Raw genomic sequence first — 109683 nt, 5'->3', positions numbered from 1 at the left:
GAGGCGGAGATCATCACCATCGGTTCGCGGCCGGCGGTGCAGCGCCGCGGCGCAGCACGGCAGTTGCTGGATCGCCGGATCACCGAACTCACACAAGCCGGTGTGCGTCGTCTCTTTCTTGAAGTCGCCGCTTCGAACAGCGCCGCGCAGGCGCTTTACGCTGCCTGCGGTTTTGTCGAAGCCGGGCGGCGCAAGGGCTATTACAAGCGGCCCGACGGCGCGGATGACGCCATCGTGATGCGCCGCGAGCTTCACCCGTGAGCTGGTTGCGGCCAGGATGGGTGCTGATCTTGTTCTGCGCGCTCACCCTGCCGCTGATGCCGCTGCAACAGCTCTTCGTGTGGTTCTGGCCACGGCAGGCGCGCACCTTTCCAATGCATTACCACCGCCTCGTTTGCCGCATCCTGGGCGTGAGGTTGGAGGTGACTGGTGCAGCGCGTCCTCATGGACCCCTGCTGATCGCTGCCAATCACGTGAGCTGGCTCGACATCGTGGTGCTGAGTGCGGTGGCACCTGTTTCCTTCATCGCCAAGAAGGAGGTGGCCAAGTGGCCCTTCTTCGGAACTCTGGCACGGTTGCAGCGCACCGTGTTCGTGGACCGCGACCGCCGGCATGCGACGGCTGACGGCCGTGATGAAATGAGGGAGCGGCTGAAGGCTGGTGACACCCTTGTCCTCTTCGCAGAAGGAACGTCGGGCGACGGCCGCAGCGTGCTTCCGTTCAAGAGTTCGTTCTTCGGCGCGGCCGACACGCCCGGTGTCGTCGTGCAACCGGTGACGATCGCCTATCGCGGCCACCGGAACCTGCCCATGAACCGCCGCACGCTACCGACCTATGCCTGGTATGGCGACATGGACCTCGTTCCCCATCTGCTGGGCGCCTTGCGGTCGGGCCCGATCGAGGTCACCGTCATCTGTCATCTGCCACTGTCACTCGGTGGCGAGCTGAGCCGCAAGGCGCTGGCGCGCCATGCCGAGGCGGAGGTGCGGACCGGCCTCGTGCAGGCGCTTCACCGCACCTCCAAAATCCGCTAGAGGCCTTGTCCCATGGACACCGCTCCGAAGAAGGTCTTCGTCAGGACCTATGGCTGCCAGATGAACGTTTACGACAGCGAGCGCATGCGTGACGTGCTCGGGCCCCTGGGTTATGCCGAAACCGCAGTTCCGGAGGAGGCGGACCTCGTCATCCTCAACACCTGCCATATTCGCGAGAAGGCGGCGGAAAAGGTCTATTCCGAACTCGGCAAGATCCGGCGCATGAAGCGGGAGCGGGCGGAGCTTGGGGCGGAGATGCTGATCGCCGTCGCAGGTTGCGTGGCCCAGGCGGAGGGCGAGGAAATCGTCCGCCGGGCACCGGCCGTGGACCTGGTCTTCGGGCCGCAGACTTATCATCGCCTGCCACAACTTCTTGCACGGCGGAAGGAGGGGGGAAGGGCGGTGGTCGAGACCGAGTTCCCCGCCGAGGACAAGTTCGAAAGACTCGATGACAATGTCCTGCCCCGGAAAAGCGTCGCCGCCTTCCTGACCGTGCAGGAGGGTTGTGACAAGTTCTGCAGCTTTTGCGTGGTGCCCTATACCCGCGGATCAGAGTTTTCCCGGCCCGTCGAGCAGGTGGTTGCAGAGGCACGCCGGCTGGCCACACGGGGGGTGAAGGAACTCACCCTGCTGGGCCAGAACGTCAATGCATACCATGGACTGGACGGGCAGGGGCGCAGCATCGGCCTCGCCGGGCTCGTCGCGGAACTGTCACGCATCGACGGTATCGAAAGACTTCGCTACACCACCAGCCATCCGCGGGACATGACGGACGACCTGATTGCGGCCCATGCTGAAAACTCCAAGCTGATGCCATATCTGCATCTGCCTGTGCAGTCAGGTAGTGACTCGATACTTAAATCGATGAACCGGGGCCACACAACTGAATTTTATATTCGTCTGGTCGAAGAGATCCGTGCCGCGAGGCCGGATATTGCGCTTTCAGGTGATTTTATTGTTGGCTTTCCCGGGGAAACTGACGATGATTTCGAGTCGACACTCAATTTGGTCAGAGAAGTCGGTTACGCCAGCGCCTTCTCGTTCAAATACTCTTCCAGGCCCGGTACGCCGGCCGCTGAAAGCAACAAGCAGATCTCCGAAAAGGAGAAGTCTGCCCGGCTGCAGGACCTGCAAGCACTCATTCATGCCCAGCAGACGGCCTTCAACGAAGCGATGGTCGGGCGCAGCGTGCCAGTGTTGCTGGAAAAGCCCGGTCGTGACCCCGGGCAATTGGTCGGACGCTCGCCCTACCTGCAGTCCGTTCACCTACAGGCCGATCTCAGCCTTATCGGAACGATCGTGGATACCCATATATCAGGGGTTGGAACCAACAGTCTTTCAGGCCATTATCCTCACGCAGTCTAAATACGGAGAATCGATTCCTTGAATCCGCCCGTCACTGCGGCCCAGATCGGAAGCCACACCCCCGGCTCCCGGCAAGAAAATTCGGACATTCTCACCCTGTCATTCGACGATAACCGATTGTTATCATTGCTCTGCGGCGAGCATGATGAGAATCTCGCCGTGCTTGAGCACCGGCTCAACGTCGATATCACGCCGCGCGGCAACCGTCTGGCCGTACGCGGAGGTGATTCGGGGCGCAATGCGGCCCGTGACGTGTTGATGGCGCTCTACAACCGCGCCCGCAGAGGGCTGGACATCACCAAGGGTGAGGTTGAAGGAGCCATTCGCATGCGGGAGGCCCAGGAAACGAACGTGCCTGGGGGCGCCATTCGCACCCGCCGCAAACTGGTGATGCCGCGCACGCCCACGCAGAGTTCCTATATCGAAGCCATCCGCAAGCATGAACTGGTCTTCGGCATCGGCCCTGCTGGCACAGGCAAGACTTACCTGGCCGTCGCCTGTGCAGCAGAAGCGCTGATGAATGGCGAGGTCGACAGGATCGTGTTGTCGCGGCCCGCTGTCGAGGCTGGCGAAAGGCTCGGCTTCCTGCCGGGCGACATGAAGGAGAAGGTCGATCCCTATCTCCGCCCGCTATACGACGCTCTTTACGACATGATGCCAGCCAGCCTCGTGGCCAAGGGCATTGCCGAGAACCAGATCGAGATTGCGCCACTGGCCTTCATGCGCGGCCGTACGCTGTCTTCCGCTTTCATTATCCTGGACGAGGCACAGAACACGACGCCTCAGCAGATGAAGATGTTCCTCACCCGCCTTGGCGAGGGAAGCCGCATGGTGGTAACGGGCGACCCAACGCAGGTCGACCTTCCGTCTGGAGTTTCCTCTGGGCTCTCCGACGCTGTATCGGTCCTGCATGGCGTTTCCGGGGTGGCTTCGGTAGGCTTCAACAACTCCGATATCGTACGCCATGCATTGGTCGGACGGATTGTGGCGGCCTATGACAAGAAGGCTCCGAAGCCGAAGAAATGAGCGTTTCGATCGAGGTTGAAGATCCCGCTTGGAAAAGCCTTTCGGGACTGGAAGAGCTTGTGCAGGCGACAGTGAAGGCCGTTTTGTCGGAGGCAGCCGGGCAGGATCTGGACTGCGACATCGCAGTGTTGTTCACCGACGATGACACGATTGCGGCGTTGAACGGTGAGTGGCGCGGCAAGCCCAAGCCGACCAACGTTCTGTCATTTCCAACATCCCATGACATGCCGGTGCCAGCAGGAGAGCCGCGTCCGCTGGGCGATGTGGTGCTGGCGCATGGCGTGGTCATGCGCGAGGCTGCGGAGCAAGGCAAGACATTGCGTGACCACACTGCGCACCTTATTGTCCACGGAACTCTTCATCTCATCGGCTATGACCATGAAGACGACGATGAGGCCGACAAGATGGAAGCCCTGGAGATACGCGTCCTGAAAGGCCTTGGCATTTCTGATCCCTATGAGCGAGACTGACCATACGGGCGGCTCGCCGCCTGCCGACATCATGCGCGAGAGCCTCTGGCAGCGGCTGAGGAGCCGATTTGGCCGAGGCCGGGATGTCGGATTGCGCGAGAGCCTCGAGGGTGCAATCGAAAGCCACGAAGCTCAGAATCCAGGCGAAACCGTTGGTCAGGAAGCCAGATCGATGATGCTCAACATCATCGAGTTTTCCGGCCTGCGTGTCGACGATGTGATGGTTCCGCGGGTTGACATCGTAGCGATCGACGAAGCGGATTCGATGCAGGAGCTTCTCGCCAAGTTCATCGACGCCAATCATTCCCGCATGCCCGTCTATCGCGAGACGCTCGACGGCATCACCGGCATGATCCACGTCAAGGACTTCCTGCGCTGGATGGCTGCCCGCGGTACACGCAAGCGCCGCTCGGCGAAGGCCGAGAAGCCTGAGAAGACCGAAAAGGCGTCACCACCTGGCTTGAGCATTGCCGCGACTGCCTTGTCTACAAGCGTCAAGCAGGCAGGTCTCAATCGCGAGGTGCTGTTCGTGCCGCCATCAATGCCGGCGACCGATCTCCTTGTCAGGATGCAAGCAAGCCGAACCCATCTTGCGATCGTCATCGACGAGTATGGGGGCACCGAGGGGCTCGTTTCGATCGAGGACCTGGTGGAGGTCATCGTCGGCGACATTGCTGACGAGCATGACACGGAGGAAGACCTCGAGATAAAGCCGGTGGAAGATGGAATATACCTCGCCGACGGGCGAGTGGACTTGGCGTCGCTCGAAGCCCTGCTGGCCGTTGACCTGTTGCCAGAAGACGAGGAAGAGGAAGCGGACACTCTCGCAGGGTTGATTTTCAAGATCGCCGGCCGCGTGCCTGCCCGTGGCGAAGTCATTCGCCATGAGAGCGGCCTGGAGTTCGAGATACTCGATTCCGATCCCCGCCGGGTGAAACGGGTCAGGATCAATTCCCGGAACGTTAACCGCCCGAGTGCCGATCCCACTACCGACAGCGCGTCGGGATGATTCTGACATTTTGACGGAATTTGCAACCTCCTGTAACGTCAGGTTCAGGAGGATTTCAGATGACGTCACGAGCAGCGACGGTAGCTTTTCAGGGAATTGAAGCCGTGCCGGTCGATGTGCAGGCACAGTTCCTGTCGGGCATGGTGGCCTTCAACGTCGTAGGACTTGGCGACAAGGCCGTAGCGGAAAGCCGTGAAAGGGTACGTGCGGCGCTCCATGCCATCGGTCTGGCGCTTCCGGGAAAGCGCCTTGTCGTCAACCTGTCCCCCGCTGATCTCCCGAAGGAAGGGAGCCACTTCGATCTTCCCATCACGCTCGCGGTGCTGGCAGCGCTGGGAATCATCCCACAGGACTTCCTGACCCGTTATGTCGCCATGGGTGAACTGGCACTCGACGGCGCATTGATGGGCATTTCAGGGGTATTGCCGGCGGCAATAGCAGCCAACATGCGGGACATGGGTCTGATTTGCCCCAGAGTGTCGGGTCCGGAGGCGGCTTGGGCCGCCGAAGATGCGGATATACTGGCGCCGGAAAACCTCATCCAGCTAATCAACCATGTGCGCGGCACGCAGGTTCTCACCCGTCCCAAGCCTGTGGTTGCGACCGAAGCCGAGCAACTTCCGGATCTCAGGGATATCAAGGGCCAGGAAATGGGCAAGCGTGCGCTGGAAGTAGCGGCAGCGGGAGGTCACCACCTCCTGATGTTGTAGTGTGTAGGGACCTCAATTAAAATTGTCCCATGAGCAAGACCCACGCCTACTCCTACCAACGCTTCTCCACTCCCGAACAGTCCAAGGGAGACAGCCTCCGGAGACAGTACTCCCTCGCAGTGGACTATGCCGCACGGAATGGCCTCAATCTCCAAGATGTCAGCTATCAGGACCTTGGTGTCTCGGCCTATCGCGGAGCGAACGCAGAGACAGGGCACCTTGCCGAGTTTATAGACGCCGTGAAACTTGGCGTAATCCCCAGAGGCTCCTTCCTTCTCATTGAGAGCTTGGACAGGCTCAGCCGAGCAAAGCCTCGGCAAGCCGTGAGATTGTTGGAGCGGATCTGTGAGATGGACATCACGGTAGTCACTCTGAACGATGGCAAGCGTTATACCATTCAAGACATCGATGAGGACCCTATCAGCTTCATGGTCGCGTTCATGGTGGCCGTCCGAGCACATGAGGAGAGCCTAACCAAGGGCAGGAGAGTCAGAGCCGCTTGGTCAAACAAGAGAGCCAAAGCAAGAGAGATGAAGCTCACCAAGCGATGCCCATCTTGGCTGAGACTGAATGAAGACCGAAAGTCGTTTGAGATCATCGATGACAAGGCTCAGATCGTGAGGCGCATCTACGAGATGACGGCCCAGGGTATGGGACAGAACCAAGTCGTTAAGGTCTTGAATAGAGAGAACGTCACTACCCTCAACGACGCTGCACATTGGCACAAGTCCACAGTCGCGAAGTTGCTGCGCTCAGATGCACCTATCGGAACCTATGTACCTCACCTGATCGAGCATGTGAACGGCAAGAGGATTAGAAGACCTCAAGAACCAGTAGAGAACTACTATCCTGCCATCGTCTCGCAGAAGCTCTGGCAAGAAGTACGACTAGCGACAGCGAAAGGTGCCGCGATAAGGGGGAGAGCTGCGGGATCAGGCGATCTTCAGAACGTCCTCAGTGGCCTCTGTAAGTGCGATCTTTGTGATGGACCGATGGTCTACATCAAGAAGTCCGATAAGGACCGTTATCTGATCTGCCAGAGAGCAAAGAACTCGGCTGGATGTCAGTACCGCGCTGTTCGCTACCAGCCGGTTGAAGATGTTATTGTCGCTCACCTGAATCCATTCGCTCAGCTTGAACGCTTCGCCAGTGATGATCGCCTCGGTAGTGAACTTGCAAAAGTTGAGGCAGAGATTACAGGTATTGCTGACATGCTGGACAATCTCCGAGAAACCAAGAGTTCGACGTTAAGAACCACTCTGGCTGAACTAGACATTGCTCTGGTTGATGCTGAGACAAGACGAGACCAGATTCAGAGGAAGATCGAAGAACAGGAACCGGCCTTGATGATGGCCCGGATAGACCTCCTAGGAGATGCGCTGACGGAACAGCCACTCGATAGGCCAAAGGTGAACAGGCTACTTCGGCAGTTACTGGAGAAGGTGATCTTGCGACAGAATACTGGAGAGCTTGAGTTCCACTGGAAGAACGGAGGCAGGACGGAAGTGATGTTCAGGTGGCCTGAGGAGGAATGAGGGGGGCCCAATGTTTGGTGCGAAATCCCGAAGAAGCATCGATAGAATGTCGTCGGGATTGTTCCCCCGTGCCCTACTTCGAAACCATTAGGCGTATGAAGGCCATTCCCTGATCAGCAATCGATACTGCATAGTCGATCGGAGCTTCATGCACCTGGTCGAGCGGAGCTCCATGTCGAAAGGGATGCGCCGTGTGAATCCACGCTCCGAAGAGTTTGAGTATTCTATCTGTCTTATCTGCTCGCTCAGGATAATCCTTGTAGCGAGCGAGGAGCAATGGCTTCAGGTATTTATCAAGGTTTGAGTCGCTGATCCTGTTTATGGATGGGTCGTTGGCGATAACTAGGAATGTGGACTCCACCGCTTGGAACATCTTATGGATTAGCGCCTTCCCGCTAGGAGTTGGACCACTAAACTCAGATAGAGCGGCTTGGAGGTCATGAAGAGCAGCTCCAAATCGAGTTTCGCCAAGGCCTTGAAGTGTGGTGATCACACTACGTTCAAATACCTCATCTACCAGATAATGAACGCCACCCTCACTATCTAGGGCATATCGCAGATGCTCTTCGGCTAGTATTCGAGTGGCTTGTGGAAGTATGCTAGATCGACCTTCGGCTTTCGTTAACTGAATGAACAGCGTGATCGCATCCAAGAAGTCCCTCAGCTCACACTCATCAAAGAACTTGGTGTGATTCCAGCCGTACCCGTAGGGGTAGCGGACACCCAACTCCCTTGTCACCAGGTTCGCAAACTTGTCACCCAAGGGGCTTTCGCTCAATAAGGCGCCGAACCGTGTCCTGGCTCTCTTGCTGTCGGAAGCCTTTTTATCGGGAATGAGGTAGTTTCTGCTGAATAGCCTACCGGGAAGTGGTTGGTCAGACATTCCAAATCTCCATTTAAAATTTAGAATAGATTGTTCCTTCCGTAGAGGAAGTGAGTTCGTGTTGTAAACACGGGGTATACTTCAGTTGACGCTTCGTAGTTGACGCTTAGACCGTCAACTCAGGGTCAGTTTCAATTCGAGTTGACAAGCAATGTCAGAGGTTTTAGAGGCTGGGTTGACAACAGGAGGTCAACTAGATGTCTACCGTCATCGGCTACGCTCGCGTCTCCACCGCTGATCAAGACCTCGCCACTCAGAAGGCTGAGTTGAAGACTGCGGGCTGCACAGTCATCCGCGCAGAGAAGGTGAGCGGTGCCAGCAGGGAAGGGCGCACCGAGCTTCAGACCATCCTCGACTTTCTGAGGCCCGGGGACCAGGTTGTCGTAGTGCGGCTCGACAGGCTTGGCCGCGACACGCGCGACGTCCTCAACATCGTCCATGAGCTAAAGCAGAAGGGAGCCAGCCTCAGGGTCCTCTCTCCTGCCATCGATACCTCAGGACCCACGGGCGAGATCATACTGACCGTTCTTGGCATGGTAGCTCAGATGGAGCGCCAGTTTATCAAGGAGCGCCAGAAGGTTGGTATTGAGGCCGCGAAGGCCAAGGGTGTGTATAAGGGCGGGAAGGCGAAGATTGACCTCGCTACAGTCGAGAAGCTCAAGACTGAGGGCAAGACCATGACGGAGATCGCCAGCCACTTCGGGGTGACGCGACAGGGGGTCTACAAGGCCATCAAGGAGGCCAACTTCTGATCTCGGGCGAAGTAAATGGGGGCAGACCTCTATAAGGTTCCTGTTAGGGCTTTGCCCCCATTCCAGACTTCCAATCTGACCCCCCCTTCCCATTCTTACGTGATCGTTGCTAGGACGGTGGTCACACATTCGCAGTGCCTGAGAAAGACCTATGCCGCTAGACCGACAGCGTCGTAAGCAAGACCTCCGCAATCGCCTCAAGAACACGAGGGAAGATGGAAGACGCCACTGTTGGGTCTTCGGGTGCCGCAACCCACCCGGCAATGCATCTGGGGATGGATTGGGTCGCTTCTGTCGCCGCCATCTAGAACACCACCGCAGACATGGGGACCCGGAGAAACCGTCCTACAAGGCCACCGAGGTCAATCCCTACCGCCTCTCGGCAGCGTCATGGCTGAAGGCCAACGCTGACCATCGCCACGTGAAGCTGGCCCTGCAGAAGGTCGAGGGGCTGATGAGGAATGGGGGACGGAACATCGAAGTCAGGGACCTGAAGGGTGCAACGCCAGCCACTAAGGCTAACGCTATGTGGGCAAGGCTCAGGGAACAGTCTGCGCCACCCGGCAAGGTTTTGGCCGCTATCATTGGCACCGCCATGTGTAATGCTGCCGACCGCGACACACGCAAGAAGGAGTATCGGCAGGTCCAGATCGCCAAGGTCTTGGGCCGTATGGCCGGTGGTCAGACGAAGCGGTGGCCTACCCACCACACTGACTGCACACTCCCCCAGGAAAAGGTCATCAGCTGGTATGTCGCCAGCGAGGGCCTTGTGTTGAGGGAGGTAGGGAAGAAGGCCGAGGACGCAGCTGATTTCGTCATTCACGACCACATGGAAGCGCTCCTGACCCATCACAAGCAGCGGCTGAAGGACAAGTCCAAGCGCATTCTGAAAAAGCTACCATTCCCTGTGAAGCAAGGTTCCCGCTGATGCCTGTAGCCAGTGCCGACTTTGTGACCGAGATGGCGCGTCTGTGGACGCAAGACCTTGGTAACCACTGCAATGACGGCTTCAGGCTGGTCTGGTCGAAGATGGCCGACACCTTCATTGAAGCCATCAAGGCCAGCATGTCCCACGATCCTCTGCTGATACAGGAGCCACCGCCATGGCTGGTCCTGTCGCCAGAGATGGGCGTTGGGAAGACCTTCGGAACATGTCTCTATCTTGGCATGATGGCGCGGGAGATACGCAAGCATCCTCCTCCGCTTCAGTTAGGAGCCATGTTCGCTTGCAGAACTATCCGGCAGTGTGAGGAGGCAGTCTCATCGATCAACCGTCATGCGGGATATACCGCCGCAATCACGCGACACTCTGAGAACGAAGCCACAGTTGACGATGTCTATGGGCATCCGGTGCTGGTTATCACTCACGCCGCGCTCACCAATGGCGACGACGGTTTTCGCAACAGGTTGCTGAAGGAATACCTGACATGGCAAGGCGGTGACCGCGTACTCACTGTCATAGATGAGGCTCTGGTCAGCGCTACAACCGTTGCATCGGTTACCGTGGAGAAGCTACAGTATGTACTGTCCCAGATACCCCCGGACTTGAAGGCGAAGCACTTACAGGCTCACGAGTTCATCAAGCTACTGCATGATCGTCTGGTGGCTATGTCTAGCAGTCAGAATAGCATGGCAGCACTCTGGCGAGGCCTGGGTCCCCATGACAAGCAGATAGCGGAAGGCATCAGGGATCTGTTCACTACACTGGTGAGTGACCTGAGGAAGATCAAGCGGAACGAGAGCAACAGCTATTGGAACGATCCTCAATTGCGGAAGATGGAGATCGCGAAGGTCGCAGACATACTCGATGCCATTGTTCTTCTGTTCCGGCGGTGGGCTACTTATGTCAAGAAGGGCCGGGAAGTCAGTGCTGCTGCTGGCGAGGTCAGGCTTCCTCGTCTATGGTGTCCCGTTCTTCTCAATGCCACAGCTGGACAAGACATTCTTCTGGATTACCTCGGTGCCACTTTGGTGCCGCTTCCGAGAGTGCGAAACTACCGAAACCTCACGCTCAGAGTTCTCAGGCAGACAGGTCTTGGTAAGGAGGCGATGAAGCAGAATGCCACCGCTCGTATGCAGCGTCTCGGTCAGTTCATTCGAAGTGATACTGCCGAAGGAGATCACTGGCTTGTCGTTGTCCACAAGGACACTGAGGCAGTGGCCCAGCTTCATCTCCCGTCACACAGCTGCACCATCGCTCATTGGGGCGCACTGGACGGTTTGAACGACTATCGTGACTGCAACAAGGTAGTTCTGTTCGGCCTGAGTTACCGTGATCCCGCATGGGCGCTAAACCTACACACTGCACTGGCCGGGAGTGAGTATGATGCAAACCAGCTCGACGGAGAGCGAGCGAGCATCCGGCGTGATCTTGAAAGCAAGGCGATGGCCGCTCAGATCATCCAAGCCCTCGGCCGTCCTCAGAGCCGGAAGGTCTGTGACAGCGCGGGCAACTGCTTGCCGACTACGGCGTATCTAACACTTCCTGATGATAGTATTGGGCGAGCCATAGAGACATATATCCGCAGTGAGTTTACCGGATTACATATGGAGCATTGGCAGTATTCAATCGACTCAGCGGTGCCAACTGAATGGACACCAAGAAATGCAAACGCAGCGTTGGTGAGCTACCTGAAAGGTCAGCCACCCGGCCGCTATTCTGTCTCGGACGTTGTCACTCTTCTCGAGTTGCAACCAAAAGAGATAGCAAGAATCAAGGATGCACTGAAGAAAGGCAGAGGACTCGTGGATCAGCTCTCAACCATAGGCGTGACTTACGTCTCCGAAGGACGAGGGCGCTCAGCAAAGACCTATCTCACTAAGCATTAAGAGGTCTGTCTGCGTGGGTCTTCCTCATCGCGAATACTGGCTATTGACGGCCTGCAACCAGTTAGGCGGGAGTAGAGATTGCGATGTCAATTAGCGGATAGGATCGACTCCTGCTGAGCTGTTCTCGTACGGAACTCGCAGCCCTGCATGCCTGTGTTTCGAATTCCTTCCTTTTGAAGGATGCTCTTTGCTTCGTCCGCGGTCATACCCTTTGGAATGAAGTTCTCGATCGGAACCTCTCCTCTAGTCTTTGACCATTCCTTATTGAACCATTCCCACGTGGCCTTGTCCTCCGCACTCAATTCATATCCCTGGCACTTCGCAATGATCCATTCTTCGTAAAATGGATCTCGCCAAGGAAATAGCTTCTTAATGTCATCATCCTCGACGAGGTCGATGCTCTCTGAGTTGGTCGCCATCATTCGATCGATCATGTACTGAGATGCACCCATTTCAACTAGGTATTTAGAAACGTCTTGCTCTAGATCATGAAATTGTTGCGCGGCGTCCTTCACTGTTAGCTTCGCGAATTCCTCCTTCGCGAAGTATGGGCGATGAAGACCAAGTGTCGGCACAATCTTCTTTTCGCCAGTAGCGTCTTCTGCATTCCAACCTGTCTCATCTATATTGCTGGCAGCAAAACGCTGTACACCAGCAACGAGGATCAGTATGCATGCGCTGTAGCAGTGCTTGTATAGCGGGGGTCCTTCCTGAGCGTTGTCGACCATGGCGGGAAAGAAGTCCGGCCACTCTAACTGCTGATCGAATTCTTTTTTGGATGATGGTGCTGACCTCAGCAAAACCAAGGTGCCGTATACATTGGTCTCGCCCATCAATTCTCGAACCCGGCGACCAATGGCCATCGATTCTCTAACGTCTCCACCGTCCGAGTTAAGAACAAGCTTAATCCAGTTGTCCTCGTTGACGTCATGAATTGGGGCGTCACTCGAAAAGTCCTGCTCCTTCTTGATCAGTGAAAATACATCTCTGACTGCTGAGTTAAACTTCACCAAGTCACCGCTTTCAATTCGCCCATCCAGATATATGTAGTGATCGATTTTACTTGCGGATTTGCTGAGGACATTCCGCACCTCCTTGACCGAAAACTCTGCACACTGAACAACTAGAGCGGTTTGCAATCCGAATGCCAGGGACACACTGGCTAGAATAACGATCCGACAAACTCTCGAAAACACCAGATGCCTCAAATCAGAAATAGTTGCGAACATGTCCTTCATGTGATCTCCAACGGGCGCAGAAAACTGAATAACAGGCGAGGACGTTCTGGTAGTCGCTGTCTACAGTCAAGGTAGAGGATTGAGCAGCGGCAATCCTAAAGGAGATTTGCCACGCTGGATGAGGCGCTCAATCCTTAACGCCTCCGTTCCGCTTGCGGCGGCCATCCATCGAAACCCGAAGTTTTCACGAATGTAGGATCGGGTCGCTTGATCAAGGCTCAGTGTGCGCATCTTGACCTCCTCGAGGCGATTGTGAAGTGAATGGATGACTAGAAAGTCATGAACATAGACGCAGAACTGATCGCCACTTCTCTTTCCGCTCGCATGGCTGTTAATGCGTCCCCACGGCCCCTTCTTCTGACCGCCACCTACCGTAGGCCCTCTGCCGGACATTCCGACATAGATGAACTCAAGGCTTCTATTCCAGATCGAATACACGATAGAGCCAGAACGCGGAACATCGCCACAGGGCCAGTCGGCGAACCAATGGACATCACCAGTCACTAAGGCTTCAAAGCATACAGAATCGTCTAAAGACGCGCATAGGCTTTCCAGCTGTGGCTCAGCTATCATTGTGCCTTCCTCCTATGTCGCCAATCCCAAGGCATCTCGAATTGGGAGTGCCAGATACCTCGCCGCTCCTCTCTTGCGGTGTCCTCGAGATTAGCATACTCGTCGCTATAACGCCGATACGCTACAGCCCAGCCATTGGATACCATCCACGCTCCAATGTCGTCCGCTCGGGTAGAGCAATGGGCCAGCAGCCTAGAATAGCGATCATGTTCACCACCCTTGCAGGACACCAAGCTGTCGCCTATCCAATTCCGTAGAGCGTCTGCTGCATCTGATCCGCAGTCCCATTCAACGTTGTCGAGCTTGCATCTCTGAGATGACTCGACTGCATCTATACCAATTAAGCGAATCCTCTTGCCGTCGATGTCTAGGGTATCACCATCGACTACGACCGCGCGTCCTTTTGGACTACCACTGTTTCCGGTGAATACGGTTGAATCCTCGACTCCACCAGTGGTGTTCGTCGTGACATCGCTTATTGACGATTGAGATTGATCCTTTCGATGCCCGCTACCTATTGCGAGTGCTATGATTCCAACGCCTACTACGGCTCCAAACGCCATGAGTGGCACTGTGGATGATCTCACCTCTGTCTCTACCTGCTGATCAGGACAAGAATGAGGATGATGATCCCCACTATACCAAAGAATCCGAGGTTATCCCAACCTCCCTCAGAGATACCTGTGCCACTCTTAGCTGAACGGAAAAAGAAGGCTGGCTTCAGCGAGCCTTCGCGAACTGTTGCCCCTCCGCTCGCATCAAGCCATACCTCAACAGTATGTTTCTGCAGAGTCAGTGTCTGCTTCATAGACTTCGTAAAGTTAGCACTTTCCCTCATGTGGCGTTGCAGGACGGGCAGTTCTGAACGAAGCTTATCAAGAACCAACTCCTTTTCTTGCTGGCGGAAGTGGTTGAGCATCCTTTCGCTTAGCGTGACATCTCCCTTCGCAAGCCACGAGAACCGCTTCTTCAGGTTGTCAGGCACTTGATACTGCAAGACTACTTGAGAGAGACGCGCAGCTACAATGCTTTCAATTTCAGTGATGCTGGTCTCGGGACCAATTACGTAGCTGTGTTGGGATTGGGGGCCGAAGAACCTCCACAGATTGCCAGCGAGTTCAAACTTCTTGTCTAAGGGCATCAACTCCGGAAGCAAGCTGAACAGCCTCTTTGCTACAAGGCCAGACATCTGCGTTCTGCCCGACTTCCACTTAGACATCGTGGCTCGCGCGTATGCTTCCTTATCGGAACCGTATTGCCGACCGTACTCGGTCAAGACCCTTTCGAGTTGCGCTCCGCGGAGGCCAAAAAAATAGTCCTTCACATCTTCGTCGTGGCCTCCAAGTTCTTCAGAGAACTCCTGGGCTTCTTCGATATGCTTTCTCGCGGCTTCCCAGCCGGGATTGCTCGCGGGTCTATAGCGCGAACGATAGGATCGACGCGACAAGTCAGCCGTTCCTATTGCCGGGTATCAATTTGGAGATTAACCCCCACACGCCGTTCGCTGCGGGAGGCCCGGCCATAACTGTGACATGATACCTGTCGCCTTCAAGTTGGCGCTTAAAACGAAGCGTCTTTGTGCTACCCCGGCGGAACTGCGTTTCCACAAAGTGCAACACTGTAACCAGTTGATCTTCAAGAAGAGAGGCTTCAGCGGTCGGAAGTCCAGCTTCAGAGACGAGCCTTGGCAATATTGCTATTGCGTTCTGCGCTTCTTCGAGGCTGGATATTCTGATGGTCTTTTTCCACATCAGCGATTGACGATTAGGAGCGCTACTACGATTACTGCAACAGCAATGATGGCGACTATCCAGATCGTTCTGTCCTGCTCACCGAGTGCGCTTCTCGTCAACTTACCAGCTGCAGCCTTTTCGGTATTCCCAACTATTACCTCGGTTCGACCTATCGTTGAGGTCTGAGAGTGGGAGATTGTGGCACTGATGCCCGATTGTGCCGCCTTGGATGCCTGATCCGTGAAGCTTCCAATGGCAGCATCTAGTGCTCCAACGTCCATCTTTAGTTCTTCGGCCTTCGTCTTCATGCTTATCATGCTTGAAGCGTATTGCTTCTTCAGTTCAGCCTTTTGCTGATCCGTGAGGCCAGAGAGATCGAGCATGTCACTGCGGCCTAGGTTGATCGCCTCAGGATCAGCCAGCTCTTTCGAACTGTTCTGCGTGGCCAAGCTCTTTGAGTTTCCGTCGGTCATGAGTCACCCTGCGTAAAGCTTACTTTGGGGAACCAGAGTAATGTTCCACAGTGGATTGCGCAACCCGCGGAACCTCAGCAGATAACAATTAGAAGGATGAGCTGAGGTCTCCTCGAATAACCTCATGGTCCCTATTGTTCCGCATATGCTGATGGTGGGGCCGCCAGGCGCCGGAAAATCGATGCTGGCGCAGCGCCTGCCGTCCATCCTGCCGCCGATGGATTCGCGTGAGATGCTGGACATCAGCATGGTGGCGTCGCTGGCAGGAGAGTTATCGAACGGGCAGTTGTCCAGACGCAGGCCGTTCCGCGCGCCCCATCATTCCGCATCAATGCCAGCCCTTGTGGGCGGTGGTCTTCGTGCCAGGCCGGGGGAAATGGCCCTGGCGCACCATGGCGTGCTCTTTCTCGACGAATTGCCAGAGTTCCAGCCGCGCGTTCTTGAATCCCTTCGCCAACCAATGGAGACGGGCGAAGCAGTGGTTGCACGCGTCAACTACCATGTCACCTATCCAGCGCGGTTCCAACTCGTTGCAGCCATGAATCCATGCAAATGCGGCTACGCGGGGCAGCCGGGGCATGTCTGTCGCAGTGGCCCCCGCTGCGCTGCGGATTATCAGGCACGCATTTCCGGTCCGCTCCTCGACCGCATGGACATCCAGATCGAGCTTGCGGCCGTGAAGCCCTCCGATCTCGCCCTGCCACCTCCGAAGGAGGCAAGCGAAGACGTTGCCAAGCGCGTGCTGATTGCCCGCCAGATCCAGTTAAACCGCTTTGCCAGCTTGGGAAAACCTGACCTTCGGACGAATGCCGAGGCTGACGGGGCACTGCTCGAAGAAATTTCCCGGCCGGATCCTGCAGGCCTCGCGCTCTTGAGGGACGCAGCGGACGCGATGAAGTTATCGGCTCGCGGCTATCACCGGGTGTTGCGCGTGGCCCGTACCCTCGCCGATCTGGATCGCCGCGAGGAGGTTGCACGCATACACATCGCAGAAGCACTCAGTTATCGGCAGAAGCTTTCTGCCTTCGTAGCCGTCGCTTAGGTCCTGTTAACTCCTGTTTCACCATGTTCTTCCACACGTAAGTCATTTGAAAGAAGCGCGTGGCATGTTTTCAGACATGCGCAAAGATCTGCCATCCACCGCCTCGGCCACTTCGACCATCCACCTTGCCACGGAGGCACCAACCGACCGCGGTGGATTGATCGCCTCGACTGCCATCGTGTTGCTCTTTGCCGGGATCGGTGCACTGGCAATGCGCACTGATATGCCGCCTATGGTACTCGAAGCCATGGCTGCAGCAGGGCTCGCCATCTCCCTCACCCTCGTCATTACCCAGATCATGTGGCGGAGAGGCACGGACAGGCGGCTCAGGGAGCTGGCGACGTCAGCCAGGGCTCTGCAGGAGGCAAACTCCCGTGCCGAAGCATCAAATGTTGCCAAGTCGCGATTCCTCGCCATCACGAGCCACGAAATCCGGACGCCAATGAATGGCATCCTCGGCATGCTCGGTTTGCTGATGGAGACTCCTCTGACCCTCGAGCAGCGGAACTATGCGCGTACGGCAGACTCCTCTGCCCGCGCTCTGCTGTCGATCGTCGACGAGCTCCTCGATGCCTCGATCGCCGAACGGCAGAGCGTAGACGTATCCCGGGAACCTTTCGACCTTGCCGCCTTGATTGAATCCGTTACCGAGCTTCTGGCGCCTCGCGCTCATGCGAAGGGGATCGAAATCTCGAGTTTCATCTCGATGCGGATACCGTCCCAGATACGAGGTGACGAGCGGCGGCTCCGGCAAGTGCTGCTGAACCTCTGTGGGAACGCGATCAAGTTCACGCCGTCAGGAGGGGTTGGGATAAGTGCTCGCCTTGGGGATGATCGAAGGCTGACAATTACGGTGAGTGACTCCGGTATCGGCATGTCCGCTGACGAGCAGCAGCGGATCTTCGAGGAGTTCACCCAGGCGAACGAAGAGACCCGTCAGTTGTTTGGCGGCACCGGATTGGGATTGACGATATCGCGCCGACTGGTGGAGGCCATGGGTGGCACGATCTCCGTGAGATCGACGCCAGGCGAGGGTTCATCCTTCGATGTCATCCTCCCGGTTGAGGAGCCGGCGGTACTTGGCGCACAGGACCTGTTGCGTCGCCGCAGCTTTGTTCTTGCCGCATCGCCATCGATCACTGCTGACCATATCCGCGAGACACTCGAGGACAGCGGTGCAGACGTGGAGATGCTGCAGTACCCTCATGAATTGCTTCGCTTGCTTGGTGATGTCGATGCGACGGCCCGAACGGCAGTCTTGTGCGACAGTGAATTTGCCGAGATTCTCCACAACTCCTGGCCGCAGGCGGCCGGGGTCGGCAATCAAAGAGTCTATCTGATGCTCCGCAGCGAAGAACGGCGCCAGTTCGCGGATCTGCTCGCCAAGAACTTCGCCGGCTATCTCCTGAAGCCCTTCCGCCGGCATTCCCTGCTGCGTCTGGTAACGCTACGGACCGAAACCACACATCCGGAAACAGCACCCCAGCGGAACGTGATTTCACTTCAGTCGAAGCGGCAGCTTCATGTGTTGTTGGCAGAGGACAACCCCGTCAACATGCTGCTTGCCAGCACACTCCTGCGGCGTGAAGGATACAGTGTATCGACGGCGAAGACCGGTGAAGACGTGCTCGACGTGCTTGCGACCGGCAAGCGACCAGACCTTATCATCATGGACGTCGAAATGCCTGTCATGGACGGTTTGGAGGCAACACGGAGCATTCGAAGAAAGGAGGCCGACAAGTCACTTCCGCACCTTCCGATTCTCGCTCTGACGGCCAATGTGCAAAGAGAGGACATAGACGCCTGTCTCACGGCAGGCATGGACGGATTCCTGTCCAAGCCCTTCGATCGCGATGCCCTGGAGGAGGCGATCTCACGCCTCATGAAGCGACAAGTGGTCGCCTGAGAACCGTCACGATACTTTCACACGACGGCTGTCTGTGGCAAGAAGCCATCCAGGAGTAGGACGCTGCAGCCACCTCTCGACATTCGCGCCGAAAAGGGCGACTTGATCCTGCGTCAGGCATCCGGGCCTGACGAAATCCTGGCCTGCCAGAGGCTTCGTTACCTCGTATTTTACGAGGAACTTGGTGCGAGCCCAGTCGGGGACATGGCGATCTCCCGGTTCGACAGTGACCGGTTTGACGCGATCTGCGACCATCTCGTTGTCGTCAGGCGCGGAGAAGTTACCGATGATGATGGCATCAGCCTGGTGGACGGAGAACTCATCGGCACCTACAGGCTCCTGCGCCAGGAGGTGGCCGAAGCTAATGGCGGCTTCTACACACAAGGCGAATTCGACATCGCGCCTCTGATCGCGGCCCACCCGCAACTGCGCTTTCTCGAACTCGGCCGCTCCTGCGTTCTGGCCCCCTACCGAACCAAGCCAGTCGTCGAGCTGCTCTGGCAGGGTATCTGGAACTACGTCCGCCTGCACAGGATCGACGTCATGCTGGGGTGTGCGAGTTTGGAAGGCACGAACCCCGATGACCACGCCGTCTCTCTCGGCCTGCTGGCAAATGCGGCTGCGCCCAGCAACTGGAACGTCCAGGCACACCCCGACCAAAGAATCGAGATGAACCGCCTGCCATCCGGTCAGATCGACCAGAGGCAAGCCCTGAAGCTACTGCCGCCGCTCATCAAGGGATACCTCCGCCTAGGTTGCTACATCGGCGACGGTGCCGTCATCGACAGGCAGTTCAACACCATCGATGTCCTTATCATTCTTCCTGTCTCAGCGATCAACCCACGGTATTTTGCTCATTTCGGGGCGCCTACCGATTGATGTCATAGGCCGCGATCGCCGCCAGGTTCAGGATCTCTGATGCAGTCGCCGACATTGCCGCAATCTGCACGGGACGGTCGAGCCCCGTGAGCAGCGGACCGACAACAGTTACACCGCCCAACTGCTGCAGCATCTTGGTGGAGATTGATGCCGAGTGCGCGGCCGGCATCACCAGCACATTCGCCGGGCCGGTGAGTCGGCAGAACGGATACAGCGCCATCGCCTCTCGCGAAAGTGCCACGTCGGCAGCCATTTCTCCGTCATACTCGAAATCAACATTGCGACGATCAAGTACACTCACCGCATCACGCACGTAGGCCGCCCGCTCGCCTCGCGGATAGCCGAAGGTCGAGTAGGACAGGAACGCAACGCGCGGCTCGTAACCGAAACGCCGCGCCACACCTGCCGCTTCCTGTGCAATATCGGCAAGTTCGTCGGGGGACGGGAGTTCGTGGATCGAGGTGTCTGCGATGAAGACGGTCCGCCCACGGACCAGTGCCATCGATACGCCAATCGGACGGTGACCCGGACGGTTGTCGATGGCCTGGCGAACATTGTCGAGCGCCAAGGAAAAATTGCGGGTGAGCCCCGTCACCATCGCATCCGCATCGCCCATCGCAACCATGCAGGCGGCAAAGACGTTGCGGTCCTGGTTCACCATGCGCTGGCAATCGCGCAGCAGGAAGCCGTTGCGCTGCAAACGCTCGTACAGGAAGTTGGCATAATCGACATTGCGCTCAGAAATGCGGGCATTTGAAATCTCGACATTCTCATTGAGTTCGAGCCCGCTGTTCGCCAGCGTATCCTGGATCTGAGTCTCCCGGCCGATGAGGATGGCCCGGCCCAGTCCAGCACTTGCATAGCTGTTTGCTGCGCGGATCATGCGGTCTTCCTCTCCTTCCGCGAAGACCACGCGCTTCGGCGCCACGCGTACCTTGCCGAATACGCTCTGCAGGGTACCGGCAATGGGATCGAGGCGAGCTGACAGAGAATTGGCATATTCATCGAGGTCAGCAATGTGCTTGCGGGCAACACCGCTTTCCATCGCGGCCTTGGCAACGGCAACAGGAATTTTGGAGATGAGTCGTGGATCGAAGGGAACCGGAATCAGATAGTCTCGCCCAAAGGACGGACGCGGACCGTGATAAGCAGCAGCGACCTCGTCCGGCACGTCTTCTCGGGCGAGATCGGCCAGAGCATGGGCAGCCGCGATCTTCATCTCGTCGTTGATGGTGCGGGCGCGCACATCGAGCGCACCGCGGAAGATATATGGGAAGCCGAGGACATTGTTGATCTGGTTCGGATAGTCCGAGCGGCCTGTGGCCATGATGGCGTCCTGACGTACCTTGAGCACATCCTCGGGGGTAATCTCAGGGTCGGGATTGGCCATGGCGAAGATGATCGGGTTAGGCGCCATGCTCTTGACCATGGCTGGGGTCAGCGCACCGGCAACCGAAAGGCCAAAAAAAACGTCCGCGCCTTCCATCGCATCGGCAAGCGAGCGAGCAGCCGTTTCCACCGCATGGGCGGACTTCCACTGGTTCATGCCTTCCGTGCGGCCCTTGTAGACAGCACCCTTGGAGTCAGCGAGGATCACATTGCCATTCGGTACCCCAAGCGACTTTATCAGCTCCACGCAAGCAATCGCCGCTGCACCGGCGCCATTGCACACGATCTTCGCGGTCTTGAGGTCCCTCTTCGTCAGGTGCAGGGCATTGATCAGACCCGCGGTGGCGATGATCGCGGTTCCGTGCTGGTCGTCATGAAAGACGGGAATATCCATCATTTCGCGCAGGCGCTGCTCGATGATGAAGCAGTCTGGTGCCTTGATGTCTTCAAGGTTGATGCCACCAAAGGAGGGACCGAGGTACCGCACGGAGTTGATGAACTGCTCCACGTCCTTGGTGTCGACCTCGAGATCGATCGAGTCGACATCGGCAAAGCGCTTGAACAGGACGGCCTTGCCCTCCATCACGGGCTTTGACGCCAGTGCACCAAGGTCGCCCAGCCCCAAGATGGCCGTGCCGTTCGAGATGACCGCAACGAGGTTGCCTTTGGCCGTGTAATCGTATGCCGTTTCCGGTGCCTCGGCGATGCGCCGGACCGGGACGGCAACGCCAGGGCTATAGGCGAGTGACAGGTCCCGCTGGGTGGCCATCGGCTTGGTGGGGTTGATTTCCAGCTTTCCCGGCTTGCCACGCTGGTGGAATTGCAGGGCTTCCTCGTCGGTGATGGTCGGACGGCGCGGTTTCTGGTCCATGTCTTTGCCCTGCAAACAATTCTGGAATTCGGGTCCGCCAGACTAGAGGGGTGGGGGGAGACACTCAAGCATTCCGAAATCGCCTCTTGTACCTCTTTGGTCGATTCCTGCTATGGAGGTCACCGTGAGCGAATTGGACCATATTGGCGAGGGAGCGGGGGAGGATACCTCCAGCCGTGCAACACCCGTCATGGCCCAGTTCCTGGTGCTGAAACAGGCCAATCCGGGAAGCCTGCTGTTTTTCCGGATGGGGGATTTCTACGAGCTATTCTTCGAAGATGCGGAGATCGCGGCCTCGGCCCTCGGTATCACGCTGACCAAGCGTGGAAAGCACATGGGAGAGGATATCCCGATGTGCGGCGTGCCGGTACACGCAGCGGATGCCTATCTCCAGAAACTGATCAGGATGGGCCATCGCGTCGCCGTCTGCGAACAGCTTGAGGATCCTGCGGAAGCCCGCAAGCGTGGTTCCAAGGCCGTTGTCAAACGAGACGTGGTTCGTCTGGTGACACCGGGAACCCTGACGGAAGACAATCTGCTTGATTCGCGGAGCCACAATTTCCTCGTCAGCGTGACCCGGAACAAGGCAACGGGTGACATCGCCATAGCCTGGGCAGACATCAGCTCAGGTGAACTGGCTGTGATGCAAACTTCCTCAAACCGCCTCTCGGCCGACCTCACCCGCCTTGATCCTCGCGAAATCATCGCCGCCGACACGCTGCTTGCCGAGCCTGAGTTCACGGAACTCCTGGACCGGACAGGGGCGCCGCTAACGCCGCTTCCTGCAGTGAAATTCGACTCACTCGCGGCAGAACGACGTCTCAAGGAACAATTCGACGTGAAGGCGCTGGAAGGCTTCGGCAGCTTTACGCGTCCAGAGATCTCCGCGCTGGGTGGTCTTCTCGAATATGTTCTGATCACCCAGGCGGGAAAGCTGCCGCACTTTCGGCCGCCCCGGCGCGAAGTGGCATCCTCAGTTCTGCTCATCGACCCGGCAACACGAGCGAATCTCGAACTCACAAGAACGCTTGGAGGAGAGCGGCGCGGAAGCCTTCTTTCCGTGATCGACGACGCTATCACCGCTGCGGGATCTCGCTGCATTGCTTCGCGATTGTCGAACCCGCTTTGCGACCCTTATGCGATTGCGAACCGCCTTGACGAGGTGGCCCACTTCGTGGCCGATCCTTCACTGCGCGAGGACGTCCGCAAGCTTCTGGCACGCATGCCAGATCTCGAGCGAGCTTTGGGCCGTGTAGCCATTTCCCGCGGTGGCCCGCGTGATCTGGCGGCCGTGCGCGACGGGCTGATGATCGCCGGCCACCTTGCTCACCGGTTGGGCGGCAGCGCGACAATCAGTGGCCTTCCTGAGAACCTCGACCACATCTGCGAAACACTGAGTTGGACTGACCTCGATCTCGCGCGAGATCTCGATGCGGCGCTAGACCATGAACTTCCCGCATTCGCACGAGACGGCGGCTTCGTGAAGCAAGGTTATTCCGTCGACCTTGATGAGAACCGCTCTCTTCGCGATGAAACACGGCATGTCATTGCCGGATTGCAGGCACGCTATTCCGAGATCTCGGGCATCAAGTCCCTGAAGGTGAAGCACAACAATGTGCTTGGTTACTTCATCGAGGTACCCGCTACATCAGCTTCCCTGCTTCAGACCGCGGACAAGGCCGGACTGTTCATTCATCGGCAGACGGTCGCGAGTGCGATGCGCTTCGTGACCACGGAGCTCGCATCGCTCGATCAACGCATTGCCGCTGCCGCCGAGAAGGCGCTAGCACTGGAACAGGAAATCTTCTCGACGCTCTGCGCCAGAGTCGATGCTCGCAGGGATCTGCTCTCCAAGATTGCTGATGCATCGGCGCGACTCGATGCAGCGGCGGCACTTGCTGAAGTGGCGGAACGGCGCCGCTATGTAAGACCGCGCGTGGATGGATCAACTGGCTTCACCGTCCGCGGCGGTCGGCATCCAGTCGTTGAGGCCGCATTGCAGGACAAGGCTGCCGGATCCTTCGTTGCCAACGACTGTGACGTGTCGGGAGACGCCAGGCGACTCTGCCTGCTTACAGGCCCGAACATGGCCGGCAAGTCGACTTATCTGCGCCAGAATGCGCTCATCGTCATCCTCGCGCAGATGGGATCATTCGTGCCCGCGGCGGATGCACATTTCGGGGTCGTTGATCGCCTGTTTAGCCGGGTCGGTGCGGCAGATGACCTCGCTCGTGGCCGTTCGACCTTCATGGTTGAAATGGTGGAGACCGCTGCAATCCTGAACCAGGCAACCGAACGCTCATTCGTAATTCTTGATGAGATCGGACGCGGCACTGCAACCTATGATGGCCTCTCCATCGCATGGGCGACACTCGAACATCTCCACGGCGAAAACAGATGCCGCGCACTGTTTGCCACCCATTACCATGAACTCACCCAGCTCGCGGCCAAATTGCCGCACCTCGCGAATGCGACGATGAAGGTGAAGGAGTGGCAGGATCAGATCATTTTCCTGCATGAAGTCGTCGCAGGCGTTGCGGACCGGTCATACGGCATCCATGTCGCGCAGATCGCCGGGCTGCCCGCGGCTGTCATCAATCGCGCGCAGCAAGTCCTGGAAAGACTTGAGCGGCAAGGAGCGAAGGGACCCACGTCCGGCCTGGCCGAGGACCTGCCGCTCTTTGCCGCCGCACCGGCTGCAAAGCGCGAAAGTGCGGTGGAGAAAAGACTGTCTGGGGTCGTAGCAGACGAATTGTCACCGCGGGACGCGTTGGCGCTTGTTTACGAGCTCAAGAGCCTGCTGGCGGCACGGCAGCCATCATGACCAACTCCGCGCCATCCCTTCTCGTCGATATTCATCAGTTGCGTACTGACTTGACCACTGCCGGGGCAAACCTAGCCGGCGCAAGGCCCGAACTTCGGCCAGCAGTCGTGAAGATCGTGAAGCACGCCCTGGAGCAAGCCCACGCTCGGGCCGAGGAAGGATTGATTGGGGACGGAGATGGCACACGCTGCGCCGAATTGCTGAGCGATGCAGAGGACGAGATCATTCGCTCACTGTTCGACTTCGCAAACAACACGCTTTATCCAGCACGCGGCCACGAGGAACGGATTGCAGTCGTCGCAGTGGGCGGCTATGGACGCGGCACACTCGCCCCCGGTTCGGACATCGACCTGCTCTTCGTGCTGCCGACGCGCCAGACCGAGCGTGTTCAGAACATCGTCGAATTCATTCTCTATTGCTTGTGGGATACTCGTCAGAAGGTAGGCCACGCCACTCGGAGTATCGAGGAATGCATCCGCCTCGCCCGATCCGACAACACCATTCTCACGGCCATTCTCGAAGCCCGCTATATTTGCGGTGACGAGACGCTGTTCGCCGCCCTGGTCAATGATTTTCGTCGAGAGATCGTATCCAAGGGGGCGCGAGACTTCATTGCCGACAAGCTGGGGGAACGTGACCTCAGACACCTGAAGGTCGGGGAAAGCCGCTATCTCGTCGAGCCCGACGTCAAGGACGGAAAGGGCGGCCTCCGTGATCTGAACACGCTGTTCTGGATCGCCAAGTACATCTATGCCACGAATTCAACTGACGAGTTGGCCGAAAAGGGTGCCTTCAGCCAGCAGGAACTTGCCACCTTCAAGAAATGTGAGCGTTTCCTGTGGGCCGTGCGCTGCCACCTTCACTTCCTGTCAAGGCGAGGCAACGACCGGCTCAGCTTTGACCGGCAATCAGACATCGCGGAGCGATTGGGCTACAAGGCACATGGCGGCCTGAAGCACGTCGAACGCTTCATGAAACATTACTTTCTTGTGGCAAAGGACGTTGGCGATCTGACGCGCATCCTCTGCGCCAGCCTTGAGGCGCAACAGGTCAAGGAAGCCCCGGGGTTGGGGCGCGTGCTTGGCCGGCTGATTTCCAAGACGTCTGGTACGCTGCGTGATGCGCCGGATTTCCGGGTGGAAGGCGGACGCGTGTTGCCGAGTTCGCCAGACATCTTCATGACGAACCCGATCAACATGATCAGGCTCTTTGCCGTAGCAGGTCGGCACGGTGCGGAGATTCATCCTGATGCACTGAAGCTGGTGCGCAAGTCATTGGGACTTCTCCGCGGCATCCTTGATGATCCGGAGGCCAATGCCATATTTCTCGAACTGCTGACCGCCAGCGCTGACCCCGACGTCGTCTTGCGGATGATGAACGAGGCCGGTGTCCTTGGTCGCTTCATTCCGGAATTCGGCCGTATCGTCGCGATGATGCAGTTCAACATGTATCATCACTATACGGTTGACGAGCATCTGATCCGTGCGGTCGGACACCTGTCCGCAATCGAACGCGGCCGGCTCTCCGAGGACCACCCGCTTTCCACTGCTATCTTTCCAACGATCACCAGCCGCCGCCTTCTTTATGTAGCCGTCTTCCTGCACGACATTGCCAAGGGCCGGAAGGAAGACCACTCCATCGCCGGAGAACGGATAGCTCTCGATCTTTGTCCAAGGCTTGGCCTTTCCCCATCGGAGACCGAGACTGTTGCCTGGCTCATCCGCCATCATCTTCTGATGAGCGAGACTGCGCAAATGCGTGATCTCAACGATTTCAAGACTATCCTTGACTTCTGCTCAGTGGTGCAAAGCGTCGAGAGACTAAAGCTTCTGATCATTCTGACGGTGGCAGACATCCGCGCCGTGGGACCCGGCGTTTGGAATGGCTGGAAAGGCCAACTGTTGCGAACGCTCTATACCGAGGCGGAGCCTGTGCTGACGGGTGGCCATACCGCCGTTTCGCGCAGAGAACGAGTGGCAAGTGCACAGGCCGCCTTCTTCGCGCGAATGCCCGGATGGAGCGACGAACTCAAGGCCAACTATGCTGCCCGCCATTACGATGCCTATTGGCTGGGCAGTTCCACTGACAAGCAAGTTAAACATGCCGAGTTGATCTCCGGGGCAGCGCCCAAGAGCGTCGTCACCAGTTTCGAGACGGATGCCTTCACTGCCATCACCGAGCTTTCGATCTATACACCCGATCATCCACGTCTGCTGGCACTGATCACCGGCGCCTGCGCAGCTGCCGGCGCAAACATTGCTGGCGCGCAGATCTTCACGACTACGGATGGAATGGCGCTGGACACCATTCTGATCCAGCGCGAGTTCACCGAAGAGGAGGACGAGCGTCGCCGGGCCGAGCGCATCGCCGAGTTGGTTCGAAAGGCACTGCGTGGTGAGCTATGGCTAAAGGAAGCCGTGGCACGCGCCTACAAGCCACAGCAACGGATCAGAGCCTTCACGGTGGAGCCGCGGGTCATCATTGACAACCAGTCTTCGAACCGCTTCACCGTCATCGAAATCAATGGCCTCGACCGGATTGGACTGCTCTATGACCTCACCGAGGCTCTCTACAAGCTCAACCTCAACATTGCATCCGCCCATGTCACGACCTTCGGCGAAAAGGCAGTGGACGTATTCTATGTGACCGATCTTACCGGCGCCAAGATCGAGAGCTCGACCCGCCACAAGCAGATCGAGAACGCCCTCGGCAGTATTCTCAAGCCGGCACACGTCGTCCCGATCAAGGTTTGATCAAACATGTCCCTTCTGAAATCCGCAGCAACCGTCGGGGGCCTCACACTCGTGAGCCGCGTACTCGGTTTCGTGCGCGATCAGTTGATTGCCTTCGTCCTGGGGACGAGCTTCGTAGCAGAGGCTTTCTTCGTGGCACAGCGCTTCCCCAATCTTTTCCGGGCACTTTTCGCGGAAGGGGCTTTCAACAACGCTTTCGTGCCGTTGTTCGCCAAGCGAGTCGAGGGCGAGGGGGAGGCCAAGGCACGGGATTTTGCCATCGAGGTGTTCTCCTTTCTGCTGGCATGGCTGGTGGCCTTTTCGGCCGTCGCGATGATTGCAATGCCAATCGTCATCTATGTCATTGCCCCAGGCTTCAAGGCGGATGGCGAGAAGTTCCAGCTGGCAGTGGACCTCACCCGAATCTGCTTCCCTTATCTGCTGTTCATGTCCCTCACGGCGCTCCAGTCCGGGGTGCTGAACAGCCTCAACCGATTCACCGCGGCGGCAGCCGCGCCCATCCTGCTCAATGTCGTGATGATCGCCTCCAACGTCGTGGCCTGGCTTCTCGCCACCGGAAACACACCCGAGACGGGATACATCTTCGCCTGGGGCATCTTCGCATCGGGCGTTGCACAATATGCACTGCTTGCGATTGCCTGCCGCCGAGCGGGCATGCGCCTCCTGCCACGCTGGCCACGCCTCACGCCCGATGTGAAGCACGTCATCAAGCTGTCGATCCCCGGCATCATCTCTGGCGGGGTGATGCAGATCAACCTCGTGGTGGCGACCATGATCGCCACCACGCTGCCCGGTGCCGTTGCGTTCCTCTACTATGCCGACCGCCTCTATCAGCTTCCGCTCGGCGTGATCGGCGTGGCAATCGGCGTTGTGCTTCTTCCCGACCTTTCGCGCAAGCTGCGGGCGGGCAATGAGGCAGGAGCCCTTAATAGCCAGAACCGGGCCCTCGAGCTATCGATGTTCCTGACCCTTCCTGCCGCCATTGCACTCATGGCGATCCCGAACCCGATCATTCATACCGTGTTCGAACACGGAGCCTTTACCCGCGCTGACACCTTCGCCGTAGCACCTGCGCTGTTGGCTTTTGCGTCCGGCCTGCCTGCCTTCTCCCTGACCAAGGTGTTCCAGCCAGGCTTCTATGCCCGCGAGGACACCCGGACGCCCATGCGCTTTGCGGTGATTTCAGTGATCGTGAATGTGATTGGAAGCATTCTTCTCTCACTTGTCCTGGGACATGTCGGGATTGCAATGGCGACCTCCCTCGCTGCCTGGGTCAACACCATCCTGCTGGGTGTGACGCTGTCACGACGCGGATTGTTCACGCTGGACGAGCGTTGCCGCAGGCGCCTGCCGCGCATCGTCGCAGCCGCACTGGCAATGGGGGCGCTTCTGCTGGCGGGCGCGTGGGCTCTGGAAGGCAATTATGCCGAAAGTGCGGGATTCCTTGCGGCGGCCTGGGGGCTTGCGGTGCTCGTGGCAGGTGGTGTCGTCGGCTATTTTGTGCTTGCCCATGCCACCGGGGCCATGCGGTTCTCCGAAGTGAAGTCGATGCTGAAACGCTGAGGTTTTATGGCTAGAGTCTTGCCCATGACAGACAAAAACGATGAACAGGACGTTGCCTTCGGTTTCCGCAGGGTCAGCGAGGACCAGAAGCAAGGTCTCGTCAACGAGGTCTTCTCCAAGGTGGCCGAGCGCTACGACCAGATGAACGACCTGATGTCGGGCGGGTTGCACCGGCTTTGGAAAGACGATTTCGTCGCCCTGCTCAACCCTCCGCGCGGTCAGGCGTCCTTCAATCATCTCGACGTGGCCGGCGGCACCGGCGATATCGCTTTTCGAATCCTGCGGGCGGGCGGTCCCAATGTACGGGTGACGGTTGCCGACATCTCGCCGGAAATGGTCGCTGAAGGCCGGAAGCGCGCCGAGGCTGAAGGTCTGCTGGGCCGCTGCGGCTTCACCGTCGGCAATGCCGAGACTCTGGCCTTTCCGGACAAGAGCTTCGACGGCTACACCATTGCATTCGGCATTCGCAACGTGACGCACATCGACAGGGCTCTTCGCGAAGCATACCGCGTGCTGAAGCCTGGCGGCCATTTTCTGTGCCTCGAGTTCAGCCAGGTTGACGTGCCGCTGATGGACAAGATCTATGATGCCTATTCCTTCACCGCCGTGCCGGCCATCGGCAAGGTGGTAACGGGCGATGGCCATCCCTACCGCTATCTCGTCGAGTCAATCCGCACCTTCCCGAAGCAGGACGACTTCAAGGCGATGATCGAGGATGCTGGGTTTGCCAATGTCAGTTACCGGAATCTGACAGGTGGTGTGGTGGCCATCCATTCGGGCTGGCGCATTTGATGTTCTCCGAAATCAGGCACAGCATCGCCCTTCTGCGCGCAGGCCGCACCCTTGCGGCCTACGATGCGCTGATGACACCGGAACAGATCGCGCAATTGCCGTGGGCTGCGCGGTTGGGATTGTCAATTGCGAAGTTCGGCACCCACAAGCCGGAGAAGGGTGGCGAGATGGCGGTTGCAGCAGCGCTGTCGTCGCTGGGGCCAAGCTACATCAAGCTTGGCCAATTTCTGGCAACCCGGCCGGATCTGGTTGGCCCGCGTCGCGCCTTCGAGTTGAAGGCACTGCAGGACCGGCTGCCGCCCTTCCCCACCGAAACGGCCAAAAACATCATAAGGGAAAATCTGGGCTCACCGGTCGACGTGCTGTTCACCGAATTCGGACCGCCTGTCGCCGCAGCCTCGATCGCGCAGGTGCACAAGGCGCGGAGCCCCGATGGCCGCGAGCTGGCAGTCAAGGTGCTGCGCCCCGGGGTTGGCAAACGCTTCGCCGCCGATCTTGGCAGTTTCTATTTTGCGGCGCGCCTGATGGAGCACTTCAGTGCGGAGGGGCGCAGACTCCGTCCCGTCGCAGCCGTCCATATGCTCGAGCAATCGATGAAGCAGGAACTCGACCTGCGCATGGAGGCTGCAGCTCTTTCAGAAATGGCGCAGAATACAGCTGGGGACCCAGGCTTTCGCGTGCCCAAGGTCGACTGGGAGCGCACCAGCCGCGACGTACTGACTACTGAATGGATCGACGGCACACCGATTGCCGATGTCGAGGCACTGCGCGTCCAGGGATTCGATCTGGTGAAGCTCGGAGACACCGTGATCCAGAGTTTTCTGCGCCATGCGATCCGCGACGGCTTCTTTCACGCCGACATGCATCAGGGAAACCTCTTTGTCGATCGCTCAGGCAACCTCGTCGCCGTCGACTTCGGCATCGTGGGCCGGCTGGGGCCGAAGGAGAGCATGTTTCTGGCGGAGATCCTCTACGGCTTCATCACCCGCAATTACCTCCGTGTGAGCGAAGTGCATTTCGAGGCGGGCTATGTGCCACGTCACCATGATCCGGCCGTCTTCGCTCAAGCCATCCGTTCCATCGGCGAGCCGATCATGGACCGGCCGGCGAACCAGATTTCGATGGCTCGTCTGCTCACCCAACTGTTCGAGATCACCGCCCAGTTCGACATGCAGACGCAGCCGCAGCTGCTCCTGCTGCAGAAAACCATGGTTGTGGTCGAAGGCGTAGCCCGGACGCTGAATCCTGACCTCAACATGTGGGTAACGGCGGAACCGGTGGTCGGCGGCTGGATCAAGCGCCAACTTGGTCCGGCCGGCAAGCTGGAGGAGGCGGCCGGATCCCTCCACCAGCTCTTCACCGGCCTTCCCGTGATGCTGGAGGATGCAAAGCGGGCCACCACCATGCTCGCCGACATGGCGGCCACCGGGGGCTTGCGGCTCGACCGGGAGACGACCGAGCGGCTGGCACAGGCCCAGTCGCGACATGCCCGTTGGACGCGCTTCTGGTTGGCACTGGGGGCTATTTCGCTCGCCGCCATAGCCATTAAGCTCATCACCTGAGGGCGGTTGGCAGGCCCAGCGCTTTGCTGTCATAATGGCCCCATGACATCGCTTGCGGGAAAATCGGTCCTCCTCATCATCGGTGGCGGCATTGCCGCCTACAAGGCGCATGAACTCGTCCGCCTGCTGAAGACACGTGGTGCTGCCGTGCGCATCATCCTGACCAAGGCGGCGGAACAGTTCGTCACGCCACTTTCGCTGGCTGCTCTCTCCGGCGAGAAGGTCTATACTGCGCTCTTCAGCCTTACCGACGAAGTCGAGATGGGTCATATCCAGCTTTCGCGTTCGGCTGATGTCGTCGTCGTCGCTCCGGCAACGGCTGACCTCATGGCAAAGATGGCAAACGGCCTTGCAGATGACCTTGCCTCGACCGCCCTTCTCGCCACGGACAAACGCGTTCTGCTCGCGCCCGCGATGAACGTCCGGATGTGGCGCCATGCCGCGACCGAGCGCAACACAGCAACGCTGAAGCATGATGGCGTCACCTTCGTCGGTCCCAACGACGGCGAAATGGCGTGCGGCGAGTTCGGACCCGGCCGCATGGCGGAACCGAACGAGATCCTCACCGCTATCCTCGACATGCTCAAGCCCAAGGCTCAGCCGCTGGCGGGGAAGAAGGTGGTGATTACCGCAGGCCCGACGCGCGAACCCATCGACCCCGTTCGCTTCATCTCCAATCATTCCTCGGGAAAACAGGGCTATGCCATTGCGATGGCGGCGGTGGAGCTTGGAGCGGAGACCGTGCTGGTGTCGGGGCCCGTGTCCCTTGCCATCCCACCCGGTGTACAGATGATGCCTGTGGAGACCGCGCAGGACATGCTGGAAACATGCGAAGGTGAAATGCCGGCCGACATCGCCATCTTCACAGCCGCCGTCGCCGACTGGCGTGTGGCCTCCGAAGCGCCGGAGAAGCTAAAGAAATCGGGAGACGGCCCTCCGACCCTTCGCCTCACCGAAAACCCCGACATTCTCGCCACCATTTCCCGTAGCCCCAATCGGCCAAAGATCGTCGTCGGCTTCGCAGCCGAGACGGAGAGGGTGTCCGAGTACGCGGCCCGAAAACTGAAAAGCAAGGGCTGCGACCTCATCGTCGCAAACGACGTCAGCAAGGGGTCGGGGGTTTTCGGCGGTGACCGCAATACGGTTCATCTCGTGACCGCGTCAGGAGTCGAGGATTGGCCGCAGATGAGCAAGGACGAGGTTGCACGAAGATTGATGGAACGCCTTGCGCAGATGCTGGTCCCGCAGCAGAAGGTTGCCAAATGACCACGGTCGAGATCAGGCGCCTCCCTCACAACCAGGACCTGCCGCTGCCCGCCTACGAAACGGAAGGAGCAGCGGGCATGGACCTGCGCGCTGCCGAGCCCGTGACACTGAAGCCAGGCGCACGGCACCTGGTGCCCACTGGAATAGCCATCGCCCTCCCACAGGGCTTCGAGGCGCAGGTGAGGCCACGATCGGGCCTCGCTGTGAAGCATGGCGTCACCGTCCTCAACTCACCAGGTACCATCGACTGCGATTACCGCGGAGAGGTGAAGGTGCCACTCATCAACCACGGCGAGGCCGACTTCATGATCGCCCGCGGTGACCGGATCGCCCAGATGGTGATTGCTCCAGTTACGCGTATCGGCTGGCAGGAAGTGGATAGGCTCGACGAAACAGCACGTGGTGCCGGAGGCTTCGGCTCGTCAGGGCATCGCTGATGGCGCTGTCAGCGGACGAGGTCGAGCGTTATGCGCGGCATCTGGTGCTGCACGAGGTCGGCGGTCCTGGTCAGAACCGGCTGAAGAATGCGAGGGTTCTCGTTATCGGCGCGGGTGGGCTCGGCGCGCCACTGCTTTATTATCTGGCTGCAGCGGGTGTCGGCACCATCGGCATCGTCGACCATGACACGGTGAGCCTTTCGAACCTGCAACGGCAGATCATCCACACCACCGCTCGCATCGGAATCCCCAAGACCTCCAGTGCACGCCAGACGATGCAGGGCCTGAACCCGTATGTACAGGTAATCGAGCATGCCCATCGGATCACCGCGGACAATGCGCTTGCCATCATATCGTCCTATGACATCGTCGCTGATGGCTGCGACAACTTTCCCACGCGCTTTCTCGTCAGTGACGCCTGCTATTTCGCCCGAAAGACACTGGTGACGGCTGCGGTCGGCCAATTCGACGGCCAGCTCTCCACCTTCAAGCCACATGAGACGGGACAGGACGGCGCGCCATGGCCCACATATCGTTGCCTTATTGGCGAACTGCCGCCACGCGGCCTGTTCCCCGCATGCGAGGAAGCCGGTATCCTGGGCGCATTGCCGGGCATCCTGGGTTCCATGCAGGCGATGGAGGTGATCAAGGAAATCCTCGGCATCGGGGAAAGCCTTGCAGGGCGGCTTCTGATGTATGACGCTCTCGCCACCAGCTTCTATGAAACGAAGCTGGCTTGGAATCCTGAAAACCCCCTGACGGGGCGCAACCCGACGATCAAATCCCTTCAGCAGTCAAACTATCTCGACCGCTAGGCGGGTTCACCCTTTGGCGGAGCGAGCTGTCCAAACGCATCGAGTGCATGCGCGGCATACATGACGGATGGACCCGCACCCATGTAGATCGCCATGCCCAGCGTTTCGAGGATCTCTTCCCGGGTCGCGCCCTGAAGAGCGGCCGCCTTGGAATGAAAGGCGATGCAGTCATCACAGCGCGTGGCCACGCCAATTGCCAGAGCGATCAGTTCCTTCGTCTTGGTGTCCAGTGCATTGGCCTTCAACGCTGCCTGGGCTATGCCGGAAAAGCCCTTCATGACATCCGGGGCGCCCTCGCGCAGTTCACGCAGCGGCGAAGATAGTTCGGCGATGAGGTTCTTCCAGTCCTTGCTCATGAAACACTCCATTGTCTGGAGTGGTCTTCATCCAGAAGATATCAACTCGCCTTGACTTCGCTCAAACCTTGCTTGAGGTCCTCCGGGCGAGGCATCGAGATGATGTTGTAACCCGAATCCACATAATGGATTTCGCCGGTAACGCCGCCGGACAGCGGCGAAAGCAGATAGAGCCCGGCACCACCGACCTCCTCCAGCGTGATGGTTCGCCGGAGTGGCGCGTGGTCCTGCTGATAGCTGAACATGGCGCGCGCATCCCCGATGCCGGCACCCGCGAGGGTGCGCATCGGACCCGCCGAAATGGCGTTGACCCGAATGCCCTGCGGGCCATAGTCAGCTGCCAGATAACGCACGGAAGACTCGAGAGCGGCCTTGGCCACGCCCATGACATTGTAATTCGGCATGACGCGCACCGAGCCACCATAGGTGAGGGTGATCAGCGAACCGCCATTCGTCATCAGGGGAGCGGCGCGCTTGGCGATTTCGGTGAAGGAAAAGCAGGAGATCACCATGGTGCGGATGAAGTTCTCGCGCGTCGTGTCGGCGTATTTGCCCTTCAGCTCGTTCTTGTCAGAGAAGGCGATGGCATGCACCACGAAGTCGATGCTGCCCCAGCCTTTCCGGAGTTCTTCGAAAACCGCGTCCACCGTGCCGATGTCTTCGACATCGCAGGGCAGAAGCATGGAAGAACCGACCGACTCGGCCAGCGGCTTCACGCGCTTGCCAAAGGCTTCACCCTGATAGGTGAAGGCGAGTTCTGCGCCATGCCTGTGAAGTTGCTGGGCAATGCCCCAGGCAATCGAGTGGTCGTTCGCGACACCCATGATGAGTCCGCGGCGGCCCGCCATCAGAGAATTGGTCATGTGGAGATCAGCCGTTGTAGCGCTGGAAGACGAGGGTTGCGTTGGTGCCACCGAAGCCGAAGCTGTTGGACATCACCGTGTCGATCTTGGCGTTGTCGATCCGCTTGCGGATGATCGGGACATCGGCGAAGTCAGGGTCGAGTTCCTCGATGTGAGCGCTTTCGCAGAGGAAGTTGTTCTTCATCATGAGGATCGAATAGATCGCCTCCTGCACGCCCACCGCTCCCAGTGAATGGCCGGTCAGCGACTTGGTGCTTGAGATCGGCGGAATCCTGTCGCCGAAGACGGCGCGGATCGCCTCGATCTCCTTCTTGTCACCGATCGGCGTCGAGGTGCCGTGCGGATTGATGTAGTCGATGGTTCCGGCATTGCCGAGCGCCTGCTTCATGCAGCGGGTCGCGCCCTCGCCTGAGGGCTGCACCATGTCGTAGCCGTCTGACGTTGCCCCATAGCCGATGAGTTCAGCATAGATCTTGGCGCCACGCGCCTTGGCGTGCTCGAGTTCCTCGAGGACGACAGTGCCTGCACCGCCGGCAATGACGAAGCCGTCGCGATTCTTGTCATAAGCGCGGGAGGCGGTAGCGGGCGTGTCGTTGTACTTCGATGACATGGCGCCCATCGCGTCGAACAACACCGAGAGGGTCCAGTCGAGTTCCTCGCCGCCTCCGGCGAACATCACGTCCTGCTTGCCCCACTGGATCATCTCGGCTGCATTGCCGATGCAGTGCGCAGAAGTGGCGCAGGCCGACGAGATCGAATAATTGACGCCACGGATACCGAAGGGTGTCGCCAGCGTTGCCGAGTTGGTGCTGGACATGGCCGCGGGCACGGCGAAGGGGCCGACCCGCTTTGGGCCCTTTTCGCGGGTTGTGTCGGCGGCTTGCACGATGGTGCGGGTGGAGGGCCCGCCCGAACCCATGATGATACCAGTCCGGTCATTCTTGACGTCCGTCTCCTCCAGTCCGGAATCAACGATTGCCTGCTGCATGGCGGCATAGTTCCAGGCCGCCCCGTCTCCCATGAAACGGCGCACGCGGCGGTCGACGCTTTCGAGATCGAAGGTGGGAGCGCCATGTACCTGGCAACGGAAGCCGAGTTTCTCGTACTGATCTGCCTTGACGATGCCGGATTTGGCCTCGAACAGCGAATTCAGCACTTCCTGCACATTGTTGCCGATGCTCGACACGATGCCGAGGCCGGTCACGACGACACGCCGCATGTTGACTCCCTTTCTCAGGCCGTGGGCTGGAACAGTCCGACCTTCATATCGGTAACCTGATAGACCGTTTCACCATCGGCCTTCATGATCCCGTTCGAAACCGCCATCTTGAGTTTGCGCAGGATAAGACGGGTGACCTCGACTTCATAGGTCACTTTCTTGACAAGGGGAGTCACCATACCAGACAGTTTGACCTCGCCAACGCCCAGGGCGCGGCCACGTCCGGGCTCGCCCAGCCAGCCAAGGAAGAAGCCAGTCATCTGCCAGAGGGCGTCCAAACCGAGGCAGCCCGGCATGACGGGATCGCCCTGAAAATGGCAGCCGAAAAACCAGAGATCAGGTTTAACATCAAACTCGGCCACAACCTTGCCGAGTCCTGCGGCGCCACCATCCTTTGATATTTCCGTGATGCGGTCAAACATCAGCATCGGGGGCAGGGGCAACTGGGCGTTCCCGGGCCCGAAGAGTTCGCCGCGGCCGCAGGCCAAGAGATCCGCGTAATCGTAGCTCGACTTCGGTTGGTTCATTCTGCCTCTGGTCCCAAACTGCACCGGCCCGCCCCGGTTCCGCCGTTCCTATCACATGGAAATATCTGGTCCAAGCCCGCTTTCGGGCAAGGGTTGGCCGCCCCACTGGCGCCAAGATTGCCTTGCCTAAGGGGTTTCGCGTATAAGAGGCTCGATCATGGATCTGCAGGACAACGCACTGGCTGAACGGCTGAGGCTGGCGGGGCTACGCCCCACCCGGCAACGCCTTTCCCTGGCCGCCATCCTGTTTGGGGCCGGAGACCGTCACGTGAGCGCGGAAAGCCTTCACCAGGAGGCACTTACGGCCCGTATCAACGTCTCTCTCGCCACGGTCTACAACACGCTGAACCAGTTCAAGGCAGCAGGGCTTCTCCGCGAGGTTGCCTTCGAGGGTGACCGCACCTTCTTCGACACCAACACTTCGAACCATTTCCACTACTACATCGAAGAGACGGATTCGCTGGTCGATATCGGTACCGAGCATCTTCAGGTCATGGGCCTGCCACCACTTCCCACTGGGACAGAGATCGACCGGGTGGACATCATCATCCGGTTGCGCAAGGCCGGTTCCTGATCTCAGGCGGCCTTGCTGCCTCCTGCCACCAAGCCTGCTTCCCACCCGAGAATGGCCTGTTTGCGCGTCAGTCCCCAGTGGTAACCGCAGAGGCTACCTGACTTGCCGAGCACTCGGTGGCATGGCACCACGAAAGAAATCGGATTGCGCCCCACTGCCGCACCCACTGCGCGGGAGGCCTTGGGGTTGCCGATGTGACCGGCGATGTCGGAATAGGTGGTGGCGCGGCCCATGGGGATTTTCAGCAGGGTTTGCCATACCCTGGTTTCAAATTCCGTGCCGATGAACACGATGCGCAACGGCTGTTCCGCCACCCAGCGCCCCGGGTCGAAGATGCGCGCCACCGGAACCGCTGTTGCAGCGGTGTCCTCAACGAATTGCGCCTCAGGCCAGCGGCTTCGCATGTCGAGAAAACTGGCGTGTTCCCGACCGTCGTCAGCGAAGGCCAAGCCGCAAATGCCCTTCTCAGTCATCATCAGCAGAACCTTGCCGAACGGGCAGGGATGGAAACCGTAACGGATGGTGAGGCCTTTGCCACGCGCCTTGTAATCCCCGGGGGTCATGCCCTCGTGGGTCACGAACAGATCGTGCAGCCGACCGGGACCGGACAACCCGACTTCATAGCTGGTATCGAGGACGCTGGCGGAGTCCCGCAACAGCGTGCGGGCATGATCGATAGTGAGTGCCTGTATGAAGGCCTTGGGGCTCAACCCGGCCCAGCGCATGAACAGCCGCTGCAAGTGCGCGGCGCTCATGTCATTGCGCTCAGCTAGCAGGGCGAGCGATGGTTGCTCACGCCAATGCTCGCGCAGGTAATCAAGGTTGCGGCGAACCAGTTCGTAGTCGCGGGCAGCTTCGGTGAGGGTCGTGGCGTTTTCCATGAACCGGAAGCTAAACCCGGATGTGCCATTTTCCCACCCGAAACCTGATCAGATCCGTGGAATGGCAAGGGCCGACCTCAGGGCATTTGCCAAGGTCTTGCGTTCTTCCGGAGCCAGGAACTCTCCAACCGAAATACGGGTCGGCCCGGATACCAGCACGAGACTGCCGATCAGCTCGCGCTCCCGGTCCTCTTCAAGCTCGACACGCACCCAGCGGCGCACAAAGCGTTGCTGCTGGGGAGGATGCCTTTCGCATTCACGGTCGATCACCAGCTCGTGCTCGGTAATGGAAATGCGCTCCAGCTTCCGGGCATCGGCAAAGTTGACCCTGAAGGCCCACCAGACCAGCAGCACATCCAGTCCGGCAAAGCCGGCGATTGGCCAGGCCCCTAGCGCCACGAACATGCCCGCGACGACCAGATTTACCAGGATCACCAGCCCCATCAGGACAAAATAGCCCTGCCGGTTCAAGCTTCGGTGTGGCGTCAACGTCGCCTGCCAGACTTTGCTGTTGCTCTGGTCCATATCGCTGTTCTACCTCAAGGTCTGCAAGGGAACACGAGTGCCATGGCCAAGGCAAGCCGTCTCAAACAGGAGGAGGTGGAGGAGATCTTCCGCCGCTTTCACGCGGCCAATCCCGAGCCGAAGGGTGAACTCCATTACCTCAATCCCTACACGCTGCTCGTTGCCGTCGTGCTCTCGGCACAGGCGACGGACGAGGGGGTGAACAAAGCCACCAAGCCACTCTTCGCCATTGCTGATTCCCCCGAAAAGATGGTCGCTCTCGGGGAGGATACGGTGCGTGACGCGATCAAGACCATCGGGCTGTTTCGCGGCAAGGCAAAGAATGTGATTCTGCTGTCGCATCAGCTACTTGACCAGCATGGAGGTATCGTGCCGGACGACCGGGAGGCTCTCGAAGCCCTTCCCGGTGTGGGGCGGAAGACGGCCAATGTGGTGCTCAACATCGCCTTTGGGCACCCGACCATCGCAGTGGATACGCATTTGTTCCGGGTTGGCAACCGCACTGGCCTGGCACCCGGAAAGACACCGCTGGAGGTGGAGCTGAAGCTGCTCAAGGTGGTGCCCGCCCGATATGGTCGCCATGCCCACCACTGGCTGATCCTGCACGGGCGCTATGTGTGCAAGGCGAGGAAGCCCGAATGCTGGCGCTGCCTCATCTCCGATATCTGTCGCTTCAGGCCGAAGACGCCCGCACCGACTTGAACAAATGGGTGAAATAGGCCGTCGAGAACAGCGGCACCACGAGGTTGACGAAGGGCACGACAGACATCACCGCCGGCAACAGCGCGGCAATGAAAACGGTGGGGCTGTTTTCCTTCCGCAGAGTCCTCGCCTCCTCCACCGGCATATGCCTCATTGCAACCATCTCGAAATATTCCCGCCCAATCAGATAGGCGTTGGCGGCAATCAAGACCAGGACGCCAAAGCCGAAGAACACGGTGGGCAGCACGGCCAGGTTCACCAGCAACACCACAACGAAAAACTGGATGGCCATAAGAATGGCCCTGCCCGCCGGCAGGGGCGTACCCCGCGGATCCCATGGGTAATGCCGCTCCTCCACCTTCTCGGCAATCCGGTCGAGAAAAAGGCCGGCAAAGGCTGCGGTGACGGGTGACATGAGGAAAAAGAAGGCAACGAGCAGAGCGAGGCCCGTGCCAATCTCCACCAGCCGATCAGCCCACGGCCAAGAAAAATGGGTGAAGCTGGCGATCAGCACCTCGGCGATCACCAGAACAGCAATGAACAGCGCGATGGTCAGCCCCAGCGCCTTGAGCAGCACGGAGCGGAATTCTGGCGAAAACAGGTCACCAAAGGCTCGGATGGCAGACGTAAACATGTCTCCCACGTAATCACCCCGGCTTGCCAGCGCAAGCTGGCTTCGCTAGGGCGGTGGGAAAAGGCTAGGAGATTTCCATGACGGCTTCCGGTTTCGACGTCCTCTGCATCGGCAATGCGATCGTTGACGTTATCGCGCGGGTGAGCGAGGACTTCGTCTCCCGCCACGGGCTGGTGAAGGGCTCGATGAACCTGATTGATGAGGCGCGCGCCGAAGAACTCTATGGGGACATGGGCCAGGCGATCGAGGTGTCGGGCGGATCGGCGGGCAATACTGCGGCGGGTCTCGCCTCTCTGGGCGGTCGGGCCGCCTATTTCGGCAAGGTCAAGGCCGATCAGCTGGGCACCATCTTCCGTCATGACATGCGGGCGCAGGGTGTTGCATTCGACACGCCCCCGGCGGCGGATGGCCCAGCGACTGCCCGCTCCTTCATCCTGGTGACACCGGATGGCGAGCGCACGATGAACACTTATCTCGGCGCCTGCGTGAACTTCACCACAGCTGACGTCGACAGCAGGATCGTGGAGGCCGCGCAGGTCACCTACATGGAGGGCTATCTGTGGGACCGGCCGGAGGCAAAGGAAGCCTTCAAGCTGGCGGCACGCATTGCCCGGACGGCGGGGCGCAAGACGTCGATCACACTCTCTGACTCCTTCTGCGTCGAGCGGCACCGCGACAGTTTTCTCGAACTCATCCGCAGTGACATCGATATCGTTTTCGCCAACGAGACAGAGATCAAGTCGCTGTACCAGACACAGAATTTCGACGGCGCCGTAAGTGCCATAGCCGCCGATTGCCCCATCGCCGTCGTGACGCGCTCCGAGAAGGGCTGCGTGGTCGTCAAAGGCAACGAATTACTCGAGAGCCCTGCTCATCCGGTAAGCAAGGTCGTTGACGTAACGGGAGCCGGTGATCTTTTCGCCGCCGGTTTCCTTTACGGTGTTACCAATGGCAAGACACTTTATGAATCGGCGCGGCTCGGGTCCATGGCTGCGGCAGAAGTCATCTCGCATATCGGCGCCCGTCCCGAAGTAAGGCTGCGCAGCCACGCGGAAAACTTGGGCCTGCTATAGCTTCCTGAGGAAGACGCTGCGGATGAAGTGATCGGCACCCTTGCGGAGCACGAGGTCAGCACGCGGCCGTGTGGGCAGGATGTTTTCGCGCAGGTTCACGAGGTTGATCGTGTCCCAGATGCGAGTCGCGGTGTCGCGCGACTCCTTGTCGGTGAGAGTGGAATAGCGGTGGAAGTAGGATCTGGGATTGCGGAAGGCGCTGTCGCGGAGCGTCAGGAAGCGCTCGATGTACCACGTCTTGAGGTCCATCGTATCAGCATCGATATAGACTGAAAAATCGAAGAAATCCGAACTGTTCGGTATGCCGCGGCCATCGCGCGGCGGCCGCCCGGTCTGCAGCACGTTGACACCTTCGACGATCAGGATGTCGGGCTGGTCGATCACGGCGCGTTCGTCCTTCAGCACGTCATAGGTGAGATGCGAATAGAGCGGCGCTGTGACATTGCGCTTGCCTGCCTTGATGTCGGAGAGGAAACGGAGGATTGCCGGGAGGTCGTAGCTTTCCGGAAAGCCCTTTCGGGTCATCAGTCCTTCGCGTTCGAGGATGGAATTCGGCAACAGGAAACCATCCGTGGTCACCAGGTCCACTTTCGGGTGCTTGGGCCAGCGCGCCAGAAGGCGCTGCAGAATGCGCGCTGTGGTGCTCTTGCCGACCGCCACGCTGCCCGCCATGCCAATAACATAGGGAACCTTGCGGTCGGTGAGGTGAAGGAAATTGTTGGTGGCGCGGAACAGCCCCTGCGTTGCCGCAACATAGAGGTTGAGCAGCCGTGACAGGGGCAGGTAGATGGTTTCGACTTCTGCGAGATCGATGCGGTCATTGAGGCCGCGCAGCTCGTCGAGGTCCCTCTGCGTCAGCGTCATCGGCGTGTCGGCGCGCAAGGCTGCCCATTCCTCGCGCGAGAAGCGGCGGAATGGGGAAACTTCCTTGACGAGTTCTTCCATGGATCAATCCTTGGGCCTGGAGGCTTTTTCAGCAAGTCCGCTCATGCCCTGGCGGCGGGCAAGTTCAGCCATCACGTCCGACAGTTTCACGTCGGCAGCAGTGAGCAGAACGAGCAGATGATAGAGAACGTCGGCAGCCTCGGACGTGGTGTGCGCCTTCTCGCGCAGGACTGCGGCGAGTGCGAGCTCAACTGCTTCCTCGCCGAATTTCTTGGCACACTTCTCCACCCCCTGTGACAGCAGCTTTGCGGTGTAGGAGGTCTCCGGAGATGCCTGCCTGCGCTGCATCACCTCGTCGCCAAGCGCTGCAAGAACATCGAGACGATGGTCAGTCATGTGCATAGTCCTAGCCGAGCCGCATGGGGATGCCCGCCGCAGAGAGATGCCGCTTTGCCTCTGTGATGGAATAGGTTCCAAAATGGAAGATCGACGCCGCCAGCACGGCCGCAGCGTGGCCGTCGCGAATGCCGCCGACGAGGTGCTCCAGCGTGCCCACCCCGCCAGAGGCGATCACGGGCACAGTCACAGCGTCAGCGATGGTGCGGGTGAGTTCGATGTCGAAGCCCTTGCCGGTGCCGTCCCGGTCCATCGACGTGAGCAGGATTTCGCCAGCGCCAAGCGAGGCCACCTCGCGGGCAAAATCCTCCGCGTCAATTCCTGTCGGTTGCCGGCCGCCATGGGTAAAGATCTCCCACTTCCCGGGCGACACCTGTTTCGCATCGATGGCAACGACGACGCATTGCGCGCCGAACTTTTCCGCCGCCTGCCGGACGAAATCGCGATTGGCGACGGCGGCTGAATTGATCGACACCTTGTCGGCTCCCGCCAGCAGCAACCGGCGGATGTCATCCAGCGTTCGTACGCCGCCGCCGACCGTCAGCGGCATGAAGCAGGCTTCGGCCGTGCGCTGGACCACGTCGAAGATGATACCGCGGTTCTCATGCGTTGCCGTGATGTCGAGAAGGCAGAGTTCATCCGCTCCCGCGGCGTCATAGGCCTTGGCGATTTCCACCGGATCGCCCGCATCGCGGAGGTCGACGAAATTGACGCCCTTCACGACACGGCCATCCTTCACATCGAGGCAGGGAATGAGCCGGGCCTTGAGCATCACCGAGCCTCCCGGATGAGGCGGAGCGCCTGGGGAACGTCGATCCGCCCGTCATAGAGTGCGCGACCTGAAATGGCGCCTTCGAGTATGCGGCAATCAGGCTGAAGCAGACGTTGGATATCATCCATGGATGCCAGGCCACCGCTGGCGATGACCGGCACGGGAACAGATCGCGCAAGCTCGAGTGTCGAGTCGATATTAAGACCCTGCAGCACACCGTCACGGTCGATATCAGTGAAAATGATGGCTGAAACGCCGACATCAGCGAACTGCCTGGCGAGCGCCACGGCGGTGAGGTCGGATGTTTCCGCCCAGCCTTCAACAGCGACACGACCTCCCTTTGCATCGATGCCAACAGCGATGTGGCCGGGAAAGAGCCTGCAGGCCTCGCGCACCAGCGCCGGATCGCGAAGCGCTACCGTACCTAGGATGACCCGGCGGATTCCCTTGCCCAGCCAGGACTCGATCTGGCCCAGGTTGCGGATGCCGCCGCCTAGCTGAACAGGAAGCTTCACCGCTTCGAGGATTGCCTCCACTGCCTCGGCATTGACCGGCCTGCCTTCAAAGGCGCCATTGAGATCGACGAGGTGCAGCCATGCAAACCCCTGGTCTTCGAAGCTCTTCGCCTGAGCGGCCGGATCATCGTTGAACACCGTGGCCCGGGCCATATCGCCGAGCTTGAGGCGCACGCATTGGCCATCCTTCAGGTCGATGGCGGGAAACAGGATCATGGCCGCCACCGCAAGAAATTTGCGAGTAATGTAAGTCCCAGTACCTGGCTTTTTTCGGGGTGGAACTGGGTACCAATCAGGTTATCTCGTCCCACCATGGCCGTCACGGATTGGCCGTGCTCGGTGGTGGCGATCACGTCATGGACTCGCGCGGCAACAAGGTGATAGGAATGAACGAAATAGGCGTGCAGGCCAGTTTCGCCCAGAGGAATGCCATCAAGCAGGGGATGCGTGCGCTGCTGGTCCAGCGTATTCCAACCCATGTGGGGAATCTTGAACGACGGATCGCGCGGCGCAATCGGCAACACTTCGCCGGGGATCCAGCCGAACCCCTCGGTGATATCATGCTCCAGCCCGCGCGAAGCCATCAACTGCATGCCCACACAGATGCCAAGGAAGGGTTTACCCTTGGCAGTGACCTCATCCTGCAATGTTTGCCACAGCCCCGGAACGGCCATCAGCCCATTGCGGCAATCCTTGAAGGCACCAACCCCGGGCAGCACCAGCCGCTCGGCCCGCCGCAGCAGCTCGGGGTCTGACGTGACATGGACTGCCGTGGCGACACCACTGTCCCGCGCCGCGCGCTCCATGGCCTTGGCGGCAGAATGGAGGTTGCCTGATCCGTAATCGATGATGGCTACACTCATGCTGCGGGCTCACACCTTGCCGAAAATGCCGAGTGGGTCATCTTGCCCGGCTCGACGGGGCGAGACCGGAGGCATCGACGCACATGGCGCACGGCCGTCAAAGTAGGTGAGTTCGGCCGCCTCGAGGCAACTCGCCTGGATCAATCCGGCGCGGCGGAAGCCGGCACGTTCAAGTGATTTCACCTGCAGGGCACGCGCCTCGAAGGCGAACAACAAGGAAATGCCAAATTGCAGGAGCGTTGCGAGCCCTGGTCCCAAGAGCTGCAGATTTGCAGCGATTGTAAACACGGCGGACAAAGAGAACAGCAGAGCCGCCACCACCCACAAGCGATGCCACAAGGCCCAGATGACGGTGAACGCGAAAGCCCCCCAGGAAAAACCTTCGGGCACGAAAGTCACGCGCCAGGGGCTGTCGTCAGGTGGCTCGAGAACGGCGTAGATGGTCATCAGCCTGCCAGCGTTCCCTTGGTAGAGGGAATTCTGTCCTTCTGTCGCGGATCGATTTCGATCGCCTCACGAAGCGCGCGGGCAAGTGCCTTGAAGCAGGACTCGGCGATGTGGTGATTGTTGTCGGCGTAGAGCGTCTCGACATGCAGGGTGACGCCGGCATTCATGGTGAAGGCCTGGAACCACTCGCGCACCAGTTCAGTGTCGAAGTCACCTATCTTCGGTGCTGTGAAATGCACTTTCCAGACAAGGAACGGACGCCCCGAAACATCGATGGCTGCACGGGTGAGCGTGCCATCCATCGGCAGGTGCAGGCTCGCGTAGCGGCAGATCCCCTTGCGGTCTCCCAATGCCTTCGCGACAGCCTGGCCGATGGCGATGCCTGAATCTTCTACCGTGTGGTGGAAGTCGATGTGGAGGTCGCCTTCCGCCTTCAGCACCAGGTCGATCAGGGAATGACGGGACAGCTGTTCCAGCATGTGGTCCAGGAAACCCACGCCGGAACTGACGTTGAAGGCGCCGGTGCCGTCGAGATCGACGGTTGCGGAAATCCGGGTTTCGGTGGTCTTGCGGTCGATCGAGGCCTTGCGCATCGCGGAGCGTCCAGCTGCATGAATGCCCGGCCTCTTAGCAGATGCAACAGGAATTGGCCAAGGCTGCCTTTTCTTTGAGCCCCGGGAAGCCTACATGAGCCGGAGAACGTCTTCAGGAAAACCCCATGGCAGAAACAACGACTTGGCACGGCACCACAATCCTCTCAGTCCGGAAGGCTGGAAAAGTGGTTATCGCGGGCGATGGTCAGGTCAGTCTCGGCCAGACCGTTATCAAGGGAAATGCCCGCAAGGTGCGTCCCCTTGGGGTGGGACAGGTGATCGGCGGGTTCGCAGGGGCAACCGCCGACGCCATGACGCTGTTTGAACGTCTCGAGTCGAAACTTGAACAGTATCCCAACCAGCTCACCCGGGCATGCGTGGAAATGGCGAAGGACTGGCGGACCGACCGCTACCTTCGGCGCCTTGAGGCCATGATGATCGTGGCGGACAAGAATGTTACACTGGTGCTGACAGGCACAGGGGACGTGCTGGAACCCGAAAATGGCATCATCGCCATCGGTTCTGGCGGCAATTATGCACTGGCGGCAGCGCGCGCCCTTGCCGACAGCGATCTCGATGCGGAGACCATCGCACGCAAGGCCATGGCCATTGCCGCTGAAATCTGCGTCTACACCAATCACAACCTGACCGTTGAATCACTGGCTACGGCCGACCGGACCTGAGGACATGACTGATTTTTCGCCCCGCGAAATCGTATCCGAACTTGACCGCCACATTGTCGGCCAGATGGAGGCCAAGCGAGCTGTCGCCATTGCCCTGCGCAACCGATGGCGGCGCAAGCAACTCGACGGAAGCCTGCGTGACGAGGTGATGCCGAAGAACATCCTCATGATCGGGCCAACCGGCGTGGGCAAGACGGAAATTGCAAGGCGCCTGGCCAAGCTTGCAAACGCACCATTCCTGAAGATCGAGGCCACGAAATTCACCGAAGTGGGTTATGTGGGCCGCGACGTCGACCAGATCGTGCGCGATCTGCTGGAGTCCGGCATCGCAATGACCCGTGCCGCCCGTCGCAAGGATGTCGAGGCCCAGGCGCAGCTCAATGCCGAGCGCCGGGTCATCGAGGCCCTCGTCGGCGCCAACGCGTCCGAGACCACGCGTGAAGCCTTCCGCCGCAAGCTGCGAGCCGGCGAACTGGACGACCGGGAGATCGAAATCCAGGTGACGGATGCCGGGTCCTCAAGCTTCGAGATTCCGGGCATGCCCGGCGGTTCGGCCAGCGTCGTCAATCTCTCCGACATGTTGGGCAAGGCCTTCGGTGGCCACACCAAGCCCCGGCGCATGACCGTGAAGGCCAGCCATGAGGTGCTGCTGGCGGATGAATCCGACAAGCTGCTTGACCAGGACCAGATCGTGCAGGACGCCATCGAGGCGGTCGAGCAAAATGGCATCGTCTTCCTCGACGAGATCGACAAGATCTGCGCCCGGTCGGAGCGACAGGGGGCCGATGTCAGCCGTGAGGGCGTGCAGCGCGACCTCTTGCCCTTGATCGAGGGAACTACCGTATCGACCAAGCATGGTCCGGTGAAGACAGATCACATCCTGTTCATTGCCTCGGGTGCCTTCCACATCGCCAAGCCTGCGGATCTTCTTCCGGAGCTTCAAGGGCGTTTGCCGATCCGGGTCGAACTCAAGGCGCTGGACCGCACCGACCTCGAGCGCATCCTGACCGAGCCCGAGGCCAGCCTGATCAGGCAATACAGGGCCTTGCTCAAGACCGAGGGCGTGACCCTGGACTTCACGGCCGACGGCATCAGCGCGATTGCCCAGATCGCGGCCGACACCAATGCAACGGTGGAGAACATCGGGGCACGACGTCTGCAGACAGTCATGGAGCGGCTTCTGGACGATGTGAGTTTTGTTGCTCCTGATCGGTCAGGGGACACCGTGGTGATCGACAGTGCCTATGTCGAGGAGCATGTCGGCACGCTCGCCAAGAACGCCGACCTCTCGAAGTTTATCCTCTAGGCCTTTGGCGCTTTCTGCCCAATGTCGAGAGCAGTTCGTCAAGCGTTGCTGGATCGAGCTTGCCGATGTCGTCGGCAAGGCGATTTGCAAGTTCCGTGGCCTTGGGATTGAGTCCGGACGTATCGATCGTGATGCGCGGGTGGGAGATGCGGGCGAGCCGAACGACCTCATCTGCCTCGTCCCAGATGATGTTGAAATAGGCCAGGATGCGCTGAATGAGATGCCACCCGGGGCGGCCGCGTTTGCCATGTTCGAGGGCGGAGAGATAGGCGGACGACACACCAAGTGCTTCCGCCATGTCCTTCAGTGTGACGCCGCGCTCAGCCCGCAACTTTCGCATCCTGTCGCCGAAAGGTGTCATCTTTCGTCCCGGAGGCGCCGCACACGGACGTAATAGGCGCCACCTCCCCCATGTTTGGGATGCGCGGGCTGAAAGCCAGCAACGAGGCTCCTGAACTCCGCTTCGTGGAACCATTCCGTCACCAGCCGACGCAATCGCCCGGCCCGTTCCGGAGCATGGAAATGGCCAGCGCCATGCAGCGTGTGGCGCGAGAAGGGAGAATCTCCCTTGCCGGTGATGATCAGGACGTTGCGGGCACCTGTCGCCTGCGAGTCGCGCAGGAAACCGAGGAGATGGACACGCGCCATTTCGACGCCCGTGCCATGCAGGTCGAGCCTGCGGTCGATCTCCACCTGGCCCCGCGTAAGCCGCTGCGTCGTGCGACGGTCAAGCCCGGTAATCTGCGGCGGTGGTCTGTGAAGGGGGGATGGTACATGAACATGTGGTGCCGATGGCATGTTCACCAGCTTCTTCTTGGCAGACGTCGGAAGTGCCGCAGGCCGCGATGCTGCTGAGCCAGAACGCGTCCGCAACGGCTTAACCGTTTTGGTGGCTTCGAGCCAAAGTTCATAGTCAGGTGGCTTGCGGATCATGCCGGCAGCCCGAGTTCCTTGGCCACCTCATGAGGAAGGAGTACGCTCATGCGGCCCGGGCTCTTCATGGGGCCTGCAATCATCGCGGCTTCATCACCAAAACCCCAATAAACATCGCCTCTGGACAATCCCCTGATGGCGCTGCCCGTGTCCTGAGCAATGAGAAGCTGGCGAAAGAGATCAACTTGGTTCCCGGCTCCCGTTGGCGCTTCGGTCTCGAGCCAGACGGGCGTTCCGAACATCCACAATGACCTGTCGATGGCCAGGCTCCGCCGCGGGGTGAGCTGAACATGCTGCGCTCCGAGGGCTCCGAGTCCCGGGTCCTCGAGGTCGACCTCGCGGAAGAACACGAATGATCGATTCTCCCACATGAGTTCCCGCGCCTGCTGCGGATGATCTGCCATCCAGAGGCGGATCGCCTGCATCGACATTGCGTCTGCAGCCAAGGTGCCACGCTCGACGAGAAGCGCACCGATGCCGGTGTAGGGATGGCCGGACTTCGCCGCGTAGGACAGGCGCAGCACACCTCCCTCCACAAGCCGTATCCGCGCCGACCCTTGGATGTGGATGAAGTAGGCATCGGCCCAATCCCTGAGCCAGACGATCTCCAGCCCCTGTCCGTCAAGTGCGCCTTCTTCGATTTCGCGGCGCGTGAAATAGAGCGTGGGCTTCCCGTCGACCACCCTGCCGTATGTGAGCTCCGACAATTCCGCATTTGCGCCAGGGAATGTTACAAGATCCTTCGGCCGCCGATAGAGGGGAACGCGGAACTGCGAACTGCGAATCCGGCTGCCATCCACTTCGGGCTCGAAGTAACCTGTGAAGAGGCCTTCCGGACGTACCTCGTCATGCACGAGAAATGCCTGGAAGCCATTCTCGAAGAATTTGCGGGCGTTCCCTGCCTCGAAGGCACGCAGGCATGTGCTGCGCCACGACGACGGGCTGCCGCCAAAGCGAACCGGACGCCGGAAGCCCGCGCCCTGTTCGAGCATCTCTCGGCAGGAGCGTCGAAACGTCAGCAGGGCAGCGTGATGATCGTGGTCATACCAGGCTTCAAGATCAGCGAAGTTCACGGGAGAGAGGGAGCTGACCATAGCGTGACGCCCGGGATCAAGCCGGAGCTTCGGTGGCCACCAGCTTCCAGTTGGGATCGCGCGAGCCGACATCACGCTCGAAGGTCCAGACATCGGTAACCTGGCGAATTTCGCTCGGGTTGCCGTCAACCACCTGCCCAGCCTTGTCATAGGTGGCAGAGATGAGTTCACTCACGAATTCGACGGTGATCGAGGCCTTTCGCCCGGTGAGATCCGCCTGCAGGATCGTCGCCTTGTCGATTCCGACAAATCGCGACTCAACACGCTGTCCGTAACTCGTCCGGCCATCGATGGCGCGTGAAAACCCGTCGAAAACCTCCTTTGACAGGAGGTTCTTGAGCGCTGCCTTGTCGCCCTTGGCAAAGGCATCGATGATCATCTCGTAGGCCAGCTTCGCGCCCTCGACGAAGCCGCGCGGCGAGAAGGCAGGATCCGTACCCGCGATCCGCTCCAGGCCCGATGCAAGAGCCGAACCATCTTCGGCATAGCCCTTCCAAACCGGAAGCGCCGGTTCCCGGTCAGCGCTGTCCTTCGCACTTGGGGGTGGCGTTTCAGGCAGACGGGTTACGGGGGCGTTCGGGTCCTGCGTGCCCCGCCGGGTGCCGAACAAGTCGAATGGGGGCTTTTCGGTGCCGGTCCTGGTACCAAGAACGGAACGGAGCCGCCAGAAGACCACAAGGGCCACGGCCAGGAGCAGGATGTTCAGCGGGTCAAAACTCATTCCATCAACCAGTTGGCGATTTTCCGAAGATTGCGCTTCCCGCGGAAGCATGACGCCGCGGCCAGTGCAGCCTATATATAGGCGGGACCTCCGCGGTCCAAGACCAAAGGACAGTCTTCCGAGCCATGATCCGAACACTTCCACTCCTGTTCCTCGCCGCCGCCGCGGCTGAGATTGCTTCCATCATCTGGGTTGGAAAGCTGATCGGCATCGTTCCGACCCTGCTCCTGATGATGCTGGGCGGCGTGATCGGCGTCCGACTGATTAAATCTGCCGGAACTGGCATCGTCGCCGCGCTGCGATCACCTGTCCAGTCCGCATCGCCGCTGAAGGGTCTCGGAGGCCTCGCGGCAGCCCAAACCGCATCCGGACTGCTTTTCCTTCTTCCCGGCTTCTTCAGTGATGCTGTGGCGCTGTTACTGTTCCTGCCCGGGGTGCGGAGGTGGATCGGTCAGCGGTTCGTAGTCGAAACTTACTCAACACCACCTGCCGGGCAGCGACGCTACGACCGGATCATCGAGGCAGAAGCGGTGGAGATCTCGGGTGATATCGAACCGCCTGACCGGGCGGGGCGCTGAGGCGCTATGCCTCTCCCGCTTGCGGGCCCGCAGAGCACATGTTAGCGAGAACCACTTCCAGAAAGAGGCTGATGATGACCGATACCCCGAAGTCCGACGCTGCACCGGAAACCCAGGAAAACGGAGCGGCCGGCGGCGGTCAAGCGACCCAGGAACAGCCGTCCATGCGGATTCTCGGGCAATATCTGAAGGACCTGAGCTTCGAAAATCCCAATGCACCGCACTCGCTCTCCCAGGAAGCGCCAGAAATCAGCGTTTCGGTGAACGTCAATGCCCGGCCGCTCGCCGCAACGGACTTCGAGGTTGAACTGCACCTCGATGCCAAGGCCATGGCACAGGACAAGGTCGCTTTCGCGGCTGAACTCGTCTACGCGGGGACCTTCCGGCTTGAAAACTTCCCCCAGCAGCTTCTGCATCCGGCCGTTCTCATCGAATGCCCGCGCATGCTATTTCCGTTCGCGCGGCAAATCATGGCCGAGGCAACCCGCAATGGTGGTTTCCCGCCCCTGATGCTCGACCCCATCGACTTTGCTGCGATGTACCAGCGCCGCATGCAACAGCAGACCGTGGGCCAGGCCTGAGCTAGTTCAGGCCCTGTTTCCACAGGGCCTGATCGCCGAGCTCTGCTACGAAGGCAGCATGGGCTATCCGCTCACTTTCGGTGAGCCTGCTCGGCAGTGGAACAGAGCGCTGCTGCGCCAGTTGGGTTGCAACCACGGCTGCAGCCTTCCTGGTCACTGCGGCCTCGAGAACCAGGGCGGTTTGCCGCCCGCCTATAAGTTCCAGATAGACTTCAGCCAGGAGCTCTGAGTCGAGCAGCGCGCCATGCTTGCTGCGCTTGCTGTTGTCGATGCCGTATCGCCGGCACAAGGCATCCAGGCTGTTGCCCGCACCCGGGTGTTTCTGCCTGGCGATGTGCAGCGTGTCGATCACCCGCTCTGGAGGGATCGCGGGCATCCGCAGGAAACCCAGCTCGGCATTTATGAAAGCCATGTCGAAGCTGGCATTGTGGATGATCAGCACATCCTCGCCGATGAACTGCAGAAAATCCTGGGCAATGGCGCCGAACACCGGCTTGTCCTTCAGGAAGGCGCTGGACAGGCCGTGTACAGCCTCTGCCTCCTTCGGCATGTCCCGTTCGGGATTGATATAGACATGGAAGGTGCGGCCAGTGGGCAGGTGATTCAGCAGTTCCACTGCGCCAATTTCAACGATCCGGTCTCCCGTGGCGGGATCGAGGCCGGTCGTTTCCGTATCGAGGATGATTTCCCGCATTATGCTCTAGGTTCCCCTGCTTCCCTCATACATGCGATCACACGGTCGACCTCGCGCGCCGTCTCGGCAAGGCTGACGGATGTATCTATCACGAAATCGGCGCGTGCGCGCTTCTCCGCGTCCGGCATCTGTCGAGACAGGATGAAATCCAACTTCTCGGCGGACATGCCGGGACGCGCCAAGGCCCTCTTGCGCTGCAGCGAGGGATTGGTGGAAACAACGATCACGACATCAACGTCCCTTTCGCGCTGTGTCTCGAACAGCAGGGGAATGTCCAGCAAGGCGATGTCAGACTGCTGTGCGGCTTCGGCGAGGAAGTGGGTCTGCCGGTCCCTCACGAGCGGGTGCACAACCGACTCGATCTTTCCGAGAAGTGCAGGATCGGCCTGGACAAGTGCGGCGAGCCTGCGGCGGTCAACAGCCTCATCGATGACGGCTTCTGGCACCAGGGCGCGCAGCGGCTCAACCGCCGCACCTCCCCTTGCATAGAGTTCATGAACCGCCGCGTCGCTGTCGAAGACCGGAATGCCACGCGCGGCAAACATCTTCGCCGTTTCGCTCTTGCCCATCGCAATCGAGCCTGTGAGGCCTGCAACGATCATGTCATAGGGACCGGATTGATGTCGCGGACGACGAGTTCACGCAGCTCAGGTGTGACCTCGGGGGTCACCCCGAACCACAGCGAAAAACCGCGCACCGCCTGGTGCAACAACATGCCGAGCCCCTCCACAACAATGTTGCCGCGCGCCGCCGCATCTTCAAGAAGTCGGGTGCGGAGCGGCGTGTACACGATATCGGTGACCACGGTCCTCTCCCCCAGTCGCGACAGGTCGATCCCCAGTTCTGGCTGGCCTCTCATGCCGAGTGAGGTGGTGTTGACCAGCAGGCTGCAATCGCCAAGGTGATCCGGAGCCCTGTCCCAGTCGATCGGCACCACCCGTGTTCCGAAGCGTGCGCGGAGTTGTTCAGCCTTCTCGCGTGTGCGGTTCGCAACCACCACTTCGGTTGCGCCTTGCTCAAGAATGGCATTCACCACCGCGACAGAGGCACCTCCCGCACCGAGCACGACGGTCCGGGTATTCGCGAGCTGCAGCTCGGGTGCACCTTGCTTCAGGCTGTTGATGAAACCCTCGCCATCCGTGTTGGTGCCGAGCAGCTGGCCATCACGGATATACACGGTGTTGACCGCACCAAGACGCTCGGTCGTGTCGTCGGCACGACTGACGAGGTTGAACACTGCTTCCTTGTGCGGAATGGTGACATTGCAGCCTGCGTAACCTTTATTCCCCAGGCCACTCATGAAGGCTTCGAGCGATGATGGCTCGACAGGCTGGCGCGTGTAGCTGCCGCTGATGCCGTGTTGCTGCAGCCAATAGCCGTGGATGATCGGAGAACGCGAATGGCTGATCGGCCAGCCTATGACACAAGCCTTGATCACGAGGCGATTTCCCCGATGGCCCGCAATTGCGCCAGAAGGGGCACAAGTGGCAGGCCAAGGATGGTGAAATGGTCACCCGCAATGCTGTCGAACAGCTGCACACCTGGACCCTCGATCTTGTAGCCGCCCACCGAGGTCGTGCAGTCTTCGCCAATCCGATCCAGATAGCTCTCGAGAAACGCGTCGCTGTAATCGCGCATGGTGAGCAGCGCCTCATCGGCATGCGCCCACATGATTTTGCCATCATGCGCCACAACCACGGCTGATATCAGAGCATGTGTGCGTCCACGCAATTGCCGCAGTTGCTCACGGCAATGAGCACGGTCACGCGGCTTGCCATAGATCCCATCACCGAGGGCCAGCACTTGATCGGCGCCTATGACGAAAGCATGCGCATGGCGTTGCGATACATCGATAGCCTTGGCTTCGGCCAGGCGGACTGCTGTTTCCCGCGGTCGCCAGTGTGGATTGGCCGTGATGAGCGACTTTTCATCAACTCCCGGCGATGTGGCGATGAACTCCAGACCAGCATTGCGCAGCATTGCCTGTCGGGTGGCACTGGTGGAAGCGAGAACGATCATGTCACTTGTCGATACGCTTGGTGTCTGACAGCATGTTGAGGATAGTGGCAGCGATCTCCTCGACCGAGCGGCGGGTCACGTCGATCATGGGCCAGTCATGGTTGGAGCATAGGGTTTTCATCAGCATCAGTTCGTCGGTAATCTGTCGTGGATCGATGTAGTCCGTCGCGCGGCTTTCCTTCAAGGAGAGCAAGCGATGCCGCCGGATCTGCGCGATGCGTTCTGCACTGGCAATCAGGCCGACGATGAGCGGACCCTTGAGTTCAGTCAACTTCTGTGGAACGGGAATGCTTGGCACGATGGGTATATTCGCTGTACGGATACCGCGCTGCGCAAGGTAGATGGACGTCGGAGTTTTCGATGTCCGGCTCACGCCGAGGATGACGACATCGGCCTTTTCGAGATCGTCAATGCTCTGGCCATCATCATGCGCCATGGTGAAGTTGAGCGCGTCGATACGGCGGAAGTAGTCGGAATTCAAAGCATGCTGTCCGCCCACCTGTGGGCGAGACGTCGCGTTGAGATATTGCGACAGGATTGAAATGATCGGGTCGAGGATGGAGAGGCAGGGAACACCCATGGCCTCGCACTGCTCTTCAAGATGACGGCGGATATCCGGGTTGATGAGGGTGAACAGCACAATGCCCGGCTGCTCCTCGATTTCGCGTAGTGCGCGGTTCAGCTGCGACGGCGTCCGCACCAGTGCATAAATGTGGGCGATCGGGCGGAAGTCGGAATATTGTGCGGCCGCGGCCTTGGCGACGGTATTCAGCGTCTCTCCCGTGGCATCGGATACGAGATGAAGATGGAAATAGCGCTGTGGGCCGGACTGGGACATTGTGTGGATGGATTGTGGACGCTGTTGATATCGGGCGCGGTGGCTTGGGCTCTCTCCAGTTTCTCCCGGTGCCCATCCACAGACAGGCCCTGGCGCGCGATAGCGCATCTGGCTTGTGGACAAGAGACCGCAAAAGCCGGAGTGAAGCCCTGACGGTGGTACCGGTTGTAGTGCATTAACGATCTGTTAACACGTCTTAAATTTTGGTTAAGGGGATCGCTTCGCGATAAGGTTCAAGGATGCACTTGACCTGTGGACGATCATTGGATTGGGTTGTATCCCGCTTCCGGCAGGCCAAACAAAAGAGACAAGAAGAGTCAGAATGATAGAGACAGGGAAGGGTGTCACGGCATCCCGTAGTGCATTACTCGATGTTCTGACCCGGAAACCGGCCGAGCGGCGGCCCATGTGGTTCATGCGCCAGGCGGGGCGCTACTTGCCGGAGTACCGCGCCGTGCGGGAAAAGGCAGGATCCTTCCTCGATCTCTGCTACAATCCCGAATTGGCGGCTGAGGTAACTGTTCAGCCTCTCAGGCGCTATGATCTCGACGCGGCGATCCTGTTCGCTGACATTCTGGTAGTTCCCCACGCCATGGGACTGCCGCTGAAGTTCGCCGAGGGTGAAGGCCCAGTCTTGGGCACCGTCCGCAGTTTGGAGGACCTGGCTCGCCTGAGGCCGGTTGATGGCAGTTTCGAGGTTACCCAGGTTTGCCGCACCGTCGGGCTTACCCGGGAATTGCTGTCTCCCCACCATGCGCTGATTGGATTCTGTGGGGCTCCCTGGACCGTGGCAAGCTACATGGTGGCAGGTGGCAGCTCGGATCGCGTCCAGGCAAAGGTTGCGGCTTATCAGCGGCAGCCATGGTTTTGCGCCTTGATCGACCGGTTGGTGAAGGAGTCGGTCGATTATTTGGCCGCCCAGGCCGAGGCCGGCGCGCAGGCTGTGCAGATCTTCGATTCCTGGGCCGGGGACCTGGTTGGTACCGAACTCGAGGATTTCGTGTTGAAGCCGCTGTCGGCTGTGGTGGCAGGGGTTAAGGCGCGGCATCCCTCGTTGCCCGTCATCGTCTTTGCCCGGGGGGTGGGCATGGCCCAGCGCAAGGCGGCGGCAATTCCTGGCGCCAATGCCATTGGAGTCGAAACCGAGTTCGAGCTGGCCGATTTGCCGAAGGACGTCGTGGTGCAGGGCAATCTCGACCCGGTTGCGCTACTCGCCGGGACGGAGGTCGTGGCAGCCGAGGTGCGTCGCATCTGCGGCAGCGTTGACCGCCAGCGGCATATCTTCAACCTCGGCCATGGCATACGGCTTGGAACCGATCCAGCAGTCGTTGGCGCGGTGGTGGATGCAGTCAGGCGCTGCGATGAGTGACGCCTACGGCTGGGTGAAGGTCGTGCACGTCCTGGCCGTCATTTCGTGGATGGCAGGGCTGTTCTACTTGCCGCGTCTATTTGTCTATCATGCTGAAAACGAAGGAAAATATGATATTTCTCCGGTTTTCAAGGTGATGGAGCGACGGCTTCTGAAGGCCATTATGCGACCTGCCGCGCTGGTTGCTGTTGTGACAGGCGCAATGCTCATTCATCTGGGTGGCTGGGAACTTGCCATGCCCGTTTGGCTGTGGCTGAAATTGCTGCTGGTCCTGGGGATGCTGGGCTTTCATGGGTTGCTTGAGGTTCATGCTGCGCGTTTCCGGGATGACCGCGAGACCCGGTCGGGACGCTACTTTCGCATCATCAACGAGATCCCGACGCTGTTGCTGATTGGGATCGTTATTCTCGTGATCATAAAGCCGTTCTGAGTTTGTTGTTGGCGGGTGCCATCGGACCGGCTATATTGAGCGTGCTTCGCATCGCCGACGGCTTGATGCGCCCCCGCCTCAACGTTCCCGCCACAGGGCCGGAACTCCCCATAGTGAAAAGATAATGACTGCCATTGCTGACCTGAAAGAGATCAAGCTTCAGGATCTCAAGTTGAAGACACCGGCTGAGCTCGTTTCGCTCGCCGAGGAACTGGAAGTTGAAAACGCGAGTGCTCTTCGCAAGCAAGAGTTGCTATTTGCGATTCTCAAGAACCTTGCTGCCCGCGACGTAGAGATCATCGGCGAAGGTGTTGTCGAAGTGCTGCAGGACGGCTTTGGCTTCCTGCGTTCACCGGACGCGAATTACCTGGCCGGTCCCGACGACATCTATATCAGTCCGAGCCAGATCCGGAAGTTCACACTCCGCACGGGAGACACTGTCGAGGGCCAGATCCGCAGCCCAAAGGAGGGCGAGCGATATTTTGCCCTCGTAAAGGTCAACCGGATCAACTTCGAGGATCCGGAAAAGACCCGCCACAAGGTCCATTTCGATAATCTCACCCCTCTCTATCCCGACGAACGCCTGGAAATGGAGACGGGTGATCCGACCAAGAAGGATTACTCCTCCCGGGTCATCGACATCGTTTCGCCGCTCGGCAAGGGCCAGCGCGGGCTGATCGTTGCCCCGCCCCGCACCGGCAAGACGGTGCTTCTGCAGAACATTGCCCATGCCATCACCGCAAACCATCCGGAATGCTACCTCATTGTGTTGCTCATCGACGAGCGGCCGGAGGAAGTGACCGACATGCAGCGCTCGGTGAAGGGGGAGGTCATCAGCTCCACCTTCGACGAACCTGCCTCTCGCCATGTGCAGGTGGCGGAAATGGTGATCGAGAAGGCCAAGCGCCTTGTGGAGCATGGTCGTGACGTCGTGATCCTGCTCGACTCCATCACACGCCTGGGTCGCGCCTACAACACCGTGGTGCCGTCCTCCGGCAAGGTGCTGACAGGTGGCGTTGACGCCAATGCCCTGCAGCGTCCGAAGCGCTTCTTTGGTGCGGCGCGCAACATCGAGGAGGGTGGCTCCCTCACCATCATCGCCACCGCACTGATTGATACCGGCAGCCGCATGGACGAGGTGATTTTCGAAGAGTTCAAGGGTACTGGCAACTCGGAAATCATCCTTGACCGCAAGGTGGCGGACAAGCGCGTTTTCCCGGCCATCGATATCCTCCGTTCCGGAACCCGCAAGGAAGAGCTCCTGGTGAAGCCGGATCTACTCAAGAAGACTTATGTCCTAAGGCGTATTCTCAACCCCATGGGGACGGTAGACGCCATCGAGTTCCTGCTCGACAAACTGCGCCAGACCAAGGGCAACAGCGACTTCTTCGACTCCATGAACGCCTAAACACGGCTCGCCGTCGTTCGATTCGAGGTCGAAATGACAGCTATGGATACGATTTTCGCCTTGTCCTCCGGGGCCGGGCGATCGGCCGTGGCAGTCATACGCATCTCTGGACCGGCTGCATCCGATGTTCTCGCCCGCGTCGCCGGCGGGAAGCCCGCTGCGCGGGTGGTCGCACTCCGCACGATCCGAGATCCGGTCACCGGGGAGGCGCTTGACCGGGGAATGGTGCTTTGGAGTCCGGCACCCCGTTCTTTTACTGGCGAAGACTGCGCCGAGCTTCATTTGCATGGCAGCGCCGCAGTGGTGGGCGCCGTTCTTAAGGCCTTGAACGGGCAACCGGGCCTGCGACCGGCCGAGGCGGGTGAATTCACCCGTCGTGCATTCCTGAACGGGAAAATGGACCTTGTGGAGGCGGAGGGTTTGGCCGACCTGCTGCAGGCAAGGACTGCTGGCCAGCGGCGGCAGGCCTTTCGCCAGATGTCCGGAATGGCAAGCTCCGTGTTCGATGCCTGGCGCCGGCAACTCCTTCTCATCCGCGCTGATATCGAGGCTGTGGTTGATTTTGCTGATGAACCTGGCGTTGCCGAAGAAGCCTCATCGGGCATTGATGCCCGCATTTCCATACTGGCTACCGAGATGTCGAGCGCTCTTCAGAAATCTGCGGCAGCGGAAGTGGTTCGCGACGGCGTGCGAGTGGTTTTGGCTGGCCGGCCCAACACGGGCAAATCCAGTCTGCTGAACGCACTGGCGCGCCGCGAGGCGGCCATTGTCTCGGAGATCCCAGGTACAACCCGGGATGCTATTGAGGTCAGTCTCGACATCAACGGCATTCCCGTAAACCTCACCGATACGGCTGGATTGCGCGATGGAGCGGCCGATGTTGTCGAGGAGGAAGGAATCCGCCGCTCCCGGACCCACATCGCGGAGGCTGATATTGTGGTGTGGGTGTGGTCGTCGGATGTGCCAGGAAGCCGAACGCCCGATGGTGTGCCGGGCTTGGTGGTTCAGAACAAGGCTGACCTCGACTCGGGACTCTTCCGAAACGACCCGATGTCCGATGATCGCCCGCTCCGTGTCTCAACTCTCACCGGAGAGGGAATTTCCGGATTACTACAGAAGTTAACGGCCGTTCTTCAGCACCATTACGGTGACGTCGAGTCATCCTTGCTGGTATCGGCTCGCCAGACTGCCGCCGTGCAGCGATCGATTCGGCTCCTAAACGACGCGCTCGCGGTCCCGGCCGAACATCTCGAGATCAAGGCGGAGCAGATCCGCAGCTCGTCTGAAGAAATCGGGCGACTCACGGGGCGGATAGGTGTCGAGGAGTGGCTGGGGGAAATCTTTAGCCGCTTTTGTATTGGCAAGTGACCTGTTTCACGTGAAACGCTGACGCCTTTTGACCTCCCGGCGTGCTTGGCGTAGGAAGGCGGCATGAACCCCAAGTTTGATGTCATCGTCATTGGCGGCGGACACGCCGGAACTGAAGCTGCGGCCGCTGCCGCACGCATGGGTGCCCGAACCGCCCTCCTCACTCATCGGGCAAGCACCATAGGCGAAATGTCCTGCAATCCGGCCATTGGTGGGCTGGGAAAAGGGCATCTGGTTCGTGAGATAGACGCGCTTGACGGCCTTATGGGACGCGTGGCCGACTTAGCTGGAATTCAATTCAGGCTTTTGAACAGGTCGAAGGGTCCAGCCGTGCGTGGTCCTCGAGCGCAGGCAGACCGAAAGCTGTATCGTAACGCAATGCAGGCTGCCATTGCTGCGCAGACGAACCTCTCGGTTATCGAAGGCGCTGCGCAAGCTTTGTGTATCGCGGGCGGCCGCGTAACCGGGGTTACCTGCGATGACGGGCGGGAACTCCGCTGTCATGCGGCGGTGCTGACAACCGGGACCTTCCTCAACGGGCTCATTCACATCGGCGACCGTCGCATTCCCGCAGGACGGCATGGTGAGCCTCCAAGCCGTGGCTTTTCAGAGCAACTCGCGGCTCTTGGCCTGCAGCTCGGACGTCTCAAGACTGGCACACCTGCGCGCTTGGATGGCGGCACGATTGCATGGCACCAACTTGAGGAACAGAAGGGTGACGATATCCCGGTTCCGTTTTCCTTTCTCACACGGAGCATAGAAACGCGGCAGGTGTCATGCTTCATCACATCAACGACGCCTGCGGGCCATCGCCTGATCCGGGAAAACATGCACCGGTCGCCGCTCTATTCAGGCCAGATCGAGGGGGTGGGGCCAAGATACTGTCCCTCGATCGAGGACAAGGTACAGCGATTCCGGGACAAGGAAAGTCATCAGGTTTTCCTTGAGCCTGAGGGGCTGGATGACGACACAGTCTATCCCAACGGTATCTCGACTTCCCTGCCAGAGGATGTTCAGGAAGGCTTCATTCGCAGCATGCCGGGCCTGGAGAATGTCGTGATCCGGCGCTGGGGGTATGCCATCGAGTATGACTATCTTGATCCCCGAGAATTGACCGCCTCGCTGGAAGTTAAGCGACTTCACGGACTATTCCTTGCCGGACAGATCAATGGCACCACGGGTTATGAGGAAGCTGCGGCTCAGGGGCTCGTTGCGGGCGCCAATGCCGCCCGTCGGGCTGGTGAACAGCCGCCCCTGCTGCTTGATCGCTCGAAAGCCTATATCGGCGTGATGATCGACGATCTGGTAACCCGCGGTGTGGCTGAGCCCTACCGCATGTTCACCTCGCGGGCCGAGTACCGGCTCTCGCTGCGGTCGGATAACGCGGACCTCCGGCTCACGCCGCTCGGCATGGCGGCCGGTCTTGTCAGCGGCGACAGGGAATCCGCCTTCCGCCTGCGCGAGAATTCTATCAGACAAGGTCTGGAACTTGCCCGGTCCTGTACGCTCACGTCGGGTGAAGCGGCCCGCAGGGGGCTAAAGGTCAACCAGGACGGCCAGCGGCGCACTGCCCTTGACCTTCTTGCCATGCCGGAGATTGGCTGGACGGGGGTTACCACTCTCTGGCCCGAGCTTCGTACTCTCTCGCCGGGCGTCGTGGAGGCGGTGGAAGCAGAGGCTCTCTATGCGGGTTATCTGGAACGACAGGAGGCGGACATCGCAGCCCTCCGGAGGGAGGAAAATCTCGCCCTCCCTGCCGGACTGGACTATACCGGGATGGCCAGCCTGTCAGCCGAGCTTCGCTCCAAGCTTTCCACCGTGCAGCCAGCTACCCTCGGCCAGGCCTCTCGGATCGATGGAATGACTCCTGCTGCCCTCGCGGTCATTCTGGGCCACGTGAAGCGTCGGGATCGGCAGAGTGCAGCATGAGTTCTCCGGAGGCTCAAGCCATTCTTGATCGTTTCGATGTTTCACGTGAGTCACGCGAAAAGATCGAAATATACGTGAAACTGTTGCTCACCTGGCAGCAGCGCATCAACCTGATCGGTCCCGCCACGGTAGGATCCGTCTGGCAAAGACATGTCTGCGACTCCCTTCAGCTTCTGCCGCTCCTCCCGTCAGGTACGACGCGGATCGCCGAACTGGGATCTGGGGCTGGCATTCCGGGTCTGATGCTTGCAATGACGGCTGATCTTGAGGCCTATCTCTATGAGAGCAACGGCAAAAAGGCCGCCTTTCTGCGGGAGGCGGCCCGGCTGACCGGTACCCGCGCAACAATCTTCAATATCCGGCTTGAAAGCCTCGCCGGCAAGACAGGTGTTCCGCGTGTTGATTGCGTCGTCGCCCGCGCCCTCGCACCCCTGCCACTGCTGCTGGATTATGCCGCACCCTTCCTCTCCCAGGGGTCCATCGGTCTTTTTCACAAGGGACAAGATGTAGACGCCGAATTGACCGAAGCCACAAAATACTGGAGAATGGATGTGTTGAAGCACGCGAGCAAATGTGACTCGCGCGGCGTCATTCTCGAAATCCGTGAGGCCACCCGTGTCTGATCAGCTTCCTGCCAGTGCATCTGCACCGGCCCCGCGCATTCTCACGGTTGCCAACCAGAAGGGCGGGGTGGGCAAGACCACGACGGCAATCAACCTTGGCACCGCACTCGCGGCTGTTGGTGAACGGGTCCTGATCGTGGACCTGGATCCGCAAGGAAATGCCAGTACTGGATTGGGTGTGCACCGGCGTCCGGGGCAGAAATCGACCTACCACGTTCTCATGGGAGAGGCATCGCTGCGCAATGTGATCGTCGACTCCGGCATTCCGCGGCTGCACTGCGCACCTTCTACCATGGATCTTCTCGGCGCCGAGCTTGAGTTGGCCGATATTGATCGCAAGACCTACCGGCTGGCGGATGCCATCGCACAACTGTGCCGCGAAAATGATCCGGAACGCAGCTACAGCTATGTGCTGGTCGATTGTCCACCGTCGCTGAACCTGCTCACAATCAATTCCCTGTCGGCGGCCGACGCCATCCTCGTGCCGCTGCAGTGCGAGTTCTTCGCACTCGAGGGCCTGAGCCAGCTCATCAAGACGGTGGAACGGGTTAAAACCAACCTCAATCCCCGCCTCACCATCCAGGGCGTGGTGCTGACCATGTTCGACCGGCGCAATAACCTGTCCGAACAAGTCGCAGAGGATGTGCGCAGTGTGTTGGGTGACAAGGTCTACCAGACGGTCATACCGCGCAACGTGCGCATTTCCGAGGCGCCTTCGCACGGCAAGCCGGTACTGCTCTACGACAACGGATGTGTGGGTTCGCAGGCCTATATCCGGCTGGCTTCGGAAATCATCCGGCGTGAACGTGAGCTTCGGGCGGCCTAGATTCGATTCCGTAACGACTGCGTAGCGAAGAAGTAGCGAAGAAAAAGAGTAGGACGAGACATGGACATGGGCAGCACACCCAAAAAGCGGCTCGGTCGTGGACTGGCCGCGCTGATCGGCGAAGATACCAGCGAGGAAGCGGTGGTGCAGGATGTACGCACGCTGCGCCACATGCCCATCGACCTGCTCAAGGCGAGCCCCAACAACCCTCGCAAGAGCTTCGCAGAAACCGATCTCGATGACCTCTCCAAATCAATCCGCGAAAAGGGCCTGCTGCAGCCCATCGTGGTGAGGCCCATCGCCAATGGCGAATATGAAATCGTCGCCGGCGAGCGCCGCTGGCGCGCTGCGCAGCGGGCCGGTGTGCATGACGTTCCGGTGCTGATCCGCGACCTTACCGACGGCGAAGCGCTCGAGATCGCATTGATCGAAAACATCCAGCGTTCCGATCTCAATCCGCTGGAAGAGGCTCGTGCCTACGGGCTCCTGCTTGAGCAGTTCAGCTATACCCAGCAGCAACTCGCCGACTCCATTGGCAAGAGCCGCAGCCACATTGCCAATACGCTGCGCCTGATGAACCTGCCAGAAGCCGTGCGCGCTGAAATCGAGCAGGGGCGCCTCACCGCCGGTCACGCGCGGGCCCTGGTCGCAACCGATTCGCCAGCGGAACTTGCCGCACAAATCATCAAGCTGGGACTGTCCGTGCGCGAGGCTGAGAATCTGGCCCGTGAAGCTTCAGCTCCCAGGAAGCCGAAAGTGAAGGCGGAAAAGGATGCCGACACCCGGGCGCTCGAAAAACTCGTTTCCGAAGCGATTGGCCTCAAGCTCGAGATCACCCACAAGGGTGACGGCAGCGGCACGCTGCTGATCACCTACAAAACGCTGGACCAGCTTGAGGACGTTTGCCGCCGCCTGCAGTCGTGACCCCTAGTGCCGGAAGTGCCTGATGCCGGTAAAGACCATGGCCAGGCCCTTCTCGTCCGCTGCGCGAATCACATCGGCATCCTTCATTGACCCGCCCGGCTGGATCACCGCCGTGGCGCCCGCCTCGGCCGCCTGCAGCAGGCCGTCAGGGAAAGGGAAGAAGGCATCGGAAGCTACCACCGAGCCGCGGATCGACGGATGGGCCAGTCCTGCCTCGCGCGAGACATCCTCATTCTTCCGGGCCGCAATCCGCGCCGAATCCACGCGCGACATCTGCCCCGCCCCGATCCCGACGGTTGCCCCGTCCTTCGCATAGACGATGGCGTTGGACTTCACATGCTTGGCGACCCGGAAGGCAAAGCGGAGATCCGCGAGTTCCGCGGGCGTAGGCTGCCGCTTCGTCACCACCCTGAGGTCCATCCCATCGATCGACATGGCATCCCGCGTCTGAACCAGCAGGCCACCGCCGACGGACTTCACCGCCAGTCCCGTGCCGGACATCGGCTTGCCGTCCAGCAACAGAAGACGTAGGTTTTTCTTCCTCGCAACGATCTCGACGGCCTTTTCATCTGCATACGGAGCAATGATCACCTCGGTGAATAGCTCGGTGATTTCGCCCGCCGTATCTGCGTCCAGAGGGCGGCTCAAGGCTATGATGCCACCAAAAGCACTCACTGGGTCGCAGGCCAAGGCCTTGCGATAGGCGTCAACCGCATTGTGCCCCACGGCAACTCCACAAGGGTTGGCGTGCTTGACGATGACACAGGCCGCTCCTTCGCTGTTGCCAAACTCCGACAGGCATTCGAGCGCCGCGTCGGTATCGTTGATGTTGTTGTAGGAAAGTTCCTTGCCCTGTATCTGGCGCGCGGCAGCGATGCCGAAGCTCTGCCCGGGCGTTGCATAGAATGCACCCTGCTGGTGCGGATTCTCACCATAGCGCAGGCCCTGCAGCCTTCGACCACCGGTCGCGAAGTAGCTGCCAAAGGTCTCGCCTGACTGCGTACCAAACCACTGACTGATCGCTGCATCATAGCTTGCGGTGCGTGCGAAAGCCTTGGCAGCCAGGTTGCGGCGGGTCTTCAAGGTCGTGACATTCCCACCGCTGGCGAGCTCACCTGCAACTAGTTCATAATCATCCGGATCGATGATGACTGTCACGTCGTCATGATTCTTCGCAGCGGCGCGGATCATCGCCGGGCCTCCGACGTCGATGTTCTCGATGGTATCTTCCCACGACGCACCGCGAGCCACCGTGGCTTCGAATGGGTAGAGGTTGACCACCAGAAGACCGATCGGACTGATGCCATGCTCAGAAATGGCTGCGTTGTGGTCGGCATTGGCGCGAACGCCGAGGAGGCCACCGTGGATGGCGGGGTGAAGGGTCTTGACCCGGCCGTCCATGATTTCTGGAAAGCCCGTCACGCTCGATACCTCGATGACCGGAAGACCCGCCTCGGTGAGCGCCCTGGCCGTACCACCCGTCGAGATCAACTCGATTCCCAACGATACGAGCCTGGTCGCGAAGGAGATGAGGCCGGTCTTGTCGGAAACGGACAGCAACGCACGGCGCACGGGTTCAGTCATCTGAGGCCTCGAGTGTTGATCATCCGCCCCATAGCACTTTCGCGGTGTGGCACAAACTCAGGCTCGGCGACGCAGTGCCGCGGCAAAGAAGCCATCCATGCCCTGGGCCTCGCCATAGCGCATGGATGGCAAGGTCCTTACCCAGCCCTCGGGTTTCGCGGCACCCTGCGGCAACCAATTGCCGCTCGCAGGAACGATCTCGAACCCGGGCGTGTCAGCGAGAAACCCGCGAATCCGCATCTCGCCTTCCTCCGGTTCCAGCGAACACGAGCAGTAGACCAGCATTCCGCCTGGCTTTGTCAACGCAGCCGCCCGGCGCAGCATTCGCCGCTGCAATCCGGCGAGTTCCCGAACCTGGGCCTCGTCTCTCAGGTAGGGAAGTTCGGGGTGGCGCCGAATGGTGCCGGTGGCAGAGCAGGGCGCATCCAGCAGGACGGCATCCCACTCCCCCGCCAGGTTCGGGTTCAGCACGTCCGCAGCCAGAATCGTCGCGGCAAGTCCCGTGCGCCTCAGGTTCTCCCGCAACCGACCAAGACGCGCTTCCGAGAGATCAACCGCCGTTACCTCGCCCCCGGACGCTGCCAGTTGCAGGGTCTTGCCGCCGGGAGCGGCACAGAGGTCGAGTATGGTCTTGCCCTGCACCTCACCAAGCAATCTGACCGGGATCGTGGCCGCTGCATCCTGGATCCACCATGAACCCTCGGCAAAGCCAGGAAGTTCCGGTACAGCGGCATGGCCGGCAGGCAGCCGCAGCTGGCCATTCGGCAAGAGCGCTCCGCCCAAGACGTCGCGCCAATCTCCCACACCCCCGGCAAAACTGATGTCCAGGCCAGGCCGGTCAGCATGAGCCATGGCGATGGCCCGTGCCTCATCGGCACCGTAGTGCTTCACCCAGCGGGTCCACAGCCAGTCGGGCGTGTTGAGGCGCGGCGTATCGAGGCCCTCGCGCAAGCCTGCTCCGCCCGCCGCCACCTTGCGCAGCACAGCATTGACGAGGCCTGAAAAGTGCAATGCATTCCTGTCGGCCTTGGCGCAGCGTACAGCGAGATCGATCACCGCGTGCGGCGCCAACTGCAGAAAGAGCAGCTGCGCCACGCCCAGCACCAGAATATCGCGCGCCGGCCCTGACTTGCGCGGCAGGGGTCGATCAAGCAGCTTCGCCAGAATGGCATCGATCTCGCCCTTGTGCCGGAAACTGGTCAGCAACAAGGACGAAAGGAAGGCACGATCACGCAGCTCCAAGGCCTGTGCCTCCCTGTTGCCTGAGATCGCGTCTTCTACGGTCAGCCGCCGCTCCACAGAGGTGCGCAGGAGTTGCGCTGCGAGACGACGGACCTCAAGCCCATGGGCGGCAGCCGACGTCATCCCCAGGGCCCGGACCTGTGGCGCGGCACCGCCCCCCAGGGACCTGCTTCCTGCCTCCGAGCAGGACCCATCTCGGCGGCGATCTTCTGCAATTCGGCAATCCGGGTGCCTGGATCCGGGTGGGTGGAGAACAGATTGTCCATGCGCATGCCGGACAGCGGGTTGATGATGAACATGTGCGCCGTCGCCGGGTTCGCTTCCGCACTGGCATTCTGAATCTGATGAGCAGCGCCGGAAATCTTGCCCAAGGCCGAGGCCAGCGCCAACGGCTGGCCGGAGATTTCCGCTCCGCCGCGGTCCGCGCCATATTCCCGCGTGCGGCTGATTGCCATTTGCACCAGCATCGCGGCAATGGGCGCCACGACAATCATCACGATCACGCCGATGGGTCCAAGCGGATTGTTGCGGTCGCGGCTGCCGCCGAAGAGCATGCCGAAATTGGCGAGCATGGAAATGGCGCCGGCGATAGTGGCCGTCATGGTCATGACGAGCGTGTCACGGTGGCGGATATGGGCCAGTTCATGCGCCATCACGCCGGCAATCTCATCGCGGTCGAGCAGGTTCAGCAGGCCCGTGGTGGCGGCCACCGCGGCATTTTCCGGATTGCGGCCCGTGGCGAAAGCATTGGGCTGCGGATTGTCCATGATGTAGACCTTGGGCATGGGCAGGCCAGCGCGCTGGGCAAGCTCTTCCACCAGCCCATAGAATTCCGGCGCGCTCTGGCGGTCCACCTGCCGGGCGCCATGCATGCGCAGTACCATCTTGTCGGCATTCCAGTAGGCGAAAACATTCATGCCTGCGGCAAGCAGGAAAGCGATGAACATGCCCTGCTGCCGGCCCAGCAGATAGCCAGCCGCCAGGAACAGTCCCATCAGGGCCGCCATCAGCAATCCGGTGCGCATGGTGTTCATGCTGCCAACTCCTCCTTGCCAAATGCCTTGGCAGACCTCCATATGAGGGCAATGAACCCCGACCACAAGCCCGTGCCCGAAAGGCAGCTTTCCCCCGAGGCCCGGCGCGCACTGGCCGAGGCGGAGGAGCGCCGCAAGACCATGCCGCCCGTGGCATTGCCGAAGGAAGTCAATGGTCGCGACGGGCCCGAGCCCACGCGTTTCGGCGACTGGGAGAAGAAGGGCATCGCGTCCGACTTCTGATCAGGCGAAGCCCAGCTTGCGGCGTATGTCCTCCGCGGTCGTGCCCGCAGCGCGCAGCTGGCGCAGCGATGTGCTGTCCAGGCTCTTCGACAGCTTCTGGCCTGCGGAATCCCGGATCAGTTGATGGTGAAGATAATGCGGTGTCGGAAGGGCAAGTAACCGCTGCAGCAGCTTGTGGAGCGGGGTCGCGGGCTCGATGTCCTGACCGCGCACCACGAGGGTGACGCCCTGCAACGCATCGTCGGTCACCACCGCGATGTGATAACTCGAACCGACGCGGCGCTTGGCGATCATGGCGTCACCCCATTGCCGGGCCTCCCCATCCCCGAGGCGCTCCATGTCAAGGCGCCAGCCATGGGTGTCGCCACGTGTCACTCGCCTCTCTGCCTCTGAGCGTCGCAGGGCGCGGCAGAAGCCGCCATAATGCGGCTGGCCGTCAGGGTCGCAAGTCGGCAAGGCATGGCCCAGCGCTGTCTTGCGCGAGCAGAAGCATGGGTAGATAGCGCTCATCTCCCACAGCCGCGCGAGGTTCGCCTCATAGTCTGCAAAGTGCTGGCTCTGGATCCGGACAGGCTCCTCCCAGTCGAGGCCGAGCCACGCCAGGTCTTCAAATATCGCCTGCACGAATTCGGGCCGGGAACGGGTTTGGTCGGTATCCTCGATGCGCAGCAGCAGGCGGCCTCCCGCTTCCGAGGCCATCCGGGCGTTGAGCAGGGCGGAATAGGCGTGGCCCAGATGCAGGAATCCGTTGGGGCTCGGCGCAAAGCGGAAGACGGGGCGGTGCATGCGATGGTCTTGCGGTCAAAGGGCGCAAAGGTCAAACAGTTGTAATGCATCGACTCGATACCGTGAGTGACCTGGAAGCTGCAGTGTTGTGGCTGGTGAGCAAAGAGCCTCGCTTTGGCGCTGTCGTGGCGCGTCATGGCTTGCCGCCCCTGCGCCACGCAGAGCCAGGTCTGGAGAGCCTGCTACGGATTGTCACGGATCAGCTGATCTCGCTGAGGGCAGGAGAGGCAATCTGGACGCGCCTCGCTGCGCGACTGGGCCAATTTGCACCCGGGGATGTGCTGACCGCGAGCGAGGAGGAATTGCGGGCGCTCGGTCTTTCGACAGCGAAGGCCCGCACCTTCCGGGCCGCCGCCCTGGCCTTCTCCCGTGGCCACTTCGATGGCTCCGCGGATCTGGGCATGGACGAGATTCAGCACAGGCTGCTGGAAATCCCGGGGGTTGGCCCCTGGACTGCCAATATCTACCTCCTGATGGCGTTGCGGGCGGCCGACGCATGGCCAGCCGCCGACCTTGCCCTGCAAGTGGCGGCCCAGGACCTTTTCTCCCTGGGAGATCGACCCTCAACCAGGCGATTGACGGAAATGGGGGAGGCCTGGCGGCCCCGCCGGTCGGCCGCGGCGCTTTTGCTGTGGCGGCACTACCGGGGCCTCCGGGGCATGGCGCCTGGCTGAGGAGGGGTCTTCACAGGATTGCCACACTAGATATAGTAAGCTCCGAGGGAATCGACCCCGTGAGGTGTGCTTGCAGTTCGTGCCGGTTGCGCCGGAAGCTTGCCCTGCCCTGGTTCTCAACGCGGATTTCCGCCCGTTGAGCTACTACCCGCTGTCACTTTGGAGCTGGCAGGACACGATCAAGGCGGTCTTCCTCGACCGGGTGAACATCGTATCGGAATACGACAAGGTGGTCAGGAGCCCGACATTCGAGTTCCGGCTGCCCAGTGTCGTTTCGCTCAAGACCTATGTGAAGCCGTCCCGCACGCCTGCCTTCACGCGTTTCAATGTTTTCCTGCGCGACCGCTTCACTTGCCAGTATTGCGGTGAGCATGATGACCTCACTTTCGATCACGTCATCCCCCGCTCCAAGGGCGGCCAGACGACGTGGGAAAATGTCGTCGCTGCTTGCTCACCCTGCAACCTGCTCAAGGGTGGCTACCTGCCGCAGCAGATCAACATGTATCCGGCGCAGAAGCCGGTGCGGCCGAGCGTGGCGCAACTGCACCGCAATGGGCGCTATTTCCCGCCCAACTACCTGCACGACAGCTGGCAGGACTATCTCTACTGGGATACCGAACTCGACCCCTGAGCGCGTCTCAACCCGGCGACGGCCACCATTGAGAGGCCGAGCGAGATCACCGCATTCCACCCCGCCAGCGACAGGCCGAAGATCCGGATGGCCGGCGTATCACACAGGACCGCGGGCTTGGTGAGATCGGGAAGGCCGCCGCTGAAGCCTGCCTGAGCGGTGCAGGTGGCAGGCCCCGGCCACCATTTCCATTCGACACCCGAGTGATAGATGCCGAACAGCATGCTGCCCAGCCACAGCGCAGCGAGCAGCATGAGCCCGGCTTTCGCAAGTTGCGGGTTATGGGGTCCAACCAGGGATACCAGAAGCGCGAGCGGCACCCCCACATAATAGGCCCAGCGCTGCTTGAGGCAGAGTTCGCAGGGCAGGTAGCCATAGTATTCAAAGATCCAAGCGCCAGCGATGGTGACGAAGGCCACGATGAAGATCAGCAGCGCGGCGCGCTGCGGGGTGAGACTGTTCAACATGACGTCACGCTTCCGGCAAGACCCGAGTATTTGATCGCCATATAGAGCAGGATGATGATCCCCGCCACCATGGCTGCCAACAGACCCAGCCGGCGCTCGATGAAGTTGCGGATCGGATCACCCCAGCGGCGCAGCGCCCAGGCGAGCGCCAAAAAGCGCGCACCGCGCGCAACGATGCAGGAGATGACGAAAAACAGGAAGCTCACCTCCGCCACGCCTGCAAGAATGGTGACGATCTTGATCGGAGGCAGATGTGCCAGACCGGATGTGACGAGGAGCAGCATCAGCGTGTCCTCGCCGGTGCATTGGCGCAAATGCTCGAAATCGTCGAGCTTGCCGTAGAAGCTGAGCACCGGCTTGGCAATTGCCTCGAATGCATAGTGGCCCAGCATATAGCCGGCGATGCCGCCCAGCACGGAGGCAACGGTGGCGATCAGGGCAAAGCGGTAGGCGTGTTTCGGACGTGCCAGTGCCATGGGAAGGAACAGCACATCGGCCGGGATCAGGAAAACCGAACTTTCAACAAAGGCAATGACAGCAAGCCACAGCTCAGCCGTCTTGCGTCCGGCGAGCGACAGGGTCCAGTCGTAAAGTCTTCTCAGCATGGTGGCTCAATCCGTATCGGGTCGCGACTGGCGCAATCGCTTGGTGTGCGCGTGCTTTGACTTCGAGTCGAGGCGCCGGGTCCTGGAAGCGCGGGTGGGCTTGGTTGCGATGCGCCGCTTGGGCCGATGCGCCGCCTTGCGCAGCAACTCGACGAGCTTCTGGAGAGCGATTTCCCGGTTGCGCTCCTGGGAGCGGGTTTCCTGGGCGGTAATGACAAGAATGCCGTCCTGGGTGAGCTGCCGTCCGGCGAGCGGCCGCAACCTCGCCTTGAGGTCGTCGGGCAGGACAGCCTTGCCGACGTCGAAGCGAAGTTCCACGGCGGTGGAGACCTTGTTGACGTTTTGGCCTCCCGGGCCCGAGGCGCGCATGGCGGACCAGGCGAGTTCGCCCTCGTCGATGGCCAGTGAGTCGGTGATCCGGATCATGGGAAATGCTTCTCGCCCTTTACGGTTGACGGCGCAAGGGCGGGCAATTATGCGGGTTTCGGCTTGCCTCTGTGGCGGAATGGTAGACGCGGCAGACTCAAAATCTGTTGCTCGCAAGGGCGTGGGGGTTCGAGTCCCTCCAGGGGCACCAGCCACGCATTGCGGCTGCCGCAGATTGGACCGATTCCTGTGATGTCAGAGAGGTTTGGCCCTATCCGCATGTTCTGGAGCAGACCTCACTTGCCGATCCTCCGACGCATTCTCCTGGTGATCCTCGTATGGGCAGCGGCGCCTCAGGCCATGGCGGCAGGCCCGACGCTCTTGTTCGACCCCGCCACCCAGGAGGTGATCTCGCAGGACCGGGCGGGTGATCCCTGGTACCCCGCCTCGATCACCAAGCTCATGACGGCCTACATCATCTTCCAGGACCTCAAGTCCGGGCGGCTCAAGCTCGACCAGAAGATTCCCGTTTCTGAACTCGCCCATTCCCAGCCGCCCAGCAAGATCGGTGTTCCAGTGGGGCAGACGGTGAGCGTCGATTTCGCGCTGCAGGCCCTGCTTGTCTATTCCGCCAACGACATGGCCTACGTGCTGGCCGAAGGTGCTGCCGGCAGTATTCCTGCCTTTGCCGCCAGGATGAACGCGCAAGCCCGCAAGCTCGGCATGACGGGCAGCCATTTCGTCAATCCCAATGGCCTGTTCGATCACCGCCACATTACGACCGCACGGGACATCGCCATTCTGGCGTCGGCCCTGCTGCGCGAATTTCCGGAGTATGACCACTATTTTTCGCAGCCCTACCTGACGATTGGGAAACGGCGGCTGTCCAACCGTAATTCGCTGTTGCGGCAGATGAAGGAGTCGGACGGCATGAAGACGGGCTTTGTGTGCAATTCCGGCTTCAACCTCGTGGCCACGGCTACACATGATGGACGGCGCCTTGCCGCCGTCATATTTGGTGCCAACAGCGGCAAGCACCGCGTGGACCTGGCGGAGATGTTGCTGACGGATGGTTTTTCGCGCGGCCCGGATTCCCGCCCCAAGCTGCAGTCCATTGCCAATATCCAGACAGGTGGCATCGTACCCACTGACATGACCGCGCAGGTCTGCAAGCAGAAACCAGTGTCGCTGGCCACGTCGAAAAGCCTTGGTGGATGGGGCATTTCCTTCGGAAACTACGAGAACGCAGCGACGGCCGACATGGCTCTCCGGGGCCGCATGCTGAGTTCCTCCGGCATGGAACTTCCCGGGCAGCCCGGGGTCATCCGCCTTCCCGAGAAGCGGGGGTTCGCTGCTGCAATGTGGAACCTCGACCAACCTACCAGTGAGGCTGCATGCGCCCGCTATCATGCGGAAAAGGCGCCTTGTGAGGTGATCCCGCCGGAAACATTCGCCAAGATCGCGGCCCTGGTGCCTGACCCTCCACCGCCCAAGATCGTGGCCGATCCGGAAGGTGATGACCTGAGCAAGCCCGTGAAGAAGAAGCCGGCGCAGAAAAAGAAAAAGAAGAAGAACTGAACCGGATGATCAATCGGGCAGGACTGGGAATTGCCTGCGCACTGGGCGCAGCCGGGCTCTACGGGTTGGTGCCGAACTTCGTGCGCGCCGCCATCGGCAACGGCATTCCTGCCATCGAAAGCACGCTGTTCCGCACGTTCATGATCGCCGTCGTCTTCGCCGTCATTGCGGTGGCGCAGGGAGAGCGGCTGACGATCCCCAAAGGGGCAATGCCCAGCTTCATCGGGCAATCCATTGCGACGCTGCTGGTATCGGTTGCCTACCTTGGCTCCGTACAGTTCATCCCTGTCGGTCTGGCCGTCATCATCTTCTATCTGTTTCCGGTGCTGATCATGTTGCTGGCTCCGGTCGTCGAAGGGCGCAATCCGGGTCTTCTTCGCATCCTGATTGCCATCCTCGCCTTCATCGGGCTGGCGATCGCCGTCGGTCCGAGCTTCGACAGCCTCGACATTCGCGGCATCATTCTCGCCTCCCTGGCGTCTGCGGGGGCGACACTGCAGTTCTTTTCCGGCCGAAGCATCTCCCGTTACATGACCCCCGCCGCATTTGGCGGAATGGTCCATATGGTGATCCTGCCTGCCGTTCTCGCCATAGCCATCTATGCGGGGTCAGGCACCTTGCGATTCCTGCCGGGCGGCCCGGCGACGAGCACGGGTCTGCTGTTCATGTCGGGCGTGGCGATCGTCTACATCATTGCCTACATGTGGCAGATGCTGTCGCTGCGCTTTGCACCGGCATCCACCGTGGCACCCTACTACAATCTCGAGCCTGTCGTCGCCACGGCCGCCGCAGCCCTCATTCTCGGTGAGCGGTTGCAAATGAACCAGTATGCCGGGGGCGGACTTGTTCTCGCCGCTCTCGTGGCATCGAGTTCAATCGGAAAATGGAAGAAATAGCCCATGGCCACAGTTCCCATTCCCGTCGCGATCCTCACCGGCTTCCTCGGATCTGGCAAGACCACGCTGCTGAATTTCCTGCTGAAGGATCCGTTCCTGTCGGATGCTGCCGTTATCATCAACGAATTTGGCGATGTCGGCATCGACCATTTGTTGGTCGAACGAGCAGATGAGAACGTCATTGAGATGGCATCAGGCTGCCTGTGCTGCACCATCCGGGGCGACCTGATCGACACTATTCATGACCTGCTGGCTCGCCGTGGCCGCGGCGAAATCAAGTCCTTCAACCGAATCGTCATCGAGACCACCGGCCTCGCCGACCCGGCGCCGGTTCTGCATGCAGTGATGAGCGAGCCGGGGCTTCTCGCGGCCTGCCGGTTGGAAGGGGTGATCACTGTCGTTGACGCCTTCAACGGCATGGCGACGCTTGATGCGCATCCGGAGGCCGTAAAACAGGTGGCGGTGGCCGACCGCATCGTGTTGACCAAGGTGGACTTGCTGGTGGGGCGCGAAGGCGAAGACATGCTCTTCGCGATCATTGGCAGGCTGCGCAAGCTCAACCCGGCGGCCCGCCTCCTCACCACCCACCGCAACGAGGCGACGGCCGAACGGCTGTTCACCATGGGTCTCTTCGACCCGAAGACCAAGACCGCCGACGTCCAGACCTGGCTGGCAGCGGAAGCCTATGAAACGGCCGAGAAACGTGGCCGGCGGAGCCGCCGGACCCACTCGCATGGCCACGACCATGATCATGACCACGGTCACGATCATCACCACGACGTGTCGCGCCATGATGCGCACATCCGCTCCTTCAGCTTCAGTGAAGCCAATGCAATCAGCCCACAAGGGCTGGAGCTGTTCCTGGAACTGCTGAAATCCTACCACGGCGCCAACATGCTCCGCATGAAGGGTATCGTGAAAGTATCGGACGATCCGTCACGACCGGTGGTCCTGCATGGGGTTCAGCACGTATTCCACCCACCAGTGAGGCTTCCCGCCTGGCCGGACAAGGATGAGCGGACCCGTCTCGTGTTCATCGTCAAAGATATCGAGAAGCCGATGATCGAGGGACTGTTCCGTGCCTTCACCGACCAGATCACCGGCGGGGCGGATGCCTTTACGGACAAGACCCTCTCGCTCAACAGGTGACCGCACCATGACGCTCAAGCTTTACGGACTTTCGAAATGCTCGACCTGCCAGAAGGCCACTGACTGGCTCGATGAGCACAAGATCAAGCACAGCTTCTCCGACATGAAGGAGACTCCGGTGACCAAGGACCAGGTGGCCAATTGGTCAAAGGCACTGGGCGGCTGGGAGAAAATGATCAACAGGGCCGGTTATACCTGGCGCGGCCTTCCACCGGAGAAGACAGCGAACCTCACCGAGGCCAAGGCCGTGGCGCTGGCCGTCGACAACCCGTCGCTCATTCGCCGTCCGCTCATCGAGCACAAGGATGGCAGTGTGACGGTGGGCTTTTCGAAGAAGATCCAGGAGCTGCTCGCATAAAGACAGAATGGCCGGGTTTCCCCGGCCATTTTCACGAACTTACGCGCGTACCAGCGGCCTCGTCATGCAGGTGGGGCCACCTTCACCCTTGCGGCAGATGTCATAACCCTTGATGACCTCGACCTTGACGCCGGCCGCCTTCATGCGGCGCTCAGTCTCGGGATTTCCCTCCACCATCATTGCATGGCGGGGCCCAAGCGCCAGCACGTTGCAGCCCATGGTATCGAATTCTTCCGCCGGAACCTCGACGAACTTGATTCCGCGCGACTCGAGGAACTCGATCTGCCGTGCCGCCATCAGCGGCGGGTAGACGACGGCGAGGTCATGATCGAGAGGTGACAGGCAGGACATGAGATGGAAAACATCGGAACGTCCCTTGTAGTGCGGCATGTCGAACCACAGGATCTCGACGTCCGGGCCTGCAAGTTCGCCGAGTTGCCGCAGGCCCTCGAGATTGGTGCGATAACCCACGCCGGCCATCAGTGTGTAGCGGTCGATCCAGACGAGGTCGCCGCCCTCCACCTTGCCCTCGCCGGTGATCTCGCCGGCGATGGGAAAACCGAGTGACTCGAGTGCCCCACCATTTACCTCTGACTCCTTGCGGCGCTGCGGCTTTCCCATGCGTGGTTTCACAAGGCCGTTGGGGGTCACGATCAGCGCGTCATGGGTATAAATCGAATCGAGCGTCAGGCCCGGAGCGGCGGGCAGCTTGATCACCTCAGCTCCGGTTGCAGCCAGAATGTCCTCAACGATCCTGTATTCGCTGCGTGCATTGGCCAGGTCAGGCCTTGAATGGAAATTCAGGTCCTTCCATTCAGCGTCGATCTTGGCGTCGTTGACGAAGGCCTGGTCGACATCGCGGATCGCCACCTTCCTGAGGCTGCCCCAATTGTTGAATGCGCCGAAATCGAAACTCATGAGCGTCTGATCCTGAAGATGAGGGCGGGGCCATGCTGCTGCTGGTCCAGCAGCTCATGGCCCTGCTCGTTGCAGAAGTGGGGCATGTCTATGGCGGACATGGGGTCCGTGGCAATGACCTTCAGAATGGCGCCAGGCGCCATCCCTTCCAACCGCTTCCGGGCCTTGAGCACTGGCAGCGGACAGAGCAGGCCGGAGAGGTCGAGTGTGTTTTCAGAATGATTTTCGGTCATGCTGGCGCTAGGGTAGCATCGCAGATCGGGGAGATACAGCCTTGCCGGAACTACTCACAAAGCTCAGCTTCGAGGGCAAAGTCAACCTGCTGCTTGCCAGTCCGGATCGTAATGCCGGCCTGGAAAAGCACAGGGTACCGGAGGCACGTCTGCTGTTCACTGGCATGGAGGGCGACTGCCATGGCGGCATTACCCGCAAGTCCGACAGCCGCATGCTCAAGCAGTATAAACGCAACACCGAAGTGCGCAATTCCCGGCAGCTCTCCGTCCTCTCGGTGGAGGAACTGGTGGAGGTGGCCGGTGTCATGGGCATTCCAGAGGTAAAGCCCGAGTGGGTGGGTGCCAACCTTGTGCTGAGCGGCATCCCCGCTCTCACCCTGCTGCCGCCATCGACCCGGCTGCAGTTTCCTTCCGGCGCCATGATCGTGGTCGATGCCGAGAATCATCCTTGCCGCTATCCTGCGGACATCATCGCGAGGCAACATCCGGAGCAGAAGAAGGGTTTCGTCGCAGCGGCGATGCACAAGCGGGGTATCGTGGGCTGGGTTGAGGCGGAAGGCATCATCCGCACGGGCGATCCGGTGACGATCTGGATTCCTCCGCAGCGAATCTATGCCTACGCATGAACTCCTTAGCCGTCATCGTTGCCGGCGGTCGGTCCACGCGAATGGGGAAGGAGAAGGTGTTTCAACTGGTGCGTGGACGGAGTATTCTATCGCGCACCTTGTCCTGCCTTCGACCTCAGGTTCAGCACATCGTGATCAACGCCAAGGGTGATGCGGAGCGGTTCCGTGAGGCCGGACTCCTGACGATCGCAGACCTTCGCAGTGATGTTGCAAGCCCGCTAGCCGGGATTCACGCCGCTCTGTCCTTTGCGCAGCAAAACCGGTTTGGTGCCGTGTTGACGGTGCCATCAGATACGCCATTTCTTCCCAGTGATCTGGTGTATCGGCTCGCTGCTGCGGGTCGTCCTGCGGCCATTGCGTCGGCTGGCGGCCAGCAACATTACGTGACGGGGCTTTGGTCCCCGGATCTCCTGCCGCTGCTCGAGCAAGCGCTGGACGAGCCGCGCACGCCACGCCTGCAGGACTGGGCACGCAAGTGCGATGCAGCGGTCGTGACCTGGCCTATCGAGCCCTATGATCCGTTCTTCAATGTTAACACACCGGATGAGCTTGCCGAAGCAGAGCGGATTGCGGCAGAGTTTGCGCCATGAACAGGGTCATCGGCGTTGCAGGTTTCAAGAATGCGGGCAAGACCACGTTGGTCGAAAAGCTGGTGACCGAACTCACACGGCGCGGCCATCGCATTTCGACGGTGAAGCATGCGCATCACTCCTTTGACATCGACCATGAAGGCCGGGACAGCTTCCGACATCGAAAGGCAGGTGCGTCCGAGGTGGCGGTCGTATCGCGACACCGCTGGGCCATCATTCACGAATCGCGCGCGGAGGCCGAGCCAACGCTGGAAGAGATCCTGGCAAAGCTCGCGCCGTGTGACCTGGTGATCGTCGAGGGCTACAAGCGGGACACACACGACAAGATCGAAGTCCGCAATCTCGACCTTGCACACCCGAAGCTCGCGGGAGATGACTCGACCGTGGTTGCCGTCGCCGCCAATGGTGCCATTCCCGATGCACCGGTTCCGGTCTTCGACCGCGACGACGTGACGGCCTTGGCTGGCTTTATCGAGAAACATATGAGGCTCGCATGACGCCCGCGGATGTGACGTGCTTCTGGGAACAGGCGGGTCCCACCCGCTGGTTCTTCAAGGATGCCGCCTTTGACGGGGTGCTCAAGGTGCGGTTCGGTCAGGCGCTCGCGGCGGCTCGGAACGGGGCCTTCGATCACTGGGCCGAGACGCCGGAAGGGGCGCTGGGCCTCGTCATCCTGCTCGACCAGGTGTCACGCAACATTCACCGCGGCAGTCCACTGGCTTTCGCTGCTGACAGGCAGGCCCTGAGGCTGGCAAAAAAGTGGGTCGGTCAGGGCTTTCACCAGAAGCTTCCCGCCCCCCGGGCCTGCTGGTTCGTCATGCCGTTCGAACATGCCGAGGACCTCGATGCGCAGCATCGAAGTGTTGCCCTGTTCGGGACCATGGGCCTCCATGACCAGGCCCATTGGGCCCAGATCCACCTTGATATCATTGCCCGGTTCGGACGCTTCCCGCATCGTAATGCGGTGCTGGGGCGGGTCTCCACCCCGGAGGAACTGGACTTCCTGAAGGCAGGCGGTTTCGCCGGCTAGTGTCGGATTCCGCCCTGTCCCCGTCGTTCCGCCTCACGACTGTTGAATTCGGCTCACTATTGTGCCGTCCAATTCCAATTCCGGGGTTCTGAGGGATTTACCCATGAAAACACATGCGCGCGTGGTCGTCATTGGCGGTGGCGTGGTTGGCGTCGGCACGCTCTATCACTTGGCCAAGAAGGGCTGGGGCGACGTCGTCCTGATCGAGCGGAAGGAACTGACCTCGGGCTCGACCTGGCATGCCGCCGGCCTGCTGCCGCTGTTCAACCTGTCCTACTCGGTGGGCCAGATCCACAAGTACTCGGTCAAGCTTTACGACTCGCTGGAGGCCGAGACCGGCCAGCACGTCGGCTTCAAGAAAGTGTCCAACATCCGTCTCGCCCGGACCAAGGATCGGTGGGACGAGTTCATGTATTACGCCGGCGTTGCCGAGACGATCGGCGTGAAGGTGAACGTGCTCACCCCGCAGCAGGTCAAGGACATCTGGCCGCTGTGCGAGACAGAGGGCCTTCTCGGCGCCATCCAGCATCCCGATGACGGCTACATCCAGCCGGCCGACCTTACCCAGGCCATGGCCAAGGGGGCGCGCTCGCGCGGCGCGGAAATCTACCGCAACACCACGGTCACCAACATCGAGCAGAAGCCCAACGGTGAATGGGTGGTGAAGACCGACCAGGGCGACATCACCTGCGAGCACGTCGTCTCTGCCACCGGCAACTTCGCCCGCAAGACGGGTGCCATGGTCGGCCTCGACATTCCGGTGATCCCGGTCGAGCACCAGTACATCGTCACCGAGCCCCACCCGCTGATTCGTGAACGCCAGGCCAAGGGCCTGCCGGAAATGGGCGTCCTGCGCGAGGCCGATTCCTCGTGGTACATGCGCGAAGAGAACGGTGGTCTGCTGCTCGGGCCTTACGAGCACGGCGCACCGTGCTGCTACATGGACGGCCCGTCCGACCAGAGTGAATACGAGCTCTTCCAGGAAGACCTAGACAGGTTGGCACCGCACATCGAGACGGCGATCACCCGTGTCCCAGCCTTCGGTGAAGTGGGCATCAAGAAGGTGTACAATGGTGCCATTGCCTATACGCCGGACGGCTCGCCGATCATCGGCCCAGCCTGGGACAAGAAAAACTTCTGGCTCAACGAGGGTCACTCCTTCGGCGTCACCGCCTCGGGCGGTGCGGGCTGGCAGCTGGCAGAGTGGATCGTCGAGGGCGAACCATCGATCGACATGATGGGTGTCGATCCCCGTCGCTTCGGCCCCTACGCGACTCGCGGTTACCTCAAGACCAAGAACGAGGAGGCCTACGCCAATGTCTTCACGCCGCATTATCCGGATGAGGAACGCTCGGCCGCACGCCCGCTGAAGCGCACCCCGGTCTATGATCGCATGAAGGATCTCGGCGCCGTTTTCGGCTCAGTTTACGGTTGGGAGCGCCCGGGCTGGTTCGCGCCCAAGGGCTATGCCCTGACCAAGGAAGAGATCAACAGCCCGGACGTGCTCACCAACCATAATTATGCGCCACCCACAGATGACGGGCGCATCGTCGAGAAATGGTCGTTCCGCCGTTCCAACTACTTCCCCTTCGTGGGCGAAGAGTGCCGGAACGTGATGAACAACGTCGCCATTCAGGACATGTCGGCCTTCGCCAAGATGGAAGTGTCCGGTCCTGGTGCTCGTGACTGGCTGGAATCCATCCTTGCCAACAAGATCCCGAAGAAGATGGGCCGCATCGCGCTGTGCCACTTGCTCACCCCGCGGGGCGGCGTGCGTGCGGAATTCACGGTCTATGAATGGGCGCCGGGCCGCTTCTATCTTGTTTCAGCCGGTGCCTATGAACGCCACGACCATGATTACCTGCGCAAGCTCTGCCCGACCGATGGTTCGGTGCGGCTCAATGCCATTACCACCCGGTTCGGCGTGCTGGTGCTGGCCGGCCCGAATTCGCGCAAGGTGTTGCAGAAGCTGACCGACGCCGATCTCTCAAACGAGGCCTTCCCCTGGCTGTCCGGAAAGGAGATCAGCGTGGGCAACTGCACGGCCCATGCACTTCGCGTGAACTTCGTCGGCGAACTCGGTTGGGAATTCCACCACCCGATCGAACAGCAGATCGCACTGTTCGACGCCTTGATGGAAGCCGGCAGGGAGTTTGGCATTCGACCCTATGGCATCAAGGCCATGTCGTCGCTGTCGATCGAGAAGAGCTACCGGCTCGTGCCGCGTGAATTGTCGATCGAATACAATGCCTATGAGTCCGGGCTTGACCGTTTCGTTCACCCCAACAAGGGCCAGTTCATCGGCCGTGATGCGCTGGTGGAGGCGAAGCAGAAAGGACTCGGTTGGAACTTCGTCACCATGGAAGTCCATGGCGTGGGCGATGGCGACTCCGACGCACGCGGGTCGGAGCCGATCTACCACAACGGCCAGCTCGTGGGCCGCGCCACCAATGGCGGCTACGGCTTCCGTGTGAACAAGTCGCTGGCGCTTGGCATGGTGAAGCCCGAGCATTCCGCTGTCGGCACTGAACTCGAGATCAAGATCCTCGGCAAGATCTTCAAGGCGACAGTGATCCCCGAAAGCCCCTATGACCCCGAAAACAAGACCCTCCGCGCGTGAGGCATGGGATACCGAACAGAGAAAAGCCGGGCATCTGCCCGGCTTTTCCCGTGTTGCGGGGATACGGGGGAACGGGTGATAAGCAGCAGGCGATGCAGCGAATCGATCTGAAACCATGACTGGCTCGGCACCCGGCTACGGCACCGGCCTGCTGTTCGTCATGCTGGCAACCGTCGGGTGGAGCCTGGCGGGTGTCTTCGTCCGCTTCCTTCCGGGGCTCGATGGTTGGCAGATCAACTGCTGGCGCGGCTTCTGGATGTCGGTCTTCCTGCTGGCCTATCTTGTCTTCGTTTATGGACCGGCTACCCTTGAGAAGTTCCTGGCGATCCCGCTGCCGGCGCTGATCGCAACCGCGGGATTCTTCACGGCAGGCTCCACGCTCTATGTTACCTCCCTGACCCTCACGGGGACGGCGACAGTGTCGGTGATCGGTGCACTTTCTCCAATCTTTGCGGGCCTCCTGAGCCCTTGGATCACGGGTGAACGGCCATCGCTCGCGTCTTGGGCGGCGGCCCTCATGGCACTTGTCGGCGTGGGCGTCATCGCCTGGGACGGAGTCAGTGCGGGCAATCTGCTCAGCCTCATCGTCTGCCTGGGCGTTCCCGCGTCTTTCGCCGCCCAGACCGTTGCTCTGCGCCGCTACCGGGACTTCGACATGGTTCCGGCTATCTGCGTTGGCGGTTTCTTCACCTTTGCTGTGGCTGGCGTCATGGGCTTTATCTTCGGCGGGCATCCTGGTGGCGGGTTCGAGGTGAGTGTCCAGCAGATGCTGCTTCTGGCCCTGATGGGTCCACTGCAACTGTCCATCCCACTCGTGTTTTATGCCAAGGGTGCCCGCTATGTTCCGGCGGTGACGCTCGCGATGATCGTCATGCTGGATGTGGTGCTCAATCCCTTCTGGGCCTGGCTTGGCGCTGGCGAGGTGCCATCGCAGTCAGCCTATGCTGGCGGCACGGTGATCGTCGTTGCGGTGCTGCTCTCGATCTTTGGCGACCGCTGGCTCAGCACTCGACGGTTGCAGGCGGCTTGATGAAGCGCTCGACGGCCACGTTGATCGGATTCACAGCCGTCCTCATGTGGGCGCTTCTCGCGTTGATGAGCGCAGCCAGCGGCGCGGTGCCCCCCTTCCAGCTCGCCGCGATGACCTTTTTGATCGGCGGCCTGATGGGAGCAGTCACATGGCCGTTTCGCAAGGGCGCCGTTCAGGCTCTGCGGCAAAGCTGGCAAGTATGGCTCCTTGGTGTGGCGGGGCTCTTTGGCTATCACTTCGTCTATTTCAGCGCGATCCGTGCAGCGCCCGCAGTTGAGGTGAGCCTCATCGCCTATCTGTGGCCCCTGTTCCTCGTTGTTTTCTCGGCCTTCCTGCCCGGAGAGAAGCTCCGCCTTCATCACGTCATCGGCGTCCTGCTGGGTCTGGTGGGAGCGGTGCTCATCATCACCCGTGGCAAGGGCTTTTCACTTGCCGAGGGATTCACCGCCGGCCATGCGCTGGCCTTCCTCTGTTCGTTGATATGGTCGGGATATTCGGTGCTGTCACGACGGTTCGGCACCGTATCGACGGACGTTGTGGCCGGTTTCTGCCTCATCACCGCGCTGCTCTCGGCAATCTGTCATGCGCTGTTCGAAACGACAGTGTGGCCAGCTGATATCACGCAGTGGTCGGCCGTGCTCGGCCTCGGCCTGCTGCCGGTCGGTGCGGCCTTCTACACATGGGACTACGGCGTGAAGCAAGGTGACATCATGGTTCTCGGGGCTGCATCCTACGCCTCGCCGCTGCTGTCCACGCTTGTCTTGGTCGTGGCGGGCTATGCTGCCTTCACCTGGCCGGTCGTTGCCGCCTGCCTGCTCATCACGCTGGGTGCTGTGGTCGCCGCCAAGGACATGCTGTTCAAGCGTCCGGGTGGCTCTATCTGAAACTGTTCTTGCGCTCGCGTAGCTCGGCGAAGACCGCCGCATCGCTGGCGCCTTCGAGGCCGAGCGTCCTCCTGATCTCGGCACTGCCTGTCCGGAGGAACGGATTTGCTGCAAGCTCGGCCCCGATGGTTGACGGGCATGTCATGCGGCCCTCGGCATGCAGCCAGTCAACCTCCGCCGCACGCTGCCTGAGAGCCGCGTTGCCGGGTTCCACGGCGAGTGCGAAACGGGCGTTGGACTGGGTGTATTCATGCCCGCAATAGAGTTGCGTCGCCGGCGGCAGTTCCGCGAACTGCGCTACGGAATGGTACATCTGCTCCATGGTGCCTTCGAACACCCGCCCGCAGCCCAGTGAGAACAGCGTGTCGCCCGCGAAGACCACCTCTTCCGAGGGCATGTAGTAGGCGACGTGACCAAGGGTGTGCCCCGGGCAATCCATGACATGCACCTCCCGGCCCTGCCACAGAAAGCTCTGACCCCCTGAGACTTCAGTGCCGATGCCGGGAACCCTTTGTGCTTCCTTGCGCGGTCCGACGATGCTGCAGCCATAGCGATCTTTCAGGGCAAGGTTCCCGTCTACATGGTCGCCATGGTGGTGGGTCGTGAAGATATGCGACAGTTGCCACCCCCTCGCCTCGAGCTGAGCTTCGATCTCAGCAGCGTCGGGCGCGTCGATTGCAACTGTGGCGCCGCTCTTGTGATCATGCAGCAGAAGGCCATAATTGTCGGATCGGCAGATGAACTGGTGAAAGGCGAGGTCTGACATGGGTGTTCCCGATGTTATCGTGCCGGATGATCTTTTCACCGCGGCAGGCTAGGCTTGGTTCCGATGGATATCGTCGATCTCAGGGAATTCTATGGCAGCCGGCTCGGCTTGGCCACCAGGCGTTCGCTGGCAGGCCGGCTGAAGCCCCGGCTTGCTGCCTTGCCCGGCGCACGCGTCATGGGTCTCGGCTATGCGATGCCTTACCTCTCCGACTGCATCGTGAAGCCGGAGGCGCAGCTTGCCTTCATGATGGCACGCCAGGGTGTGTTCCGCTGGCCAGAGAGTGGCGCCGTTCAGTCGGCGCTTGTGGACGAATGCGATTTGCCCTTGCTTGAAAGCGTGGTGGACGTGGCGCTTGTCGTGCATGGCCTGGAATTGACCGATGCCCCCCAGGAAATGCTGCGGGAAATCTGGCGCGTGCTCGCCCCCCAGGGTCGGCTGTTCATGGTCGTGCCCAATCGCCGCGGCGTCTGGGCCCGGTTCGACACCTCTCCCTTCGGCCACGGGCAGCCTTTCTCCAAGCCGCAGCTCTCTGCCCTTCTGAAGGAGAGCCAGTTCTCGGTCGTGTCCTGGTCCTATGCGTTGTATTTTCCACCCTCTACCAGTGCAGCGGTGCTGTCCGCCGCCCCGGCGATCGAAGGGCTTGGGTCACGCCTGATGCCAGCCCTGTCGGGCGCCATCATCGTGGAGGCGGCCAAGCAGGTCTATGCTGTCGCCCAGGGTAAGCGCTTGCGCCGCATTCCGGCGAGGACGAGGCCGACGCTTGCGCCCGTGCCCGCCAAGGGCGCATGGCGGCATCCCTAGGTCAGGATTGCATTTTTTGGACTGGGGCCTATGAATAGCCCGCCCCGGCGGCCTTCCCTGCCGGATTGCAGCGAGCCCGCCGATCGATGACTGCCGATAGCCCTGAAACATCCCTCGATGCCATCCGGCGCGAGATCGACACGATCGACGATCAGATCCTCCGCCTGTTGATGCAGCGCTCTGCCGCCACGGAGAAGGTGAGGGTCACCAAGGCGTATGATGGGTCGATTGCCGCATCTCCGTTCCGCCCCGCCCGCGAAGCCGCGATGATGCAACGATTGATTGGTGAAGCTGGCGGCGCGCTCGCTCCCGAATTCCTGGTGCGTCTTTGGCGCGTGATCCTGTCAAATTCGATACAGTCCCAGGCACCGATCACACTGCACATGGATTCGGCGTTCGGCCACGATCTGGCCACCCGGCTTCTGGTCGCTCAGCATTTTTGCGGCATGAAGGTGGAGTTGCACAGGGGTGCCGGTCGCGCCCTTGAAGCGCTGAGCAGTGCGCGTGGCGACCTTGCCCTTGTCGCGCCCAGTTCCGACTGGGCCGCGGCCTTCTCCGAAGGCGCGGCAGGAGATGCGCAAGTCATCGTCACCTTGCCGGTGCTCGCCGGCAGCGGACGGCCGCAAGTCCTCGTTTTCGGGCATGCCGCCCCACAGGCCAGCGGTGATGACGAGACTCTGCTGCTGCTGCCCGATGAAACAGTAGGACTTCCCGGCCTCCTGTGGCGGGCCCACTCCGGTACTACAACGCTTGCAGGCGTGGCAGGATTCCTCGCCGAGCCACCCTCGCTTCAACCCGGCGCCCGCCTTGCGGGGCGCTATCCCCGGCCAATCAAGGTTTCGCCATGACCGTTTCGCGTCCACAGCCCAAACCTGGCATTCTGGATATCGCTGCCTATGTTCCGGGCAAGAGCGGTGCCAAGGGAGCCAAGGTGCACAAGCTCTCTTCCAACGAGTCGCCGATCGGCTCCAGTCAGAAGGCAGTCGAGGCCTACAAGGCCGCGGCAAGCGCCCTGGAACTCTATCCGGACGGTGCGGCCACGCTGCTTCGCAATGCCATCGCCAGCCGCTTCGGCCTCAAGGCGGAGAACATCGTCTGTGGCGCCGGGTCGGACGAACTGCTGCAGTTGATCGCCCACGCCTATCTCAGCCCGGGAGACGAGGCGATCTATAGCCAGTACGGCTTTCTGGTCTATCCCATTGCCATCCAATCCAATGGCGCTACAGCCGTGGTAGCGCCGGAGACGGATTATCTAGCCGATGTTGACGCGATCCTTGCGCGCGTCACGGCCCGCACCAGGATCGTCTTCCTTGCCAACCCAAACAATCCAACCGGCCGCTACCTTCCGTTCAGCGAGGTGAAGCGTCTCCATGCCGGCCTGCCACCTCACGTGTTGTTGGTGCTCGATGCAGCCTACGCCGAGTATGTCCGGCGCAATGACTACGAGGCTGGTATCGAACTCGTCGCCACCGCGGAAAACGTGGTGATGACCCGTACCTATTCGAAAATCTTCGGCCTTGCAGCGCTGCGGCTCGGCTGGGCCTATTGCCCTGCGCATGTGGCGGACGTGCTGAACCGGGTGCGCGGACCCTTCAACATCAGCGCGCCAGCGATTGCCGCCGGTGTCGCCGCCATCGAGGATCATGACTTCGTTGAGCGCGCCGTCGCCCACAATGAGCAATGGCTGCCGTGGGTCACAAGGGAGCTCACATCTCTCGGCCTCGAAGTGACGCCAAGCGTCGGCAATTTCGTGCTGGTGCATTTCCCGCACACAGACAAACACAATGCCCATGCAGCCGATGCCTTCCTGCAGGAGCATGGCTTCGTCGTGCGCCGCATGGATGCTTACGGGCTTCCCGCTGCATTGCGTATCACGGTCGGGACTGAGGAAGCAAACCGTGGTCTCGTATCCTGTCTGAGAGACTTCCTGTCATGACAAGACTGTTCGATCGTGTCGCACTCATCGGCATTGGCCTCATCGGCTCTTCGCTCGCCCATGCCATGCGCAAGCAGAAGCTTGCTGGCGAGATCACCGGCTATGCGCGGAGCGAAGCGACACGCACCAAGGCACTCGAACTGGGCCTCGTCGACCGGATCTATCCGACGGCCGTGGAGGCAGTGAAGAACGCCGATCTCGTGATACTCTGCTCACCTGTCGGTACCTATGGCGCGCTGGCGCAGGAGATCGGTCCGGTGCTGAAACCGGGCGCCATCCTCACCGATGTAGGGTCCGTGAAGGGAGCGGTAGTGAAGGACGTCCTGCCCTGGATTCCTGCAGGTGTGAACTTCATTCCAGGCCACCCCATCGCCGGCACGGAACAATCCGGACCTGAGTCAGGTTTCGCAGAACTCTTCATCAATCGCTGGTGCATTCTCACGCCCCTTCCGGAGGCGGATGCCGGGGCGGTGGATCGGCTCGCGGCCTTCTGGCGGGCCTGTGGTTCCAATGTGGAGATAATGACGCCTGAGCACCATGACCTGGTGCTCGCCATCACCAGTCACCTGCCGCATTTGATCGCCTATAACATCGTGTCGACCGCCGCAGACCTCGAGGAGGTGACATCATCTGAAGTCATCAAGTATTCCGCTGGCGGCTTCCGTGATTTCACCCGCATTGCCGCTTCCGATCCCACCATGTGGCGTGATGTGTTTCTCAATAACAAGGATGCTGTTCTGGAGATGCTGGGCCGCTTCTCGGAAGACCTCTCTGCCCTGCAGCGAGCCATCCGCTGGGGTGACGGCGACATGTTGTTCGATGTCTTCACGCGGTCCCGCCAGGTCCGCCGCAGCATCATCGCGGCAGGCCAGGACACCGCCTCACCTGACTTCGGCCGCGGCGCGCCCAAGTCTCAGTAGAGCGACTTCAATTCGGCAATCTGGAACGGACCCAGATAGAGTTTTCCATCCTTGGCGATGACGGGCATCTTGGCACCATTGCCAATAAGGTTCAGCACGGTCTGGAGGTTGGCAAGCTGGCCTTCCGATAAGCCGAGCAAGGGCGAAATCCGTACGAGCAGTGCTTTTGCATCGTTCGTCTCGGTATCGATCTGGCCAGAGATATGACCTTGCTGGTCGAGTGACAGTTTACCTGATCCCCAGTATCGCAGGGTGTCCTGGTTGATCTCGAAGGTCTGGAGCGTGAGAGTCTCATTGCTCTCTATTGTGCCCTGCAGTCTTGCTGCATCCACGGCCACGGGGTCTTGGCCGACAGGGGTGTAGACCAGAGATTTAGCCTGAACAGCGACGTCGGTTGCGCCATCTGAAGCAGGCCTCGTGAACAGCATCACCTTTTCGGCACGACCAAAGCCATCAACCGATACCGCAGGGAGTTCGGCCGAGATGGAGGGCTGCCCATCCCTTCCAATCGTGACTGCCCCGAGCGCCCGCTGATGCATTATCTGCGTCGGCAGCAGGCCTGGAGCCGTGATGGTGGACGGTCCATCGACGAGGGCAGCAATTTGCCAAGGTGCATAGGCCAAGGCGACCAGCAGAAGGTTGGCCGCGCGAAGTTCTGACCCGCTTCCATAGGTCAGGATCGGCGAAGTGCATGTGAATTCGAGGTGGAACGGGTAGCCCCCCCATTGTTCCTGTGTGCAGGCAAGCTTCAGTCCTTCGGACGCCAGTTCTCCTCGCAGTTCAGCGAGTCTCTGTTTTGCACTTGCCGAGGCCATGAGCCAATATCCCGACCACAGCAGGGCCAGAAGAAGAACCACTCCGAGCGGCAGGAACATCCTCCAAGGGCGCGGTGCAGAATTCGGCATTTGATCCCGGATCGGTTTTCACGTTAGTCAGAGCGGTAGAATGAAGCAGTTCTGGATCTTTGGCTATGGTTCGCTGATGTGGCGCCCGGGCTTCGCTTTCGAACGGAGCGCGCCCGCCCGCATTCACGGCTATCACCGCAGCCTTTGTGTATACTCGCATGTTCACCGCGGAACACCAGAACAGCCGGGCCTCGTTCTGGGGCTTGACCGCGGCGGCTCCTGCCACGGTCTGGCCTTTGAAGTTGCACCAGAGAGATGGAGTGAAACGATCGCCTATCTCCGCGCACGCGAGCAGGTGACGTCCGTCTACCTCGAAAAGGTCACGACGGCCCGGCTCACCACAAGTGGCCAGACGGTGGAAGCGGTCACCTATGTGGTGGACCGCAGCCATCGCCAATATGCCGGGATTCTGGATGAGCAGGCCCTGGAACACCACGTCCGCATGGGCGAAGGTGTATCTGGCCACTGCATTGACTATGTCGCGAACACGCTCGCCCATCTGCGCGAGATGAACATTCATGACCCTGCGCTGGAGCGTCTCGCCGGGCGTTTGGGTTCTCAGGCGGCCAGCAGGTCGAGCTGAACCGGCTTCCGCCAAGGCTTGGTTTCTGGCCGCGAGGGGGTTTCGCCGCTTTCAAGCGTCGCAGCGAGATCACGGAATACGGAATCTGCTGCGTCGCCCTCCCGGTTCAGGAGGTGGACGTGCATCTCATCCCCCGGCAGCGTCGCAACTGTGCCGCTTGGCATCAGGCCATCTGTACCGAATCGCCCGATCGCCACCGCACAACGGACGCCGCCAATCTTGCGGACGATGACGAAAACCGCTTCGGTTACAGGAGGACAATGATCAGGAGCGTAGATGGAATGTATGTAAGACTGGCCCGATATGCCGCGCCAATACCAAAAGCGTTCACCGAGGCCAGAATCCTCGGGCAGGGTAGCGGAGAGGGAATAGCCTTGCATCATGAGAACAAATATAGAACATTCCTGGCCTGTGTCAAGCTCTCAGCTACATTTGGAGTAACCGCAAGACAGGCAAGTGGCGCAACCCTCCTGGAACATCAACGCATCATTTCCGCAGCGAGGGCATGATGCCGGATGACTGCCAGACGTGGACCTACTCGTCTGTACCTGCGCTGGGTCCAGGAAACCGGTGTCGATCATGTGCCGCTCGATAATGCCGCCGATGGCGGCAAGCAGGCTTGGCACATAACGCCCATTCATCCACTGGCCACCACGGGGATCGAAAACCGCCTTCAACTCATCGACGACGAAGGACACTTCACCACCACGCCGGAACACGGCCGAAATCATGCGGGTCAACGCCACCGTCCAGGCATAATGCTCCATGTTCTTGGAATTGATGAAGATCTCGAAGGGCCTTCGCACACCGGCATCCACCACGTCGTTGATCGTGATGTAGATGGCATGGTCAGTCTCGGGCCAGCGCAGCTTGTATGTCATGCCCGGTAGCACCTCGTCGCGTGGGCGTGGGCGCTGATCGTCGTCGCGCACCACCGTAGCGGGCAAGCTGCTGCCGCTGGACAACACGCTCCCCGTCACCGCATTGGGTCGATAGGTGGTGCAGCCCTTGAGCCCCAGTTCATAAGCCTCCTCATAGACGTCCTTGAAGCTTTCAAAGGGAAAGCCTTCCGGTATGTTGATCGTCTTGGAAATAGAGCTGTCGACGTGCTTCTGCACGGCGGCCTGCATGAGAAGATGAGCAGATGGTGTCAATTGATCCGCGGTTACGAAGCAAGGCGGCAATGCTGCACCTTCGCCATGCATTTGCCAGTACAGCGACGCAGCATAATCGGTAACGTCTTCGCTGCGTGAACTGCCGTTTGGCTGCAGCACCTTGCGTTGATACCGGATACTGAAGATGGGCTCGATGCCACTCGACACGTTGCCAGCGATGAGCGAGATCGTACCTGTTGGTGCAATCGAAGTAAGGAGCCCGTTTCGTATTCCATTCCGGGCAATTTGGCTGCGCAATTCCCTGTCCATACCGGCAGCATGGCCGGTCGCGCCAAAACGGCCGGCGTCAAAGAGCGGGAAAGGCCCGCGTTCCTCCGCGAGCGAGATGCTGGACAGGTAGGCGGCCTGCTCGATGGCCGCCATCCATTGGCGGGCGGCCTCCGCGGCTTCCCCAGTACCGTAACTCAGGCCGCACATCGCAAGCGCATCTGCGAGTCCCGTAATGCCCAGACCGATCCGACGCTTTGCCAGAGCCTCGGCGCGCTGCTGGGGCAGAGGAAAATTGGAGATGTCGATGACGTTATCCAGGAAGCGCACGGCCGTCGCTGCCGTTTGGCGCAATGCAGCCTCGTCGATGCGGGCATTTTCTCTGAACGGACCAAGGACGAAACGGGTAAGATTGAGCGAGCCCAGCAAACAGGCGCCATAAGGGGGCAGCGGCTGTTCTCCACATGGATTGGTCGCGCCAATGGTTTCACAATAGGAGAGATTGTTCTCGGCGTTGATGCGATCGATGAAGATTACGCCGGGCTCAGCTGAATCATAGGTAGACCGGACGATCTTGTCCCACAGCCGCTCGGCAGAAACGATCCGGTAAGTGTCACCCTCGAACACGAGTGGCCACTCGGCCTTTGCCTTCACTGCGGCCATGAAGGCATCCGTTACCAATACCGAAAGATTGAAATTGCGCAGCCGGCCGGCCAGCTGCTTGGCGGCCACAAAGTCCTCAATGTCGGGATGATCGCAGCGGAGGGTACCCATCATCGCACCTCGCCGCGTGCCGGCGGACATAATGGTTCTGCACATCGCATCCCACACATCCATGAAGCTGACCGGGCCCGAGGCATCCGCGCCGACCCCGCGCACAGGCGCCCCCCGCGGGCGTAGAGTCGAGAAGTCATGCCCGATGCCACCCCCCTGCTGCATGGTGAGGGCGGCTTCCTTCAGCTGGGTGAAGATCCCGTCGAGCGAATCCGGAATGCGGCCCATGACGAAGCAGTTGAACAGCGTCACCTGCCGGTCGGTGCCCGCCCCGGCGAGGATGCGCCCTGCCGGCAGGAAGCGATAATTCTTGAGAATGCGGTAAAAGCTGTCAGCCCAGACCAGCCGGTCATCCGGCCGTTCGGCGGCCGACACGGCATGTGCCACCCGCCGCCAGCTATCTTCGATGTTCGTTTCGGCGTTAAATCCGTCCTCGGGGCTGTAGCGGTATTTCATCGACCAGATTTCCTGGGCAATGGGGTCGAGGGACGGGCGGGCGGGGATATGCATTGCAGAACCTCCGGTTACAGGGAGTGTAACGCGGCGGAGCGAGAGAGTCGAGTTTTTGTTCTCTTTTTGTACTTAGAGCACGCGTCGGCCTTCAGCCACGAGATGCGCTGTTTCTCCTTCTATGGCAGTTTCGAGTCGCGACTGGAAGAGTTTGCGGTTTGAGCCCGGCGGGATTGGCTCCAGGAACGAGATGACGATGGTGCCGGGCCTCCGCAGGAACTGGCGTCGCGGCCAGAACAGGCCCGAATTGAGCGCAAAGGGAATGCAGGGTACGTCCAGCTTGCCATAGAGTGCGGCAGCGCCCGGCTTGTAGTCAGGGGGATCGTCGGGTGCCCTGCGCGTCCCTTCGGGCATGATCACCACCTGCCGGTTTGCGGCGATTGCCTCCTGCGCTGCCTCCACCAGTGTCCGGAGAGCCTGGGTACCGGCTGACCGTTCCACCGGAATCATGCGGAACTTGTAGATGAACCAACCAAAGAACGGAATGTAGGTGAGTTCCTTCTTCAGCACCATGGCCGGGTCGTCAAGCAGCGGCAGTATGGCAAAGGTCTCCCAGAAGGACTGGTGCTTGCCGGCAACGAGACATGCACCCGGAGGAATATGCTCCTTGCCCCGCACCTCCATGCGGATACCGCCGATCACCCTGAGCCAGAACAATGACGACCGCGCCCACACCTGCAACGCGCGGATCGACCATTTGCGCGGCGTGAAGTAGAAGCCTGCTCCCAGCACCAGGAACAGCGCAAGATTGACGTAGAAAACAACGTTGAACAGTGCGGAGCGAATGTAGATCACGTCACCACACCAAGGCGGCGCATCAAGGTGATGCGTGCAGTCATCAGGCAAATGAGGGTTGCCGCAAGCGGCACTGCGAAGAGAAGGCCATAGCTCCAGATTGCAATGCTTGGCGCCGAAAACAGCAGTCCGCGGCTTGCCGCCGCGACGCCGCCCTCGCTGCCGCCACCGAACAGACCGAGCAGCAAGAAGGTGAAGAGGCCAAGCCCGACACCAATGAAACCGGAGAGCAGCCCCGTGCGAAGAAACCGGCCATCGATCTGGCGGGCGATGTAGCTGTCGCGTGCGCCCACCAGGTGCAACAGGTCGACGATATGGCGGTTGGCCTGCAGCACCGCACGCGTCGCAAATATGACGATCGCAACGGCGGAGACACAGATCAAGAGAAGGATAGCGTAGGAGACAGCCGAAAGAGCCCGCGCCATCCGGGTCAGTTCTGCCTCCCACTTCTGGTGCGTGTCCAGCCTTGCCCCCTTCACCTGGAGCAACGCTTGCTCCAATGCTGCGACATCCGGGGGATTGCTGACATCGGTGACTATCCGGATCAACCTGGGCACCGGCAATCCCTCGAGCGAACGCGTGCCCAGCCATGGCTCAAGAAGTTTTGCCCCAGCGCCTTCGTCGAGCACGTCCACGTCCACGATTCCCGGAAAGGCTGCGGATATGGTCCGGGCCTTTTCGACTTCCCGGGTAATATCCGCATCCCGCATCACCCGCACCTGAATCGTCATCTCGCGGGACAGGCCGCTGGTCCAGCTCGTGACTGCCCGGTCGACGAGGATGAGGGCCCCGATTGCCAGGCAGGCGAGATAGCACATCACAGCCATGGTGACGGTGAGCGACGTGAGCGAGGCCGCCGTAGCGGGTATGATCGCGCCCGGCTTCATTGCAGGTTCATGATGCCCTGTTCGAGGTGAAGAACCGGGCGCTCCGCCTGGCGCACCAGACCTTTGTCATGCGTGGCGATCAGCATCGTGGTACCGAGGCGGTTGAGCTCAACGAATAGATGAAGCAGACGCTTGGCCAACACCGGATCGACGTTGCCGGTGGGCTCATCCGCCAGCAGCAGCTGTGGCTTTGCAATTACGGCGCGGGCAATTGCCGCGCGCTGCTTTTCGCCCCCCGAGAGCACGGGAGGCAGATCGGCGGATTTCTGAGCCAGGCCAACCCAGTCCAGAAGGTCCATGACGTCGCGCCGGTAGGTGGATTCGGATTTGCCTGCCACACGCAGCGGCAAAGCAACGTTGTCGTATGTGGACAAGTGATCGAGCAGCCTGAATTCCTGAAACACCACGCCGATGCGCCGACGGATCGGTGGCAGCTTGTTATGGCTGAGGTTCCCGACATCCTCGCCAAAAATGCGCAAAGTGCCGCGTGTTGGCTTGAGGGCCAGGAACAACAACTTCAGCAGGGACGATTTGCCCGCTCCAGAGGGACCGGTGAGGAAATAGAAATCGCCCGTGCGCAGCGCAAAGCTCACATCGCGCAGGACTTCCGGGCCCTCGCCATATCTGAGACCAACGTTCTCAAGCCGCAGCACTGACCCGATCCTCCTCTCTCAATCACCCTGTTTAAACCACCCGAGCTTTAACGAGGCATTAACCACAGCAGACAATAAATGTAACCTACACGCGCATAAATCCCTGAAATGGCAATCCGCATGATCGCTCGCTGCCCGATATGTTCCTGCCGACATGACATACCATCTGCCGGCCCCGGTGGAGGAGGAACGGTGGCCGACTGTTCCAACTGCGGACACAGGTGGGTGGAGGGATCCCCTTTGACATTGGCAGCCCCCCGCGCAGACGACACCCCGACATTGGAGGCGGGACCGAAGCAAACCACTGTCCACCCACTGATCGAGGCCGCACGCAGTGCCCAGACCGCGTTCCGCCTCCAGCGACGGGCCCGCCGCGTCCGGATGACCGCATGGGCGTCTCTGGTGGCCTTGGCGTTCGCACCACTCATCGGCGCTTCGGCCTTTCCGGAGCAGATCGTCGTTGCTGTCCCTGCAAGCATCCACTTCTATGAGAAGATGGGCCGCCAGATAAACATCTACGGTCTGGAGATCCGCCAGGTCGATCTGCAGAACCTGATCGTCGATGGCCGTAAGGTCATCGCGGTGAAGGGCGAACTCACCAACGTCTCATCGGAGGAACGCAAGATACCCTGGCTGCGCTTCGGCCTTCGCTCAAAGGACAACGCAGAGGTCTATCACTGGACTTTGGACACCGAAGTCAGGCCACTCAAACCCGGCGAAAGCACCAGCTTCGTCACCAGGCTCGCATCTCCTCCCGAAGCTGCCAGAAACCTTGAAATTCGATTTGCCCAGGCTGACGAAATCGGCTCAAATGCAGGCCCATGAGCGAACTTACAATCGACGGGCACCGCATCGGCGTCCTGTTCAGCGAGTCTGAAATTGCGGCGCGTGTGAAGGCCATTGCCTCCGACATTGCCGATCGCGAGCCCACGAATCTTCTCGTTGTGCCCATCCTCAAGGGAAGTTTTGTCTTCGCGGCCGACCTCATTCGGGCCATGCACCACGCGGGATTATCGCCTGAAGTCGATTTCATGATTCTGTCTAGCTATCGCAAGTCAACAAAGTCTTCAGGACAGGTGACCGTGTTGCGCGATATCGAGACAGATGTGCGCGGGCGCGACGTACTGCTGATCGATGACATTCTCGAATCGGGACGCACGCTAGCCTTCGCCAAGGACTTGCTAGCCGCCCGTGGTGCCAAGGGCACCTTCACGGCTGTTCTTTTGAACAAGCCGGGTCATCTTGCGGCACATATCGCTGCGGATTTCGAGGGATTCAAATGCCCGGACAAATTCGTGGTCGGATATGGCATGGACATGGCGCACCAGTTTCGCGAGCTTCCCTTCGTCGGTCACATCATCCCCACGAGCACGCCCTCAGCCTAGGCTGGAACCGAGAAGGAAAGCGGCAGATGCCACCAGGGCTCCCAGCAGAAAGCCCATGAGCACGGCCGAGAAGAAGCGCCCGGATTCCATCTCGCGTCTTGCTTCTCGCATGTGAATGGCCGCGCGCAACGCGAAGGTCTCCAGGTCACGCCGTGGCAAAAGCTTGATAGTCTCGAATGCCTGCTCTTCCATGATCCCATCCCGTTTCGGGATGGCAAAGCAAGCCGCATGCCACCGCTCACCAGAACATCAGTACACCCAAAACAAGGGACGTGACCAAGACCGATACGATCATGCCAACTGAAAGGCGCGCGCTGTCGGCCCCGCGACGCCGGGCCTCAGGCCAAACCATGAGCACATGCTCATGATCCTCCGCAGTTGGCTGGAACGCCTCGAGTCCCTCGAACGCCTGCAGCCGAACCTCCGGCGCGCCATAAACAGGCTCCCCCGCCTGCGCCTGCGACGAAGAATGAATCAGCACGAGTCCAGGCACTACCAGCCTTGTCACAGGCGGAGTGACAAACATGCCCACTGCCTGGCGTTGCAGGAAACCATGGAGCGCCAGAGGATTATCTGCCAACCGCATCAACTCCTTCGTGTCGGCATCGTCATCGACAACCCGGAACCGCGATGCGCCAATGTCCCGCACCAGTTCACTGTGTGTTGAAACGCCCTCAGTGCTGTGCCGGCTCGCCATTGCTCCAGTTGGTCCGAATGTCCTCCTTCTTGACGTAGTTCAGCTGCTGGAAAAGAACCTGTCGTACAAGTTCCATGCCAAGCCTGCGGTTTGCTTCACGGGCGATCGTGTCAGTCAGCCGGTCCAGGTCACCAGGCTTCAGATGCCGAAAATCGACGTCAGCACTCGTGAATATCACCCGGAAGGCCGAATCCTTGATGTAGGGCATAGGCTCAACCTTCTTCTGGGCCAGTAGGGCACGGTCTGCGGAGAAAGACAATTGCAGGATCACGTAACCAGCAACCTCTCCACCCCGCATCACAGGAACACTGGTAAGTTCCGCGGTCATCTGCTCGACTCCAAGATCCTCCTGCGGAGCGGAGGGCGAAGGAGCGCTGCCTAGATAGCCTGAAGCAAAGGTGGCGCCCGCAGTGACGAGAATGACCCACACGCCAACTGCCACAAGCTTCAGCATGCCCAATCACCAACGGCTGGTGCCGCTCCGTCGCGAGTAGGTACCGTCAGACTCGGCGTCCCTGAGGCTACCGACAATGATGTCGCTTATCTCCCCAACTGCTGCGATGTGAAGTTTCAGAAGCCGGGCATTCTCTCTGAGCACCACCGCAAGCTTCTGCAGCTGCAATCGAAGTTCTGTGCTCATGGCTGTACCTTCCTTACGTTGTGCCGCCATGAGCTCCCTCAGCGTCTGGTTCTTGCGATCGGTATAGGCAGCATGGGACACGAACTTCTGTTCGGCCAACACTGCATTCTCTTCCTCAAGAGTAGCGATGAGCTTGCCGAGGGCGGGCCCAAGGGCAGCATCAGCCGATGGTGCAGAACTCATTCAGCTAGCCTTCGCTTCCAAATGCCTTCAATGGTTGGAGCCTGAAGTAGGGCCACTGCTCCTCACGCCCCGGTGTGGAGTTTGAAGCCTGTGATGCCAGCATACGCGCAACGCCGATACCTCCACTCTGGGCATAGACACCAGCCAGCTGATCCGCCGCCATCGACCGCCAAACGCCGGCCGACGGACCACCCCCGAAGGCACCCGACTCAGACTCGGGCAGCAGAGTTTCAAACAGGCTGCGCAACACGACCTGCTCGAAGCTACGGAATAGTTTGGGTTGGTCGACCGCCATGCCGTCGCGAGCACCAGACAACCCGTGCTCAGTAGCGAGGACCACTTCTTGCCCGCCTTGACTTGCACCGAGAGGCGCTGACTGATCGATCGCTGCGGCAAAGGCTGACTCCCCCTCGCTGATAGACTGCAGACGTCGTGCTGCCGCCTGGTGGCGGGCTGGATCAGCACTGCGGATGACGTCTGCAACGAGGTCAGATGGAAGGCTGACGGCCATTTCGTCGTTTCTCCCGAGACTTCTTCACTTCAACACGCCACCCTTGCGCGGAGCTTTCTCCTGCATGGCAAGTGCGGTCTCGCCAATCTCCGCGTTCATCATCCTGCGCATCATCACGGCGGCCTGTGCATCCGCCTTTCGTTGCAGGGCATCTTGCCGCGTCCGCACCTGCCGCAACTGAGCCAGCAGGTCCCGCCGAAGCGCATCGTTCTCTATGGTCGCATTGTCGAGCTCCGTGAGACGACGCAGTGCCGCTGCATAGAAGGTCAAACCCTCCATGCTTATCCTCTCAAGCGCCGCAAGCGTGCCGGCGCGGGTGCTTGCAAGATCGTTGCCGCGCCGCTGACTTGCTGCAATCTTCGATTCGAGCAGCTCAGCAAGATCTGCCTGCGCACGAGCGAGCCTCTGTAGACGTTGGGAGGATCTGGTCAAAATCCACCGTCCCTGAGCCACGCCTGATAAGAGCCAGTAAACACCATCGCCCAATCTACCCAGACAATGTAAAACAGAAGAAATCCCCCCAGCATCACCGCACCCGTGGTTGCGTGGTAGACAGAAATCTGCTGCGCAAAGCGATTGCCAATGCCAAGTGCGACATTGACCATCACACCATAAAGCAGAAACGGTGCCGCAAGGCGCAACGCCAGGAGCCAGGTTTCGGCGAGAGTCGTCAACAGATTGGTGAGAAGTGAACCAGCCCCGATCCAGTTGCCCAGAGGCATAACCGCATAGGAGTCTATCACTGCCCGCAAAAGCTCCAAGTGAAGCCCCATCGCGAAGATCAAGGTGACCGACGCCGTCGACACCAGGGTCGACAATGGCGAGCCAGTGTCCGACTCCTCCAGAGGAATGCCCGGGATGCCGGAGAGCCCCACGAAGTTCGAGATCGCAGTCGCAGCAAACTGCAGCGCGAGAAAAAAGCATCGAGCCAGCAGGCCAATCATCACTCCGACAAGAGATTCTGACAGGATCAGCCATAGCCTGCGATCATCAGAGCCCCGAGACAGATCAGGAAAAGTCCCGGGCATGAGCATGGGTGCGACAGCAACAGTGACAGCTAGGGCTGCAAAGAGCCTCACGTGCATCGGGACACGCGGACTCGACAGGCCCGGCGCAAACAGCATGCATCCCCCGATGCGACAGAACAGCAGGAAGAGGCCAAGCAGTTGCGTCTCGATGGTGTGCGTCATGACAGAGATGCAGCCACCTCCAACCTCACACCCCGGGATATCTCGATATGCGATAGCACGGGAATGGCCGGAAACAGACGATCCACGATCATGCGCACATAGGGCCGTACCTCCGGTGCCGTGACCAGGGCAAACTGCTCCCCGCGATCAACGAGCGACTTTACCGCGCTTGAGAGCTCACCTGCGAACTGCTCAATCATCCGGCGCTCGCGCCGCGGCAGCACCAGCGTGCGGCCACCCACTTCCGGGTCGCGTCCGTCATTGAACACGCGAAGGTCTCCAAGGTCGGCCGCCTTGGCTGGCATCGCGGTACGGCGCCGGATGGCCCCGATGCGGGCGATGATTTCCCGCGCATGGACCGGCTTTCGCACCACGTCGTCCACGCCAGCGGCGAAGAGTTTCAGGGTTGCCTCGAGTCCGGTCGAGTCGTTGAGGGCAATGGCCGGTGCCTCCGACTTCGTCTTGATGGCCCTCGTCACCGTTTCCCGCTGCATGAAATCGCCGAGGATGAAGGCTTCTACTGCGGCGATATCAGGTCCGCTCGTGGAGTGGAACCAGTTGGCGAAATCTGACGGCGTGAAACTCGCAGCAGATATCCCCTCACGCCCGAAGCTGGCGCGATAGGCGTCGGTTACGTCAGTACGGTCATCAACGAGAATGATCATGGCGGCAATCTGCTCCTCTGGGCGAATCCGGATGGACTCACACGGTTCACGGAAGCAGTTTCAAGAACAGCCCGTTAATAATTGTTTAAAACTGAGTAATATCATGCCATTGCACATCGTATAAATTGAATTCAATGGAATTATACTTCGCTATATATCTGTAAGTGAACTTCAGAGATAGATCTATATTTGGATTAATCACGAATACTAACGAGAAAGCTTGCCGCAACAGAACGATGGGGACCACACTTTAAAAGCGTAAATAGATCATGATACACCCTTGACGGGAAAACAGAGCGATGTTTAAAGATCTGAACTGGCGATCAACTCAACCATCGGAAAGGAACAAGCCATGGACGATCAACTCGACAACATTGGCATGACTCCGGCAGGCAACAGCTATGAGCCGCAGGACGGGTTCCTCTTCATTGGCGAATTGGCCAAACTCACCTCCACCGATCCCAAGACCATTCGGTTCTACGAGCGGGTCGAGCTGATTTCACCAGCCCGCCACGGCCGCTTCCGCACCTATCTTGCAAGCGACGTGCGCCGGCTGAAAAACATCCTCACCCTGCGGCGCCTTGGCGTCCCCATCGCCCAGATCCGCGAGATCCTCGATATGCTGACGCCTGAGGAGGATGTGCTGTCCAGCGAGAAGGCGGTGCGGCACCTGAAGCAGCACCTCGACCTGCTCAAGAACCGTCAGGACGAGCTCAGGCAGCAGATCGAGAAGACCCACAGCGCCCTTGAAAGCCTGGTCGCCTAGACGATGCCGGCCGAGGTGCCCTCCACTGGCGGCCGCTCTTTCGTCTTTTCGGCGCGATAGCCGCTCGAGCGGTACAGGCCGATCGGATCAATGGCGCCGCCCTTGCGCCGCCGTGCCTCGGCGAGGATGGGCGATACGTCCGTAATGAAAGCCTGCTTGACGATGCGGTGCCCCAGCATCACGTCGCCGCCGTCCTGAGCCGCCGAGAGCAACTCCCGGTCGATCAGCGAGGCCTGTACGAAGGCCCGCTGGATTTCGATCGCCGACGCCATCAGGCTCTCGATAGGGTCGGTCACATTGTGCGACTGATCAATCATGTAGGCAGGTGAAAAGCCCTCAGCCTGACGCAACTCCGCATCCACGAGCTCATTGAACACCAGGAAGAGGCGGAAGGGATCGACGGAACCGGAGTCGAGGTCGTCGTCACCGTACTTCGAATCGTTGAAGTGGAAGCCTGCGAGCTTGCCGGCCCGGATCAGGCGCGCCACAATCTGCTCTATGTTGGTATTGGGCGCGTGGTGTCCAAGGTCGACGAGGCAGCGCGCCTTCGGTCCCAGTTCCAGTGCCGCCATGAAGCTGGAGCCCCAGTCCGAGATCACCGTTGAATAGAAGGCAGGCTCGTAGAGCTTGTGCTCGAGGAAAACCAACCAGTCCGTGGGCAGCGCGTCATAGACGATCCGCAGCGAGTCCATGTAGCGGTCGAAGGCGGCGTTGAGGTTGGACTGGCCCGGGAAATTTGAGCCATCGGCTATCCACACCGTGAGCGCGGTCGAGCCCAGCTGGCGTCCGATCTCGATGCATTCCAGATTGTGCTCCACCGCCTGCATGCGTGTGGCCTTGACCGCATGGGTGAGGGAGCCAAACTTGTAGGAGTGCCGCTGGCCGCGCTGGTCCTGGAAGGTGTTGGAATTCACTGCATCGAAACCGAGCTCGTGGCGCGCGGCCTCCTGGCGCAGCGCGTTGTAGTCCGCCACCTTGTCCCACGGGAAATGCGGTGACACTGTAGGGGTAACCCGTGTCAGCTGGTTGATAACCCCGCAATCCTCCAGCTTGTCATGGATATTGCGTGGCTCGCCCGGTCCGGGGAAGCGTGCGAAGCGCGTGCCGCCGGTGCCGACACCCCAGGTCGGAACGGCGACAGCGTAGGTCATCGCCCGCTCCGTCATGGCCTCGATCGAAATGCCACGGCGTGACAGCTGCCGGCCGAGAGCCTGATAATCCTCAGCCTGGGCAGCCTCGAGCTTCGCGTTCTCCGCTGCAAGAAAGTCTGCCGAAATCGCGAAACTCATCGTGTCACCTCGTGAAGGATGCTGCATTGCCCGCGTCAACGTTCAAGAAATTGCCCGTTGATTTGTTGGAAAGGTCTGACGCGAAGAAATAGACGCCCTCGGCAATATCCTCGGGGTAGACCGAGCGCTGCAGCAGCGAGCGCTTGCGGTAATGCTCCTCCAATTCGTCCTGCGAGATTCTGAGCGAGGCCGCGCGCTGCTCGCGCCATGGGCCCTGCCAGATCTTGGACCCGCGCAGCACGGCATCCGGATTCACCACATTGACGCGAATGCCGTGGGGCGCACCCTCCAGCGCCATGCAGCGGGCAAGATGCAACTCACCCGCCTTCACCGCACAATAGGCCGACGCGCCGGGCGAGGCAGCGACGGCGTTCTTCGAGCAGATGAAGACCATGGAGCCGCCGAGGTTCTGCCGCTTCAGCAGTCTGTAGCCCTCGCGCCCCACGAGGAAATAACCCGTCCCCATCACGGCCTGGTTCTTGTTCCAGAGATCGAGCGTCGTATCCTCAACCGGTGCCGCGATCGTAATGCCAGCATTGTTGACCACGATGTCGACGCCCCCGAAAGCCAAGGCGGTCTCGTTCATGGCCTGAACCACGGCCTCCTCCGAGGTCACGTCCATCTTCACGCCGCGGACGTTGTCCCTCCCGTATGTCTTTGCGAAGCCCGCCGTCACCTCGTTCAGGGATACCTGGTCGATATCGGCGAGCACCACACAGGCGCCCTCCGAAAGCAACTTCGATGCGATAGCCGAACCGATGCCGCCGGCGCCTCCGGTGATGAAGGCGACGCGTCCAGCCAGGCTCTTGGGCTTCGGCATGCGCGAGAGCTTTGCTTCTTCCAGCAGCCAGTATTCGATGTTGAAGGCCTCCTGCTCGGGCAGGCCCTTGTAAGCCGAGACGCCGGAGGCGCCGCGCATCACATTGATGGCGTTGACATAGAACTCCGCAGCAATGCGCGCTGTCGCCTTGTCCTTGGCGAAGGACAGCATGCCGACGCGCGGCACGAGATAGATCACCGCATTGGGATCGCGGATGGCAGGTGAGTCCGCATGCTTGCAGCGCTCGTAATAGGAGGCATAGTCGGCGCGGTAGGCCTCGACCAGCGTGTCGAGCGCTGCGCCATCCGCATCATGGGGCACGATCAGCGGGCGGATCTTGGTACGCAGGAAGTGGTCGGGGCAGGAGGTGCCGAGTGGGGCGAGCTGCTCCAGCATGTTTGAGTTCACGAATTCCAGCACCTCGGGCGAGTCGACGAAATGTCCGATCTTGCGCTCATGCTTTGAAATGCGGCCACGGATCTCAGGGAGCAGGCGCAGAGCCGCGGCGCGGCGCTCCGATTCGGGCAGAGCCTCCACCTTGGCGCCCTTGAACGCCGGCTTCACGGCGTTGCGGTCCAGCCAGACGGCGGCCTTGTTGATGATGCGAAGCGTGGTGTCGTAGCACTCCTTCGCCGTCTGCCCCCAGGTAAAGAGGCCGTGGCTGCCGAGGACGACACCCACATAGTGCGGGTTCTTCTTCGCCATCTCGCCCAGCTTGATTCCAAGGTCGATGCCGGGCCGCTGCCACGGCAGGTAGCCCATCTCGTCGCCGAAGATCTCCCTCGTCAGCTTTTCTGAGTCCTCGGACGCTGCAATGGCGATCACCGCGTCGGAATGCACGTGGTCGACATGCGGGTAGGGTACGTAGCCGTGGAGGCAGGTGTCGATCGAAGGGGCGCGCGGGTTCAGGTCGAAGATGCAGTGGTTCAACGCGTGCACCATGGCGTCTTCCTGGTCGAGGCTCTTGTAGAGGCCCTTCAGGCTCTCCAGCCTGTCCATGTAGAGCGTGGCAAAGCCGTCGAGCTTCATCGAACCGATGTCGCCACCGGAGCCCTTGACCCAGAGGACGGTCGTAGGCTCGCCCGTCAGCGGATCCTTCGCCACGACTTTGGCGGAGGTGTTGCCGCCGCCGAAATTGGTGATGCGCAAATCCGCGCCCAGCAAGTTGGAGCGATAGAGGAGGAGGCCCGGCTCGTCCAGCTTGGCGGCCTTGGCATCATCCCACAGGGAGGGGACAGTGGCGGAATTGCTCATGAGACTCTCGCTTTCGGAAAGGGGTGGAACGCGCCGGGGTCTGCCCGGCGCGCTCAGGGTTTGGTTTAGAAGTCGAACTGGCCAATGTTATCCTTGGTGAAGGTATAGGGCGCACCCAGCAGGATTTCGGAGCCGTTGATGACCTGGAGATCGCCCAGCTTGCCCGCCTTTACCGAAGTGGCGCCCGGCTGCAGCGTGCCGTCGGCAACCGCGCGCAGAACCTGCATGGCAGCGTAGCCGAGGTCCACCGGGTTCCAGAGGACGACGGACTTCACACATTCCTTCTCGACATAGGGCTTCATCGCATTCGGTGTGGCGAGACCGACGACCGCGATCTTGCCGCACTTGCCAGCCTGGGTCACGGCCTCGGCCGAGGCGGGTGTCGCAACGGATGTCATGCCGAAGATGCCCTTCAGGTCATCGCCATACTTGTTGATGAGCGTGGTGGCCTGGTTGAAGGACAGGTTGTTGTCTTCCTGGGCCTCGACGGTCTCCAGCCACTTCATCTTCGGGTGGCACTTCTCGGCATAGGCCGCCATCTCGGCGATCCAGCGCGCCTGGTTCGGCGTGGTGAAGGTCGAGGTGACGATGGCCACGCCCGCGTCCTCGCCCGCTTCCTTCGCCATGTTGTCGACCAGCGCCTTGGCGATGCCGTTGAACTCCGCCTGGTTGACGAACCACTGGCGCGCATCCGGCGTCGAGTTGGCATCATAGCCGACGACGTTGATGCCCTTCTCCAACGCCTTCTTGAGGACAGGCGCGATCGCCACCGGGTCATTGGCGGCGAACAGGATGCCATCGACGCCCGAGGTGATGTAGTTGTCGATGAAGGTGATCTGCTCGTCGATGTTGGCCTTGGTCGGGCCGTCGGTCTTGGCCTTCACGTTGCCGAGCTCTGCGGCTGCATCGGCGATGCCCTTCGAGGTGGCGTTGAAGTAGCCAATGCCGATCAGCTTCGGCACGTCGACGACGTTGATCTCCTTGCCTTTGCGGTCCGGCGGGTTGGTGGGAACGCCGCCGTCATAGGGCTTGGCGGCGACCGTCGCAGGCGTCGCGTCGCAGGACAGCGGGTTGGTGGGCTGGTCATCGCCGCCGGTCCAGGCGGAGGCGGCCAGCGCCGAGCCGCTCATGAGGCCGAGGCCCACGATGGCGGCGAGCGTCAGTTTCTTCATGTCGTTTCTCCCATGTTCGTCTCCTCGCTCACAGGCGGGTGAGCCGGAGACAGCCTCCCTTGGTCAGCCGCCTCTGTTCCTGTCGAACAGCGCGCCCACGAGGATCGCGCCGATCAAAACCAATCCGATGACGACGATGGTGCCGTCACCCTTCACGCCGGACAACGCCAGTCCGTTCTTGAGCGCCTGGATCAGGATCAGGCCCAGCGCCGTGCCGATGATTGTGCCCCGGCCGCCGAAGATCGAGGTGCCGCCGAGCACGACGGCGGTGATCGCATCCAGTTCAAGTCCGGTGCCCATGTCGGAACGCGTGGTGGTGACTCGCGAGACGAAGATCACGGCGGCCAGAGCCGCACAGAAGCCGGAGGCCGTGTAGATCCAGAGCTTCGTTGCATTGACGCGGATGCCGGAGAAGCGTGCCGCCACTTCATTGGCGCCGATCGCATAGGTGGCGCGGCCGAAGGGCGTGAGGCCGAGAATGACGGCGGCGATCACCGTGACGATGCCGAGCACCCAGAGCTGGAAGTGGACACCGAGCACCTCGCCCTGGCCGAAGAAGAAGAACCACTCGGGGTAGCCACGCACCGAGCGCGCCTCGCTGATGCCTTCGGCAAGGCCGCGATAAAGGGCAAGTGTCGCCAGCGTGGCGATCAGGGGTGGCACGCTGAAACGCGTGATGATCAGTCCGTTCACCCAGCCGGCGAAAGTGCCACAAGCCATGGCAAGCACAATGGCCGCGGGGAGCGGCAAGCCGAGGTTCTTCCAGAAAACCCCGAGCAATATTGCCGTGAGGCCAAGGATGGAGCCGACCGAGAGGTCAATGCCGCCCGTGACGATGACGAAGGTCATGGCGACCGAGACGAGGCCGACCTCCGCCATCAGGCGTCCCTGGTTCAACAGGTTGTCCACCGTGAAGAACTTGTCCGACAACGAGGCGAGCACCACCATTGCGATGACGGTGAGCACCGCGAGGATCGTCTCATGCCGCAGCAGCTTCGATTGAGCGCCAGTCATTTGGCCCTCCGGCGGCGGGCCATGTCAGCGAGAACCGTGGCGAGGATCATCAGACCCAGAACGGCGCGCAGCCAGTAGGCCGAGACGTTGAGGAAGATCAGCGCGGAGCCGATGCAGGCGAAGAGGATGGCAGCGAGTGTCGAGCCGATCACCGTGCCGGTACCACCGAGAATCGACACGCCTCCGATCACCGAGGCGGTGATGACGGTGAGTTCCAGGTTGGGCGGCACGGTGGACTGGATCACCTGCAGCTGCGTGGCAAACAGGATGCCCGCGATGCCGGCGAAGAGGCCGTGCAGCGCGAAGACGCCGATCACCGTGCGCTCGGGATTGATGCCTGCCGCGCGCGCCGCTTCCATGTTGCCACCCACGGCATAGATCGAGCGGCCGAAGTCGGTATAGCGCAGGAAGACGGCTGCGATGATGGTGAGCGCCACCATGAACCACACGGCAGAGGGAATGCCGAAGGGCCGCATCTGGGCGATCATGAATTCGGGCGGCATGTTGGTGATCCACTCGCCCTGGGTTGCGCTGATCAGGCCGCCCTTGAGGATCGACAGCATGCCAAGTGTCACGACGATTGACGGGATGCGCGTATAGGCCACCAACGTGCCGACACCGGCATTGACCGCAACGGCGAAAAGAATGGGCACGCTCCATGCCATCCAGATCGGGTAGCCCTTCACGGCCAGCGTGCCGGCAATGGTGGCGATGACGCCGATGAGGGCACCCACCGAGACGTCGATGTGGCCGGCGATGATGATCATCGACATGCCGATTGCCGCTATGGCGATATAGGCATTGCCGGCAAAGATCGAATTGATGTTGGTGTCGGAAAGGAAGCGCGGGTTGATGGCGCCGACCACCACGAAGAGCGCGACGATGGAGAGCAGCACCACGATCTCCTGGCCGTAGCCGGAAAGGAAACGTTGCAGGTTGGAGCGGCCGGGGGAGAGGGCGACATCGCTCATGCCGCCTGCTCCTTGGTGTAGCTCCGCGTCATCACGGTGCCCACGGCTTCGGCCGTGGCGTGTTCCTTGTCGAATTCACCGACGATCCGGCCGCCATTCATGACCAGCACACGGTCGCTCATGCCCAGCACCTCGGGAAGTTCGCTCGAGATCATCAGGATCGCCATGCCCTCGCCGGCGAGCCGGCGCATGAGCTGGTGGATCTCGGCCTTGGCGCCGACGTCGATTCCGCGGGTCGGCTCGTCCATGATGAGGATGCGCGGGTTGGTGGCGAGCCACTTCGCCAGAACCACCTTCTGCTGGTTGCCGCCTGAGAGCTGGCGCACCGGCTGCTCCGGGCCCCGTGCGCGGATACCGAAGCGGGTGATCGCCTCGCGGGCCCCTGCCGCGACCCTTGCGGCATCGATGAAAAGCCCCCGCGTCAGACGCTTCAGGTTGGCAAGTGCGATATTGTCTTCGATCGTCTGTGGACGGATCAATCCCTGGTGAGCCCGGTCCTCCGGCACATAGGCGATCCGCAGGTCACGTGCCTGCTCGGGCGAGGTGATGGTGACGGGCTTCCCGTCGATGAGTATCTGGCCCGCCGTGGCAGGCGTGATGCCGAAGATGGTGAGCGCCGTTTCCGTGCGGCCCGATCCGACGAGGCCGGCGAGGCCGAGGATTTCACCGCGGCGGATCTGGAAGGAAATGTCCCGCACAACGCTTCGGTGCGCGACGTTCGCGAGTTCGAGGACGACGTCCCCATCCTCGCCCTGCTTGGCGGGATAAAGCCGGTCGATCGGGCGGCCAACCATCATCGAGACCAGGGTCGGCTCATCGACCTCCGACACCGCCTTCGTGCCGACGAGATGGCCATCGCGCAGCACCGTGACGCGGTCCGCCAGGGCAAAGATCTCCGGCATGCGGTGGCTGACATAGACGATGGCGACGCCGCGCTTCCTCAGGTTCCGGACGATGCTCATCAGGCGCTGCACGTCGTGTTCGGCCAGGGCTGCGGTGGGCTCGTCCATGATCAGCACGCGCGCATCCTGCGCCAGGGCGCGCGCGATCTCTATGCGCTGGCGGTTGCCGACCGAGAGGTGCGCGACCTTCTGGTCGATGTCGAGGTCACCGCTGTCGAGTTCCTCCAGCAGCTGGCGCGCGCGGCGGCGCATGGTGGTCCAGTCGATGGTCCCGAGCGCGGTCTTGGGTGTCTGGCCGAGGAAGATGTTCTCCGCCACTGTCAGTTCGGGGAAGAGCAGGAGTTCCTGATGAACGGTAGCGATGCCGGCGGCATGGGCGTCCTTCGGGGTGGCAAAACGGATGGCCGCGCCATTGACGCGGATCTCGCCCTCGTCCGGCTGGTAGAGCCCAGCCATGATCTTGATGAGGGTGGACTTGCCGGCACCATTCTCACCCATCAGGGCATGCACCTCGCCGGGGCGCATGTCGAAGGAGACGTCATTCACCACCTTGATGCCGGCAAAGGACTTGGAAATGCCAAGGAGCGCGATGGGGAGCACGACTTCACTTGCCGCTGCGGCACCAATCTGCTCGGCTCGCATGTGTTCGCTCCCGTTTCATCCGCCGCCGTCCATGACTCATTTTGTCCATGGATCCCTGGAGGTTCTGTTTACACTGCCTCGACGGTGAGCGATAATAAACATCCGTGAGTAAAAAGCGTCAAGTGAGTTAGTTTATGAGCTTTGAGTGATTTTTGCAGTGCACAAATGATTAAAAGTGCTCATGTGATCAAGAGATAGTATGACGGAAGCAGAACGCCACAAGCTCATGCTGGATCTGTTGCGGGACCGGCCTTTCGCCTCGGTGCGGGACTTGCAGGGTGTGGTGGATGCCTCTCCGGCCACCATCCGGCGCGACATTGCGAAGCTCCACGCCACCGGTGCGGTACGCAAGGTCTTCGGCGGCATCGCCGCCGCAGAGACGGGAAGTGCCGAGGGTGTCACCGCGCGGCCCTTCACCGAGAACCAGATGCTGGGAGTCGCCGCCAAGAAGGCCATCGCGCGGGAGGCGGCCGCACTTGTGCAGGACGGGGACGCGCTGATCATCCACGGCGGTTCGACGTGCTATCTCTTCGCGCTGCTGCTGGCCAATCGCAACGTGAGAATTTACACCAATTCAATGCCGCTCGCGGCAACCTTGTGGCAGAACGGCACCTGCCATCTCACACTGGCGGGAGGCGAGCTCTATCGGGAGCCGGGCATCGTGTATGCACCCCACGCAGGACCTCCCGATTTCTATGCATCCAAGTTCTTCCTCGGCGCGCAGGCGATCACGCCGACGGGAATGCAGGAATCCCATCCTCTTGTGGTGAGGGAAACCGCGCTTTTGCTTGAGCGTGCAGATGAGGTGATCGTTCTGGCCGACAGCCGCAAGTTCGGCCTGCGTGCCAGAAACCCAATGATGCCCCTCACCCGCATCGGGACGCTGATCACCGACGATGGCCTGACGGATGCAAATCACAAGATGCTCATGGACGCAGGCATCCGGGTGATCATCGCTCGCAGGACTCCAGATTTTTCGTGATTTTCGGGGCTCCTGCCCAAACTTGGCCGGGTTCTTCGGGTATAAGTCCGCGTATGTCCCGAGTGCTTCTTCCCGTCTTGGCCATCCTGCTTTTTGTCTTCGCCCTGCCAGCGGAGGCGCAGACCCTGAGTACCAGCCAGTTCCGGATCGAATGGCAAGTCACCAACCGGTTCCGGCTGTTCCAGGATCCCATGTTCTTCCGCCAGCACGAGAATGCCTGGCGGCAGTACCTGCTCCACGTCGACCAGCAAGGCATGGCTTCG

Annotated in this window: 119 protein-coding genes, 1 tRNA gene and 2 pseudogenes (2 of these 122 running past the window's edge); 62 read left to right on the top strand and 60 right to left on the bottom strand. The window is 60.4% G+C overall.

What is annotated here, in order from left to right; all coding sequences use genetic code 11:
- The 8 genes and pseudogenes from tsaB to DK847_RS09150 form a co-directional block, all read left to right on the top strand.
- Nucleotides 1-261, top strand: the end of a protein-coding gene (gene tsaB / locus DK847_RS09185) for a tRNA (adenosine(37)-N6)-threonylcarbamoyltransferase complex dimerization subunit type 1 TsaB (RefSeq protein ID WP_111197956.1). Its footprint begins 849 nt before the window's first position; the window shows 261 of its 1110 coding nt (coding positions 850-1110); its start codon lies beyond the left edge, outside the window; the stop codon is at nucleotides 259-261.
- 20 nt (nucleotides 262-281) lie between these two features.
- Complete coding sequence (locus DK847_RS09180) at nucleotides 282-1034, top strand: lysophospholipid acyltransferase family protein (protein ID WP_111197954.1); 753 nt, start codon at nucleotides 282-284, stop codon at nucleotides 1032-1034.
- 12 nt (nucleotides 1035-1046) lie between these two features.
- Nucleotides 1047-2399, top strand: a complete 1353-nt coding sequence (gene miaB / locus DK847_RS09175) for a tRNA (N6-isopentenyl adenosine(37)-C2)-methylthiotransferase MiaB (protein ID WP_111197953.1) — start codon at nucleotides 1047-1049, stop codon at nucleotides 2397-2399.
- An 18-nt stretch (nucleotides 2400-2417) separates the two neighbouring features.
- The gene (locus tag DK847_RS09170; RefSeq protein ID WP_425358688.1) at nucleotides 2418-3425 is read left to right on the top strand and encodes a PhoH family protein; all 1008 of its coding nucleotides are present in this window, start codon (nucleotides 2418-2420) and stop codon (nucleotides 3423-3425) included.
- Entirely contained in the window at nucleotides 3422-3895 is a 474-nt protein-coding gene (gene ybeY / locus DK847_RS09165; RefSeq protein WP_111197951.1) for an rRNA maturation RNase YbeY, read from the top strand. The genes DK847_RS09170 and ybeY overlap by 4 nt, the downstream gene beginning before the upstream one ends.
- Complete coding sequence (locus DK847_RS09160) at nucleotides 3864-4904, top strand: hemolysin family protein (RefSeq protein WP_146256088.1); 1041 nt, start codon at nucleotides 3864-3866, stop codon at nucleotides 4902-4904. The genes ybeY and DK847_RS09160 overlap by 32 nt, the downstream gene beginning before the upstream one ends.
- A gap of 59 nt (nucleotides 4905-4963) precedes the next feature.
- Nucleotides 4964-5608: pseudogene (locus DK847_RS09155) on the top strand (magnesium chelatase domain-containing protein); the annotation flags it as partial.
- A gap of 35 nt (nucleotides 5609-5643) precedes the next feature.
- Nucleotides 5644-7149 carry a recombinase family protein gene (locus tag DK847_RS09150; RefSeq protein ID WP_111197946.1) on the top strand — a complete coding sequence of 502 codons (1506 nt, stop codon included), beginning with the start codon at nucleotides 5644-5646 and terminating at the stop codon, nucleotides 7147-7149.
- 73 nt (nucleotides 7150-7222) lie between these two features.
- Here the strand turns inward: DK847_RS09150 and DK847_RS09145 are convergent, their stop codons facing one another.
- Nucleotides 7223-8032 (bottom strand): hypothetical protein, encoded by an 810-nt coding sequence (locus DK847_RS09145; RefSeq protein ID WP_111197944.1) that lies wholly within the window; start codon nucleotides 8030-8032, stop codon nucleotides 7223-7225.
- 197 nt (nucleotides 8033-8229) lie between these two features.
- Between DK847_RS09145 and DK847_RS09140 the strand changes: the two genes are divergently transcribed.
- From DK847_RS09140 to DK847_RS09130, 3 genes are all read left to right on the top strand, one after another.
- Nucleotides 8230-8784 (top strand): recombinase family protein, encoded by a 555-nt coding sequence (locus DK847_RS09140; RefSeq protein ID WP_111197943.1) that lies wholly within the window; start codon nucleotides 8230-8232, stop codon nucleotides 8782-8784.
- A 421-nt stretch (nucleotides 8785-9205) separates the two neighbouring features.
- A complete protein-coding gene (locus DK847_RS09135) occupies nucleotides 9206-9712 on the top strand; it encodes a hypothetical protein (protein ID WP_146256087.1) in 507 nt (168 codons plus the stop codon).
- Complete coding sequence (locus DK847_RS09130; RefSeq protein WP_111197939.1) at nucleotides 9712-11613, top strand: hypothetical protein; 1902 nt, start codon at nucleotides 9712-9714, stop codon at nucleotides 11611-11613. The genes DK847_RS09135 and DK847_RS09130 overlap by 1 nt, the downstream gene beginning before the upstream one ends.
- An 86-nt stretch (nucleotides 11614-11699) precedes the next feature.
- Here DK847_RS09130 and DK847_RS09125 read toward each other — a convergent pair whose 3' ends face one another.
- The 5 genes from DK847_RS09125 to DK847_RS09110 all read right to left on the bottom strand — a co-directional run bounded on the left by DK847_RS09125 (nucleotide 11700) and on the right by DK847_RS09110 (nucleotide 15630).
- Nucleotides 11700-12851 carry a hypothetical protein gene (locus tag DK847_RS09125; protein ID WP_111197937.1) on the bottom strand — a complete coding sequence of 384 codons (1152 nt, stop codon included), beginning with the start codon at nucleotides 12849-12851 and terminating at the stop codon, nucleotides 11700-11702.
- A gap of 66 nt (nucleotides 12852-12917) precedes the next feature.
- Nucleotides 12918-13424, bottom strand: a complete 507-nt coding sequence (locus DK847_RS20385; RefSeq protein ID WP_146256086.1) for a hypothetical protein — start codon at nucleotides 13422-13424, stop codon at nucleotides 12918-12920.
- Complete coding sequence (locus tag DK847_RS21125; protein ID WP_111197936.1) at nucleotides 13421-13987, bottom strand: thermonuclease family protein; 567 nt, start codon at nucleotides 13985-13987, stop codon at nucleotides 13421-13423. The genes DK847_RS20385 and DK847_RS21125 overlap by 4 nt, the downstream gene beginning before the upstream one ends.
- A gap of 32 nt (nucleotides 13988-14019) precedes the next feature.
- Nucleotides 14020-14871, bottom strand: a complete 852-nt coding sequence (locus DK847_RS09115; RefSeq protein ID WP_146256084.1) for a hypothetical protein — start codon at nucleotides 14869-14871, stop codon at nucleotides 14020-14022.
- A 303-nt stretch (nucleotides 14872-15174) separates the two neighbouring features.
- On the bottom strand, nucleotides 15175-15630 hold the full coding sequence (locus DK847_RS09110; RefSeq protein WP_111197932.1) for a hypothetical protein: 456 nt from the start codon (nucleotides 15628-15630) through the stop codon (nucleotides 15175-15177).
- A gap of 142 nt (nucleotides 15631-15772) precedes the next feature.
- Between DK847_RS09110 and DK847_RS09105 the strand changes: the two are divergent.
- The 3 genes and pseudogenes from DK847_RS09105 to olsB form a co-directional block, all read left to right on the top strand.
- Nucleotides 15773-16672: pseudogene (locus DK847_RS09105) on the top strand (YifB family Mg chelatase-like AAA ATPase); the annotation flags it as partial.
- A 64-nt stretch (nucleotides 16673-16736) separates the two neighbouring features.
- Nucleotides 16737-18578, top strand: coding sequence for an ATP-binding protein (locus DK847_RS09100; protein WP_111197928.1), 1842 nt, complete (start codon nucleotides 16737-16739; stop codon nucleotides 18576-18578).
- Between the two features lie 102 nt (nucleotides 18579-18680).
- Nucleotides 18681-19457, top strand: coding sequence for a l-ornithine N(alpha)-acyltransferase (gene olsB, locus DK847_RS09095; protein ID WP_245414566.1), 777 nt, complete (start codon nucleotides 18681-18683; stop codon nucleotides 19455-19457).
- On the opposite strand, the gene DK847_RS09090 is transcribed toward olsB, so the two are convergent.
- Nucleotides 19447-21717, bottom strand: a complete 2271-nt coding sequence (locus DK847_RS09090; RefSeq protein ID WP_111197925.1) for an NADP-dependent malic enzyme — start codon at nucleotides 21715-21717, stop codon at nucleotides 19447-19449. The genes olsB and DK847_RS09090 overlap by 11 nt on opposite strands.
- Before the next feature lie 112 nt (nucleotides 21718-21829).
- Here DK847_RS09090 and mutS point away from each other — a divergent pair, with 112 nt between their 5' ends.
- The 8 genes from mutS to DK847_RS09050 are packed head-to-tail and all read left to right on the top strand — an operon-like array spanning nucleotide 21830 to nucleotide 33729.
- A complete protein-coding gene (gene mutS, locus DK847_RS09085) occupies nucleotides 21830-24541 on the top strand; it encodes a DNA mismatch repair protein MutS (RefSeq protein ID WP_111197923.1) in 2712 nt (903 codons plus the stop codon).
- Nucleotides 24538-27294: a [protein-PII] uridylyltransferase gene (locus DK847_RS09080; protein WP_111197921.1), complete on the top strand. Its 2757-nt coding sequence runs from the start codon at nucleotides 24538-24540 to the stop codon at nucleotides 27292-27294. The genes mutS and DK847_RS09080 overlap by 4 nt, the downstream gene beginning before the upstream one ends.
- 6 nt (nucleotides 27295-27300) lie before the next feature.
- The gene (gene murJ, locus DK847_RS09075; protein WP_111197920.1) at nucleotides 27301-28857 is read left to right on the top strand and encodes a murein biosynthesis integral membrane protein MurJ; all 1557 of its coding nucleotides are present in this window, start codon (nucleotides 27301-27303) and stop codon (nucleotides 28855-28857) included.
- A gap of 24 nt (nucleotides 28858-28881) precedes the next feature.
- On the top strand, nucleotides 28882-29649 hold the full coding sequence (gene ubiE, locus DK847_RS09070; RefSeq protein ID WP_245414565.1) for a bifunctional demethylmenaquinone methyltransferase/2-methoxy-6-polyprenyl-1,4-benzoquinol methylase UbiE: 768 nt from the start codon (nucleotides 28882-28884) through the stop codon (nucleotides 29647-29649).
- Nucleotides 29649-31211, top strand: a complete 1563-nt coding sequence (gene ubiB / locus DK847_RS09065) for a 2-polyprenylphenol 6-hydroxylase (RefSeq protein ID WP_111197916.1) — start codon at nucleotides 29649-29651, stop codon at nucleotides 31209-31211. Before ubiE ends, ubiB begins: the two co-directional genes overlap by 1 nt.
- 42 nt (nucleotides 31212-31253) lie before the next feature.
- Nucleotides 31254-32477: a bifunctional phosphopantothenoylcysteine decarboxylase/phosphopantothenate--cysteine ligase CoaBC gene (gene coaBC, locus DK847_RS09060; protein ID WP_111197915.1), complete on the top strand. Its 1224-nt coding sequence runs from the start codon at nucleotides 31254-31256 to the stop codon at nucleotides 32475-32477.
- Complete coding sequence (gene dut / locus DK847_RS09055) at nucleotides 32474-32914, top strand: dUTP diphosphatase (RefSeq protein WP_111197913.1); 441 nt, start codon at nucleotides 32474-32476, stop codon at nucleotides 32912-32914. Before coaBC ends, dut begins: the two co-directional genes overlap by 4 nt.
- The gene (locus DK847_RS09050; protein ID WP_193548184.1) at nucleotides 32914-33729 is read left to right on the top strand and encodes a HesA/MoeB/ThiF family protein; all 816 of its coding nucleotides are present in this window, start codon (nucleotides 32914-32916) and stop codon (nucleotides 33727-33729) included. The genes dut and DK847_RS09050 overlap by 1 nt, the downstream gene beginning before the upstream one ends.
- Here the strand turns inward: DK847_RS09050 and DK847_RS09045 are convergent.
- The 4 genes from DK847_RS09045 to fabA are packed head-to-tail and all read right to left on the bottom strand — an operon-like array spanning nucleotide 33726 to nucleotide 36694.
- The gene (locus DK847_RS09045) at nucleotides 33726-34085 is read right to left on the bottom strand and encodes a carboxymuconolactone decarboxylase family protein (protein WP_111198158.1); all 360 of its coding nucleotides are present in this window, start codon (nucleotides 34083-34085) and stop codon (nucleotides 33726-33728) included. The two genes, DK847_RS09050 and DK847_RS09045, sit on opposite strands and share 4 nt — an antisense overlap.
- A 41-nt stretch (nucleotides 34086-34126) precedes the next feature.
- Nucleotides 34127-34948: an enoyl-ACP reductase FabI gene (fabI, locus tag DK847_RS09040; RefSeq protein WP_111197910.1), complete on the bottom strand. Its 822-nt coding sequence runs from the start codon at nucleotides 34946-34948 to the stop codon at nucleotides 34127-34129.
- Nucleotides 34949-34955: 7 nt separating this feature from the next.
- Nucleotides 34956-36167, bottom strand: a complete 1212-nt coding sequence (gene fabB / locus DK847_RS09035; RefSeq protein ID WP_111197908.1) for a beta-ketoacyl-ACP synthase I — start codon at nucleotides 36165-36167, stop codon at nucleotides 34956-34958.
- Between the two features lie 14 nt (nucleotides 36168-36181).
- Complete coding sequence (gene fabA / locus DK847_RS09030) at nucleotides 36182-36694, bottom strand: 3-hydroxyacyl-[acyl-carrier-protein] dehydratase FabA (protein ID WP_111198156.1); 513 nt, start codon at nucleotides 36692-36694, stop codon at nucleotides 36182-36184.
- Between the two features lie 157 nt (nucleotides 36695-36851).
- Here fabA and irrA point away from each other — a divergent pair, with 157 nt between their 5' ends.
- The gene (irrA, locus tag DK847_RS09025; protein ID WP_111197906.1) at nucleotides 36852-37268 is read left to right on the top strand and encodes an iron response transcriptional regulator IrrA; all 417 of its coding nucleotides are present in this window, start codon (nucleotides 36852-36854) and stop codon (nucleotides 37266-37268) included.
- Nucleotides 37269-37270: 2 nt separating this feature from the next.
- Here irrA and DK847_RS09020 read toward each other — a convergent pair whose 3' ends face one another.
- Nucleotides 37271-38149 (bottom strand): methylated-DNA--[protein]-cysteine S-methyltransferase, encoded by an 879-nt coding sequence (locus tag DK847_RS09020; protein WP_111197904.1) that lies wholly within the window; start codon nucleotides 38147-38149, stop codon nucleotides 37271-37273.
- 48 nt (nucleotides 38150-38197) lie between these two features.
- Nucleotides 38198-38674: a DUF2244 domain-containing protein gene (locus DK847_RS09015; RefSeq protein ID WP_111197903.1), complete on the bottom strand. Its 477-nt coding sequence runs from the start codon at nucleotides 38672-38674 to the stop codon at nucleotides 38198-38200.
- 42 nt (nucleotides 38675-38716) lie between these two features.
- Between DK847_RS09015 and nth the strand changes: the two genes are divergently transcribed.
- Nucleotides 38717-39376, top strand: coding sequence for an endonuclease III (gene nth, locus DK847_RS09010; RefSeq protein WP_111197901.1), 660 nt, complete (start codon nucleotides 38717-38719; stop codon nucleotides 39374-39376).
- Here the strand turns inward: nth and DK847_RS09005 are convergent.
- On the bottom strand, nucleotides 39348-40010 hold the full coding sequence (locus tag DK847_RS09005) for an EI24 domain-containing protein (RefSeq protein WP_111197900.1): 663 nt from the start codon (nucleotides 40008-40010) through the stop codon (nucleotides 39348-39350). The genes nth and DK847_RS09005 overlap by 29 nt on opposite strands.
- Nucleotides 40011-40087: 77 nt before the next feature.
- Here DK847_RS09005 and DK847_RS09000 point away from each other — a divergent pair, with 77 nt between their 5' ends.
- Entirely contained in the window at nucleotides 40088-41083 is a 996-nt protein-coding gene (locus DK847_RS09000) for an adenosine kinase (RefSeq protein WP_111197898.1), read from the top strand.
- Here the strand turns inward: DK847_RS09000 and coaA are convergent.
- Genes coaA through hisB form a run of 7 tightly spaced genes read right to left on the bottom strand, consistent with a single transcriptional unit; the run spans nucleotide 41078 to nucleotide 45554 of the window.
- Nucleotides 41078-42028: a type I pantothenate kinase gene (coaA, locus tag DK847_RS08995; protein ID WP_111197896.1), complete on the bottom strand. Its 951-nt coding sequence runs from the start codon at nucleotides 42026-42028 to the stop codon at nucleotides 41078-41080. The genes DK847_RS09000 and coaA overlap by 6 nt on opposite strands.
- Nucleotides 42029-42031: 3 nt before the next feature.
- Nucleotides 42032-42364 (bottom strand): phosphoribosyl-ATP diphosphatase, encoded by a 333-nt coding sequence (locus DK847_RS08990; protein WP_111198155.1) that lies wholly within the window; start codon nucleotides 42362-42364, stop codon nucleotides 42032-42034.
- 10 nt (nucleotides 42365-42374) lie between these two features.
- A complete protein-coding gene (gene hisF, locus DK847_RS08985) occupies nucleotides 42375-43136 on the bottom strand; it encodes an imidazole glycerol phosphate synthase subunit HisF (protein WP_111197894.1) in 762 nt (253 codons plus the stop codon).
- A complete protein-coding gene (gene hisA / locus DK847_RS08980; RefSeq protein ID WP_111198153.1) occupies nucleotides 43136-43867 on the bottom strand; it encodes a 1-(5-phosphoribosyl)-5-[(5-phosphoribosylamino)methylideneamino]imidazole-4-carboxamide isomerase in 732 nt (243 codons plus the stop codon). Before hisA ends, hisF begins: the two co-directional genes overlap by 1 nt.
- Entirely contained in the window at nucleotides 43864-44514 is a 651-nt protein-coding gene (hisH, locus tag DK847_RS08975) for an imidazole glycerol phosphate synthase subunit HisH (protein ID WP_111197893.1), read from the bottom strand. Before hisH ends, hisA begins: the two co-directional genes overlap by 4 nt.
- Nucleotides 44515-44523: 9 nt before the next feature.
- Nucleotides 44524-44961, bottom strand: a complete 438-nt coding sequence (locus DK847_RS08970) for a DUF2628 domain-containing protein (protein ID WP_111197891.1) — start codon at nucleotides 44959-44961, stop codon at nucleotides 44524-44526.
- Nucleotides 44961-45554: an imidazoleglycerol-phosphate dehydratase HisB gene (gene hisB / locus DK847_RS08965; protein ID WP_111197889.1), complete on the bottom strand. Its 594-nt coding sequence runs from the start codon at nucleotides 45552-45554 to the stop codon at nucleotides 44961-44963. The genes DK847_RS08970 and hisB overlap by 1 nt, the downstream gene beginning before the upstream one ends.
- A 125-nt stretch (nucleotides 45555-45679) precedes the next feature.
- On the opposite strand from hisB, the gene hslV reads away from it, so the two are divergent.
- Both hslV and hslU read left to right on the top strand, forming a co-directional pair.
- Entirely contained in the window at nucleotides 45680-46237 is a 558-nt protein-coding gene (gene hslV / locus DK847_RS08960) for an ATP-dependent protease subunit HslV (protein WP_111197888.1), read from the top strand.
- A 4-nt stretch (nucleotides 46238-46241) separates the two neighbouring features.
- Nucleotides 46242-47543 (top strand): ATP-dependent protease ATPase subunit HslU, encoded by a 1302-nt coding sequence (gene hslU / locus DK847_RS08955; protein WP_111197886.1) that lies wholly within the window; start codon nucleotides 46242-46244, stop codon nucleotides 47541-47543.
- On the opposite strand, the gene DK847_RS08950 is transcribed toward hslU, so the two are convergent.
- From DK847_RS08950 to DK847_RS08935, 4 genes are all read right to left on the bottom strand, one after another.
- Complete coding sequence (locus DK847_RS08950) at nucleotides 47533-47904, bottom strand: helix-turn-helix domain-containing protein (RefSeq protein WP_111197884.1); 372 nt, start codon at nucleotides 47902-47904, stop codon at nucleotides 47533-47535. The genes hslU and DK847_RS08950 overlap by 11 nt on opposite strands.
- Nucleotides 47901-48236, bottom strand: a complete 336-nt coding sequence (locus tag DK847_RS20590; RefSeq protein WP_161957206.1) for a Smr/MutS family protein — start codon at nucleotides 48234-48236, stop codon at nucleotides 47901-47903. Before DK847_RS20590 ends, DK847_RS08950 begins: the two co-directional genes overlap by 4 nt.
- Nucleotides 48237-48472: 236 nt before the next feature.
- Nucleotides 48473-49570, bottom strand: coding sequence for a murein transglycosylase A (gene mltA / locus DK847_RS08940; protein WP_161957205.1), 1098 nt, complete (start codon nucleotides 49568-49570; stop codon nucleotides 48473-48475).
- Between the two features lie 16 nt (nucleotides 49571-49586).
- Nucleotides 49587-50291, bottom strand: coding sequence for a Tim44/TimA family putative adaptor protein (locus DK847_RS08935; protein ID WP_111197879.1), 705 nt, complete (start codon nucleotides 50289-50291; stop codon nucleotides 49587-49589).
- A gap of 125 nt (nucleotides 50292-50416) precedes the next feature.
- On the opposite strand from DK847_RS08935, the gene DK847_RS08930 reads away from it, so the two are divergent.
- Together DK847_RS08930 and secB are read left to right on the top strand one after the other, a co-directional pair.
- Nucleotides 50417-50869 carry an FxsA family protein gene (locus DK847_RS08930; RefSeq protein WP_111197877.1) on the top strand — a complete coding sequence of 151 codons (453 nt, stop codon included), beginning with the start codon at nucleotides 50417-50419 and terminating at the stop codon, nucleotides 50867-50869.
- Between the two features lie 74 nt (nucleotides 50870-50943).
- Nucleotides 50944-51450 (top strand): protein-export chaperone SecB, encoded by a 507-nt coding sequence (secB, locus tag DK847_RS08925; protein ID WP_111198151.1) that lies wholly within the window; start codon nucleotides 50944-50946, stop codon nucleotides 51448-51450.
- Nucleotide 51451: 1 nt separating this feature from the next.
- On the opposite strand, the gene dnaQ is transcribed toward secB, so the two are convergent.
- From dnaQ to DK847_RS08900, 5 genes are read right to left on the bottom strand one after another with little or no spacing between them, the layout of a single operon-like run.
- The gene (dnaQ, locus tag DK847_RS08920) at nucleotides 51452-52144 is read right to left on the bottom strand and encodes a DNA polymerase III subunit epsilon (RefSeq protein ID WP_111197875.1); all 693 of its coding nucleotides are present in this window, start codon (nucleotides 52142-52144) and stop codon (nucleotides 51452-51454) included.
- Nucleotides 52144-52746 carry a dephospho-CoA kinase gene (gene coaE, locus DK847_RS08915; RefSeq protein WP_111197873.1) on the bottom strand — a complete coding sequence of 201 codons (603 nt, stop codon included), beginning with the start codon at nucleotides 52744-52746 and terminating at the stop codon, nucleotides 52144-52146. Before coaE ends, dnaQ begins: the two co-directional genes overlap by 1 nt.
- Nucleotides 52743-53582, bottom strand: a complete 840-nt coding sequence (locus DK847_RS08910; protein WP_111197872.1) for a shikimate dehydrogenase — start codon at nucleotides 53580-53582, stop codon at nucleotides 52743-52745. The genes coaE and DK847_RS08910 overlap by 4 nt, the downstream gene beginning before the upstream one ends.
- Nucleotides 53579-54163: a Maf family protein gene (locus tag DK847_RS08905; RefSeq protein ID WP_111197870.1), complete on the bottom strand. Its 585-nt coding sequence runs from the start codon at nucleotides 54161-54163 to the stop codon at nucleotides 53579-53581. Before DK847_RS08905 ends, DK847_RS08910 begins: the two co-directional genes overlap by 4 nt.
- A 1-nt stretch (nucleotide 54164) precedes the next feature.
- Nucleotides 54165-55001: a pyruvate, water dikinase regulatory protein gene (locus DK847_RS08900; protein ID WP_111197869.1), complete on the bottom strand. Its 837-nt coding sequence runs from the start codon at nucleotides 54999-55001 to the stop codon at nucleotides 54165-54167.
- Nucleotides 55002-55323: 322 nt separating this feature from the next.
- On the opposite strand from DK847_RS08900, the gene hemE reads away from it, so the two are divergent.
- From hemE to DK847_RS08860, 8 genes are all read left to right on the top strand, one after another.
- Nucleotides 55324-56370, top strand: a complete 1047-nt coding sequence (gene hemE / locus DK847_RS08895; protein WP_111197867.1) for a uroporphyrinogen decarboxylase — start codon at nucleotides 55324-55326, stop codon at nucleotides 56368-56370.
- A complete protein-coding gene (gene hemJ, locus DK847_RS08890; protein ID WP_111198149.1) occupies nucleotides 56363-56800 on the top strand; it encodes a protoporphyrinogen oxidase HemJ in 438 nt (145 codons plus the stop codon). Before hemE ends, hemJ begins: the two co-directional genes overlap by 8 nt.
- A 142-nt stretch (nucleotides 56801-56942) precedes the next feature.
- Nucleotides 56943-58208 carry a transcription termination factor Rho gene (gene rho, locus DK847_RS08885; RefSeq protein WP_111198148.1) on the top strand — a complete coding sequence of 422 codons (1266 nt, stop codon included), beginning with the start codon at nucleotides 56943-56945 and terminating at the stop codon, nucleotides 58206-58208.
- Between the two features lie 42 nt (nucleotides 58209-58250).
- Nucleotides 58251-59576: a tRNA uridine-5-carboxymethylaminomethyl(34) synthesis GTPase MnmE gene (mnmE, locus tag DK847_RS08880; protein WP_245414564.1), complete on the top strand. Its 1326-nt coding sequence runs from the start codon at nucleotides 58251-58253 to the stop codon at nucleotides 59574-59576.
- Between the two features lie 63 nt (nucleotides 59577-59639).
- Nucleotides 59640-61505, top strand: a complete 1866-nt coding sequence (gene mnmG / locus DK847_RS08875; protein ID WP_111197864.1) for a tRNA uridine-5-carboxymethylaminomethyl(34) synthesis enzyme MnmG — start codon at nucleotides 59640-59642, stop codon at nucleotides 61503-61505.
- Nucleotides 61502-62128: a 16S rRNA (guanine(527)-N(7))-methyltransferase RsmG gene (rsmG, locus tag DK847_RS08870; RefSeq protein ID WP_111197862.1), complete on the top strand. Its 627-nt coding sequence runs from the start codon at nucleotides 61502-61504 to the stop codon at nucleotides 62126-62128. Before mnmG ends, rsmG begins: the two co-directional genes overlap by 4 nt.
- Entirely contained in the window at nucleotides 62121-62954 is an 834-nt protein-coding gene (locus DK847_RS08865; protein ID WP_111197860.1) for a ParA family protein, read from the top strand. Before rsmG ends, DK847_RS08865 begins: the two co-directional genes overlap by 8 nt.
- 60 nt (nucleotides 62955-63014) lie before the next feature.
- A complete protein-coding gene (locus DK847_RS08860; protein WP_342634752.1) occupies nucleotides 63015-63878 on the top strand; it encodes a ParB/RepB/Spo0J family partition protein in 864 nt (287 codons plus the stop codon).
- Between the two features lie 3 nt (nucleotides 63879-63881).
- On the opposite strand, the gene purH is transcribed toward DK847_RS08860, so the two are convergent.
- From purH to htpX, 3 genes are read right to left on the bottom strand one after another with little or no spacing between them, the layout of a single operon-like run.
- Nucleotides 63882-65462, bottom strand: coding sequence for a bifunctional phosphoribosylaminoimidazolecarboxamide formyltransferase/IMP cyclohydrolase (gene purH / locus DK847_RS08855; protein ID WP_111197857.1), 1581 nt, complete (start codon nucleotides 65460-65462; stop codon nucleotides 63882-63884).
- Between the two features lie 57 nt (nucleotides 65463-65519).
- The gene (locus tag DK847_RS08850; protein ID WP_111197855.1) at nucleotides 65520-66827 is read right to left on the bottom strand and encodes an RsmB/NOP family class I SAM-dependent RNA methyltransferase; all 1308 of its coding nucleotides are present in this window, start codon (nucleotides 66825-66827) and stop codon (nucleotides 65520-65522) included.
- A complete protein-coding gene (htpX, locus tag DK847_RS08845; protein WP_111197853.1) occupies nucleotides 66824-67738 on the bottom strand; it encodes a zinc metalloprotease HtpX in 915 nt (304 codons plus the stop codon). Before htpX ends, DK847_RS08850 begins: the two co-directional genes overlap by 4 nt.
- Nucleotides 67739-67789: 51 nt before the next feature.
- On the opposite strand from htpX, the gene DK847_RS08840 reads away from it, so the two are divergent.
- On the top strand, nucleotides 67790-67981 hold the full coding sequence (locus tag DK847_RS08840) for a DUF1674 domain-containing protein (protein ID WP_111197852.1): 192 nt from the start codon (nucleotides 67790-67792) through the stop codon (nucleotides 67979-67981).
- Here DK847_RS08840 and gluQRS read toward each other — a convergent pair whose 3' ends face one another.
- A complete protein-coding gene (gluQRS, locus tag DK847_RS08835) occupies nucleotides 67982-68767 on the bottom strand; it encodes a tRNA glutamyl-Q(34) synthetase GluQRS (RefSeq protein ID WP_111197850.1) in 786 nt (261 codons plus the stop codon).
- A gap of 44 nt (nucleotides 68768-68811) precedes the next feature.
- Here gluQRS and DK847_RS08830 point away from each other — a divergent pair, with 44 nt between their 5' ends.
- The gene (locus DK847_RS08830; RefSeq protein WP_111197848.1) at nucleotides 68812-69441 is read left to right on the top strand and encodes a DNA-3-methyladenine glycosylase family protein; all 630 of its coding nucleotides are present in this window, start codon (nucleotides 68812-68814) and stop codon (nucleotides 69439-69441) included.
- 70 nt (nucleotides 69442-69511) lie between these two features.
- The gene (locus tag DK847_RS08825) at nucleotides 69512-70072 is read left to right on the top strand and encodes an HNH endonuclease (protein WP_111197847.1); all 561 of its coding nucleotides are present in this window, start codon (nucleotides 69512-69514) and stop codon (nucleotides 70070-70072) included.
- Here the strand turns inward: DK847_RS08825 and DK847_RS08820 are convergent.
- From DK847_RS08820 to arfB, 3 genes are read right to left on the bottom strand one after another with little or no spacing between them, the layout of a single operon-like run.
- Nucleotides 70045-70539, bottom strand: coding sequence for a disulfide bond formation protein B (locus DK847_RS08820; protein WP_111197845.1), 495 nt, complete (start codon nucleotides 70537-70539; stop codon nucleotides 70045-70047). The genes DK847_RS08825 and DK847_RS08820 overlap by 28 nt on opposite strands.
- A complete protein-coding gene (locus DK847_RS08815) occupies nucleotides 70533-71144 on the bottom strand; it encodes a YqaA family protein (RefSeq protein ID WP_111197843.1) in 612 nt (203 codons plus the stop codon). The genes DK847_RS08820 and DK847_RS08815 overlap by 7 nt, the downstream gene beginning before the upstream one ends.
- A gap of 6 nt (nucleotides 71145-71150) precedes the next feature.
- Nucleotides 71151-71570, bottom strand: a complete 420-nt coding sequence (arfB, locus tag DK847_RS08810; RefSeq protein WP_111197842.1) for an alternative ribosome rescue aminoacyl-tRNA hydrolase ArfB — start codon at nucleotides 71568-71570, stop codon at nucleotides 71151-71153.
- A gap of 65 nt (nucleotides 71571-71635) precedes the next feature.
- Here arfB and DK847_RS08805 point away from each other — a divergent pair.
- From DK847_RS08805 to DK847_RS08785, 5 genes are all read left to right on the top strand, one after another.
- Nucleotides 71636-71721, top strand: a tRNA-Leu gene (locus DK847_RS08805).
- Between the two features lie 41 nt (nucleotides 71722-71762).
- Nucleotides 71763-73088, top strand: a complete 1326-nt coding sequence (locus DK847_RS08800) for a D-alanyl-D-alanine carboxypeptidase family protein (RefSeq protein ID WP_111197840.1) — start codon at nucleotides 71763-71765, stop codon at nucleotides 73086-73088.
- A 5-nt stretch (nucleotides 73089-73093) separates the two neighbouring features.
- Nucleotides 73094-73984 (top strand): DMT family transporter, encoded by an 891-nt coding sequence (locus tag DK847_RS08795; protein ID WP_111197838.1) that lies wholly within the window; start codon nucleotides 73094-73096, stop codon nucleotides 73982-73984.
- 3 nt (nucleotides 73985-73987) lie between these two features.
- Complete coding sequence (locus tag DK847_RS08790; protein ID WP_111197837.1) at nucleotides 73988-75133, top strand: CobW family GTP-binding protein; 1146 nt, start codon at nucleotides 73988-73990, stop codon at nucleotides 75131-75133.
- A gap of 7 nt (nucleotides 75134-75140) precedes the next feature.
- A complete protein-coding gene (locus tag DK847_RS08785) occupies nucleotides 75141-75491 on the top strand; it encodes a Spx/MgsR family RNA polymerase-binding regulatory protein (protein WP_111197835.1) in 351 nt (116 codons plus the stop codon).
- A gap of 39 nt (nucleotides 75492-75530) precedes the next feature.
- On the opposite strand, the gene DK847_RS08780 is transcribed toward DK847_RS08785, so the two are convergent.
- On the bottom strand, nucleotides 75531-76409 hold the full coding sequence (locus DK847_RS08780; RefSeq protein WP_111197833.1) for a dimethylarginine dimethylaminohydrolase family protein: 879 nt from the start codon (nucleotides 76407-76409) through the stop codon (nucleotides 75531-75533).
- Entirely contained in the window at nucleotides 76406-76642 is a 237-nt protein-coding gene (locus DK847_RS08775) for a sulfurtransferase TusA family protein (RefSeq protein ID WP_111197831.1), read from the bottom strand. Before DK847_RS08775 ends, DK847_RS08780 begins: the two co-directional genes overlap by 4 nt.
- A 41-nt stretch (nucleotides 76643-76683) precedes the next feature.
- Between DK847_RS08775 and DK847_RS08770 the strand changes: the two genes are divergently transcribed.
- The 7 genes from DK847_RS08770 (at nucleotide 76684) to yddG (ending at nucleotide 83422) form a co-directional block, all read left to right on the top strand.
- Nucleotides 76684-77268 carry an MOSC domain-containing protein gene (locus tag DK847_RS08770; RefSeq protein WP_204508284.1) on the top strand — a complete coding sequence of 195 codons (585 nt, stop codon included), beginning with the start codon at nucleotides 76684-76686 and terminating at the stop codon, nucleotides 77266-77268.
- Nucleotides 77265-77858 (top strand): molybdenum cofactor guanylyltransferase, encoded by a 594-nt coding sequence (gene mobA / locus DK847_RS08765; protein WP_111197828.1) that lies wholly within the window; start codon nucleotides 77265-77267, stop codon nucleotides 77856-77858. Before DK847_RS08770 ends, mobA begins: the two co-directional genes overlap by 4 nt.
- Nucleotides 77855-78355, top strand: a complete 501-nt coding sequence (gene mobB / locus DK847_RS08760; protein ID WP_111197826.1) for a molybdopterin-guanine dinucleotide biosynthesis protein B — start codon at nucleotides 77855-77857, stop codon at nucleotides 78353-78355. The genes mobA and mobB overlap by 4 nt, the downstream gene beginning before the upstream one ends.
- Nucleotides 78352-78888, top strand: a complete 537-nt coding sequence (locus DK847_RS08755) for a DUF924 family protein (RefSeq protein WP_111197824.1) — start codon at nucleotides 78352-78354, stop codon at nucleotides 78886-78888. Before mobB ends, DK847_RS08755 begins: the two co-directional genes overlap by 4 nt.
- 103 nt (nucleotides 78889-78991) lie before the next feature.
- Nucleotides 78992-81508: a GcvT family protein gene (locus tag DK847_RS08750; RefSeq protein WP_111197822.1), complete on the top strand. Its 2517-nt coding sequence runs from the start codon at nucleotides 78992-78994 to the stop codon at nucleotides 81506-81508.
- A 115-nt stretch (nucleotides 81509-81623) separates the two neighbouring features.
- Complete coding sequence (locus tag DK847_RS08745; RefSeq protein WP_111197820.1) at nucleotides 81624-82538, top strand: DMT family transporter; 915 nt, start codon at nucleotides 81624-81626, stop codon at nucleotides 82536-82538.
- The gene (gene yddG / locus DK847_RS08740) at nucleotides 82538-83422 is read left to right on the top strand and encodes an aromatic amino acid exporter YddG (protein WP_111197818.1); all 885 of its coding nucleotides are present in this window, start codon (nucleotides 82538-82540) and stop codon (nucleotides 83420-83422) included. Before DK847_RS08745 ends, yddG begins: the two co-directional genes overlap by 1 nt.
- On the opposite strand, the gene gloB is transcribed toward yddG, so the two are convergent.
- The gene (gene gloB / locus DK847_RS08735; RefSeq protein WP_111197817.1) at nucleotides 83415-84188 is read right to left on the bottom strand and encodes a hydroxyacylglutathione hydrolase; all 774 of its coding nucleotides are present in this window, start codon (nucleotides 84186-84188) and stop codon (nucleotides 83415-83417) included. The genes yddG and gloB overlap by 8 nt on opposite strands.
- 63 nt (nucleotides 84189-84251) lie before the next feature.
- On the opposite strand from gloB, the gene DK847_RS08730 reads away from it, so the two are divergent.
- The 4 genes from DK847_RS08730 to DK847_RS08715 all read left to right on the top strand — a co-directional run bounded on the left by DK847_RS08730 (nucleotide 84252) and on the right by DK847_RS08715 (nucleotide 87848).
- Nucleotides 84252-84992, top strand: coding sequence for a class I SAM-dependent methyltransferase (locus DK847_RS08730; RefSeq protein ID WP_111197815.1), 741 nt, complete (start codon nucleotides 84252-84254; stop codon nucleotides 84990-84992).
- Nucleotides 84993-85078: 86 nt separating this feature from the next.
- On the top strand, nucleotides 85079-85840 hold the full coding sequence (locus tag DK847_RS08725) for a chorismate mutase (RefSeq protein ID WP_111197813.1): 762 nt from the start codon (nucleotides 85079-85081) through the stop codon (nucleotides 85838-85840).
- Nucleotides 85837-86928, top strand: coding sequence for a histidinol-phosphate transaminase (hisC, locus tag DK847_RS08720; RefSeq protein ID WP_111197812.1), 1092 nt, complete (start codon nucleotides 85837-85839; stop codon nucleotides 86926-86928). The genes DK847_RS08725 and hisC overlap by 4 nt, the downstream gene beginning before the upstream one ends.
- Nucleotides 86925-87848, top strand: a complete 924-nt coding sequence (locus tag DK847_RS08715) for a prephenate/arogenate dehydrogenase family protein (RefSeq protein ID WP_111197810.1) — start codon at nucleotides 86925-86927, stop codon at nucleotides 87846-87848. Before hisC ends, DK847_RS08715 begins: the two co-directional genes overlap by 4 nt.
- Here DK847_RS08715 and DK847_RS08710 read toward each other — a convergent pair.
- The gene (locus tag DK847_RS08710; RefSeq protein ID WP_161957203.1) at nucleotides 87842-88723 is read right to left on the bottom strand and encodes a DUF2125 domain-containing protein; all 882 of its coding nucleotides are present in this window, start codon (nucleotides 88721-88723) and stop codon (nucleotides 87842-87844) included. The two genes, DK847_RS08715 and DK847_RS08710, sit on opposite strands and share 7 nt — an antisense overlap.
- A gap of 70 nt (nucleotides 88724-88793) precedes the next feature.
- Between DK847_RS08710 and DK847_RS08705 the strand changes: the two genes are divergently transcribed.
- Nucleotides 88794-89336: a gamma-glutamylcyclotransferase gene (locus DK847_RS08705; RefSeq protein WP_111197806.1), complete on the top strand. Its 543-nt coding sequence runs from the start codon at nucleotides 88794-88796 to the stop codon at nucleotides 89334-89336.
- Here the strand turns inward: DK847_RS08705 and DK847_RS08700 are convergent.
- The 5 genes from DK847_RS08700 to ftsE form a co-directional block, all read right to left on the bottom strand.
- Nucleotides 89312-89719 carry a hypothetical protein gene (locus tag DK847_RS08700; RefSeq protein WP_111197804.1) on the bottom strand — a complete coding sequence of 136 codons (408 nt, stop codon included), beginning with the start codon at nucleotides 89717-89719 and terminating at the stop codon, nucleotides 89312-89314. The genes DK847_RS08705 and DK847_RS08700 overlap by 25 nt on opposite strands.
- Before the next feature lie 39 nt (nucleotides 89720-89758).
- The gene (locus tag DK847_RS08695) at nucleotides 89759-92002 is read right to left on the bottom strand and encodes an adenosylcobalamin-dependent ribonucleoside-diphosphate reductase (RefSeq protein WP_111197802.1); all 2244 of its coding nucleotides are present in this window, start codon (nucleotides 92000-92002) and stop codon (nucleotides 89759-89761) included.
- A gap of 72 nt (nucleotides 92003-92074) precedes the next feature.
- Complete coding sequence (locus DK847_RS08690) at nucleotides 92075-92797, bottom strand: lysophospholipid acyltransferase family protein (RefSeq protein WP_111197801.1); 723 nt, start codon at nucleotides 92795-92797, stop codon at nucleotides 92075-92077.
- Nucleotides 92794-93684 carry a cell division protein FtsX gene (locus DK847_RS08685; protein ID WP_111197799.1) on the bottom strand — a complete coding sequence of 297 codons (891 nt, stop codon included), beginning with the start codon at nucleotides 93682-93684 and terminating at the stop codon, nucleotides 92794-92796. Before DK847_RS08685 ends, DK847_RS08690 begins: the two co-directional genes overlap by 4 nt.
- Nucleotides 93681-94337 carry a cell division ATP-binding protein FtsE gene (ftsE, locus tag DK847_RS08680; RefSeq protein ID WP_111197797.1) on the bottom strand — a complete coding sequence of 219 codons (657 nt, stop codon included), beginning with the start codon at nucleotides 94335-94337 and terminating at the stop codon, nucleotides 93681-93683. Before ftsE ends, DK847_RS08685 begins: the two co-directional genes overlap by 4 nt.
- 240 nt (nucleotides 94338-94577) lie before the next feature.
- Between ftsE and DK847_RS08675 the strand changes: the two genes are divergently transcribed.
- On the top strand, nucleotides 94578-95162 hold the full coding sequence (locus DK847_RS08675; RefSeq protein WP_146256082.1) for an FxLYD domain-containing protein: 585 nt from the start codon (nucleotides 94578-94580) through the stop codon (nucleotides 95160-95162).
- A complete protein-coding gene (gene hpt, locus DK847_RS08670; protein WP_111197794.1) occupies nucleotides 95159-95722 on the top strand; it encodes a hypoxanthine phosphoribosyltransferase in 564 nt (187 codons plus the stop codon). The genes DK847_RS08675 and hpt overlap by 4 nt, the downstream gene beginning before the upstream one ends.
- On the opposite strand, the gene DK847_RS08665 is transcribed toward hpt, so the two are convergent.
- The 8 genes from DK847_RS08665 to DK847_RS08630 are packed head-to-tail and all read right to left on the bottom strand — an operon-like array spanning nucleotide 95714 to nucleotide 99608.
- A complete protein-coding gene (locus tag DK847_RS08665; protein WP_111197793.1) occupies nucleotides 95714-95914 on the bottom strand; it encodes a hypothetical protein in 201 nt (66 codons plus the stop codon). The genes hpt and DK847_RS08665 overlap by 9 nt on opposite strands.
- Nucleotides 95915-95960: 46 nt before the next feature.
- Nucleotides 95961-96419 carry a hypothetical protein gene (locus tag DK847_RS08660; protein ID WP_111197791.1) on the bottom strand — a complete coding sequence of 153 codons (459 nt, stop codon included), beginning with the start codon at nucleotides 96417-96419 and terminating at the stop codon, nucleotides 95961-95963.
- Nucleotides 96397-96873: a hypothetical protein gene (locus DK847_RS08655; RefSeq protein ID WP_111197789.1), complete on the bottom strand. Its 477-nt coding sequence runs from the start codon at nucleotides 96871-96873 to the stop codon at nucleotides 96397-96399. The genes DK847_RS08660 and DK847_RS08655 overlap by 23 nt, the downstream gene beginning before the upstream one ends.
- A 6-nt stretch (nucleotides 96874-96879) precedes the next feature.
- Nucleotides 96880-97242, bottom strand: a complete 363-nt coding sequence (locus DK847_RS08650) for a hypothetical protein (RefSeq protein WP_111197788.1) — start codon at nucleotides 97240-97242, stop codon at nucleotides 96880-96882.
- 4 nt (nucleotides 97243-97246) lie between these two features.
- Complete coding sequence (locus DK847_RS08645; protein ID WP_111197786.1) at nucleotides 97247-97753, bottom strand: rod-binding protein; 507 nt, start codon at nucleotides 97751-97753, stop codon at nucleotides 97247-97249.
- Nucleotides 97754-97777: 24 nt separating this feature from the next.
- Entirely contained in the window at nucleotides 97778-98185 is a 408-nt protein-coding gene (locus DK847_RS08640) for a hypothetical protein (protein ID WP_111197784.1), read from the bottom strand.
- Nucleotides 98182-98943, bottom strand: coding sequence for a flagellar biosynthetic protein FliR (locus tag DK847_RS08635; RefSeq protein ID WP_111197782.1), 762 nt, complete (start codon nucleotides 98941-98943; stop codon nucleotides 98182-98184). Before DK847_RS08635 ends, DK847_RS08640 begins: the two co-directional genes overlap by 4 nt.
- Nucleotides 98940-99608, bottom strand: coding sequence for an FHIPEP family type III secretion protein (locus tag DK847_RS08630; protein ID WP_111197781.1), 669 nt, complete (start codon nucleotides 99606-99608; stop codon nucleotides 98940-98942). Before DK847_RS08630 ends, DK847_RS08635 begins: the two co-directional genes overlap by 4 nt.
- 352 nt (nucleotides 99609-99960) lie before the next feature.
- Here DK847_RS08630 and DK847_RS08625 point away from each other — a divergent pair, with 352 nt between their 5' ends.
- Nucleotides 99961-100374, top strand: coding sequence for a helix-turn-helix domain-containing protein (locus DK847_RS08625; RefSeq protein WP_111197779.1), 414 nt, complete (start codon nucleotides 99961-99963; stop codon nucleotides 100372-100374).
- On the opposite strand, the gene rhaI is transcribed toward DK847_RS08625, so the two are convergent.
- From rhaI to DK847_RS08595, 6 genes are all read right to left on the bottom strand, one after another.
- Complete coding sequence (gene rhaI / locus DK847_RS08620; RefSeq protein WP_111197777.1) at nucleotides 100371-101663, bottom strand: L-rhamnose catabolism isomerase; 1293 nt, start codon at nucleotides 101661-101663, stop codon at nucleotides 100371-100373. The two genes, DK847_RS08625 and rhaI, sit on opposite strands and share 4 nt — an antisense overlap.
- 4 nt (nucleotides 101664-101667) lie before the next feature.
- A complete protein-coding gene (locus tag DK847_RS08615) occupies nucleotides 101668-103737 on the bottom strand; it encodes a bifunctional rhamnulose-1-phosphate aldolase/short-chain dehydrogenase (protein ID WP_111197776.1) in 2070 nt (689 codons plus the stop codon).
- 65 nt (nucleotides 103738-103802) lie between these two features.
- A complete protein-coding gene (locus tag DK847_RS08610) occupies nucleotides 103803-104909 on the bottom strand; it encodes an autoinducer 2 ABC transporter substrate-binding protein (RefSeq protein ID WP_111197774.1) in 1107 nt (368 codons plus the stop codon).
- Nucleotides 104910-104972: 63 nt separating this feature from the next.
- A complete protein-coding gene (locus DK847_RS08605; protein WP_111197772.1) occupies nucleotides 104973-105923 on the bottom strand; it encodes an ABC transporter permease in 951 nt (316 codons plus the stop codon).
- A complete protein-coding gene (locus DK847_RS08600; RefSeq protein ID WP_111197771.1) occupies nucleotides 105920-106894 on the bottom strand; it encodes an ABC transporter permease in 975 nt (324 codons plus the stop codon). The genes DK847_RS08605 and DK847_RS08600 overlap by 4 nt, the downstream gene beginning before the upstream one ends.
- Nucleotides 106891-108438 (bottom strand): sugar ABC transporter ATP-binding protein, encoded by a 1548-nt coding sequence (locus DK847_RS08595; protein WP_111197769.1) that lies wholly within the window; start codon nucleotides 108436-108438, stop codon nucleotides 106891-106893. The genes DK847_RS08600 and DK847_RS08595 overlap by 4 nt, the downstream gene beginning before the upstream one ends.
- Before the next feature lie 199 nt (nucleotides 108439-108637).
- Here DK847_RS08595 and DK847_RS08590 point away from each other — a divergent pair, with 199 nt between their 5' ends.
- Both DK847_RS08590 and DK847_RS08585 read left to right on the top strand, forming a co-directional pair.
- Nucleotides 108638-109420, top strand: a complete 783-nt coding sequence (locus DK847_RS08590) for a DeoR/GlpR family DNA-binding transcription regulator (protein ID WP_111197767.1) — start codon at nucleotides 108638-108640, stop codon at nucleotides 109418-109420.
- 53 nt (nucleotides 109421-109473) lie between these two features.
- Nucleotides 109474-109683 carry the start of an SGNH/GDSL hydrolase family protein gene (locus tag DK847_RS08585; RefSeq protein ID WP_146256081.1) on the top strand. 1782 nt of this gene lie beyond the right edge of the window, so 210 of the gene's 1992 nt are visible here — the first part of the coding sequence; it begins with the start codon at nucleotides 109474-109476; the stop codon falls past the right edge of the window.

It is taken from the genome of Aestuariivirga litoralis (genome assembly GCF_003234965.1).
Taxonomy (GTDB): domain Bacteria; phylum Pseudomonadota; class Alphaproteobacteria; order Rhizobiales; family Aestuariivirgaceae; genus Aestuariivirga; species Aestuariivirga litoralis.
Note: the sequence above shows the minus strand (reverse complement) of the source record. Positions and strands in the feature narration are given on the sequence as shown.

Excerpts from the sequence above, each read along its gene's own strand:
- miaB (WP_111197953.1), top strand. The coding sequence starts at position 1,047 with ATGGACACCGCTCCGAAGAAGGTCTTCGTCAGGACCTATGGCTGCCAG.
- ybeY (WP_111197951.1), top strand. The coding sequence starts at position 3,422 with ATGAGCGTTTCGATCGAGGTTGAAGATCCCGCTTGGAAAAGCCTTTCG.
- DK847_RS09150 (WP_111197946.1), top strand. The coding sequence starts at position 5,644 with ATGAGCAAGACCCACGCCTACTCCTACCAACGCTTCTCCACTCCCGAA.
- DK847_RS09145 (WP_111197944.1), bottom strand. The coding sequence starts at position 8,032 with ATGTCTGACCAACCACTTCCCGGTAGGCTATTCAGCAGAAACTACCTC.
- DK847_RS09140 (WP_111197943.1), top strand. The coding sequence starts at position 8,230 with ATGTCTACCGTCATCGGCTACGCTCGCGTCTCCACCGCTGATCAAGAC.
- DK847_RS09130 (WP_111197939.1), top strand. The coding sequence starts at position 9,712 with ATGCCTGTAGCCAGTGCCGACTTTGTGACCGAGATGGCGCGTCTGTGG.
- DK847_RS09125 (WP_111197937.1), bottom strand. The coding sequence starts at position 12,851 with ATGAAGGACATGTTCGCAACTATTTCTGATTTGAGGCATCTGGTGTTT.
- DK847_RS20385 (WP_146256086.1), bottom strand. The coding sequence starts at position 13,424 with ATGATAGCTGAGCCACAGCTGGAAAGCCTATGCGCGTCTTTAGACGAT.
- DK847_RS21125 (WP_111197936.1), bottom strand. The coding sequence starts at position 13,987 with ATGGCGTTTGGAGCCGTAGTAGGCGTTGGAATCATAGCACTCGCAATA.
- DK847_RS09110 (WP_111197932.1), bottom strand. The coding sequence starts at position 15,630 with ATGACCGACGGAAACTCAAAGAGCTTGGCCACGCAGAACAGTTCGAAA.
- DK847_RS09100 (WP_111197928.1), top strand. The coding sequence starts at position 16,737 with ATGTTTTCAGACATGCGCAAAGATCTGCCATCCACCGCCTCGGCCACT.
- DK847_RS09090 (WP_111197925.1), bottom strand. The coding sequence starts at position 21,717 with ATGGACCAGAAACCGCGCCGTCCGACCATCACCGACGAGGAAGCCCTG.
- mutS (WP_111197923.1), top strand. The coding sequence starts at position 21,830 with ATGGAGGTCACCGTGAGCGAATTGGACCATATTGGCGAGGGAGCGGGG.
- DK847_RS09080 (WP_111197921.1), top strand. The coding sequence starts at position 24,538 with ATGACCAACTCCGCGCCATCCCTTCTCGTCGATATTCATCAGTTGCGT.
- murJ (WP_111197920.1), top strand. The coding sequence starts at position 27,301 with ATGTCCCTTCTGAAATCCGCAGCAACCGTCGGGGGCCTCACACTCGTG.
- ubiE (WP_245414565.1), top strand. The coding sequence starts at position 28,882 with ATGACAGACAAAAACGATGAACAGGACGTTGCCTTCGGTTTCCGCAGG.
- ubiB (WP_111197916.1), top strand. The coding sequence starts at position 29,649 with ATGTTCTCCGAAATCAGGCACAGCATCGCCCTTCTGCGCGCAGGCCGC.
- coaBC (WP_111197915.1), top strand. The coding sequence starts at position 31,254 with ATGACATCGCTTGCGGGAAAATCGGTCCTCCTCATCATCGGTGGCGGC.
- dut (WP_111197913.1), top strand. The coding sequence starts at position 32,474 with ATGACCACGGTCGAGATCAGGCGCCTCCCTCACAACCAGGACCTGCCG.
- DK847_RS09050 (WP_193548184.1), top strand. The coding sequence starts at position 32,914 with ATGGCGCTGTCAGCGGACGAGGTCGAGCGTTATGCGCGGCATCTGGTG.
- DK847_RS09045 (WP_111198158.1), bottom strand. The coding sequence starts at position 34,085 with ATGAGCAAGGACTGGAAGAACCTCATCGCCGAACTATCTTCGCCGCTG.
- fabI (WP_111197910.1), bottom strand. The coding sequence starts at position 34,948 with ATGACCAATTCTCTGATGGCGGGCCGCCGCGGACTCATCATGGGTGTC.
- fabB (WP_111197908.1), bottom strand. The coding sequence starts at position 36,167 with ATGCGGCGTGTCGTCGTGACCGGCCTCGGCATCGTGTCGAGCATCGGC.
- fabA (WP_111198156.1), bottom strand. The coding sequence starts at position 36,694 with ATGAACCAACCGAAGTCGAGCTACGATTACGCGGATCTCTTGGCCTGC.
- irrA (WP_111197906.1), top strand. The coding sequence starts at position 36,852 with ATGGATCTGCAGGACAACGCACTGGCTGAACGGCTGAGGCTGGCGGGG.
- DK847_RS09020 (WP_111197904.1), bottom strand. The coding sequence starts at position 38,149 with ATGGAAAACGCCACGACCCTCACCGAAGCTGCCCGCGACTACGAACTG.
- DK847_RS09015 (WP_111197903.1), bottom strand. The coding sequence starts at position 38,674 with ATGGACCAGAGCAACAGCAAAGTCTGGCAGGCGACGTTGACGCCACAC.
- nth (WP_111197901.1), top strand. The coding sequence starts at position 38,717 with ATGGCCAAGGCAAGCCGTCTCAAACAGGAGGAGGTGGAGGAGATCTTC.
- DK847_RS09005 (WP_111197900.1), bottom strand. The coding sequence starts at position 40,010 with ATGTTTACGTCTGCCATCCGAGCCTTTGGTGACCTGTTTTCGCCAGAA.
- DK847_RS09000 (WP_111197898.1), top strand. The coding sequence starts at position 40,088 with ATGACGGCTTCCGGTTTCGACGTCCTCTGCATCGGCAATGCGATCGTT.
- coaA (WP_111197896.1), bottom strand. The coding sequence starts at position 42,028 with ATGGAAGAACTCGTCAAGGAAGTTTCCCCATTCCGCCGCTTCTCGCGC.
- DK847_RS08990 (WP_111198155.1), bottom strand. The coding sequence starts at position 42,364 with ATGACTGACCATCGTCTCGATGTTCTTGCAGCGCTTGGCGACGAGGTG.
- hisF (WP_111197894.1), bottom strand. The coding sequence starts at position 43,136 with ATGCTCAAGGCCCGGCTCATTCCCTGCCTCGATGTGAAGGATGGCCGT.
- hisA (WP_111198153.1), bottom strand. The coding sequence starts at position 43,867 with ATGATCCTGTTTCCCGCCATCGACCTGAAGGATGGCCAATGCGTGCGC.
- hisH (WP_111197893.1), bottom strand. The coding sequence starts at position 44,514 with ATGAGTGTAGCCATCATCGATTACGGATCAGGCAACCTCCATTCTGCC.
- DK847_RS08970 (WP_111197891.1), bottom strand. The coding sequence starts at position 44,961 with ATGACCATCTACGCCGTTCTCGAGCCACCTGACGACAGCCCCTGGCGC.
- hisB (WP_111197889.1), bottom strand. The coding sequence starts at position 45,554 with ATGCGCAAGGCCTCGATCGACCGCAAGACCACCGAAACCCGGATTTCC.
- hslV (WP_111197888.1), top strand. The coding sequence starts at position 45,680 with ATGGCAGAAACAACGACTTGGCACGGCACCACAATCCTCTCAGTCCGG.
- hslU (WP_111197886.1), top strand. The coding sequence starts at position 46,242 with ATGACTGATTTTTCGCCCCGCGAAATCGTATCCGAACTTGACCGCCAC.
- DK847_RS08950 (WP_111197884.1), bottom strand. The coding sequence starts at position 47,904 with ATGACACCTTTCGGCGACAGGATGCGAAAGTTGCGGGCTGAGCGCGGC.
- mltA (WP_161957205.1), bottom strand. The coding sequence starts at position 49,570 with ATGGTCAGCTCCCTCTCTCCCGTGAACTTCGCTGATCTTGAAGCCTGG.
- DK847_RS08935 (WP_111197879.1), bottom strand. The coding sequence starts at position 50,291 with ATGAGTTTTGACCCGCTGAACATCCTGCTCCTGGCCGTGGCCCTTGTG.
- DK847_RS08930 (WP_111197877.1), top strand. The coding sequence starts at position 50,417 with ATGATCCGAACACTTCCACTCCTGTTCCTCGCCGCCGCCGCGGCTGAG.
- secB (WP_111198151.1), top strand. The coding sequence starts at position 50,944 with ATGACCGATACCCCGAAGTCCGACGCTGCACCGGAAACCCAGGAAAAC.
- dnaQ (WP_111197875.1), bottom strand. The coding sequence starts at position 52,144 with ATGCGGGAAATCATCCTCGATACGGAAACGACCGGCCTCGATCCCGCC.
- coaE (WP_111197873.1), bottom strand. The coding sequence starts at position 52,746 with ATGATCGTTGCAGGCCTCACAGGCTCGATTGCGATGGGCAAGAGCGAA.
- DK847_RS08905 (WP_111197870.1), bottom strand. The coding sequence starts at position 54,163 with ATGATCGTTCTCGCTTCCACCAGTGCCACCCGACAGGCAATGCTGCGC.
- DK847_RS08900 (WP_111197869.1), bottom strand. The coding sequence starts at position 55,001 with ATGTCCCAGTCCGGCCCACAGCGCTATTTCCATCTTCATCTCGTATCC.
- hemE (WP_111197867.1), top strand. The coding sequence starts at position 55,324 with ATGATAGAGACAGGGAAGGGTGTCACGGCATCCCGTAGTGCATTACTC.
- hemJ (WP_111198149.1), top strand. The coding sequence starts at position 56,363 with ATGAGTGACGCCTACGGCTGGGTGAAGGTCGTGCACGTCCTGGCCGTC.
- mnmE (WP_245414564.1), top strand. The coding sequence starts at position 58,251 with ATGGATACGATTTTCGCCTTGTCCTCCGGGGCCGGGCGATCGGCCGTG.
- mnmG (WP_111197864.1), top strand. The coding sequence starts at position 59,640 with ATGAACCCCAAGTTTGATGTCATCGTCATTGGCGGCGGACACGCCGGA.
- rsmG (WP_111197862.1), top strand. The coding sequence starts at position 61,502 with ATGAGTTCTCCGGAGGCTCAAGCCATTCTTGATCGTTTCGATGTTTCA.
- DK847_RS08860 (WP_342634752.1), top strand. The coding sequence starts at position 63,015 with ATGGACATGGGCAGCACACCCAAAAAGCGGCTCGGTCGTGGACTGGCC.
- purH (WP_111197857.1), bottom strand. The coding sequence starts at position 65,462 with ATGACTGAACCCGTGCGCCGTGCGTTGCTGTCCGTTTCCGACAAGACC.
- DK847_RS08850 (WP_111197855.1), bottom strand. The coding sequence starts at position 66,827 with ATGACGTCGGCTGCCGCCCATGGGCTTGAGGTCCGTCGTCTCGCAGCG.
- htpX (WP_111197853.1), bottom strand. The coding sequence starts at position 67,738 with ATGAACACCATGCGCACCGGATTGCTGATGGCGGCCCTGATGGGACTG.
- DK847_RS08840 (WP_111197852.1), top strand. The coding sequence starts at position 67,790 with ATGAACCCCGACCACAAGCCCGTGCCCGAAAGGCAGCTTTCCCCCGAG.
- gluQRS (WP_111197850.1), bottom strand. The coding sequence starts at position 68,767 with ATGCACCGCCCCGTCTTCCGCTTTGCGCCGAGCCCCAACGGATTCCTG.
- DK847_RS08830 (WP_111197848.1), top strand. The coding sequence starts at position 68,812 with ATGCATCGACTCGATACCGTGAGTGACCTGGAAGCTGCAGTGTTGTGG.
- DK847_RS08820 (WP_111197845.1), bottom strand. The coding sequence starts at position 70,539 with ATGTTGAACAGTCTCACCCCGCAGCGCGCCGCGCTGCTGATCTTCATC.
- DK847_RS08815 (WP_111197843.1), bottom strand. The coding sequence starts at position 71,144 with ATGCTGAGAAGACTTTACGACTGGACCCTGTCGCTCGCCGGACGCAAG.
- arfB (WP_111197842.1), bottom strand. The coding sequence starts at position 71,570 with ATGATCCGGATCACCGACTCACTGGCCATCGACGAGGGCGAACTCGCC.
- DK847_RS08800 (WP_111197840.1), top strand. The coding sequence starts at position 71,763 with ATGTCAGAGAGGTTTGGCCCTATCCGCATGTTCTGGAGCAGACCTCAC.
- DK847_RS08795 (WP_111197838.1), top strand. The coding sequence starts at position 73,094 with ATGATCAATCGGGCAGGACTGGGAATTGCCTGCGCACTGGGCGCAGCC.
- DK847_RS08790 (WP_111197837.1), top strand. The coding sequence starts at position 73,988 with ATGGCCACAGTTCCCATTCCCGTCGCGATCCTCACCGGCTTCCTCGGA.
- DK847_RS08785 (WP_111197835.1), top strand. The coding sequence starts at position 75,141 with ATGACGCTCAAGCTTTACGGACTTTCGAAATGCTCGACCTGCCAGAAG.
- DK847_RS08780 (WP_111197833.1), bottom strand. The coding sequence starts at position 76,409 with ATGAGTTTCGATTTCGGCGCATTCAACAATTGGGGCAGCCTCAGGAAG.
- DK847_RS08775 (WP_111197831.1), bottom strand. The coding sequence starts at position 76,642 with ATGACCGAAAATCATTCTGAAAACACACTCGACCTCTCCGGCCTGCTC.
- mobA (WP_111197828.1), top strand. The coding sequence starts at position 77,265 with ATGAACTCCTTAGCCGTCATCGTTGCCGGCGGTCGGTCCACGCGAATG.
- mobB (WP_111197826.1), top strand. The coding sequence starts at position 77,855 with ATGAACAGGGTCATCGGCGTTGCAGGTTTCAAGAATGCGGGCAAGACC.
- DK847_RS08755 (WP_111197824.1), top strand. The coding sequence starts at position 78,352 with ATGACGCCCGCGGATGTGACGTGCTTCTGGGAACAGGCGGGTCCCACC.
- DK847_RS08750 (WP_111197822.1), top strand. The coding sequence starts at position 78,992 with ATGAAAACACATGCGCGCGTGGTCGTCATTGGCGGTGGCGTGGTTGGC.
- DK847_RS08745 (WP_111197820.1), top strand. The coding sequence starts at position 81,624 with ATGACTGGCTCGGCACCCGGCTACGGCACCGGCCTGCTGTTCGTCATG.
- yddG (WP_111197818.1), top strand. The coding sequence starts at position 82,538 with ATGAAGCGCTCGACGGCCACGTTGATCGGATTCACAGCCGTCCTCATG.
- gloB (WP_111197817.1), bottom strand. The coding sequence starts at position 84,188 with ATGTCAGACCTCGCCTTTCACCAGTTCATCTGCCGATCCGACAATTAT.
- DK847_RS08730 (WP_111197815.1), top strand. The coding sequence starts at position 84,252 with ATGGATATCGTCGATCTCAGGGAATTCTATGGCAGCCGGCTCGGCTTG.
- DK847_RS08725 (WP_111197813.1), top strand. The coding sequence starts at position 85,079 with ATGACTGCCGATAGCCCTGAAACATCCCTCGATGCCATCCGGCGCGAG.
- hisC (WP_111197812.1), top strand. The coding sequence starts at position 85,837 with ATGACCGTTTCGCGTCCACAGCCCAAACCTGGCATTCTGGATATCGCT.
- DK847_RS08715 (WP_111197810.1), top strand. The coding sequence starts at position 86,925 with ATGACAAGACTGTTCGATCGTGTCGCACTCATCGGCATTGGCCTCATC.
- DK847_RS08710 (WP_161957203.1), bottom strand. The coding sequence starts at position 88,723 with ATGTTCCTGCCGCTCGGAGTGGTTCTTCTTCTGGCCCTGCTGTGGTCG.
- DK847_RS08705 (WP_111197806.1), top strand. The coding sequence starts at position 88,794 with ATGAAGCAGTTCTGGATCTTTGGCTATGGTTCGCTGATGTGGCGCCCG.
- DK847_RS08700 (WP_111197804.1), bottom strand. The coding sequence starts at position 89,719 with ATGATGCAAGGCTATTCCCTCTCCGCTACCCTGCCCGAGGATTCTGGC.
- DK847_RS08695 (WP_111197802.1), bottom strand. The coding sequence starts at position 92,002 with ATGCATATCCCCGCCCGCCCGTCCCTCGACCCCATTGCCCAGGAAATC.
- DK847_RS08685 (WP_111197799.1), bottom strand. The coding sequence starts at position 93,684 with ATGAAGCCGGGCGCGATCATACCCGCTACGGCGGCCTCGCTCACGTCG.
- hpt (WP_111197794.1), top strand. The coding sequence starts at position 95,159 with ATGAGCGAACTTACAATCGACGGGCACCGCATCGGCGTCCTGTTCAGC.
- DK847_RS08665 (WP_111197793.1), bottom strand. The coding sequence starts at position 95,914 with ATGGAAGAGCAGGCATTCGAGACTATCAAGCTTTTGCCACGGCGTGAC.
- DK847_RS08660 (WP_111197791.1), bottom strand. The coding sequence starts at position 96,419 with ATGGCGAGCCGGCACAGCACTGAGGGCGTTTCAACACACAGTGAACTG.
- DK847_RS08655 (WP_111197789.1), bottom strand. The coding sequence starts at position 96,873 with ATGCTGAAGCTTGTGGCAGTTGGCGTGTGGGTCATTCTCGTCACTGCG.
- DK847_RS08650 (WP_111197788.1), bottom strand. The coding sequence starts at position 97,242 with ATGAGTTCTGCACCATCGGCTGATGCTGCCCTTGGGCCCGCCCTCGGC.
- DK847_RS08645 (WP_111197786.1), bottom strand. The coding sequence starts at position 97,753 with ATGGCCGTCAGCCTTCCATCTGACCTCGTTGCAGACGTCATCCGCAGT.
- DK847_RS08635 (WP_111197782.1), bottom strand. The coding sequence starts at position 98,943 with ATGACGCACACCATCGAGACGCAACTGCTTGGCCTCTTCCTGCTGTTC.
- DK847_RS08630 (WP_111197781.1), bottom strand. The coding sequence starts at position 99,608 with ATGATCATTCTCGTTGATGACCGTACTGACGTAACCGACGCCTATCGC.
- DK847_RS08625 (WP_111197779.1), top strand. The coding sequence starts at position 99,961 with ATGGACGATCAACTCGACAACATTGGCATGACTCCGGCAGGCAACAGC.
- rhaI (WP_111197777.1), bottom strand. The coding sequence starts at position 101,663 with ATGAGTTTCGCGATTTCGGCAGACTTTCTTGCAGCGGAGAACGCGAAG.
- DK847_RS08615 (WP_111197776.1), bottom strand. The coding sequence starts at position 103,737 with ATGAGCAATTCCGCCACTGTCCCCTCCCTGTGGGATGATGCCAAGGCC.
- DK847_RS08610 (WP_111197774.1), bottom strand. The coding sequence starts at position 104,909 with ATGAAGAAACTGACGCTCGCCGCCATCGTGGGCCTCGGCCTCATGAGC.
- DK847_RS08605 (WP_111197772.1), bottom strand. The coding sequence starts at position 105,923 with ATGACTGGCGCTCAATCGAAGCTGCTGCGGCATGAGACGATCCTCGCG.
- DK847_RS08600 (WP_111197771.1), bottom strand. The coding sequence starts at position 106,894 with ATGAGCGATGTCGCCCTCTCCCCCGGCCGCTCCAACCTGCAACGTTTC.
- DK847_RS08595 (WP_111197769.1), bottom strand. The coding sequence starts at position 108,438 with ATGCGAGCCGAGCAGATTGGTGCCGCAGCGGCAAGTGAAGTCGTGCTC.
- DK847_RS08590 (WP_111197767.1), top strand. The coding sequence starts at position 108,638 with ATGACGGAAGCAGAACGCCACAAGCTCATGCTGGATCTGTTGCGGGAC.